This is a genomic window from Paraburkholderia sp. Cy-641 (assembly GCF_011752945.1).
Taxonomy (GTDB): Bacteria; Pseudomonadota; Gammaproteobacteria; order Burkholderiales; family Burkholderiaceae; genus Paraburkholderia.
The window spans coordinates 1-104,292 of the sequence record NZ_VWWM01000029.1 but is presented as its reverse complement, the minus strand read 5'-3'; the positions used below and the strand labels follow the sequence as shown (position 1 = coordinate 104,292).

The following is a 104,292-nucleotide window of genomic DNA, read 5'->3' as shown; positions in this document are numbered from 1 at the left end:
TCGGCCAGTTCGCCGGCAACTCGACCGTGGTGTTCTTTCTCACGTGGTTTCCGACCTATCTGGTCACCGAGCGTCATATGGCGTGGCTCAAGATCGGCTTCTTCGCGATCCTGCCGTTCCTCGGCGCATCGGCCGGCGTGCTGTTCGGCGGCTGGGTGTCCGATCTGCTGCTGCGCCGTACCGGCAACGTGAACCTCTCGCGCAAGCTGCCGATCATCACCGGCCTGCTGCTGTCGGCGTGCATCGTGGCCGCGCTCTATGTGCAGAGCGATACCGCAGTGATCGCGGTGCTGTCGCTCGCGTTTTTCGGTCAGGGCATGGGCGGGCTCGGCTGGTCGATCATTCCCGATATCGCACCGAAGCGCCTGATGGGACTCACCGGCGGTATTTTCAATTTCACTGCGAACATCGCCGGCATCGTCACACCGATCGTGATCGGTGCGATCGTCTCACTGACGGGGTCGTTCTACTGGGGGCTGATGTTTATCGGCGCGGTGGCGATACTGGGCGCAGCGTCGTACATTTTCATTCTCGGCGATATCAAGCGGATCGAATTGCCAGACGATACGGCGCCGCTGAAGCGGGCGGCATGAGCGCGTCATAGTAGTCACGATCGGTGACGACAACCGCGTGCGGTGATTGCATCGACATGGCAATCACCGCACGCGGTGTTCGTGCTCACGACTCGAACTGATAGTGCGGGTTCATCTCATAGGCGCCTGCCGCTACGCGAGATTCGAAGGCGCGGCCTTCAACACGTCGACATGCTTCGGAATCAGGCGGAGTTCGAGGAACGTATCGGCAATCTGCTGCTGCTCGCCGAGAATCGCGCGGGTAATCGGCTGCGTGCCGAACTGCTGGCGCTGCACGGCCGCGTCCACGACCGGTTTCGGCAGACCCCAGAGTTGCGCCAGTTCGCTCGCGAGTGAGTCGCGGTTCTGCTGGCCCCATTGGTCGATCTTGTCCAGTTCCTCGATCACGATGCGGATCACGTCGGGATTGTTTGCGGCGTAGCTCTGCGACGAAAAGTAATACGAGCGATTGCCGACCACGCCGTTCGCATCGGCAATCACGCGCGCGCCGAGCGATTTTTCCGCGGCCGCGAAGAACGGGTCCCAGATTACCCATGCGTCGATCGAGGCGCGCTCGAATGCGGCTCGCGCATCGGCGGGCGCGAGAAACACGGGCTTCACGTCGGCGTATTGCAGGCCATGCTGACGCAGCAACTGCACGAGAAAGTAGTGGACGTTGCTGCCCTTGTTGAGCGCGATCCGTTTACCCTTGAGGTCCGCGACCGAGCGGATCGTCGATTGCGGCGGCACGAGCACCGCTTCGGATTGCGGACGCTTGACCGTCGCGGCGACGTACACCAGCGGCGCGCCGGCGGCCTGCGCGAAGATCGGCGGTGCTTCGCCGACGTCGCCGAAATCGATCGAGCCGACGTTCAGTGCTTCCAGTTGCACTGGGCCCGCCGCGAACTCGGTCCAGCTGACCGAGACGTTGAGCGGCGCGAGCCGTTTTTCGAGCGTGCCGCGCCCCTTGAGCAGAGTCAGATAACCCTTCTGATTGCCGATGTGCAAGGTGCGCGAGGTTCCCGAGGGTCCTTGTGCGAAAGCGGGTGGCGCGCTGGCGGACGATGCGGCGAGCGCCGCGGCGCCGAGCGACAGTTTCAGGAAGGCGCGACGATCGCGGGTCGTTCGTTGAGTGGACATGATGGCGAGCGGTAGAAGAAAGAGGGTGGTCAGTGCTGCGGCGCGCCGTCCCATGCCGGCAGTGTCGCGCCGCGATAGACGCTCAGAATCTCCGAGGCGACATTGGCCTGCTGATAGCTGTCCACGATAACCTTCACCCAAGGTGCGCTCGAATCTTTGGCATTGACCGCGATGAAGTTTCGATACGGATTGCCAGGCACTTTTTCCTGCGCGATGCGTTGCTGCGGAATCTGGATGCCGGCCTCGATCGCCCAGTCGGTATTGACGACGGCTGCGTCGAGATCGCCAATCGCCCGGCCCACGATGCCCGCGTCGAGTTCCTTGATCCGGATGTGCTTCGGGTTGTCCGCGATGTCGCGCGCGGTCGGCAGCAGACCGACATCGGGCCGTAGCCTGATGAGCCCGTTCGCCTGCAGAAGCAGCAGCGCGCGGCCTTCGTTGCTCGGATCGTTCGGCACGCCGATCGTCGCGTTCTGCGGCAGCGCCGCGACCGATTTCACCTTGACCGAATAGAGGCCGATGGGCTGCACATAGGTGAAGCCGACCGGCACGATATCGTAGTGGCGCGCGGCGATCTGCGCATCGAGATACGGCTTGTGCTGGAAGGAGTTCGCGTCGAGGTCGTGCTGCGCGAGCGCTTCGTTCGGCTGCGTATAGTCGGAGAACGTCGTGACCTTCACGGTGATGCCCTGTCTGGCCGCATTGGCCGCGACCGCGCGCCATACGTCCTCGTCTTCGCCGGACATGATGCCGACGCGCACGGTCTGTCCGGCCGCGCGTGCCGGTTGCGCGCCGACGATGCCGCAGACGAGAAGAACCGCGAGCAACGGAGAGAGAAAGGCGGTCTTGAGCAGGTTCGTTGTTCTCATGATCTTGCTGTTATCGAATGAAGGGAAATGAAGGTCATCAGATCGTAGAGAGGCGCCCGTGGCCGCGCAAATAATATCGAGCGCTATCGTTATCGCGGATAAGCGCAAGGCCGCGGGATGGAGCAGGGCGGTTCGCGGGACGGCCGCGCACGCGTTGCGCGCATTCCGGCGGCACGGCTTATGCTGGGTTGATGGGGCCGGTCGGCGTGGCGACCGGCAGGAGGCTGCGATGAGCGATTTCACCGAGGCGCGCGAGCGCATGGTCGAGCGGCAGATCGTGCGCCGGGGCGTGCGCGCCCCCCACGTGCTGGCGGCGATGCGCAGCGTGCCGCGCGATGCGTTCGTGCTGCCGGGCTGGAGAGAATTCGCCTATGACGATTCGCCGTTGCCGATCGGCGGCGGGCAGTCGATCTCGCAGCCGTTTATCGTCGCGAGGATGCTCGAAGCGGCGGCGCTGCATCCGGGCGACCGCGTGCTCGATATCGGCACCGGCTCCGGCTATGCCGCCGCGATTGCCGCGCGGATCGTGGCGAGCGTCGATTCGATCGAACGCGACGCCGAACTGGTCGAGGCCGCTCGCGAACGCCTGGAGCGGCTCGGTTACGCGAACGTGGCGGTGCATCTCGGCGATGGCACCGCCGGCTTCGCGGCACATGCGCCTTATGACGCGATCGTCGCGGCCGCGAGCGGCCCGCACGTGCCGAAGGCGTTGCTCGCGCAGCTTGCGTGCGGTGGCCGCCTCGTGATGCCGATCGGGCGCGAGGCAGGGCGCCAGCGGCTCGTGAAGATCGTGCGCCGCAGCGAGCAGGAATACGAGGAAACTTCGTTCGACGAAGTGAGGTTCGTGCCGCTCGTCGGCGACGACGGCTGGCCCGAGCGGGGAGGGTTGACGGGGCGGCCGGAGTGGTGAGAAGGGAAGCCGCCGCGCCGGCGTCAGGCCGACGCGTTCGCGGGTCCCTTTAGAACGCGATTGAAAATGGTTGCCGGATGGCGGGCCGGATCGGCCACAATGTAAGTAATGAGGCAGCAGCGGATATCTGGCGCCTCGCTTCGATCCAATGGAAATAGAGTGACGACATGATAATGAGCCGGATCAACGCCTGGCTGCTCGGGCGCTTGCCATCGCGCAGACTCTCCGTCTCGCTATCCCTGAGCGACCAGGGTCTTACCGTGAAGAACCCGCAAGGCGAGCAGCACATGGCCTGGCAGGATATTGGCGAAGTGGTCGCCACGCGGTCGGATCAATTGGTCGGGAATACTGTCTTGCTGCTGGTCGGCCTGAACGATGGCCGTACCCTGACCGTGCCTGAGGGCGATCCCGTCTGGCATGATCTGGCAATGAAGTTGCCGGCGTATCTGGCCGGCGCAAAACCCTATGAGGAATGGGCGCTGCGCTCCGCTTTTTCCGCGGGAACACCTCGCGTCGAGGTATTCCGGCGTTGATCGCAGCGCTCATATCCAGGCGGGTGTCGATCACCGTCATGCTCGCCGGGAGCATGAGCGTCTCCCGATTAACCCCTTGGCGTTCCTAGAAACCGAACACCCGCAGCGCATTGTTGCCGCGCACCGCTTCGCATTGCTCCTTCGGCAGACGCGCGGTGTTCGCAAACGCGCCGCGAATATCGTGCACCTGATGCGGCCAGTCGGTGCCGAACATCACGCGATCCGCGCCGACGACCGAGACGAGAAATTCGAGCGAGGCCGGACTGTACGTGATGCAGTCGTAGTAGATATGGCGCAGATAGTCGATCGGCTTGCGCTTCATCTGACGGCGCTGCGGAATCTCGACCTCGTTGCCCTTCTCGAAGCGGCCGGCCAGATACGGCAATGCGCCGCCCGCATGCGATGCGATGATCTTCAGGTTCGGGTACTGATCGAAGAAGCCCTCGAAGATCATGCGCGTGATCGCGAGCGTCGTGTCGAACATGAAGCCGACGGCCCAGCTCAGATCGAACTTCGTCATGTCCATCAGTTCGGCGCCCGGCGGATCTGTCGGATGCACGAGCACCGGCAGCGCGCGCCGGTCGATCTCGGCCCAGATCGGCGCGAACATCGGATCGGTGAGGCTGCGTCCCGCCACGTTCGCGAGCACCATCACGCCGCTCGCGCCGTTATCGCAGGTGCGGCGCAATTCTTCGAGCGCCGCTTGCGGATATTCCCACGGCAACGACGTGAACCAGCGGATGCGCCCGGGGTACTTCGTTTGCGCTTCGGCAAGCGTGTCGTTCGATTCGCGCGCGGCGAGGCAGCTCGTTTCCTGATCGCCCCAATAGACGTTCGGGCAGGTCAGCGAAACGACCGAGATGTCGATGCCCGATTCGTCCATCTGACGGATACGCATGTCGAAATCGAAATGACCCTTCTGCGGAATCACGACCGGCGTGTTGCCGCGAAACACTTCCTGCTGACCGTCGGGGCGGGTCTGGATGTTGTAGGCACCGCCGCGCTGCCGCAGCAGTTCGAGCCATTTGTGCGTGAAGATGTGCGTGTGAACGTCGATGACAGGCATGCAAGCTCTCCGGAAAAAGAGGGGGGCGTGAAGGCGCTCCATGCGCCTTCGGTTCGAGGCGAACGATTCGCGATACTGACGATCTATCGATGCGAATCGCCGTGCGGATAGGAGGGAAGCGGCGCGGGCGCGGCAAAATCGTTGCCGTCGTGTGCGTGACGGTTCAGCATGAACGCGCCGATCAGGCCGAGCGCGAAGAACACCGCGCAGAAATGCGCAGGCATCATGTTGTTGCCGCTCACATGCAGCAGCCATGTGAGCACGAGCGGCGACAGGCCGCCGAACAGCGCCGCGCCGATGTTGTACGAGATCGCGAGTCCGGTCGAGCGGACTTCGGTCGGAAAGAGGCCGGCGAGCGCGGTTGGAATCGGCGCGTTCGAGGCACCGATCAGCAAGGCGAAGCTCAGTTCGACCGTGAGAATCGACGCCATCGACGGCGCGTTGACGATCCAGTAGTAGGCGGGATACAGCACGACGAGAAACAGCACGAGCGAGACGCGGATCATGCGCGCGCCGCCGATGCGGTCGGCGAGATGGCCGAACACCGGAATCATCACGACGCGCAGCAGCACGCTCGCGAGCAGCACGGTGAACGGCAGCGTCACCGGCATATGCAGATTCTGCACCGCGTAAATCGGCAGATACGTGATGATGACGTACGACATGACGTTGAGCGCGGCGCTCAATGCGAGCGCGACGAACAGCTCGCGCGGATAGTGCGTCAGCACGCGCGAGAACGGCACCTTCGCGCGCTGGCCGAGCTTCTCGAACGCTTCCGTTTCGGGCAGATTGCGGCGGATATAGAAACCGACCGGACCGATCAGCAGACCGAGTAGAAACGGCAGGCGCCACGCCCACGATTCGAGCGCCTCATGCGTGAACAGATGCGTGAGCGCGCTGCCCATCGCGACCGCGAGCAGCGCACCGAGCGCCTGCGCGAACATCTGCCAACTGCCATAGAGATTGCGGCGCGTCGGCGGCGCGTACTCGATCAGCATCGCGGTGGCGGTGCCGAATTCGCCGCCGGCCGACACGCCTTGCAGCAGACGCGCGCACAGCACGATCGCCGGCGCGATCAGGCCGATCTGCTGGAAGCCCGGCGTGAGGGCGATCATTGCGGCGGAGAGAGTCATCAGGGCGATCACGAGCGTCAGGCCGGCCTTGCGTCCTTTGCGGTCGGCATACATGCCGAGCAGAATCCCGCCGAGCGGACGCACGACGAAGCCCGCGCCGAACGTCGCGGTCGTGAGCATCAAGGCGGCGTATTCGCTGTCGCTCGGAAAGAACTGTTTGGCGATGATGATCGACAGAAAGCCGAACACCACGAAGTCGTACCACTCGAGCACGTTGCCGAGCGTCGATGCCACGGCGCCTAGCCAGCGCCTGCGTGAATCGGTTGCTGTCGTTGTCACGACTGTCTCCTGCGAGGGCTCGCCTGTCGTTTTATCCGGTCGCACCCGTCGCTTCGGCGCGCCGCCGCGCTATTGCATGGCCGTGCCGGTCTGCCGGCGGCGGTGCAATGCGTAGGCAAGCAATGTAGGGTACTGTCGGCATGAAAACAATCGAACAAAATCAATGCTTGCATAAAGTAACTTTATGATTGTGCTTTTGCTGGATTGTCTCGATGGCCTTGTCCTCACGACCCCTGCCTTCATGATCTTGCCCTTATGACCTTGCTCTCATGACTCCCACGATCAAGCAACTGCGCGCGTTCGCACTCGTGTGCCGGTTCGGCGTGCTCACGCGCGCGGCCGACGAGCTGTTCATCACGCAGCCGGCGGTGAGCGTGCTGATTCGCCAGATGGAAGAAGCGCTCGGCCTGCGCCTGTTCGATCGCACGTCGCGTGCGTTGCGGCCGACGGCGGCCGCGCACGAAATTCTGCCGGCCGTCGAGCGCATGCTGCGCGATCTCGAAACGATCCAGTCGAGCGCCAAAGAACTGACGGGGCGCGAGCGCGGCCAGTTGCGTTTCGCGGCCACGCCGTCGATCGCGGCGGCGATCGTGCCGAAGCTGCTGGCGGAATATCGCGCGCTCTATCCGAACATCGAGGTGTCGGTCGACGACGCCGCGCCCGATCGGCTGACCGCCTCGACGCTGACCGGCGACGTCGAATTCGGCATCGGCACGATCAGCGACCGGCTCGACGGCATCACGCTGCAATGCCTCGCGCGCGACCGGCTGTGCGCGATCTGCCGCAAGGATTCGGCGCTCGCGAAAAAGCGCCGCGTAAGCTGGAAGGATGCGTTGCAGTACCCATGGATCGGCATCCGTTCGACGAGCGGCATCCGCACGCTGATCGACGAAACGCTGTTTGCGCTCGGCACGCGCAAGCCGGTCGAATACGAGGTGTCGTATATGACGACCGGGCTTTCGATGGTGCAGGCGGGTCTCGGTATCGCGATCTTTCCGGGCATTCTGCTCGGCGCCTTTCCGCACCGCGATCTCGTCGCGCGCAAGCTCGAAGCGCCCGCCGTCACGCGCGACGTGAACCTGATCCGGCGTGCCGGGCATTCGCTCTCGCCGGCCGCCGAGTCGTTTATCGAGCTTTGGTACAAGCGCATCGGCAAGCCGGCCGAGGTGTAGCCGGGGCCTGGTTTTTTTGCGTGGGGCATGAAATACTGTATGAATATACAGTATGATGGAAAGACCGGCCGCGAGTGCAGGCGGCGCGCGCAGCGCACGAACGGACACGTGAAAACTCGCGCGGAAACCAGCGAAGGAACGAGGCAAGATGCCTGAACAACTGTGGCTGCCCGGACTCGAGGCGCCGCCCACGCCAACCGACGGACTTTTTTTCGCCGTCTTTCCCGACACCCATACGGCGGCCGGCATCGCGAAGTTCGCGCGGCAGCTCTGCGACGAGGCGCGCGCGCGCAGCAAGCCGCTCGCGGCGGGCCGCCTGCATGTCACGCTGCGCCATCTGGGGAATTTCGCGGGCGGCTTGCCGCCGGAATACGTCGACGCGGCGAAGCGGGCGGCTGGCGCGGTCAGCATGGCGCCGTTCGCGGCCGAGTTCGACGCGCTCGAGAGCTTCGCGAAGAAGCCGCGGCCAGGCCCGGCGGTGCTGGTCGGCGAGGATGGCGTACAGGGGCTGCATAGGCTGCACGAGGTGCTCGGCGGGGCCTTGCGAACCGCCGGTTTCGGGCCCAGTTTCGGGTCCGATACACACTTCGAGCCGCACGTGACGCTCGCCTATGGGATACCTTGGGCCGAGCGTCGCCCGGTCGAGCCGGCCAGCTGGAACGTGCGGGAATTTGCGCTGATCCACAGTCTGCTGGGGCGTACGCGGCACATCGTCCTCGCGCGCTGGCCGTTGACGGGAGAGCCTTGATGGAGAGTGAGCGGTTGGTCGGCGGCGGGGCTTCACCCGGGTTTCGCTCCTGGGGGCGGCAAATTCGCGCAATCCAGAAAAGCCACGAAGGCTACGAAGGCCACGGATCGGCGGTGGTTTTATGCCGGCGAGGCAGTCTGAACGCCCGTGCGCTCCCTGATAGAATGCACGGGCCGCAACGTAGTGGATTGCAGATGAAATTGCTTGATGCGCTTGTCGAACAGCGTATTGCCGCCGCCGCGCGCGGCGAGTTCGACGATTTGCCGGGTGCGGGGGCGCCGCTGCCTCTCGACGACGATGCACTGGTGCCGCAAGAGGTGCGCGTCGCCAACCGGATTCTGAAAAACGCGGGCTTCGTGCCGCCCGCTGTCGAACAGTTGCGTGCGTTGCGCGACCTGCAAATGGAGCTCAATGCCGTGAGCGATCCGGCAACCCGTTGCCGTCTTCAGGCGCGCATGCTCGCGCTCGATATGGCGCTCGAATCGCTGCGCGGCGGTCCGCTCGTTCTGCCGCGCGAATATTGCCGCCGGATCGCCGAACGTCTGTCGGAGCGTGCCGGCAATCCCGATCAAACCGGCGCGGGTTCACGGTGAGCGAGCCCTTCGTTCAAGCCGCTGCAGCGGATGCGTCGGGGCCGGCCGAGGGCTATAGCGGGTCCGGTTGCGCGGGTGCCGGGAGCGGCAGTGAGAGCGCGAACGCTGCCGACGTCGCTGCGCCATCTTCGTCGGCTGTGGGTGCCGAATCCGCTCGTGCTGACGTAGCCGGTACTGCCGTGGCGTCCGTGACCGACGGCATCGCGGCCGCTTCCGCTACTGCCGTCGTCCCACCCGAGTCTCCCGAAATCCCCGTCGTTTCCGAACGCGACCTGCGTTTCATGGCACTGGCCCAGGCCGCCGCCGAAGAAGCGCGCGCGGCGGGTGAAGTGCCGGTCGGCGCGGTCATCGTGCGTGGCGACGAAGTGATCGCCACGGGCTTCAACCATCCGATCTGCGCGCACGATCCTTCCGCGCATGCGGAAATGGTCGCGTTGCGCGCCGCTGCGCAGGCGCTCGAAAACTATCGCCTGCCGGGCTGCGAACTCTACGTGACGCTCGAACCTTGCCTGATGTGCGCCGGCGCGATCATGCACGCGCGCATCGCGCGGGTCGTGTTCGGCGCGCGCGATCCGAAAACCGGCGCGTGCGGCAGTGTCGTCGATGCGTTCGCGAATCCGCAACTGAACCACCACACGAGCGTGAGCGGCGGTGTGCTCGAAACCGAATGCGGCGAGGCGCTGAGTTCGTTTTTCGCGGAGCGGCGTCGCGCGAGCCGGGCGGCCCGCGCGGCGGCGCGAGGCGAGGTCGTTGGCATGGGCGAAGAGACGGGAAAAGCCACGACAGGAAGCGGGGAACAGGCAGCGGAAAAATCCACGGAAAAGACGGCTGACGCCAGCACGCAGGTTCCGGCCAATAGTGCAGCGACCACCAGCCTCGACACCGCGACCGACACCGACCGCCCCAGTAGCGAATCGCCCCTAACTCCGCCGCTCTAAAACGACAACCCGCAACGGGCCTTGCCATGATCGCTCATCGCACCATCGAACTGATTGCGCCGTCCGGGTATCCGCATGATCCGGAAGGCTTGCATCGCGCGTTGCATCGCTTGCGCGCGCAGGGGCATCGGGTCGAGGGCGAAGCGGCGGCGATGCGCCGTTATCAGCGTTTTGCCGGCACCGACGGCGAGCGCGCGGCCGATCTGAACCGGCTCGCCGATCCGTCGCGCGCATTGCCCGACGTCGTGCTCGCCGTGCGCGGCGGCTACGGCGCGGTGCGCATCCTGCATGGCCTCGACTATGAAGGGCTGCGGCGGCGGCTCGTCGATCAGCCGGTCGCGCTGGTCGGCCATAGCGACTTCACCGCGATCCAGCTTGCGCTGCTCGCGCGCGCCGGCGTGAAGACCTTCGGCGGCCCGATGCTGATGAGCGATTTCGGCGCGGAAGAGCTGAGCGAATTCACGATGCGGCATTTCTGGTCGGCGTTGACGAAGCCGTCCATGACCGTGACGGGCAACTCGCCGCAAGCGCAGGCGGTCGACGTGTCGGGCATGCTGTGGGGCGGCAATCTGGCGGTGCTGGCGTCGCTGGTCGGCACGCCGTACATGCCGCCGGTGCAGGGCGGCATCCTGTTTCTCGAGGACGTCAACGAGCAGCCGTTCCGCATCGAGCGGATGATCTATCAACTGCATCTGGCCGGCATTCTCGCGCAGCAGCAGGCACTCGTGCTCGGCGATTTCTCGGGCGGCAAGACCTACGAGTACGACAACGGCTACGACTTGCACGCGATGATCGAGCAGGTGAGGGCGTTGATCGGCATTCCGGTCGTCACGGGGCTGCAGTTCGGCCATATCCGCAACATGCTGACGCTGCCGGTCGGCGCGGACGCGCATCTCGTCGCCAACGCGCACGGTTTCAGGTTGACGTTGTCGGGTTATCCCTGCCTGGCCTGAGGCCGGAGGGCTGAACGGGGCGCATAGAGCAGGACGCAGACGGGCAGGAGGAAGCAGAGACGTGAAGACGTTAAAGACGTAAGCGGGCAGCGCTGGCCCGTTTTCTTTTCAGCATAAAAACGCAACTAACCGACCGTGCCTGAGGCTCCCCACATTACGGCATCCTGAGCGTCGATCACGACCTCATCGCACCCCCGCCATCCACGGGTAAACGCTAAAACCGCGGCCTCGCACATACATTCCGTGTAACACGCACTATCTGTCCATGTGTATGGGCGCACCCGGACGTTTTCGCTACACTGGGTCAACTCGGCGAGCCGGCATGAATCCCATACCGGCCCGCGCATTGCCCGAGCCTCACATGCATTTTTCGTCCCGTTACCACGCATTCGTCAGCTCATGCCACTCGACCCGAACTACCCACGCGATCTGATCGGCTACGGCCGCCACCCGGTCCACGCGAACTGGCCGGGACGCGCGCGGGTCGCGGTGCAATTCGTGCTCAATTACGAAGAGGGCGGCGAGAACTGCGTGCTGCACGGCGACCCCGCATCCGAGCAGTTCCTCTCGGAGATCGTCGGCGCGGCGGCGTATCCGGCGCGTCATATGAGCATGGAGTCGATCTACGAATACGGCTCGCGCGCGGGCGTGTGGCGCATCCTGCGCGAATTCGAAAAGCGCGGCCTGCCGCTCACGGTGTTCGGCGTCGGCATGGCGATCGAACGGCATCCCGAGCTCGCGCGCACATTTGTCGAGCTCGGTCATGAGATCGCCTGCCACGGGTATCGCTGGATTCACTATCAGGACATGTCGCCGGAGAAGGAGGCCGAGCACATGCGCCTCGGCATGGCAGCGATCGAGCGTGTCACGGGCACGCGGCCGCTTGGCTGGTACACCGGGCGCGACAGCCCGAACACGCATCGGCTCGTCGCCGAATACGGCGGCTTCCTGTACGACTCGGATTACTACGGCGACGACCTGCCGTTCTGGATGGACGTCGAGGTGACGGGCGGCCGGCAGGTGCCGCAACTGATCGTGCCGTACACGCTCGATACCAACGACATGCGCTTTGCGACGCCGCAAGGCTTCAATACCGCCGATCATTTCTTCACCTATCTGCGCGACGCATTCGACGTGCTCTACGCAGAAGGCGACGAAGCGCCGAAGATGCTGTCGATCGGCATGCACTGCCGGCTGCTCGGGCGGCCGGGGCGGTTTCGCGCGCTGCAGCGCTTTCTCGATCACATCGAACAGCACGAGCGCGTGTGGGTCGCGCGGCGCGTCGACATCGCGCGGCACTGGCACGAACATCATCCTTACCAACCAGACAACCGCGAGGCAGCGGCATGAAGGCGATGCAATACACCCTGGACCAACTCAACAGCCTCTCTACCGACGCGTTCGTCGCGGCGCTGTCGGGCATCTTCGAGCACTCGCCGTGGGTCGCGGAAATCGCGGCGCGCGAGCGGCCGTTTGCGAGCATCGACGCGTTGCATCACCGGATGTCGAAGATCGTCGAGACGGCCGGCGAAGCCAGTCAACTCGCGCTCATCAACGCGCACCCGGAACTGGCCGGCAAGGCCGCCGTGCGCGGCGAGCTGACCGCCGAATCGACGCGCGAGCAGAGCGGCGCGGGGCTTGCACAATGCACGCAGGCGGAGTTCGACAAGCTGCATGCGTTGAATCATGCGTATCGCGAGAAATTCGGCTTCCCGTTTATTCTCGCGGTGCGTGGCTACGACCGTCACGGCATCATCGCGAACTTCGAATCGCGCGTGAACAATAGCCATGCCGACGAAATGCGCGCGAGCCTCGATCAGATCTATCGCATCGCACGTTTCCGGCTCGACGACCTGATCGACGCGTGACGTCATCGCGCCCGGCAGGCGGGCGTGCCCGGTCATCCGGCGCAGGCCGCGAACCGTAACGTTTTTTTCCGCACCCATACCAATCGATATCAAGGACGACAAAGATGGCACTTCCGATTCTCGATCCCAACGCACCGGAATTCACGCGCCGTTACGTGAACCTGGCGGACCCGCGTCTGGGCGCGCAGGCGCTCGCGGCCAGCGACGAATTTTTCGCGCCGAAGGACCGCATGCTGAATCCGGAGCCGGCCGTCTTCATTCCGGGCAAGTACGACGACAACGGCAAGTGGATGGACGGCTGGGAAACGCGCCGCAAGCGTACGACCGGCTACGACTGGTGCGTCGTCAAGCTCGCGCGGCCGGGCGTCATCAAGGGGCTCGACCTCGACACGAGCCACTTCACCGGCAACTTCCCGCCGGCGGCGTCGGTGGAAGCGGCGCGTGTCGTGGATGGCGCGCCGAACCAGGCGACGCAATGGACCGAGATCGTGCCGTCGACCACCTTGCAGGGCAATAGCCACCACTACCTCGAGGTTGGCGACGCGAACGCGTACACGCATCTGCGCGTGAACATCTATCCGGACGGCGGCATCGCGCGCCTGCGCGTGTACGGTCAGCAGCAGGTCGACTGGGCCGGCGCGAGCCGCACCGAGCAGTTCGATCTCGCCGCGATGGAAAACGGCGCGTATCTGGTCGGCGCGAACAACCAGCACTTCGGCGCGGCCTCGACGATCCTGATGCCGGGCCGCGGCGTCAACATGGGCGACGGCTGGGAAACGCGCCGTCGCCGCGAGCCGGGCAACGACTGGGCGATCGTCGCGCTCGCGCAGCCGGGCGTGATCCGCAAGATCGAAGTCGACACCGCGCACTTCAAGGGCAACTATCCGGATCGCTGCTCGATCCAGGCCGCGTACGTGAAGGGCGGCACCGACAGCTCGCTCGTCACGCAGGCGATGTTCTGGCCGGTGCTGCTCGGCGAACAGAAGCTGCAGATGGACAAGCAGCATTTCTTCGAAAGCGAGATCGCGGCGCTCGGGCCGGTCACGCACGTGCGCTTCAATATCTATCCGGACGGCGGCGTGTCGCGTCTGCGTCTGTGGGGTACGCTCGAATGAAAACGCTCGCCATCGAACCGCTGACGAAGGACGCATTCGCCGCATTCGGCGACGTGATCGAACTCGACGGCGCACGGCAGATTCCGATCAATCTCGGCACGACGATCCGCTATCACGATCTCGCGAAAGTGGACGTGAGCGACGAGAACGGCCGCACGCTCGTCAATCTGTTTCGTGGTCAGCCGCGCACGCTGCCGTTCGAGGTGAAGATGCTCGAGCGTCATCCGCTCGGCAGCCAGGCGTTCGTGCCGCTCAACGACAAGCCGTATCTGGTCGTCGTTGCGCCCGCAGGCGATCTCGACCCCGCACGGATTCGCGCGTTCGTCACGAGCGGCTGGCAGGGCGTCAACTACGCGAAGGGCGTGTGGCACCATCCGCTGATCGCGTTGGGCGAGGTGAGCGACTTTATCGTTGTCGATCGCGGCGGGGACGGGCTCAATCTCAACGAGCAGGATCTCGACGAGCCGCTGTGGCTGACCGAGGATGCGTTGAGCGCGGTGGCGGTTTGATGGCAAGACGACTGCCGGGGAGCCGGTAGCGTGCCGGTTTGAAGGGGAAGCCCGCGACGTAGGGTATGTCGCGGGCTTTTTTATGGGGGCGGTGGTTGGCGAGACGAAAACGCTGGCTTCAAAGGTTGCATGAAGGTTTGCATTCAGGCTTGCATCAAGGGCCGCGTCAACGTCGACGCCAGCGTGCGCGCTCAGCTTCGCCTGCCAAGCAGCGGCGAATGTCCGATCACCTCTCTTGTCCGTTCGGGCGGCTCGGGCGCCGAAAATCCCGCTGCTTCGATTGCCGGCTTGAGCCCCTTGAATTGCAGGCTTTTCTTCGAGGAGCGCAACGAGGCCATGCCGTCGTCCCACGCATGCAGCATCTGCTTGGCGAGCGCGCGCCACTGCGGTTCGTTGCGGGCCGCTTCGATCAGTTCATGGCCGACGTCGACCGCCGAGTCGCATAACGCCTCGACCATCTGCGCATATTGCCGCGGCGCGATACCCATACGGGTGTTGAAAAAGCGCTCCAGTGTCTTGCCGGCTGCCCAGGTCTTGCGGCCGTCAACGGCCAGGCCTGGCGGATTGGCTGCGAAGCGCGGATACGCCTGCGTTGTCACGACGTCGTAGACAGGCGTGAACGCGACATCGTCGATCGAGGTATAGAACAGCGCGACATTCTTGGTGTGGCAGTCCGCATTGCGCACGACGTAGTTCGTCAGCAGATGCCAGCCAAGCTGCTGAAGTTGCGCGCGCATGGTGTCGCGATCGAGCAGATAGGCGCGCGCGGCGTTGAGCAGCTTTTCGCTGGTCGAATTGTATTTTTCGTGCGGCGGCAAGCCGAGCAGGCCGCACATGTCTTCCACGCCATATGCCGGAAATCCCTGCGCATCGACGTCGAAGCGTTCGACGATCAGCGCGCGGCCATCGTCCGACATCCGCGTGCGCGCAACCGGCGCAACGCCGAGCCTCTCCAGCACGCGCATCGAATAGAACTCGTTGAAACCGAGAAACGGCGTGTTGTCGTCCGAACCCTTGACGATGTGGCGGCTCGTTCGAAGCGTGGGTTTGCCGAGCGGCAACAGCGTGGGCGCAATGGACGGCCGCGCTTCCGGTGCGATGAACTTCGGCACGACGCCCGAGATGGCGGCCCGCGCGTATTCGCGGACGAGCTGCGCAAAATGTTCGGCGGAGTTGTCGCCGTGCAGGATGTCCTCGACGTCGAGCGCCTGGAGTTCGGTGCCCGGCGCGACCCCTTCGGGCGTGACCGTGACCCGGCCAATCCCCATCGAGCCCACGACGGCAAGCAGCGAGAGATCGGTGCCGTCGAGCAGCGGCCCGAACTGCTCGCGGATCAGATTCAGCAGATAGCCCTCGGGCAGGTTCTGCCGGAAAAACGGATGCAGGTCACGCGGCCAGCGCCAGGCTTCTTCGCGCACCGGCATCGTCAGGCTGATGAAGTCGGCCGCGCTCGCGTCGCCGTTGTACTTGAGCACATAGTCGTCGCGTTCGCGAAACAGCGTGGCGACGTTTTTGCCGAGTACCTGGACGTCGAGCTTCATGGCTGCGCGTCCGGGCTGCGTTGTTCCGCGAGGATGTCTTCGAGCGTGCGGCCGTGTCCGTGAGCGACGAACTTGAGGTCGTAGCCGGCGGCTTCGAGCAGGCGCACGAGCACGGACACGCTCATGTCGTTTTTGGCGAGCGTTTCCATACGTGCGACGGTCGTGCGGGCAACACCCGCGCGGCGCGCGAGTTCTTCCTGCGACAGGTTGCTGTTGCGCCGCACGGTTTTGAGCATCTCGGAGACATCGGCGAGGTGGGTCATTTGTAGCCTCAGGGCATCAAATTCGGCGAATTCAGCTTGAATTGTAGCCCAGGAGACACAGAAATGCGATTTATTTTTGTGCCTCTTGGGCTACATTTTTCCCGTTTTCGATGCTTTTTGTAGCCTCAGGGCATCAACTCAGGGCGTCAAAGTGCTATATCGATTCTGCCGACCACACACGCCACCATCGCCAAACGACCGCGGGCTTGCCGCTCCCGCGACAAGCCCGCTTCACATTGCAGCCTCGACTTCGGTGCCGGATCGCTCGCCCGGCACCCACCCTTACTTCGCCGCGCCTCCCTCGAACCACGCCGCGATCTTCATCCGTTCCTCATCGGTCATGTGCGTGACGTTGCCGAGCGGCATCGCCTTCAGCGTGACCGCCTGCTGATAGATGCGCTGGGCGTTCTGCGAGATTTCGTCGGGCGTATCCATCATCACGCCGGCCGGCGCGCTGCCCATCATCGTCGGATGGGCGGAGTGGCAGGCCACGCAGCGCTGCTGCAGCACCGGCGCGATGTCGGCGACCTTCAGCGTCGGCGCGTTGGCGGCCTGCGCCTGCGGCACCACCGGGCGCGGCATGGTCCACGCGAGCGCGACGCACATCAGCGCGACGCCGACGAGCGGCAGATACCACAGCACCTGGCCGCGATGGCGCATCACGAAGAACTGGCGGATCAGCGCGCCGGCCAGCATGATGACGACGAGCACGGCCCAGTTGTACGGATGCGTGTAGGTCATCGCGTAGTGGTTCGACAGCATCGCGAACACGACCGGCAGCGTGAAATACGTGTTGTGCACCGAGCGCTGCTTGCCGCGCTTGCCGTAGATCGGGTTCGGCGTGTCGCCCTTGAGCATCGCGTCGACCATCTTGCGCTGGCCCGGAATGATCACGAAGAACACGTTGGCCGACATGATCGTCGCCAGCATCGCGCCCATGATCAGATACGCCGCGCGACCCGCGAAGATATGGCAGGCGAGGTACGCCGCGATCAGCACGTAGGCGCCGACGCAGATGCCGAGCAGCTTGTCGCGCGTGCCGAGAATGCGGCACAGCGAGTCGTAGACGATCCAGCCGGCCGCGAGGAAGCCGATTGCCGAGGCGACCGCGACCACCGGCCCCATGTCGAGCACGTTCTTGTCGATCAGGTAAGTGCTCGGCGAGAACAGATACAGCACGGTAAAGAGACCGAAGCCCGACATCCACGTCGTGTACGACGGCCACTTCGACCAGTGCAGGTCTTCCGGCATTTCGGGCGGCGCGACCGTGTACTTCTGCATGTTGTAGAAACCGCCGCCATGCACGTGCCACAACTCGCCGAACACGCCGCGGCGGCGCTGGTTCGGATCGGTCGGTGGTTTCAGGCTGTTGTCGAGCGCGACGAAATAGAACGATTCGCCGATCCACGCAATCGCGGCGATGACGTGGAACCAGCGAATCGCGAGGTTCAGCCAGTCGGTGATAAAGCCTTCCATGAAACTCCTCCACTTCTGATTCGTTGTGCGCGCGATGACGTTCGACGTTGCCGGTCATCGCGCCGGCTGCGGGGTAAAAGACGCAGCACGGGTTTTTATGGGTATCGCGGGGCGTGCGGCCCATCGCGTTGCGCGCAGGTTCGCCGGTCGTCGCTCGTGTCTCCTCCGCGGGACCGGCGAGCATCCGCGCAATGCGTTCGGGCGCGGCTCTCGCGTACGCGGCCTGGTTGCTCCGTGGCCTAGCTGCCCCGATACGTGCTGTAAGCCCACGGCGACACGAGCAGCGGCACGTGATAGTGCGCGCCCGTATCGGCGACACCGAAGCGCAGCACCACGCGATCGACGAAACGCGGCTCGGGCAGCTGCGTGCCGAGCAACGCGAAGTAGTCGCCGGCGCCGAACACGAGTTCGTATTCGCCCGCGACGAGCGCATCGCCTTCGAGCAGCGGCTCGTCGCAACGGCCATCGTGATTCGTGAGGGTGGTTTTGAGCACGCGGCGCGTGTCGCCCGCGAGCGCGAAGAGTTCGACCTTGATGCCCGCGCCGGGACGGCCGTTCGCGGTGTCGAGCACGTGGGTAGTGAGCTTGCCCATTCGCAATTGTCCTTGTGTGAATGCGAGGTGTCGGTGGCGGCCCGATCCATTAACGTTAGCGGCGGATCGAGGCTCCACGTCAGTGGCTACATACCCGTCGGCGAACTGAAGCGAGCGCCGTGGAAGTCATTGTAGAAAGGATGCGCCGTCCCGCGCGCGAGCGATAGGAAAGATAATAGCTGGCGCATGACGGACAGCCTTCTGAAAGCCCGCGCGCGCCGCTTTCCGGCCTGTTTTACGTTCATTTGCTCGCCGGATCATCGTAGCGCGGACAAAAAACGGACCACTATATCGGCGGCGTGAATCCGGGTATCGCAACGGCGCGAGTTGCGGCCGTTATTTTGGCCACGCAAGGTTCACGTTATGCGCGGCGCGCGATGAACCGATAGTTCAAGGTTCAACGCCGAGGTTCAAACCCGCGCAACTCCCGAAGACGGCGTGACACGCTGGGTAACCGGGCCAACGGCGTTCGACGGAACGCGGCGGCGCGGTTCGCGTGCCGCCGCATCGCGTTCGAACGACTTTGCACGACAGCACCGAAAGCACAAAGGCGGAGAAAACGAATGACGATGGAACCGGCAGCAGCCACGAATACGCCATCCAGCGAGGCAACATCCCAGACGGCGACGGCGGGCAAACCGAAAAAAACGCTGCTCGTGAAGCACGCGGACGTACTCGTCACGATGGACGGCGAGCGGCGCGAGTTGCGCGACGGCGCCCTGTATATCGAGGACAACCGCATCGTCGCGGTCGGGCCGACGGCGCAACTGCCGCACACGGCCGACGAGGTACTCGACATGCGCGGCCATCTCGTGATTCCGGGCCTCGTCAACACGCATCACCACATGTACCAGAGCCTCACGCGCGCGATTCCGGCGGCGCAGAACGCCGAACTGTTCGGCTGGCTCACGAATCTCTACAAGGTGTGGGCGAACCTCACGCCCGAAATGATCGAAGTCTCGACGCTAACTGCGATGGCCGAACTGCTGCTGTCCGGCTGCACGACGTCGAGCGACCATCTGTACATCTACCCGAACGGCAGCCGTCTCGACGACAGCATCGCCGCTGCGCGCCGCATCGGCATGCGCTTTCATGCGGCGCGCGGCAGCATGAGCGTGGGCCAGAAAGAGGGCGGCTTGCCGCCCGATTCGGTGGTCGAGCGCGAGGCGGACATCCTGAAGGACACGCAGCGTCTGATCGAGACGTATCACGACGAAGGGCGTTACGCGATGCTGCGCGTCGTGGTCGCGCCGTGCTCGCCGTTTTCGGTGAGCCGCGATCTGATGCGCGAATCGGCGCTGCTCGCGCGCGAGTACGGCGTGTCGATGCATACGCACCTCGCCGAGAACGTCAACGACGTCGAGTACAGCCGCGAGAAGTTCGGCATGACGCCGGCCGAGTATGCGAACGATCTCGGCTGGGTCGGCCGCGACGTCTGGCATGCGCACTGCGTGCAACTCGACGACGCCGGCATCGAGCTGTTCGCGCGCACCGGCACCGGCGTCGCGCATTGTCCTTGTTCGAACATGCGGCTCGCGTCGGGCATCGCGCGCGTGCGGCGCATGCGCTCGGCGGGGGTGCCGGTCGGGCTCGGCGTCGACGGCTCGGCTTCGAACGACGGCGCGCAGATGGTCGCCGAGGTGCGCCAGGCGCTGCTGCTGCAGCGCGTCGGTTTCGGCCCCGATGCGATGAGCGCGCGCGATGCGCTCGAAATCGCCACGCTCGGCGGCGCGCGCGTGCTGAACCGCGACGACATCGGCGCGCTCGCTCCCGGCATGGCGGCGGATTTCGTCGCGTTCGATCTGCGTCAGCCGCTGTTTGCGGGCGCGCTGCATGATCCGGTGGCGGCGCTGGTGTTTTGCGCGCCGTCGCAGGTGAGCCATAGCGTGATCGACGGCCAGGTGGTCGTGCGGGATGGACGCTTGACGACGCTCGACCTCGGGCCGGTCATCGAGCGGCATAACGGGCTGGCGCGGGTGCTGTATGAGGCGGCGGTGTAGGGCCCTACTAACGCGCTGATTAGCGGACTAAACCGCGGGCTGAATAGCAGGCCGACCAGCAGGCTGACCAGCGGGGGCCGACGGGCAGCGAGAAGAGGGCCGGCGAAAGACAGGCAGGAGACGGGCCAAAGACCTCGCCCCCGGCAGCCTCAAGGCTTGTCGATCAACGTCTTCGTCGCCTCGGCGACGAGCCCGCGCAGCCAGCGCACTTCGTCGGAGTAATGCACGCGCTCGTGCCACAGCTGGTAGTACTGCATCGGCGGAAAATCGAGCGGCGCGGGCACCACGGTCAGCGGCAGGAACTTCGCGTAGTAGTCGGCAAAGAGTCGCGTGGTCGTGAAGATCAGGTCGGACTTGATCAGCACGTACGGCGCCAGATTGAAGTACGGCAGCGTGACGACCACGTGGCGCTTTAAGCGCTCGCGCGCGAGGTGCACGTCGATCGCGCCGCGCTGGCCGACCGAATACGGCGTCGGCGCGAGATGCGGCGCGTTCAGGTACTGGTCGAGCGTAAGCCCGCCGCGTTTGGCGAACGGATGCGTGTTGCTCATCAGGCAAACGATCTGATCGACGAACAGATTCGACAGATGCAACTGCTCGGGCGGCTCCGGCCAGTTGCCGACCACGATGTCGAGCTTGCCGTCTTCGAGCGCGAGTTCGTAGTCGAACGCGGGACCGAGCGAATGGAATTCGAGCGTCGCGTTCGGCGCGGCCTGGCGAAAGCGTTCGACGACGGTCGGCACGAACAGCACGTTCAGGTAGTCGGGGCAGCCGATCCGGTAGCAGCGGATCGAGGTGGCCGGGTCGAAGTTGTGCTGCTGGAACTTGATGCGCTCGATTTCGCGCAGCGCGTTCTGCACCGGTTCGAGCAGGCGCAGGCCGTATTCGGTCGGCACCATGCCGGACTTGCCGCGTACCAGCAGCGGGTCGCCGGTGATGTCGCGCAGACGGCGCAGCGCGGCGCTGATCGCCGGCTGCGATTGATTGAGTTTGACGGCGGCGCGCGTGACGCTGCGCTCCATCAACAGCGTGTGCAGGACCCGCAGCAGGTACGTGTCGATCGCCTCGCGTTGCTGACTCATGGATTCTCCGAAATATATGTGCTGGCTGATCGAATGGGCGTGTGGGTATAAGCGTTTTAATATGGACGAAACATGCCGTCAAGGGTGGCATACCCGCAGAGGTCGCAGTGGCGCGGGTTTGCGGGAATTTTGGCGGCTCGACTGAGTAGGGCGAATTAGGTATCGTCATCCGATTATGGTGACGGATCGTTCGCGGGCACGCTGGACGAACCCGCGCGGAAACCGGCAGTCACTGACGCACGACGCAATCACATGAGCGACTTTCCCTCTGGCGGCAACGCCGCCGCGCAGCCGGGGCCGGGTTCATCGAACACGGGCACCACGGCGCCACGGCTGATGCTCACGGGCATCACCAAGCAATATCCGTCCGTGCGCGCCAACGACGACGTCACGCTCGTCGTCGCGCCGGGCGAAATCCACGCGGTGCTCGGCGAGAACGGCGCGGGCAAGAGCACGCTGATGAAGATCATCTACGGCGCGGTGCGGCCCGACGCCGGCGAGATTCGCTGGGAAGGCGAGACGGTCGAGATCGCGAATCCGGCGGCCGCGCGCAAGCTCGGCGTCGGCATGGTGTTCCAGCACTTCTCGCTGTTCGAGACGCTGACGGTCGGCGAAAACATCGCGCTCGCGCTCGACGAACCATTCGACCTGAAGACCTTGTCGAAGCGCATTCGCGAGGTGTCGGCCGACTATGGCCTCGACATCGATCCGCAGCGTCACGTGCACAGCCTCACGGTCGGCGAGCGGCAGCGCGTCGAAATCGTGCGCTGTCTGCTGCAGAAGCCGCGGCTGCTGATCATGGACGAACCGACTTCGGTGCTGACGCCGCAGGCGGTCCGCAAGCTCTTCGCGACGCTGCGCCGGCTCGCGGCCGAGGGTTGCAGCATTCTCTACATCAGCCACAAGCTCGACGAAATCCAGGCGTTGTGCGACACCGCGACCGTCATGCGCGGCGGCCGCGTGACCGGTCACGTCAAGCCGAAGCACGAGACGCACGCATCGCTCGCGCAACTGATGGTCGGCCATTCGCTGCCCGATTACACGCGGCGCGAGCACCAGCCAGGTGCGGTGCTGCTCGACGTGAAGCGGCTGTCGGTGGCAAGCGACGACCCGTTCGGCACGTCGCTGCATGAGGTGTCGTTCAGCGTGCATGCGGGCGAGATATTCGGCATTGCGGGCGTGTCGGGCAACGGGCAGGCGGAATTGCTGGCGGCGCTATCGGGTGAAAAGCGCGCCGAAAAACGCAGCATGCCGGCCGATGCGATCACGATCTGCGGCAAGCCCGCCGCGCGTCTCGGCGCGGGCGGCCGGCGCGCGCTCGGCTTCGGCTTCGTGCCGGAAGAGCGTCTCGGCCGCGGCGCGGTGCCGTCGATGAGTCTCGCGGACAACGCCTTGCTCACCGCGCATCGCCAGCAGATGGTGAGCTCGGGCTGGATTCGCGCGGGCGCGATACGCGCGTTCGCGAGGCGCTGCATCGATGCATTCGACGTGCGCTGCGGCGGCCCGGACGCGCTCGCGCAGAGTCTGTCGGGCGGCAATCTGCAGAAGTACATCATGGGCCGCGAGATCCTGCAGGCGCCGAAGGTGCTCGTGGTCGCGCAGCCCACATGGGGTGTCGACGTCGGCGCGGCGGCGTTTATCCGTCAGCAGTTGCTCGATCTGTCGGCGCGCGGCGTCGCGATTCTCGTGATCTCCGAAGAGCTGGAAGAGCTGGTCGATATCTGCGATCGCCTCGCGGTGCTCGCGGGCGGCCGGCTCTCGCCGGTGCGTGCGACCGGCGCGACCCATGCCGAGGAAATCGGCCGCTGGATGGCGGGGCTGTTCGGCGACCGCGAGGGCGCGGCGGACCAGCCGGCGCATGCGTGACTCACCGAACCGAACCCGAACCATTACACGCTATTCATGACGCTTCCTTATCGACTCGAAGCCCGCACGGCGCCCTCGCGCGCGATGCAGCTTGCCGTGCCGCTGATCGCCGCGTTGCTGACGCTCGCGATCGGCTTCCTGATCTTCGGCCTCGTCGGCCGCGACCCGTTGCAGGCGATGCACGCGTTCTTCATCGAGCCGCTCTCCAGCATCAACGGCTGGTCGGAACTGCTGCTGAAGGCGTCGCCGCTGTGCCTGATCGGCCTCGGTCTCGCGATCGGTTATCGCGCGAATGTCTGGAACATCGGCGCCGAAGGGCAGATGCTGCTCGGCGGCATTGCCGCGAGCGGCGTCGCGATCTATTTCGATCAGGCAAGCGGCGGGTGGATTCTGCCGACGATGATGCTCGCCGGCGTGCTCGGCGGCATGACGTGGGCCGCGATTCCGGCGTTCCTGAAGAGCCGCTTCAACACCAACGAGATTCTCGTGAGCCTGATGCTCACCTACGTCGCGACGCAACTGCTGATCTATCTCGTGAGCGGCCCGTGGCGCGATCCGCAGGGCATGAATTTTCCGCTGTCGGAAATGTTCGGCGGCGACGCGCTCTATCCGACGCTCTATGGCGACTGGCACTGGATATGGCTGCGCGGCACGCGCCTCAACGCCTCGGTCTTTCTCACGCTGATCGCGATTCCGCTCGCATGGCTTTTCATGCGCAAGAGCTTCGCGGGCTACCGGATGAACGTCGGCGGACTCGCGCCGCTCGCCGCGCGCTATGCCGGTTTCTCCGACACGAAGACCGTCTGGACCTCGCTGCTCATCAGCGGCGGTCTCGCGGGGCTCGCCGGCATGGGCGAGATCGCCGGTCCGATCGGCCAGTTGCAGGCGACCTGGTCGCCGGGCTACGGCTTCACCGCGATCATCGTCGTCTTCGTCGGGCGCCTGCATCCGCTCGGCATCGTGCTCGCGAGTCTGCTGATGGCGCTGCTCTATCTCGGCGGCGAAGCGGTGCAGACCTCGATGCAATTGCCGCAGGCGCTCTCGGGCGTGTTCCAGGGGCTGCTGCTGTTCTGCCTGCTCGGTGCCGATCTGTTCGTGAACTACCGTGTGCGGCGCCGCTCGGCGGCCGTCGCAGCCCGTTAATCCGCTGATCCGTTTCTTGTCCGCTTCTTATCCATTTCTTATCCGCTCATCCGCCGCTTATGGATATCCAGCAAGCCAGTGCGCTCACGTCGAGCGCCATCACCGCGTCGATCCCGCTGATGTTCGCGGGCGCGGGCGAACTCGTCGCCGAAAAGTCGGGCGTGCTCAACCTCGGCGTCGAGGGGATGATGCTGATGGGCGCCGTGAGCGGCTACGCGGTCACGGCGCTCACGGGCAGCCCGTGGCTCGGCGTGCTCGCCGCGATCGGCGCCGGTCTCGCGATGTCGCTGCTGTTCGCGTTCCTCACGCTGACGATGCTCGCCAACCAGGTCGCGACCGGCCTGTCGCTGACGATCTTCGGCATCGGCCTGTCGGCCTATGTCGGCAAGCCGTACACGTCGGCCGCCGTGCGCGCGACGATCGACACGTGGACCATTCCCGGCCTCTCGAAGATTCCGGTGCTCGGCCCGGCGCTGTTTACGCTCACGCCGCTCGATTACCTCGCATTCCTGATGTTTGCCGCGATCGGCTGGTTCCTGTATCGCACGCGTGCCGGGCTCGTACTGCGCTCGGTCGGCGAATCGCCGCAGGTCGCGCACTCGGTCGGCTTTCCGGTGGTCGGCGTGCGCTATGGCGCGGTGGCGTTCGGCGGCGGCATGGCGGGGCTCGCCGGCGGCTACTATTCGATCGTCAATCTGCACCTGTGGCAGGAGAATCTGACCTCGGGGCGCGGCTGGATCGCGCTCGCGCTCGTCGTGTTCGCGACGTGGCGCCCCGGGCGTCTCCTGATCGGCGCGCTGCTGTTCGGCGCGGTCACGGGCCTGCAGTTCTATGCGCAGGCGATCGGCGTGCCGGTGCCGACGCAGTTCCTCGCGATGCTGCCGTACGTCGCGACGATCGTCGTGCTCGCGCTGATCTCGCGCAATCCGAACACGATCCGTCTGAATGCGCCCGCATCGCTCGGCAAGCCGTTTTTTTCGGCGGGCTGAGCGGGCCGGCGTTTTTGGCGATTCGCGCTTCATCATCGGCTCATTGCCATTCGCGCTTCACAGTCCGTTCATCGCAGTCCGCGCTTCACGTTTCGCTCATCACATTCCGCGCCGCACATTCCGATTGACACGACAGGGGAACCACATGAAGAGAAGAAATCTGCTGACCGCTTTCGCCTCGTGCGCGGCTTCGCTCGCACTCGCCGCGCCGCTCGCGCAAACCGCGCAGGCCGCCGATGTGCCGGGCGTCGCCTTCGTCTATATCGGCAATCCGGGCGATGCCGGCTGGACCTTCGCGCACGACCAGGGCTCGCGCGAAGTCGAGGCGAAGTTCGGCAACAAGATCAAAATCACGCGCGTCGAGAACGTGCCGGAATCGGCCGACTCGGAGCGTGTGTTCCGCGATCTCGCGAACAAGGGCAACAAGATCATCTTCGGCACGAGCTTCGGCTTCCAGGACTTCCAGCTGAAGGTGGCGAAGGACTTCCCGGACGCCGTGTTCCTGCACGCGACCGGCTACAAGAAAGCGCCGAACTTCGGCACCTACGACGTGCGCATGTACCAGGGCGCCTATCTGGCCGGCGTCGCCGCGGGCTACGTGACGAAGAGCAACACGCTCGGCTTCGTCGCGTCGGTGCCGATTCCGGAAGTCGTGCGCAACATCAACGCGTTCACGCTCGGCGCGCGCTCGGTGAATCCGAAGGTGCATACGAAGGTGATCTGGATCAACAGCTGGTTCGATCCGGGCAAGGAAAAGCAGGCCGCCGAAACGCTGATCGGCCAGGGCGCCGACGTGCTGCTGCAGAACACCGATTCGAGCGCGACGCTCGCGACCGCGTCGGAGAAACACGTGCATGCGTTCGGCTGGGATTCGGACATGAAGAAGTTCGGCCCTGACGCGCATCTCGGCTCGGTGGTCGCGCACTGGGGCGTGTACTACAACGCGGTGATCCAGCAGGTGCTCGACGGCAAGTGGAAGAACGATCCGGTGTGGTGGGGTCTGCCGCAGAAGGCGGTCAATCTCGAGGACCTGAACACGTCGGCGATTTCGGCCGATGCGCAGAAACAGGTGGCGGCGAAACGCGAGGAACTCGCGAGCGGCAAGCGCGACGTGTTCACGGGGCCGATCAAGGATCAGTCGGGGGCGGTGAAGATTCCGGACGGCAAGACGCTGACCGATCCGGAATTGCAGCGCCTGAACTGGTATGTCGAGGGGGTGGACGGGACGTTGCCGAAGTGAGGCGCGGCAGGGCGGCCGGGGCGTGTCGCCTCGGGCCGGTTCGCAGTGCCCGGCGGGTATCGGCATCGGCCGGTGAACGCTGGCACGTTGTAGCCGCAGCCGGTTCTTGAGCGGCTCGTCTGCGACATCTGCTGCGGCAAGCCGGGCCGGTTTCACGAAAACGCTGCGAAAAAGCTGCGTCCGCCTCAGCCCGGGTGCAGCTTTTTTCTACCGCCGATTCCGCGACGTCGCAGTACCGGAGACTGCCGCCGTGTCACGACACTGCAACGCCGCTGCTCAATCCTGCTCTCAGTCGTCGATACGCAGGCCTACCTTGAGCGTTACCTGCCAGTACGCGACCTTGCCGTCCTGGATCTGCCCGCGCGTTTCGGTCACTTCGAACCAGTGCAGATTACGCAGCGTTTTCGACGCTTTGGCGATGGCGGTGCTGATGGCGTCGTCGATCGATTTCGTCGACGAGCCGGTCAGTTCGATCTTCTTGTAAACGTGCTCTGACATGGATGTTCTCCTGGGTCTGCGCCGCAGATCGGCAAAGCGCCGTTCGGCCGGGCGCGGGCGAGACAAGCGCCTTCGAAAAGTATAGGCAACGATGTGCGCGGTTTATGGGTGATGCGTGTGGCCGCATGCCTGGGGCGGTGGCGTGGCCGCGTGTGGGGCCGGGTGTGTGACCGTTAAAGCGGCGTCATGCGCGGCACGTAACATGCGGCGGCCCGATCCGTCAGGCCGTGCGGCGTTGGCCGGCCATCCCGCCGTGGCGCGCGGCCACGAAATTTGCCGATACCGATCGATACCGAGCCGCCGGTTTTCACCGCCGTATTACCGACGCCGCAACAACGGATGGGGCCGTCAGGCAAAGCGGCGCAGTCCGTGCGGGTTAGATTAGCGATAGTCTGCTAAAATATTGGGTTTTTCGCCGATATCACATTCAAAGGGACGCGCCGTGCTGTCTACTGCCAATATCACCATGCAATTCGGGCCGAAGCCCCTCTTCGAGAACATTTCGGTCAAATTCGGGGAAGGGAACCGCTACGGCCTGATCGGTGCGAACGGCTGCGGTAAATCCACTTTCATGAAGATTCTCGGTTCGGATCTCGAACCGAGCTCGGGCAACGTGATGCTCGAACCGAACGTGCGTCTCGGCAAGCTGCGCCAGGACCAGTTCGCCTACGAAGACGTGCGCGTGCTCGACGTCGTGATGATGGGCCACACCGAAATGTGGGCCGCCATGACCGAGCGCGACGCGATCTACGCGAACCCCGACGCCACCGACGACGACTACATGCACGCCGCCGAACTCGAAGCGAAATTCGCCGAGTACGACGGCTATACGGCCGAAGCGCGCGCGGGCGAACTGCTGCTCGGCATCGGCATCGCGATCGAAGACCACAACGGCCCGATGAGCAACGTGGCGCCGGGCTGGAAACTGCGCGTGCTGCTCGCCCAGGCGCTGTTCTCGAAGCCGGACGTGCTGCTGCTCGACGAGCCGACCAACAACCTCGACATCAACTCGATCCGCTGGCTGGAAGATGTTCTGAACCAGTACAACTCGACGATGATCATCATCTCGCACGACCGGCACTTCCTGAACCAGGTCTGCACGCACATGGCCGACATGGACTACGGCACGCTGAAGGTCTACCCGGGCAACTACGACGACTACATGCTCGCCAGCACGCAGGCGCGCGAGCGTCAGCAGGCTGCCAATGCGAAGGCCAAGGAGCGCGTGGCCGACCTGCAGGACTTCGTGCGCCGCTTCTCGGCGAACAAGTCGAAGGCGCGCCAGGCCACCAGCCGTCTGAAGATGATCGACAAGATCAAGATCGAGGAATTCAAGCCGTCGTCGCGGCAGAACCCGTTTATCCGTTTCGAGTTCGAGAAGAAGCTGCACAACATCGCGGTGGTGGCGGATACCATCTCGAAGAAATACGAACGCTCGATCTTCAACAACTTCAGCATCAGCGTGCAGCCGGGCGAGCGCATCGCGATCATCGGCGAGAACGGCGCGGGCAAGACCACGCTGCTGCGCTCGCTGCTCGGCAATCTGCAACTCGATCACGGCACGGTGAAGTGGGCGGAAAACGCCAACATCGGCTACATGCCGCAAGATACCTACGAAGAGTTTCCGACTGACGTCACGCTGATGGACTGGATCGACCAGTACCGCAAGGAAGGCGACGACGAGCAGATGGTGCGCGGCACGCTCGGCCGCCTGCTGTTCAATGCGGACGACATCCGCAAATCGGTCAAGGTGCTGTCGGGCGGCGAGAAGGGCCGCATGATCTGGGGCAAGCTGATGCTCGGCCGCCACAACGTGCTGCTGATGGACGAGCCGACCAACCACATGGACATGGAGTCGATCGAGTCGCTGCAGATCGCGCTCGACAAGTTCGACGGCACGCTGATTTTCGTCTCGCACGACCGCGAATTCGTGAGCGGTCTCGCGAACCGGATCATCGAAGTGAAGACCGATGGCACGCTGAACGACTTCGGCGGTAATTACGAGGACTTCCTGACGAGTCAGGGCGTGGAGTAAAGCCTGTTCGAGGCAGCTGGTTTGTCTCGATTGTCTTGAGGCAGCGCAGCGAAACCTGATGGAACCCGATGGCCCGCCGAGGTGGATACCTCGGCGGGCTTTTTGCTGTGGCGCAGGCGTTTCCTTATCCGGACACGAATGCCGGCCGCAAAAATAGAAAATGCCGGGACATCCCGGCATTTTCCATGGCATGGCATTCGGGCGCGGTACGACACGATGCGCGACCTGCCTCACCCGCATTCCCCGCGATTTGCGGAGAAAACCGGCCTACGGCTTGTCTGGCCTACAACCGGTCGTACTGAAAACGCATCGCCGTGCCTTCCCGTTTGATACGTTCCCAGATCGCGCGCTTTTCCTCGTCGCTGAGGAACACCCAGTTGGATACTTCGTCGGCGGTGCGGCCGCAGCCTTTGCAGACTTCATCGAACAGCGTGGAGCAGACGCCGACGCACGGGCTGTCGGGGAGATCGTGAAGATTCGAAGTCATCGGAAACCTTGTGGCGCAAAAGCGGAGTCCCGCCATGTTACCCGATGCGTAAGCGTCACGCGCCCAGCGCCAACTGCCACAGCAAGGCCCCGTTGAGCATCACGATAAACGCCGCCGACAGCCACGCGAGCGCAAGCGGCACGCCGTGCACGCGCCAGCCGCGCATGAGGTTCGCATCGGATGCGTAGCGGATCAGCGGCACGACCGCGAGCGGCAATTGCAGGCTCAGCACCACCTGGCTCGCGACGAGCAGTTGGTTCGAGCCGCGCGGACCAAACAGCGCGACCGCGAGCAGCGCCGGCCCGATCGCGAGCGCGCGCGTGAGCAGCGCGCGTTTCCAGCGCGGCAGCCGGATTTGCAGAAAGCCTTCCATGACGGTCTGACCGGCCAGCGTGCCGGTGACGGTCGCGCTCAGGCCGCAGGCGAGCAGTGCCGCCGCGAACAGGATGCTGGCCCAGCGGCTACCGACGAGCGGCGCGATCAGCCGGTGCGCGTCGGCGAGATCGGTCACGTCGCGATGCCCGCTCGCGTAGAACACGGCCGCCGCGACGATCAGCAGCGCCGCGTTGATGACGAACGCGAACGCGAGCGAGCCGAACGTATCGAGATTGACCACGTGCAGCGCGACCTTGATGCGCGGGTCGCTGCCGTCCGGCGCGTGATGCTTGACGAGCGCCGAGTGCAGATAGAGGTTGTGCGGCATGACCGTCGCGCCGACGATGCCGGCCGCGAGCCACACCATGCCCGCATTCCTCAGCAGCTCGACGCTCGGCGCGGTGCCGGCCAGCGCCGCGCGCCAGTCGGGCCGCGCGAGCGCGAGTTGCACGACGAAGCACAGGCCGACGAAGCCGATCAGCACGGCGATCACCGCTTCGAGGCGGCGGCCGCCTTTCTGCTGGAGCGCGAGCAGCGCGAACGTGCAGACCGCCGACATCATCACGCCGACCGTCAGCGAGACGCCGAGCAGCAGTTGCAGCGCGACCGCGCTGCCGACCACCTCGGCGACGTCGCAGGCGATGATCGCGACCTCGCTCGTCAGCCACAGGAACAGCGTCGCGCGCCGGCCGTTGCGCTCGCGGCATAGCTGCGCGAGGTCGCGCCCGGTTACGACGCCGAGCCGCGACGACAGCCATTGCATCAGCATCCCCATCGCGCTCGACAGCAGCACGATGCCGAGCAGCCGGTAGCCGTAGCCCGCGCCGGCGCCGAGCGCGGTCGCCCAGTTGCCGGGGTCGATATAGCCGACCGCGATCAGCGCGCCAGCGCCGAGGAACGAGAACCAGTGCGCGGGCCGCGTGGGCTCGCCCGGCAGACGCCGGCGGCGGTTGGGGCGCAACGCGAAAGGATTGGTGTTCATCGGTGCCTGAGGTCGGAGAGACGCATCCTCTTGCAAGCCACCTGCCCGTCGCGCGCGGCGGGCGGTGGAGCGAGGCAGGGCGGCTATTGCATGATGGCGGCGCCAGCCTCAAGCGCCTATTGTGCACCGCTACTCGCGCGCTCACCTGACAACGGGATGACAGTGCGATAACGGCGGGCTGGCGACGCCGGCGCAAGCCGCGGCCACCCGGTTATCAGCCCCATAATCCCGCATAATTTTAGGTGGACACGCGCCGATAACCCGTTAAAATTGCGGCCATTTTGCAGCGGTGCGGCCCGAGCTGTGCCGTTTGCGCGACAGCTCGGCGTTTTTTTTGGACCGCGCGGTAATTGGTGGTAGTTTTCGGGGTTTTCGGGGGCCGCGCGCGACGCAGCGGCTTGAGTGACGACGGGATCGGAGAACGGGATGAAACGACGGGTAGTGGGGCAGGTGGCGGCGCTGGTCTTGTGCGCGGCGCCGTGGTTGACGGCCGCTGCGAAGGATACGCAGCTCAACGTGTATAACTGGTCCGACTACATCGCGAAGGACACGATCCCGAACTTCACGAAGCAGACCGGCGTGCAGGTCAGGTACGACAACTACGACAGCGACGACACGCTGCAGGCCAAGCTCCTCACCGGCAATTCGGGCTACGACATCGTCGTGCCGACCAGCAACTACGCGGGCAAGCAGATCGCCGCCGGCATCTTCGAGCCGCTCGACAAATCGAAGCTGCCGAACCTTAAATATCTCGACCCGTCGCTGATGGCGCTCGTCGCCGGCGCCGATCCGGGCAACAAGTACGTGGTGCCCTGGGCTTACGGCACGACCGGGCTCGCCTACAACGTCACGAAGGCCCAGCAGATTCTCGGCAAGGACACCCCGCTCGATAACTGGGACATCCTCTTCAAGCCCGAGAACATCTCGAAGCTGAAGGCCTGCGGCGTGTCGGTGCTCGATGCGCCGGACCAGATGTTCGCGGCCACGCTGCACTACATGGGTAAAGACCCGATGAGCACGAACCCGGCCGACTATCGCGCCGCGCTCGAAGTGCTCAAGAAGATCCGTCCGTACATCACGCAGTTCAACTCGTCGGGCTATATCAACGATCTGGTCGGTGGCGACATCTGCTTCGCGTACGGCTGGTCGGGCGACGTCGTGATCGCCAAGCATCGCACGATCGAAGCGAAGAAGCCGTACAGGATCGAGTACTACATTCCGAAGGGCGGCGCGCCGGTCTGGTTCGACGTGATGGCGATTCCGAAGGACGCGAAGCACAAGGAAGCCGCGCTCGAATGGATCAACTACATCGAGACGCCGCAGGTACACGCCGCGATCACCAATGCCGTGTACTATCCGAGCACCAACCTGGAAGCGCGCAAGTACGTGGACAAGGACGTCGCGAACGATCCGGCCGTGTATCCGTCGCCTGAGACCATCAAGACGCTGTTCCTGCTGAAGCCGTTGCCGCCGGAAATCCAGCGGCTGCAAACGCGGCTGTGGACCGAATTCAAGTCCGGCCGCTGAGCGCGGCGCGCAGCAGGGAATCCGCATCATCATGAAGCCCTCGGTGTTCACCGGGGGCTTTGTTCGTCAAACGCCGGAGTGAAGCAGCATTATGATCAGTAGTGACCAGCCGGGCGCGCTGGCGGGGGCGGGCGCGCCGTCCCCGGGCCCGAACGCCGTGACGGGCGACGCAGCGGACCAGTTCATCCAGATCGTCGACGTCGTGAAGAAGTTCGGCGAGACCGTGGCGGTCAAGGGCGTCAATCTGTCGGTGAAGAAGGGCGAGCTGTTCGCGCTGCTCGGCAGTTCGGGCTGCGGCAAGTCGACCTTGCTGCGCATGATGGCCGGGCTCGAAACCGTGACCTCGGGCAGGATCCTGATCGACGGCGAAGACCTCGCGCAACTGCCGCCGTACCGCCGGCCGGTCAACATGATGTTCCAGTCGTACGCGCTCTTTCCGCATATGACGGTCGAGGCGAACGTCGCGTTCGGCCTCAAGCAGGAAGGCGTGCCGAAGGCCGAACTGAAAGACCGCGTGCACAACGCGCTCGAACTCGTGCAAATGGGCCGCTTCGCGAAGCGCAAGCCGCATCAGCTGTCGGGCGGCCAGCAGCAGCGCGTCGCGCTGGCGCGCTCGCTGGTCAAGCGCCCCAAGCTGCTGCTGCTCGACGAGCCGATGTCGGCGCTCGACAAGCAGATTCGCCAGCGCACGCAGATCGAACTCGTCAATATTCTCGACCAGGTCGGCGTGACCTGCATGATGGTCACGCACGATCAGGAAGAAGCGATGACGATGGCGAGCCGCCTCGCCGTGATGAGCGAAGGCCAGATCGTTCAGCTCGGCACGCCGCACGAGGTCTACGAGTATCCGAACAGCCGCTTCTCGGCGGAATTCATCGGCTCGACCAATCTGTTCGACGGCCATACGGTCGAGGACGAAGCCGATCACGTCTTTATCGAAACGCCGGACCTGCCGTGCCAGCTGCACGTCAATCACGGCATCACGGGACCGCTCGGCATGCCCGTGACGATCTCGGTGCGCCCCGAGCGCATCGCGCTCACGCGCAAGCCGCCCGAGGGCGCGCACAACTGGGGCAAGGGCGTCGTCACGAATATCGCGTACATGGGCGGCTATTCGCTCTATCACGTGAAGCTTGAGGGCGGCAAGACCGTGATCGCGAACGTGACGAGCCTCGCGCTCACCGAGATCGAGCCGCCTACCTGGGGCGACGAAGTGTACGTGCGCTGGAGCGCATCGGCCGGCGTGGTGCTGACGTCATGAAAGAGGCGCTTGTTTCGTTCTTCGTGTGGCCGGTGCGGCGCCTGAAGCTCACGGGCCGCACCGCGGTGGTGGCGGGGCCGTTCATCTGGCTGCTGCTGTTCTTCCTCGTGCCGTTCCTGCTGGTCGTGAAGATCAGCTTCGCCGATTCGCAGCTCGGCATTCCGCCGTATACGCGCCTCGTCGACTTTGCCGACGGCGCGCTGCACATCACGCTCGACCTGTCGCACTACGCGTTTCTGCTGACCGACAGCCTGTACTTCGCGACCTACGTCAATTCGGTGGTGGTCGCGGCGATTTCGACCGTGCTGTGTCTGCTGATCGGCTACCCGATGGCCTACTACATCGCGCGCTCGAATCCGGCCACGCGCAATCTGCTGATGATGGCCGTGATGCTGCCGTTCTGGACGTCGTTCCTGATCCGCGTGTACGCATGGATCGGCATCCTGAAGAACAACGGCTTGCTGAATAACTTCCTGATGTCGATCGGGCTGATTCATACGCCGATCGAGCTGTATCACACGAACACGGCCGTCTATATCGGCATGGTCTATTCGTACCTGCCGTTTCTCGTGATGCCGCTTTACGCGCACCTCGTGAAAATGGACCTGACCTTGCTCGAAGCCGCCTACGACCTCGGTGCGAAACCGTGGAAGGCGTTCTGGCAGATCACGCTGCCGCTCTCGAAGAACGGCATCGTCGCGGGCTGCCTGCTGGTGTTCATTCCGGCGGTCGGCGAGTACGTGATCCCTGAGCTGCTCGGCGGCGCGAACACGCTGATGATCGGCCGCGTCATGTGGAACGAGTTCTTCGACAACGCCGACTGGCCGATGGCATCCGCCGTGACGTGCGCGATGGTGCTGCTGCTGCTCGTGCCGATGGCGCTGTTCCAGCATGCGCAGGCGAAGGCCTTGGACGAGGGCCGCCAATGAAGCCGAATCGCCTGTTGCAGCTGATCGCGCTCGGCATCGGCTTTCTGTTCCTGTATATCCCGATCGTGAGCCTCGTCGTGTATTCGTTCAACGAATCACAACTGGTCACGGTCTGGACCGGTTTTTCGACGCGCTGGTATGCGGCGCTGCTGCGAGATGACGAGCTGATCGCCTCGGCGTGGCTGTCGCTGCGCATTGGTTTGATGACGGCGTTCGCGTCGGTCGTCATCGGCACCTGGGCTGGTTTCGTGCTCGCGCGCATGGGGCGCTTTCGCGGCTTCACGTTGTATACGGGCATGATCAACGCGCCGCTCGTGATTCCCGAAGTGATTCAGGGCATCTCGCTGCTGCTGCTGTTTATCGAAATGGCGCGCCTGATCGGCTGGCCGGCCGAACGCGGTATCTTCACGATCTGGATCGGCCATGTGATGCTGTGCATTTCGTACGTCGCGATCATCGTGCAGTCGCGTGTGCGGGAACTCCATCCGTCGCTCGAAGAGGCCGCGCTCGACCTCGGCGCGACGCCGCTGCGCGTGTTCTTCTTCGTCACGCTGCCGCTGATTTCGCAGGCGTTGGTGTCGGGCTGGCTGCTGTCGTTTACGCTGTCGATCGACGACCTCGTGCTGTCGGCGTTCCTGTCCGGCCCCGGTTCGACGACCTTGCCGCTCGTCGTGTTCTCGCGCGTGCGCCTGGGCCTGAATCCCGAGATGAACGCGCTTGCGACGCTGTTCATCGCGGTCGTGACGGTCGGGGTGGTCGCGGCCAACTTCGTCATGCAGCGCGCCGAGCGCAAGCGCGCGATGATGGCGGTGTGACGCGGACGTAGCGTGCCCGCGCGCAAGGACGTGCGGCGCGCCGCGTGCGCGGCGGCTATTTCTTTCTTCGACCGCTGTTGTGCGGACTGCTGTTTTTCCAACCGATGACCCTGCTCGAGTGCTTGGCGCGCGTGATGGACTGGGAGCCGCTTTACCGACTGTGGGAACTGATCGTGATGATCTGCAAGTTCCTGTGGGACCTGCTGCGGCTGCTGAGCGGCGGCGGCTGAGAGCGCCGGCCCGCGGCGGTGCCGGCAAGGCTGGCGGATCGATGCATCGGCTTAGACCGAGGCGCGGCGCGTTTCCTCAGGCCTGCACGTCCGCCTGGACCCGCGCATGAACCGCTGGCGTCCCCAGAAACGTGCGCAGATCGGAGAGCACGCGCTCGGGCGCTTCTTCCATCGGAATATGGCCGAGTTCCGCATACATGACCGATTGCGCGCCCGGAATGCGGCTCGCGAACTCGGCGGCATGGGCGGTCGGAATCCAGCGGTCTTTCGCGCCCCACAGCACGAGCGTGGGGACGTCGAGCGTTTTCAGCGCCTCGGTGTCGAGCGCGCGGAAGTCTAGCGTCGGCACCATCTTGCCGATCGCCGCGCGCGTGCCCTCGCCGTGGAAGAACTCGACGTAGCGGCGCAGCGTCAGCGGGTCGAGCTTGCGCGGATCGCCATACACGTTGCGCACCGCGCTTGTGACGATCACCTCGGGCAGCCACCACGGCGAACTGATGCGCACCAGCGAGCGGTTGAACAGGTCGATGTAGATCGGCAGTTTCATCGGAAAGCCGGCCGAATCGATCAGCACGAGCCGCTCGACGGCGCCGCGATGGCGCAGCGCGTAGTCCCATGCAATCAGGCCGCCGAGCGAATTGCCGATCAGCGTCGCGCGCGCGATGCCGAGCGCCTGCATGAACGTGTCGATGAAGCGGCGGTAGGTCGGCAGGTCCATCGTTTCGATTGCGCCGCTCGCCGAATGCAGCGGTCCCGTCACGCCGAACGGCGGCAGATCGAGACGGATCACGCGATGCGCGCGTTTCAGCTCGTCGGCGACACGGTTCCACGTATGCAGCGATGAAGCGAAGCCGTGAATCATCACGATCGTGCTGCCCTGGCCCGCGTCTTCGCTTGCACCTTCGTCCACGTAATGCACGTCGGCGCCCATGATCGTCACGAACTTCGAGCCGCTTTGCGTATAGCGCCGACGCAGTTCGTCGCGCGGCACGCTCGTGATGCCGAGACGCGCGGCGAGCGGGCGCCGCGGCAGCATCGCAGCGAAAGCGGATGAGGTGGAGCCGGTGTCTGCCATGTTCTTATCTCCCTGTGTTGTTAGTTGTTCGGTGTGGGTGTCGCTCGGGGGCCGCATGCTTTTCGCCAGTCACGCCTTGCCTGCGGCAGCCCGGCAGCAAGTAAAGCGCCAGGCCCGGCGCCAGGCAGGGCGGCACGCCCAGCCTCAACGCGCGAAGCGGTAATCCTCGGGCCGCACGCGCCGCGTGCGCCTGCGAAACGCGAACGTGAAGCCGGGCCAGATCGCCGTGACCTTGCCGCTATTCGTCTGATACCAGCTATGGCAGCCCGTGGTCCATACCGAGCGGCGCATGTCCTGTTGCAGACGCGCGTTGAAATCGCGCTGCACGTCGGCGCGCACGGTCATCGTGCGAGCGTTCCGCCTGCGCAATACGCGCAGGCAATCGACGATGTATTGCAACTGCGACTCGATCATATAGATCATCGAGTTGTGGCCGAGCCCCGTATTCGGGCCGACGATCATGAAGAAGTTCGGAAAGTTCGCGATGCTCGTGCCGAGATAGGCTTCGGGACCGTCGCGCAGCCATAGCGTGCTCAGATCGGCGCCATCGAGTCCGCTCACTTCGAACGGCGCGCGCACGTCGTTGACCTGGAAGCCGGTGCCGCAAATGATCGCGTCCACCTGACGATGCACACCGTCTTCGGTCACGATGCCATCGGCGACGATCTCGCGAATGCCGCTCGTCACCACCTCGACGTTCGGCGCGCAAACCGCGGGGTAGTAGTCGCTCGACAGCAGGATGCGCTTGCAGCCGAGCCGGTAGTTCGGCGTCAGCTTCGCGCGCAGCGCCGGGTCGCGCACACGACGCTCGAGATAGCTGAGGCCAAATTTCGTCGGCAGCTTCATGAGCTTCGGATTGACGACGAACGCCAGCGCGCGCGATTCGAGCTGCCAGTAGATGGCGCTGCGCACGAGACGCTGCGTGAACGGCAGCGCGCGGAATAGCCGCTGCATGCGCGGGCCGACGGCTTTGTCGGGCTTCGGCATGACCCACGGCGCGGTGCGCTGGAACAGATCGAGGTGCGCGACGCGCGGCTGGATTCTCGGCACGAACTGGATCGCGCTGGCCCCGGTGCCGATCACCGCGACGCGTTTGCCGTCGAGCGGATAGGCATGGTCCCAGCGCGCCGAATGAAACAGCTTGCCCGCGAAGCGTTCGATGCCCGCGATGCGCGGCAAGGCGGGACGCGAGAGCGGGCCGCTCGCGGCAATCAGCACGTCGGCCTCGACGGTTTCGCGTGTGCCGTTCGTATCGATGTCGACATGCCAGAGCTGCCGCGTGTCGTCGAAGCGCGCCGCGCTCACCTTCGCATTGCAGCGCACGTAGCGCTCGATGCCGTACTTGCGCGCGCAGTGCCGCAGATACGCGAGGATTTCGGCCTGACCGCTGAATGCGCGCGACCACGACGGGTTCGCTTCGAACGAAAACGAATAGAGATGCGAGGGGATGTCGCAGGCCGCGCCGGGGTAGGTGTTGTCGCGCCACGTGCCGCCGATATCGCTCGCGGCCTCGTAAATCGTGAACGACGCGATGCCCATCCGCAGCAGACGGATCGCCATGCCGATGCCGGCAAAGCCGCTGCCGACGATCGCAATGTGCGGTGTCGCGGATGAAGCGGAAGGGGCAGGCGTCACGGCGGTCTCCGGCATGGGGCGAAAGCGGTGTAGGACAGGTAGGGCGAATGGGTACGCCGACAGTTACGCCGACGGGTGTTCGTTCCGGTTGCGAACGCCGGGCCGAGGCGGGCAGCCTCTACGTCTACGCCTGTCTACACGCGCAGCGTAAAGCGCAGGGTAGACAACTGTACACATTGCGTCAAGATCGTTTAGAGTGCTGCTATCAAACGGACCCACGGCGGCACCTACCGTGGTACCCACTGTGGCACCTACAGCGTCATGCCCGAAAACCCCATGACCTCCTTCCCCGAAGCGGCGCTTCTCGCCGGCCAGGAATTGCCGCCCGGCAAACGCAAGTTGATCGAAGCCGCGCTGCGGCTGACCGCCGGCGGCCGCAGTTTCGCGAGCCTCGGCTTGCGCGAACTCGCGCGCGAGGCGGGGCTCAACCCGAACACGTTCTATCGCCATTTCAGCACGCTCGACGATCTGGCGCGCGAAGCCGTCGAATCGGTAAGCCGGCGTCTGCGGCCGATGCTGCGACGCGAACGCTGGCTCGCCGCGCACGACGAACCGCATAGCGTGCCGCGTCGCGCCTGCGTGGCGTTCTTTGCGTTCGCGCAGGAAAACCGCGCGGCGTTTCTGAGCGCGCTCGCCGAATATCACGGCACCTCGCCGGCACTGCGCGAAGCGGTGCGCGCGAATCTGCACGAGGTGGCGGCGGAAATGGCGGACGACGTCGTGCAGCTCGACTTGATGCCACAGTTAGCGCGCGGGACCGTCGACGAAGTCTGCACGCAGGTCGTGCTGCAACTGTTTCATCTATCCGCCGAATACATCGACGCGAGTGCCGAGCGGCGCGACGCCTTGATCGATTATGCGGAGCGCTTCATCGTGCGGCTGTTCGCGGGGGCGGTACTGCTTGCGCAACACGCGGCCGGTAGCGCGGATGAGCCGGCGCGGGTTTGAGGTCGACGAATTCGCGCTGCGCAGCGCTCAGCAAAACCGGCCGGCAAAAAAACAGGCTCCTTCGCGAAGGAGCCTGTTTTCGTCGACGCGGGCCGCATGGCGACCCGCGATATCAGATCAGGGATCAGGTATCGGTCCAGCCGCCCGAATCGTCGTTGCTGCCCATGTCGATACCGCCGCCGCTGTTGTCGTTCCAGTCGTTCGAACCCTGACCGAAGTCGAGTCCGCCGCCGTTGCCGCCATCGTTGCCGCGGCGGCGCAATTCGTCGTCGTCGACGATCACGTCGCGCTCCACCACGCGGTCGCGCCCATGGTTCAGCGCCTCGCCGAGCAGCACGCCGGTCAGGAGGCCGCCCATGCCGCCACCCATGCCGCCGCCTTGCTGCACGATGACCTGCGGCTGCTGCTGATACGGACCCTGCTGCGGATAAGGCGCCTGCGGGCTGCCGAAGCGCTCGGCTTCCTGCGCATAGGCCGATTGCTGGCTGCCGGGCGCTGGTGCTGCGGCCGGATCGGGCCGGCCGTCGGCGCGCGCGCGCAAGCTCGCGATACGCTGTTCGAGTTCGTCGAGCTGATACGGCGGCAGCGGATTCTTGCCGTTCGAGAGCGTTTCGACGACGCCGCGCAACTGGTCTTCCGTCGCTTCGACTTCCTTTTCCAGCGCTTCATGACCCGTCGCGGTCGAAATCTTCACGTCGAGCTTGATCGAACGCACCGCGTTCAGCATGTCGGTTGCGCGCTTCAATTGCGCGCGGCGCTCGTCGTCGGCGCGCGTGTCTTCCTGCGTGCGGGCGCGGCGCAAGGTCCAGCGCAGCACGAGCGCGATGATCGCGATCAGAATAAGGAGACCGATCCACATACCCACCCCCGGACCATGAGATTGTTGCGCTTGCGCCATCATCGCCGACGGTTGCTGCACAGCAGGCGCATTCTGCTGCGCGAACGGATTCGCGGCGTGACGGGTGACGTTGCCGCCCGCGTTTTCCGCATCGCGGCGCAGGCGTGCTTCGGTTTGCGCGAAACGGCCCGGGTCGGTGAAGCGGATCTGCGGATCGAGCGTCTTCGCCTGCTGCACCTGTGCGAGCGCGTCGCCGTAACGGCCTTCGCGATCGAGCACCTGCGCGTACAGGTAGTGCGCACGCGCGTTGTTCGGATGCGCCTGCAGCACTTCGGTGAGGCCGGCATCGGCCTGCTGCCAGTTGCCTTGCGACATCGCCGATTCGATCTGCTGCACCGTCGGCACCGCGAACGCGGCGGCCGAAACGAGCAGCAGCGAAGCGCAGGCGGTTGCGAGAAATTTTTTCATGTGCGGACCGGGCGCGGCGCGCCCGTCTCCTTCAGTCGATTGCGGTGGCCGCCATCAGCGGCCGGTATGCCGGCTCTGCTGCGAGCGGCGGTCCGGCAAGCACTGCGGTTGCCGCGCGTACCTCGAAGGCGCGGCGATTCACGTACACGTACCGCGGCACGCTCGCCACGGCACGCTTGTCGCTGCACAATTACTGCGCCGGCGTGTTGAGCTGCTTCTTCAGCGCTTCGAGACGATCGTCGACGGACGGGCCGCGGTTCAGGTCCGCGAGCTTGTCGTCGAGCGCCTTACCGCTTTTCTCGTCGGCGGAATTCAGGCGTGCGTCGGAACGCGCGTTCGACAGCGCGACCTTGTCTTCGAGCTTCTGGAAATCTTCGGACAGATTCTTGCCGCCGATGCCGCCCAGCGCGGTGGCCGCCGTATCCTTCGCCTGCGCGATCTGCTGCTTCGCCTGCAGGATGTTCGAGCGTGCGTTGAGGTCGTTGCGGCGCGTGCGCATGTCGTCGATCTGGCTCTTCAGCTGCGAGACCGACGGCTCGAGCGAGGTCAGCTCCTTCGTCAGCGCATCGCGTTCGGCTTCGGCGGTGGCCTGCGCGCCGAGCGCTTCACGCGCGAGCGCCTCGTCGCCGGACTGCAGCGCGCGGCGCGCGCCGTCTTCGTATTTCTTCGCCTTGTCCGCGGCAACATCGCGCTTGCTCTGCTGAGTGGCGACCTGCGCCTGAATCTCGATCAGCGAGTTCTCGGCCTTGCCGATGCTGTCGTCGAGTTCGCGCACGATCTGGCGCGAGTCGCGCGACGGATCCTGCACCGAGTCGGCCGCATCGTTCAGAAGACCTTTGAGCGTGCGCGAAATGCTGTCAAAAAGCGACATGAAAACCTCCAGAGAATGTAAGCGGCGCCGACGATGTCCACGCGCCGCGACTGCCTTGAACTGCTACTTTACGCCGCCGCGCGCGATGCTGCGCAACGTTCGGACCGGAGTTCGGGGCGTACCGGCCAATTGCAATAGCGCGGCCCCGAATTGTTCGCGAGCATGGCTTGAATCGATGACGTTTCGATGAGCGAAAGCGCCTCGCGAGCCTGCACTTGACGGCGGATATTACACCATCGGCTTTGTCTCGAAATGGCTTGCGCGAGGCGGCTGCGCGCGGGTTTTGCCGGGCGGCGGAGGCTGTTGTCGTAGTTGCGGTATCGGTGTGGCGGCCCAGGTTGCCGACGGCTGGTCATGTGTCATGCGCCGATGTAACGATCTGCAACAGAGAGCGGTTTCTTGAGGCGTTTGCGCGTGCTTTGTGCATAGCGACGCAGCATCGGGCGGGCGTCATGCGTGGTGATTGCCGTTCACGCGAAGCGGCCGCCTTCCGTGCTGGTGTCGCTGCGCGGTTCGTCGTCGTCGCTGGCTTTGTCGAGGCGGCGGCGCTTTAGCGAGTTGCGCAGCGGTGCCGCAGAGCCGGGCTGCGGCTGCGGTTGCGATGGCGACGAGTCGTCGGCTTCGGCCGCTCGGGCCGCCGTGAGTCGCGCGACGGCTTCGGCGGTGGCCGCGGCCTGCTCGTCCTGTTCGGCCGCGAGTGCCGCGGCGACGCCGGCGGGCAGCAGGGAGGCGGGGCGGTCCCCGGTGGATGGGGGCGCTAAGGCATGCCCGGTTGACGGAGCGCGTGTCGCGTCGTCAGTGCTTGAGGCATGGGCTGAATCGGCGGCTGCGGGCACGCTGTTCACCGACCCAGCGGCACTCGCAGCATGGCCCGGCGCCTTGGCGTCGTTTGTCTTGTGAGGCACACTCGCGGGCGCCGTCGCTCGCGCATACCGCGTTCCGCGCGCGACGCGTTGCAGCGCCGCGTTCAGCGCATCGGGCGCGCGCGGTGCGCGCAGCCGGTCGACGATGCTCGCCGCCTTGACCTGCTCGCTTGTCGCGCCGAAGCTCAGCACCGCGCGCCGCATCAGTTCGCTCACGCTGATGCCCAGATCCTCCGCGGTCTGGGTGATGGCGCGCTTCTGCGCGGTCGTGACGAATACGACGATGCGCTCGCTGGGCTTGGTCATGATCGGCTCGCAGGCTTGTTGGCATGAGTGGGGCACGGCGTGCATCCGGCGCCGTGCGTCCGAGCTGTGCATTCACGGTACGTCGGCACATGCGCGGAACAGGGCCGGGCGCGCCGGCTTCATCATATGACGAGTTGCCCGGATACGAAATGTTCGTTGCACGAAAATCCCGTGACATCAATGAGTTGTAGCGTTTCCAGGCAGTTTGTCCACAGCCCTTTCAACATTTTCTGTTGATAACCTCGCATAAATTGCCGGTCGCGCGCGGCTCGCGCCATGCGCTTCCCGAAATTACAGGTCCTTGCCTTGGCGCGCCGCTTCACGAAGGGAATTCTTACAAAAAAACTGCGTTGGACCCCGGCCGATTTATTTAAAATGTGCTGTTACGTTGCGCCGGACAGGGTTCGAGGCGTGCCGTGCGGCCGGCCGGGGGCAAGGTCCGCGCGGCGGCGTACGCCGAGGCCCGGATGCTCGATCACGACCCAGGCGCGCATCGCGAGCGCGCGGACAGGCGTGCGGTTGCACGCCCACTATTCAAGTCATGCCAATCATCAAACGACCGCATTCCTCCCATTCTCCGGCCGGTGAAGACCGGGACTCCCGCCAACGCACTCCAGGTCGCAATGCCGCTTCGCGTGACGTGGGGCGCGGCCGCCGCTCGTTCGGCACGTCGCTCGTGCTGTGGTTCTTCGGCCTGATCGCGACCGCCGTCGTGGTGGGGGCGCTGATCGTCGGCTATGCGCTCGTCGTGATGGGGCCGCAACTGCCGTCGCTCGACGCGCTGACCGACTATCGCCCGAAGGTGCCGCTGCGCGTCTATACCGCGGACCACGTGCTGATCGGCGAATTCGGCGAGGAGCGGCGCAGCCTCGTGCGCTTCCAGGACATTCCGGACCAGATGAAAAAAGCGGTGCTCGCGATCGAGGACTACCGCTTCTACGAACACGGCGGGGTCGACTTCGTCGGCATCCTGCGCGCCGGTTTCGCCGACCTCGCGCACGGCGGCGCCTCGCAGGGCGCGAGCACGATCACGATGCAGGTCGCGCGCAACTTCTTCCTTTCCAGCGAGAAGACCTACACGCGCAAGATCTACGAGATGCTGCTCGCCTACAAGATCGAGCGCGCGCTCACGAAAGACCAGATTCTCGAGCTGTACATGAACCAGATCTATCTGGGCGAGCGCGCGTACGGCTTTGCCGCGGCCGCGCGCGTGTACTTCGGCAAGGACCTGAAGGACATCACGCTCGCCCAGGCCGCGATGCTCGCGGGCCTCCCGAAGGCGCCGTCCGCGTATAACCCGGTCGTCAATCCGAAGCGCGCGAAGATCCGTCAGGAGTACATCCTGCGGCGCATGCTCGAGCTGAACTACATCACGCAGCAGCAGTACGACGAGGCGATCAAGGAAGAGATTCACACCAAGAACCCGGGCAACGAGTACAGCGTGCACGCCGAGTACGTCGCCGAAATGGTGCGGCAGATGATGTACGCGCAGTACAAGGACGAGACCTATACGCGCGGCCTGAACGTCACCACCACGATCGACTCCGCCGATCAGGACGCCGCGTATCACGCGGTGCGCAAGGGCGTGATGGACTACGAGCGGCGCCACGGCTATCGCGGACCGGAGGGCTTCGTGCAACTGCCCGCGGCCGGCGACGATCGCGATCAGACCATCGACGACGCGCTCACCGATCACCCGGACAACGGCGAGATCATCGCGGGCGTCGTGACCGATGCGAGCGCGAAGCAGGTGGCCGCGCAACTGGTGGACGGCACCCAGGTGACGGTGACGGGCGACGGTCTGCGCTTCGTCGCGGCGGCATTGAGCCCGCGCGCTTCGGCAACGCTGCGCATCAGGCCGGGCTCGATCGTGCGCCTGATGGCCGACGACAAGGGCAACTGGCAGATCACGCAGCTGCCGCAGGTGGAAGGCGCGCTCGTGTCGCTGACGCCGCAGGACGGTGCGATTCGCGCGCTGATCGGCGGCTTCGACTTCAACAAGAACAAGTTCAACCACATCACGCAGGCTTGGCGCCAGCCCGGTTCGAGCTTCAAGCCGTTCATCTATTCGGCCGCGCTCGACAAGGGGCTCGGACCGGCGACGATCATCAACGACGCGCCGCTGTACTTCCCGCCGAGCACGCCGGGCGGCGACGCGTGGGAGCCGAAGGACGACGATCAGCCTGATGGCCCGATGCCGATGCGCCTCGCGTTGCAGAAGTCGAAGAATCTCGTGTCGATCCGCATCCTGTCGTTCATCGGCACGAAGTACGCGCAGGACTTCGTCACGCAGCGCTTCGGCTTCGACCCCGACAAGACCCCGCCGTATCTGCCGATGGCGCTCGGCGCGGGCCTCGTCACGCCGTTGCAGTCGGCGGGCGCGTACTCGGTGTTCGCGAACGGCGGCTACCGGATCAATCCGTATCTGATCAGCGAAGTGACCGATGCGCGCGGCGTGCCGATCTCGCGCGCGCAGCCGCTCGTCGCCGGCCGCGACGCGCCGCGCACGCTCGAGCCGCGCAACGCGTACATCATGAACAGTCTGCTGCATTCGGTCGCGACCGCGGGCACCGGCGCGGGCACCAACGTGCTGCATCGCTCGGACCTGCAGGGCAAGACCGGCACGACCAACGACGCCAAGGACGGCTGGTTCGCCGGCTATCAGCAGTCGCTTGTCGCGGTCGCGTGGATGGGCTACGACCAGCCGAAGAGCCTCGGCAGCCGCGAATTCGGCGCGCAGCTCGCGCTGCCGATCTGGGTCGAGTACATGCAGCGCGCGTTGCGCGGCGTGCCGCAGGCGGAGCCGCAGCAGCCCGATGGCGTGACCGCGATGGACGGCGAACTGTTCTTCACCGACATGCTGCCGGGACATGGCTTCGTCGCGAGCATCGGCCTCGATTCGGGCACCCCGACGGCGGGCGCGAGCGACGCGGTCGGCGGAGTGGGACCGGCCGGCATGACGCCGCCGGCGGTGCCGCCGCCGAGCGTGTCGTCGAGCGAGAAGAAGCAGATCATGGATCTGTTCGAGACGAACAAGCCTTGAGGTTGTGGTTCTGAGCCGGCGCGGCTTTCGTGGTGTTTTGACGAGGGCTGCGTTGGCTGTGGGGTTGGGGGGATTGAAGAAGGGCAGGTAGTTGTGAGCTACCGTGGGGTTGCTTCGTCGTATAGAAAGACCACGGCAGGATTACGCACCATCAATATTCCCTGCACGGGTTGTTCATCATGATCGTCAGGGCAGCGGGAATTGATCCGGCTTCACGCACAGGCGCTTTTTGATCTCGGGGTGGTAGATCGAGAGGATGCCGAGCGCTGTTGCGCCGAGTCGGTTCGCGATGTTTTCTGTCAATTCTCCGCCGGGAATATCTTCGAGGCGCCATGGCGCAATGACATTTTTTCCGCGCAACGCGGCAAGGTCTGCATCCTTAACCGAGAAAACTTCGAGTTGCTGCAATTCCGGGTTATACGAAACAACAAACGATTTTGCGGTGACCATAATTACTCCGTGGCTGGTTGCGTTGGCGTCCAGTTGATCGGCTCTGCAGTTGTGATCTGAAGGCGCTTACGAAGATCGTCGTGTACGCCCGCCTGCATCAGTATCGCCAGTGCACCTAGTTTGCGGGCATCTTCATCATCGATCGGCTGCGAACTATGCTCCTGTGCATCGGGGGAATCGTCATCCCGTCGCTACGGGCCAATTTGCGATCAATGACTGACTGCACTTCGCGCCTAAAAACGGTGCATATCCTCAATTGCCGTGTTTCTTCGTCGTAGAAAACGATTGTCGCGCGGGGAGGCTTAGGCATGTCAGTATCCTCTGCAACTCTGGTAATTGGAAAACGCGCGCTGCTTATTCATCAGTCGTGGTTGGCGCCGGAGTAACTTTGATATGTGGTTTCAAATCGGGATTGGACAGCGCTAACAGATTTAGCGTTGCACCGCCGAACCGTCGTGCGAACTCGTCGTCCAGTGAGTAACCGTAGTCGGCGAGAGGCAATTCCATAGGAAAGAGACGTTGAGTAACGGCCAGTATCTTTTCAACGTCCAGGGTATACGAGATGAGCGCCTGCTTTTCTTCGGACCACATGACGACGACACATCGCTTGTTTGGGTGGTTTGCCATTAATAGTTTCTACATTGATCCGGCCCATTTTCATGTCGAGGCTAGCTCTGAAATGTATGTTGTGGGCACAGTACATAAGCCCAGGAGTATCGATACATGTTCTCTGCTATTACGCATGCGCCCGTTCCGGTTACTTTTCGTCGCACTGAGGCGGCTCGGGATGCCCGATTGAGTCCGGATGAGGGGTGACGCTGATGTATTGCTTCAATTCCGGTTGATGCACGGCCAGAAGGCCGAAGATAACGCCTCCGATGGTTCGGGCCGATTCATCATCAAGTTTGAAGTCAACATCTTCAAGAGGCCATGGAACAATCAGGGCGGAATCCATCCGTCTGGCAAGCGAGTCCCGATACAGCGTGCAAATTTTCAGTGCCTGTTGATCTTCGTCGTAAGCGATGACGACGCATCGCGGTGGCCTTTTTTCCATCTCAATCCCGTCCTCTCAAACAGTTTGCATACCGTTGCATGGCACGTTCGTGACATACACCCCATGACAACGGTTTGGCTACGTACCAAACTGAACACTCGTCTATGTCCACATTAAGCTGTAATTCGCACTCGGCTTCCTCCTCTGGCGAGAGAAACACTCCGGCGTCCTGTTCAGTATTCTCAACGGGCACAGCCTTGCTGTATTCGAACGGCTGCGCATTGCTGAGCGGCGTCGATACAGGGATGGCGATAGTCCCATCCGGCAACACGTCGCCGGGACGGGCGAACCAGATCGCGAGGTCATCCTCCCAAGGGAGCCGTGGCAATCTGGGCCGCTCAAACGAGCGAGCGGTACGTGCCACGCTTTGCTCAGGCCGGAATAGTTGCGATGGCGAGAAGGTCTCATGGTATGGCCGGGGCGGCTGTTCGATACGCACGCTGCGTCCGCCTGAGGCATGCGGCTTCGCCGCGACGGCAATCACATCGCCGCGCTCGACGGTGGTCCGCAGCATCCGGGCGAGTTGAGCCGGTGTAGCACCGCTCACATAGGCGCAGCCAGGTGCATTGCGCATGAACGTGACAAGCTGCGCTAACTGACGCGTGTCGTGCGTCAGTTCCCCTGCGCTTGCCGAAGTAATGAGCTGGCGGCCTGCACGCGCTTCGTCACTGAAGGCGTTGCCGCGATATTCGTGCCGCGTGTAGAGCGTGCAGTTCCGGTGAGTTCCAACCTTGAATTCGATCGCCATTCGCCGTCCATGCCCAAGTCAGATCAGCGGAAAAACCTATCATGGCGTCGAATCGCAAATGGCAAAAGAATGAGCCCCTGAAACCGCTGCAAAGGCTGGAGTACATCTCGGGCAGCCGTGAGAGCGCACTGTGTGGCGATTGACGATAGCGTGCAACATTGTGGGAGACTGTTTCTATTTCCATGGGACATCGGACTACCGACGATCGGATATGACCGGAAGCAAAACCCTGAAGCCTCGCCGTTGAGCGACAGCGGCGCCAATACTCATCCTTCAGAGAATCAGATCGACAGGCTCACTTCGCGCCGCCCAGACAAATCCCCGTTCGTTCAATGCGTTAGCCTGCTTGTCAGAGAGTTTTCAACAGGCTCTTCAACATAAACTGGGGATAAGTACGCCATGCTCCCTACGGAATCCCATGTTTAGTTCGGCACGTTGGCCTTCGTCGCGGTATCCGGCTCAGCCGCCGAAGTCGCAGCCGCCGCAGCCGCAGGCAACGACGCTCCCACCTCACTCACCGGCGGATTCCCCATCGCCTGAAACAACGCCGCCGTGTCGGTCAGCCGCGCGCTCGTATAGCGGATCTCGTCGAGCTGCGCATTGCGCCACTGCTGTTCGCTCGACCGCGTCGATGCAACGGGCAGCGCGCCGAGCCGGTAGCGCGCCGCCGTCTCGTTGAACACGCCCTGTGCCGAGCGCGCGGCGACGTTGGCCGCATCGAGCGATTGCGCGTCGTGATCGAGTGCGGCGAGCGTATCGGCGACGTTCTGGAACGCGGCGAGCACGGTCTGCTTGTACTGCGAGACCGTGGCCTCGTAGGTGTCCTGGGCCGCGCGGCGCTGCGCGAAGAGCGCACCGCCATGAAACAGCGGCTGCGACAGCGACGCGCCGAGGCTCCAGATCGCGCCCGCGCCCGACAGCGCGACCGGCCAGCTAAAGCCGCCTTGTCCCATCGACGCCGACAGCGACAGGCTCGGGAACATCTGCGCGGTCGCCACGCCGACGTCGACCGCCGCGGCCTTCAGCGCGGCGTCGGCGGCCTGAATATCGGGCCGCGAGCGCAGCAGTTCCGAGGGCACCACGACCGGCACCTGCTCGGGCAGATGCAACTGCGCGAGATCGAGATCGGCGGGCGCGGCGTCCGGCGTGCGGCCGAGCAGCACCGCGAGCGCGTGACGCGTCGTCAGCCATTGCTGCTTCAGCGCCGGCAGACTTGCCGACACGCTGGCCGCACTCTGCTGCGCGTTCAGCAGATCGGCATGCGATACCGCGCCGAGTTCATAGCGCCGCGCGGTGTCGCGCGCCTGATCGTTGGCGAGGCTCACGAGCCGTTCGGTCGTGTCGATCTGCGCGTGCAACGCGGCGCTCGTGAGCGCTGCGCTCACGATGTTCGCGGCAAGCGCGCGGCGTGCGGCATCGAACTGATAGACCTGCACGTTCACGCGCGCGGCGAGTGCCGCGTTCGCGAGGCGCGCGGCGCCGAACAGGTCGAAGGTGTAATGCGCCTGCAACTGGCCGACGAACACGTTGTACAGAAACGTGTTCGGTCCGGCTTCGGGAATCGCGAGCGCGCGATTGCGCGTCGCCTGGCCGCCCGCGTCGATGGTCGGCAGCAGCGAACTGCCGACCTGCGCGCGCAACTGCTCGCGCGCGGCGGCGAGACTGCGGTCGGTGGCCGCGAGCGTCGGACTGTTGCGCAGGCCTTCGTCGACGAGCGCGTTCAGCGCATCCGAGCGGTATAGCTTCCACCACTCGGGCACCGGCTGCGCGCCGCTCACGAACTGCTGCGCGACGCCTTGCGCGGGCACGGTTTGCGTCGGCAATGCTTCGGCGCCGTAGTGCGCGGGCTGCGGCATCGCGGGCGGCTCGCCGCTCGGTCCGAACGAGCAGGCGGCGAGCAGGCAGGTGACGCTTGCGATGCTCGCGGCGAGCGGGATGCGCGGGATGCCGGCCCGCGCATCGAAGCGCGGGCGGCGAGGGAGTGCGGGAATCGCCATGCGGGTGCTCATGCTCAGTTTCCGGTATGCGCGACGCCGGAGCCGGCGGGCGTCGGCGGCTCGCGCTCGTCGGTCCGCACGCGGAACGACGCGGCATACAGCGCGGGCAGATAGAACAGCGTGAGGATCGTCGCGCTCGTGATGCCGCCCATCAGCGCGGTCGCCATCGGCCCGAAGAAGTTCGAGCGCAGGAGCGGGATCAGCGCGAGCACGGCGGCCGCGGCGGTCAGCGTGATCGGCCGGAAGCGCCGCACGGTCGCGCCGACGATCGCATCGAAACGCTTGTGTCCCGCGGCGATGTCCTGTTCGATCTGATCGACGAGAATCACCGAGTTGCGCATGATGATGCCGAACATCGCAATCACGCCGAGCATCGCGACGAAGCCGAACGGCTGGCCGAACAGCAGCAAGGTGAGCACGACGCCGATCAGCCCGAGCGGCGCGGTCAGCACGACCATCAGCACGCGCGCGAAGCTTTGCAGCTGGATCATCAGCAGCGTCAGCACCGCGATCACCATGATCGGAATCTGCGCGTTGATCGAGGTTTGTCCCTTCGCGCTTTCCTCGACCGAGCCGCCGATCTCGATGCGGTAGCCGACCGGCAGCGTCGCGCGGATCGGCGCGAGCGCGCGGTCCACCGTGTGCGTGACGTCGATGCCTTGCGCACCGGCCGCGACGTCGGATTGCACGGTGATGGTCGGCTGGCGGTCGCGTTCCCAGATCACGCCGTATTCGAGGTCGTTGCGCAGCGTCCCAAGCGTGCCGAGCGGCACCGGGCCGTTCGGCGTCGGCATCGCGAGCGCGGTCAGTTGCGACGGGTCGACGCGCTCGGCGCGCGGCGCGCGCAGATCGACGCTGATCAGCTTGTCGCGTTCGCGATACTGCGTGACCGTGTAGCCCGAGAGCGTCATCGCAAGGAAGCTCGAAATGTCTTCGGACGTCACACCCAGTTCGCGCGCGCGTTTCTGGTCGATCTCGAAGTGCGCCGAGCGCTCGGCCGGTTCGTCCCAGTCGAACTGCACGTTGCGGGTGCCGTTGTTCGCGCGCATCGCCGCGGCGACGCGCTCGGCGATCGAGCGCACGGTCGCGATGTCGTCGCCGCTCACGCGGAACTGCACCGGATAGCCGACCGGCGGCCCGTTTTCGAGGCGCGACAGGCGCGTGCGGATCGCCGAGAAGTGGTCGCGCAATTGCGGTTCGAGCCACTGCGCGAGCTTCTCGCGATCCTTGACCGACTTCGCCGTGACCACGAACTGCGCGAAATTGGGCTGCTGCAATTGCTGATCGAGCGGCAGATAGAAACGCGGCGCGCCGGTGCCGACGAAGCTGACCGTGTGGTCGATCTCGGGGCGGCCTGCGAGCGTTTTTTCCAGGCGCTCGGCCTGGCGCAGCGTCGCGTCGAACGACGCGCCTTCGGGCAGCCGCACGTCGATCAGCAATTCCGGCCGGTCCGAACTCGGGAAGAACTGCTGCGGCACGAGCGAGAAGCCGGCCATCGCGAGCACGAACAGCAGCACCGTGATCGCGAGCACGACGAAGCGCCGCTCGATGCACCAGCCGATCCAGCCGCGCAGACGCGTATAGAAGCGCGTGTCGTAGATGTCGTGTTCGTGATCGTCGGGCTCGTGCGCATGACGCTTGCGCTCGGGCAGCATGTGATAGCCGAGTAGCGGAATCAGCACGACCGCGGCGAGCCACGACGCGATCAGCGCGATCGCCGAGACCTCGAAGATCGAGCGCGTGTATTCGCCCGTGCTCGATTTCGCGAGCGCGATCGGCAGGAAGCCGGAGACGGTCACGAGCGTGCCGGTCAGCATCGGAAACGCGGTGCTCGTGTAGGCGAAGGCCGCGGCGCGCGCGCGGTTCCAGCCTTGTTCTAGCTTCACCGACATCATCTCGACCGCGATGATCGCATCGTCGACGAGCAGCCCGAGCGCGAGCACGAGCGTGCCGAGCGACACCTTGTGCAGGCCGATGTCGAACAGGTACATGCACAGCGCGGTGACGGCGAGCACGACCGGAATCGAGATCACGACGACCATGCCGGTGCGCACGCCGAGCGACACGAGGCTCACGATCAGCACGATCGCGACCGCCTCGGCGACGGCTTCGAGGAAGTCGTCGACCGAGCGCGCGACCGCGTGCGGCATGCTCGACACTTCGACGAGCCTGAGGCCCGCGGGCAGCGCCGCGCGCAATTGCGTCATCTGCCGGTCGAGCGCCTGGCCGAGACGGATCACGTCGCCGCCCGGCTGCATCGTCACGCCGATGCCGAGCACCGGTTTGCCGCCGAAGCGCATCTGCGTGACGATGGGATCGTCGTAGCCGCGCTTGATCGTGGCGATATCGCCGAGACGGAACGTGCGGTTGTTGATGCGGATCAGCGTGTCGGCGAGTGCGTTGACGTCGTTGAACTGGCCGCTCGGGCGCACGAATACGCGGTCGTCGGTGGTGGTCAAGGTACCCGCAGGCGCGATCGTGTTCTGCGCGTTGATCGCCTGACCGAGTTGCTGCGGCGAAATGCCGAGGCGCGTGAGTTGCGTGTTGGCGATCTCGATGTAGATGTGCTGATCGGGGTCGCCGAAATAATCGACCTTGCCGACGCCCGGCACGCGCAGCAGCACCGTGCGCAACTGGTCCGCGTAATCGTGCAGTTGCGCGGGGGAAAAGCCGTCGCCTTCGAGCGTGTAGATGTTCGTGTAGACGTCGCCGAACTCGTCGTTGAAGAACGGTCCCTGAATGCCGGGCGGCAAGGTCGACGCGATATCGTCGACTTTCTTGCGCACCTGGTACCATGTTTCGGGTACCTGACTAACCGGCGCCGAGTCTTTCATCGAGAAGAAGATCAGCGATTCGCCCGGGCGCGAATAGCTGCGCACGAAGTCGATGTAGGGCGTTTCCTGCAGCTTGCGGCCGATGCGATCGGTCAACTGCTCCTGCACCTGGCGCGCGGTGGCGCCGGGCCAGAAGGTGCGGATCACCATCACGCGGAACGTGAAGGGCGGGTCTTCGGATTGCGCGAGGCGCGTGTACGCGAGCACGCCGAATGCGGTGGCGAGCGCGATCAGGAACACGACCAGCGCCTGGTGGCGCAGCGCCCATGCGGACAAGTTGAAGCGTCCCTCTTCATGCGGCGTGCTCATGAAGCGAAGTCCTCGGGATGTAGCGGCGCGATCGTGCGGACCTTCTCGCCCGCGCTCACGGTGTGCACGCCTTGCAGCACGACGCTTTCGCCGTCCTTCAACCCTTCGCTGACGACGATCGTGCGCTCGTTGTAGCGCACGATCGTCACGCGGCGCAGTTCGAGCGTGTTGTCCGCGGCGCGCACGACCCAGACGGCCGGCTGCTGGCTGTCGTGAAACAGCGCGGTGACGGGCAGCGTGAAGAGGCCGTGCTGCGCGGCTGCCGTGGCGAGCGGCAGGGCGGGCGTGACGTCGGCGGTCATGCCGAGCCGCACGTCCGGGCCGGCATCGGCAAGCGTGAGCCTTGCGCGCCAGGTGCGGCTTTGGGGATCGGCAGCGGGCGAGAGTTCGCGCACGCGCGCACTGAACTGGCGGCCCGGCAGCGCGGCCAGCGTAACGCTCGCGCTTTGCCCGACCGCGAACGCGGCGAGCGCGCTTTCCGGCACGTCGCATAGCACGTCGGTGTCGCCGCTCCACGCGAGGTTGTAGACGGCCTGGCCCGCCGATACGTTCTGGCCAGTGTCGGCCTGTTCCGCCGTGATGACGCCCGCATGACCGGCGACGAGCGTGGTGTACTGCAACTGGTTCTTCGCGAGCGCCAACTGCTGCTGCGCCTGATCGCGTTGCGCCTGCGCGGACGAGTAGGCGTTGCTGGTCTGCTCCAGCTGCGCCGGGGCGATCAGGTTCTCTTTCGCTTGCGCCTTGTCGCGCTCGAATTGCTGTTGCGCATAGACGAGATTGTGTTGCGCGGCGTCGAGTTGCGCCTGCGCGCTGGCGGTGCTTTTCTGCGCATCGGCGGGATCGAGCAGGGCGACGACCTCGCCGTTTTTCACGACATCGCCGAGCCGCACGCGCCGCTCGATGATCTTGCCGCCGACCCGAAACGACAGCGGCGTCGAATAGCGCGCCTGCACTTCGCCGGGCAGCGACGTCGCCTGCAGCGCCTCGCCGTCCGCATGCACGGCGAGCGCGACCACCGGACGCGGCGCGGGTGCCGCGGCTTCTTTCTTCGAGCAGGCCGCGAGGAGCGCCGCGCCTGCCAGCACGACGGCACACGTGCGGAGCAGGAGGCCATGACGCATGGACGGGGGAGACTGCTGGCGCATCGCAGACGATGCGGGAGAACCGGGACGCTTCACAATTACCCCAACTGGAGACAGCGAACGAACACGGCAAGCCGCGGCGGCCCGCCAGCGAGGACCCGTGCGCCGATCATGCAAATGGCATACGGAACCGACTCTGAATGATGCCTTGAATTCTAATACACAGCTGTATTTGAATGTCGAGGTGAATCGGAATTCTTTTCGGTGCTAGACTTGCGCCCATGAAACGGCAACGACTGACAAGAGAGCAAAGCAAGGACCAGACGCGGGAGCGTCTGCTCGATGCTGCGCAGACGACTTTTATGAAGAAAGGTTTCGTCGCGGCGAGCGTCGAAGATATTGCGGCGGCTGCGGGCTATACGCGCGGCGCGTTCTATTCGAACTTCCGCAGCAAGACCGACCTCTTTCTCGAATTACTGCGGCGCGATCACGAAACGATGCAGGCGGGGCTGCACGCGATCTTCGAGAGCGCGGCGTCGCGCGAGGAGATGGAAGCGCGCGTGCTGCATTACTACAGCACGCTGCATCGCGAGAACAAATGCTTCCTGCTGTGGGTCGAGGCCAAGCTGCTCGCGGTGCGCGACGGCCGTTTCCGGCCGCGTTTCAACGCGTTCATGCACGAGAAGCTCGAACAGCTAGCCGCGTATATCCGCGAGTTTTCGGTGCGGGTCGGCACGCCGCTGCTGATGCCGCCCGAGCAACTGGCTATCGGCCTGATGGGCCTGTGCGACGGTATGCACTTCTTCTATTCGGTCGATCCGCAGAATGTGCCGACGGAGAAGGTCGAAACGGTGCTGGCGGGATTTTTCGCGCGTGTGGTGTTCGGGCGCGAGGCGTGAGTTTCGGCTTGGGGGAATGCAGGGGGACTGCGCAGCCGGGCTCCCTCGAAGGTGGGTAGCCTTGTGGCACGGCGCGCGATCGTCAGATGGTCGCGCGCAGTTGAAATTGCGCCGAAGCGAAGCGGAGGGAAATGCGGTGAAGCCGTATTGAATTCGCGCAAGAATTACAAAAACGCGCGCAATCTACGAGCGGACCAGGCGAACTGAACGAGCGAACGCGCGACCCAGTCTGGATCGCGCGTCGGATACGACAAAACGGAAACGGCGAAAATCAGTCGACCGGCAATTGCGCGCAAAGGTCGGCGGCCGGTGCCGCGCAAGCGAACGCATATTGGCCGCTTGTATTGATGATCTTTTCCCCTGCGTGCAGGGCGACCTTGATGTCCGGGCAACGCTCGTAACCGATGTAGGCCGAGCTGGCCGCAGCGGACCAGCAGACAAGCGTAAACGCGATTTTTTCCAGAAGATGAAAGCGATGTGGCATGGCGGTAATTTCCTTTTGGCCGCCATCTTACCAGTTAACTAGGGTTTATACCTAGCTAAAACCCATAATAGACTCAAAAATAGTGGTGCGGCAGTCAGGCCGCATCGAACCTGACGGGAATGTCATGTCCAGGTCAGGGTTGGGACATGATCCGATCGATACAATCGGTTCATCGGGCAAACCCGCGCGCGCTCCTGGCGCACGGGTCGACAGGCGGCAAGCTCGCGCCGGCCCGGCTTTACCGAGGCAGGAGTCGTCCCATGAATCAACTGCAGTCGATGCGCGTGTTCGTCAAGGTGGCGGACCTCGGCAGTTTCGTCGGCGCGGCAGGCGCACTCGATCTGTCGACCGCAGTGGTCACGCGGCACGTGGCGGATCTCGAAGCGCGGCTCGGTACGCGCCTGCTTAACCGCACCACGCGTCGTCTGTCGCTGACCGAGTCCGGCGCGACCTATCTGGAGCGCGTGCGCCATATTCTCGCGGACCTCGAAGGCGTCGAGCAGATGGTGGTGGCGCGCAATCACGAGCCCGTCGGCACGCTGCGCATCGTCGCGCCGGTCGTGTTCGGGCTGCATAGTCTCGCGCCGGTCGTGCAGTCGTACGCGGCGCGCTATCCGGACGTCCTGCCCGATGTCACGCTCGCCGACCGCAACGTCGATCTGGTCGAAGAGGGTTTCGACGTCGGTATTCTGGTCGCGCGACACATGCGCAGCGCGAGCATCGTCACGCGGCGTTTGACGACCGGCTACATGACAGTCTGCGCAACGCCGGCTTATCTCGCGCAGCATGGCACGCCAACGCGCCCCGAGCATCTGCTGCAGCATTCGTGTCTGAGCCGGCCGGCCGAGCAGGGCGGCGGCGAGGAGCGCGTGTTCAAGGGGCCGGACGGCGAAGTGCGGGTGCGGCCCGTCAACGCGATCGCCGCGAACAATACCGAAATGCTGCGGCAGTTTGCCTTGCTGGGCATGGGCGTGGCGATCCTGCCGAGCTATCTGATCGGGCGCGATCTGGCGGCGGGGCGCCTCGTGCGTCTGCTCGACGACTACAGCCTGCCGCCGATCGAAATCACGATTGCCTACCCGAGCCGTCTGCATCTGCCGGCGAAGGTGCGCACCTTTATCGACCACCTGGTCGATCATTTCCAGCCCGGTAGCGGTCTCACGCGCGATTCGCGCGGCGTGGCGTTCGCGCCGTCCGTCGCGGAGCCGGTGTTCGGCATGGCGGGGGCCGACGATTTCGACACGCCCGAACTGCCGGACGCATTGCGCGAAGCAGACGAACCGGCGCGCCGCGTACCGCGTGCATCGCGTGCGCGGGTGGCGGCGGCGCCGCAGTTCTGATTTCAGCCTGATTGATCGTGGCGTTCTGCTTATGGCGGCCAGGAAGACCTGGCCGCATGTACGCCCAGCGCGGCCGCCGCGCCTAAGCCCCTAGCCCCGGACCATAGTTGCCGCTGATCAGTCGCGTGACCGACGCAATATCCACGTAGTCCTGCTCCGGCATGCCGTCGAGCATCGCCAGCACTTCGTTGCTCGCGCCGGCTTCGCGCGCGGCGTCGACGAGCGCGTCCTTATTGGTCGGAAAGCGGACTTCGCTGAGAAGATCTGCGATCTGCAAATCGATCGATTCGCCGGGGATGTCCGAGGCAGTCATGCGCATGCTCCTGTGCTTGCTGTTGTTATGGCCGCGGCGTCTTCTGCGGAGAGCCCGATGGCGTTGCCAGGGGGCCGCGAGCGCATCCGGGCACCATGCGCCCCGGCTTTCATCGTAAAACTATTCAGCCGCTCGCGCCGGATACGTCGTCGAGTCCGAACTCAGGTTTGCAGATGCTCGTTCTGCCCGGTGAGGCTGCGCTCCAGATGACGCGATTTCGGCAGCGCGATATGTTCCCATTGCTGCGGACGGTCGTCGGTGCTCGATACGCCGGGGGCAGGCGGCGCGACCGGCGCGGCGTTCGCGCGTTGCGCGAGCGTGGTGGAATCCGCGCTGTCCGGGGCGGTGCGAACCGGGGCGGCAAAGCACGAGGCGGACAGCGTCACCATGGTCAACAGTGTCGAGGTTTTCATCGCCCGACCTCCTAAGCTCATGCGGCGCTGACAGTTGAGCAAACCCCGTGCCGTTCCCGCGTCGAAAGGAAGGCGCAAGCTACAGGCGGCGTGGCGATGCACGGCCGATGCTCATTTACCATCTTAGATGGCAAATCCTGCCATGCGCGCACATTCGTGACAAAACCGCATTGTAGATTTCAGATGATGGCACGAATGCGGCAGCACCGCCTAGCGCGACGGATTCATGCGGAAGTACGCGTCGAGCAGCGACGTCTTGTAGACCACACCCGCGAGCGTCGGATGCGCGGTACTCTCGACCACCGGCAGCCGCTCGCCCTGGAACGCCATGAAGTGCTGCAGCGCGACGCCGAGCGACATGTCCGGCGTGAGCACGTCGAAATGCGGCTGCAGATAATCGGCGGCGGTCTTCGCCGACGTATCGCGTTTATCGAGCAGATCGGACGTGATGTCCTTCAGCGCGACCACGCCGAGAAACGCGCCCGACTCATTGGCGACGTACAGATACTTGACCGGATATTCGAGAAACACGCGGGTCATGTCGTGCACGGTCGCGTTCGGCGGCACGACCGTCTGCGCGGGACGGATCAGCTCGCGCATCTGCGTCGCGCGCAGGCGCGTGCGTTCCTGTTCCTCGCGATTGCGGCGCAGCGTGATCTCGTACATCGAGGTCTTGCCGATCGCGCGCGAGATGAAATACGCGACCACGCACGACACCATCAGCGGCAGCACGACCTGGTAGCTCAAGGTCATCTCGAAGATCATCAGGATCGCCATCAAGGGCGCCTGGGTCGCGCCGGCGAGGAAGGCACCCATGCCGACCATCGCATACGCATAGGCGGCCGAGGTCGCGTGCGGCCACAATTCGTGCATGCCCTGGCCGAACAGCGAGCCGACTGCCGCGCCGACGAACAGCGTCGGCGTGAAGACCCCGCCGACCGCGCCGGAGCCCGCCGTCGCCGCGGTCGCCGCGAGCTTGCAGACCAGCACGACGACGAGCGCGCTCCAGGTCCACGGCGAGTGCAGGATCGAGTTCACGACGCTGTAGCCGTTGCCCCATACCTCGGGCTCCCAGGTCGAAATGATGCCGACGATCAGGCCGCCGAGCGCAAGCCGCAGCGGTAGCGGCACAGGCAGCTTGCGAAAGCTCGCCTTCGACGCGTCGAGCAGCCGCAGGAATTGCGGCGCGGCCGCTCCGCACAGCGCACCGAGCGCGACGAAGAGCAGCACTTCCACGCCGGTCACGGTCGGAAACACCGGCATTTCGTACGGCGGCTTGTAGCCGGCGAATTCGCGCATCGTGATGTTCGCGACGACGGCCGCGACCACGACCGGCCCGAAGCTCTCCATCGCGATCGAGCCGAGCACGATCTCGGTGACGAAAAACGCGCCCGCGATCGGCGCGCTGTACGCGGACGTGATACCGGCCGCCGCGCCACAGGCCACCAGAAGGCGCAGCCGCGGCGGATCGAAGTGGACCCAGCGGCCGATCAGCGAGGCGCCGAGTGCGGCCAGTTGCACCATCGGACCTTCGCGGCCGATCGAGCCGCCGCTCGAAATCGTGAACAGCGACGACACGCTGCGCCACAGGCTCAGCCGGACCGGCACGACGCCGTCGCCGATCGCGACCGCTTCCATGTAGTCGGTGTGCGCGCATTTGTCGGCGTGACGCTGGGCGACCAGCAGAAGCAGGCCGGCGATCAGGCCGCCCGCGGCCGGCAGCCCGATGCGCATGGTCCACGGCAGGCTGCGCGCCATGTCGACGAAACTGCCGACGCGCCCGGCCATCGCGAATTGCAGCAGCTCGATGCCCTTGCGAAACACGATGGTGGCAAACGCGCCGGCGATGCCGACCACGACCGACCAGACCAGCATCGTGTGGGCATCGGAGAGACGGAACAGGCGTTGGGCGCGGGTGCGCAGCTTCAGCAGGAATGAAAGCACGTCGATGGTACGGGGCGTGAGACAGGGTTGAGGAAGGCGCACCACAACAGCAGCGCGCCCGCCTTCGATGGCGGGCGCGCTGTCGCGGATGGGCGGGTATCGGCGGCGTGGATCAAGGCGCCGCCTTGTCGAGTTCCGGGTAGTGCCGGAAGACGCAGGCTTCGTTGTGCTCGATGCGCCTGTCCGAGTTCAGATACGCGGCGATGTTCGGCCGCGCCATCACCATGTCGTGCAGCGCGGCGAGCTGCGGATAGTGCTCGCCGAAGCGCTTCAGCGCGCGCGGAAACGCGTACAGCAGACCGTCGATCAGCTGGAACATCGACAGATCGACGTAGCTGAGCGTATCGCCGACCATGAAGCGCTCGCCGGCCGGGTTCTGCTTCAGCACGCGCTCGAAGTACGCCATGAACTTCGGCAGGCGGTGGTCGATGAAGTCGTGCGCGCGCGCTTTCGAGGCGTCTTTCTGGTCTTCGTAGTAGAGCGAGCTCGAGAGCGGGTGATGCGTGTCGTGCGCTTCGGTCACGACGTCGGCGATCGTCAGTTGCAGGCCGTTCGCGACATAGCGCAGGCTTTCGGCCGCCGGCGCGAGATTCAGGCGCGGGCCGAGATAGAGCAGGATATTGGCGGTCTGCGAGATGACGAGATCGCCGTCTTTCAGGAACGGCGGCGCGAACGGCGGATACGGCTCGTCGGGGCTCGCCAGCAGCGCCATCATCGCCTCGGTGCCGAGGCCCTGCGAAGGCTTGCCGCGCGCGACTTCGACGTAGGCCACGCCGGCTTCCTCGAGGGCGAGCCGCACGAATTCGCCGCGGCCCTGCAGGCCGTCCCAGTAATAGAGTTCCAGGCTCATCGATCGATCCTCATTCCGGTTGCCCGCACGCGCTGCCGGAACAGCGCGCGCGGGCGGGTTGCATGAGCAAAGTTCGCAGCAACGAGTATGCCGCGCGAACGCGCCGAATGGGGCGCCGGAATGCGCAAAACCCCGTGCGCGGCGGGGTTGGCGTCAAGGCGGGAACGGTCTAGCGGAACAGGTACTGGACGGTCCATGTGATTCCCAGTCCGCCCGCGATCAGCCACACGTACAGGATCAGGCCGGTGCTCAGCGCTCGCGGGCCGGCTTCGCGAATCTGCGAGAGGCGGGTTTCGATGCCGAGCGCGGTCATGGCCATCGTCAGCGCGAAGGTGTCGAGCAGGTTCAGCGTCGACGTCGCGTTCTCCGGCAGCACGTGTAGCGAATTGAGCACGACGCAGGCGAGGAAGCCGAGCGCGAACCAGGGGATGGCGAGCTTGCGCGACGTGCTATTGGTATTGCCGTTGAGGTTGCCGCTCGCGGTGCCGTCCTGCGTGCCGCGCGCCGCGCGGTTCACCCACAAACCGACCACGAGCAGCACCGGCACCAGCAGCATCACGCGGGTCATTTTCACGATCGTCGCGATGTGGGTCGCCTCGGGGCTCACGTTGCTGGCCGCGCCGACCACCTGCGCGACCTCGTGGATCGTGCCGCCGAAGAAGAGCCCCGCGCCGACCGTATCGAGATGCAGCCAGCCGGCCTTGAACAGGATCGGGTAGAGAAACATCGACAGCGTGCCGAACAGCACGACACTGCCTACCGCCATCGCGCTCTTGTGCGGCTTCGATTGCAGCGTCGATTCGAAGGCGAGCACGGCGGCCGCGCCGCAGATCGCGCTGCCGGCGGCGGTCAGCAGCGCCGTGTCGCGGTCGAGCTTCATGATCTTCATGCCGGCCCACGTGCCGATCGCGAGCGTGCTGACGACGATCAGCACCGACTGCGCGAGCCCCGGCAGGCCGACCTGGGCGATTTCCTGCAGGCTCACGCGCAGGCCGAAGAACGCGACCGCGATGCGCAGCAGCTTGCGCGCCGAGAAGTTGACGCCGGCCGCCCAGCTGGCCGGCATGCCGTCGCGCAGCGCGTTGCCGTAGAGCGCGCCCGCGACGATGCCGACGATCAGCGGGCTCAGGCCCAGCCCGGCAATCGCCGGGATCGCCGCGATGCGCGTGACGGCGGCCGCGAACAGCGCGACGAACAGCACGCCGTTGAGCTGGCCGCGGGTCGAATGCGCGGCGGTGACGGCGGTGAGCGGTACGGTTGGGGTGGACATGGTGAGCGCCTCGGTATCCGGCTTGGCTGGCTGATTGCAACGGGGCTAATCCTAAATTAGATATATCGATATAAAAAATCATGATTTAGAATGTGAAGTATCGGTACAGCAGATACTTAGTCAGGATGACCCCGGATCAGCTTATAACTTTCGCCGCCGTCGCCGAGCATCGCAACATCAGCCGGGCGGCGGTGGCGCTGCATCTGTCGCAGCCGGCGGTGTCGGGCCAGCTGCGGCAGTTGCAGGACGAATTCGGCGAGCCGCTGTATCAGCGTGACGGCCGCGGCGTGCGCCTGACGCCGGCCGGCGAGCAACTGGCGAGCTATGCGGCACGGCTGCGCGACACCTGGCGCCAGGCGCATGCGTATCGCGACGCGCTGCGCGGGCTCGAACAGGGCACGCTGCGGATCGGCGCGAGCACGACGCCGGCCAGTTATCTGCTGCCGTATCTGATCGCCGAGTTTCATCAGCGCTACCCGGAGGTGACCGTGCATGCCGCCGACGGCAACACGACCGAGATTGTCGGCGCGCTCGGCGCGGTCGATATCGCGATGGTCGAAGGGCCGGTCGGCGACGATCTGCCGCCCGGCACGGCCGTGCATGCATGGCGCGAGGACGAGATCGTCGCGATCATGCCGAACTCGCATCCGCTCGCGCAGCAGGCGAGCGGCGGGCGCATCGGGCTCGCGGCGTTCGGCGCCTGGCCGCTGGTGCTACGCGAGACGGGCTCGGGTGTGCGGCAGACGGTCGAGCGCGAGTTCGCGCGCGCGGGCGTGCCGATGCGCGTGGCGCTCGAAATCGCCGGCGTCGAGGGCGTGAAAGAGGCGGTGCGGGCCGGCATGGGCGTGGGCTTCGTCTCGGCGATGTCGATGCGGCATGAGAATGGCGCGCTGCGTCTGCTGTCGCTGAGTCCCGAGCCGCTGACGCGCCGGCTGTCGATTCTGGTGCCGCATGCGAATGCGCCGTCGCGCGTGGTCGAGCAGTTTCTGGCGCTGTGTCTCGCGGAAGGGGGCGGTTGAGTTGCAGTTGGCAGGATTTGTGTGGCGGCCAGGAGCCCGATTGGCTCGATGCGCACTGTGCGAGCAGTTGCGAATCACGGAATCGTGTCTGGCGCGGTTCGCATGCTCTCGTGCCTGCTCAGCCTGGGGATTTCCTCTATGGTGCGCAGCGGTGGTCCCGCGCACTATTCGAGCATCGCAAGCGCCTCGGCGCTTTTTTTCGAAATGCTTTTGGAACCGGTTCCAAATCACAGTTTCCAGGCGGAATTGAGCGGATTCGACATGTCTGATGCAATGGAGATCGTGATCGTCGCAAGCGCGTTCGGCATGGACGCGGTGCGGGCGGGCGGTCATCTGAAATGGGCGCGCGTGGCGCGGCAGGCGGGTGCGGCGGGTTTCGAAGTGCGCCGCGAACTGTTCGCGAGCGACGCGGACGCGGTTCCCGGGCAACTGCGCGCGCTTGGCGCCGCGCTCGCGGAGCTGGGCCTGTGGTCGGTGTTTTCCACGCCCGCTTCGCTGTACACGTCCGCTGGCCGGTTCGATGCCGAGGCGCTGCGTCTCGCGCTCGACGAAGCCACGGCACTCGGCGCGCGCTTCGTCAAGCTGCAATTGGGCGGCTTTATCCATGATGCCGAGGGCTCGGCCATCGCCGCGCAACTGATGCGGGCGAAGCAGCAGGCGCGGGGCGCGCAGCCGAGGCTCGTCGTCGAAAACGGGCAACTGGCCGAAGGCGGTTCGCCCGCGCAGTTCGTCGGACTGTTCGACGCGCTCGCGCGCGAAGGCCATGCGGGTCGGCTCGGCATGACCTTCGATATCGGCAACTGGGCGTGGCTCGATGTCGCGCCGCTCGACGTGGCCGAGCGGCTCGCGCCATATGTCGAATACATCCATTGCAAAACAGCGGCCGGCGAGGGTGCGCGGCGCTTTCCGGCGGCGCCGGCCGAGGGCGACGCGCAGTTCCGTGCCGTGCTTGACCGCTTGCCGCGCCATGTGCCGCGCGGCATCGAGTTTCCGTTCGACGTGAGCCGGATCGGGACGGACGCCGCGCGTTACGTCGAATGGCTCGCGAGCGTTTAGGCAACAGGCCACGACGCATAACTCCACAGCAACGCAACACCGAGTACCCAGCACCCGCACCACCCAGGAGCCCAGCATGACCCACCCCCATCCCGCCCTCGACGTCATCACCTACGGCGAAGCCATGGCGATGTTCGTCGCCACCGAAACCGGTCCGCTCGCGGGCGTCGGGCAGTTCGCGAAGCGCATCGCCGGGGCCGATCTGAATGTCGCGACCGGCCTCGCGCGACTCGGCTTCAAGGTGGGCTGGATGAGCCGCGTCGGCGACGATTCGTTCGGCCAGTACGTGCGCGACACGCTGACCAAAGAGGGCATCGATCAGCGCTGCGTGAGCACCGACGCGCGCTATCCGACCGCCTTCCAGCTGAAGTCACGCAACGACGACGGCAGCGACCCGGCGGTCGAGTATTTCCGCAAGGGCTCGGCGGCGAGCCATCTGTCGCTCGACGACTACGTCGCCGATTACGTGCTCGGCGCGCGCCACTTGCACCTGACCGGCGTCGCGCCGGCGATCTCGGCGAGTTCGCGCGAACTCGCGTTCCATCTGGCTCGCGAAATGCGTGCGGCGGGCAGGACGATCTCGTTCGATCCGAATCTGCGCCCGACGCTGTGGCCCTCGCGAGAGGCAATGGTCGACGGGCTCAACGCGCTGGCCGCGCTGGCCGACTGGGTGCTGCCCGGCATCGGCGAGGGCGAGATTCTGACCGGCTATACGCAGCCCGAGGACATCGCGAAGTTCTATCTGGAGCGCGGTGCGCGCGGCGTGATCGTCAAGCTCGGCGCGCAGGGCGCGTACTACCGCACCGCGAGCGAGGCCGCCGTGATCGCGGGCCAGCCGGTCGCGAAGGTCGTCGATACGGTCGGCGCGGGCGACGGCTTCGCGGTCGGCGTCATCAGCGCGCTGCTCGAAGGCCGGACGCTGCCGCAGGCGGTCGCGCGCGGTAACCGGATCGGCGCGCTGGCGATTCAGGTGATCGGCGATTCCGAGGGTTTGCCGAGTCGGGCCGAGCTCGACGCGCTCGAACTGGCCGACGGAGCGCGCGTCGCGAATGCGGCGTAAGGCGGAATCGGGCATGGCCTGAAATGACCTGAAGCCGCGCGTGTCATGCGAAGTGAACGTCACTCGAATCTGAGCGGTATGTGCCCCGTATGTGCCCCGAACGTATCGGTGGAACGCATCGCGAGCGGCGGCAGCAACAGCAGCAATAGCAACGACAGCAGCAACAGCAACGACAGCAGCAATAGCAACGACAGCAGCAACAGCAACGACAGCAGCAACAGCAACGACAGCAGCAACAGCAACGACAGCAGCAACAGCAACGACAGCAGCAATAGCAACGACAGCAGCAATAGCAACGACAGCAGCAACAGCACCAGCGTCCGCGCACCCTCGCAGCATCTCGACCACAACAACAGCACGTACCGCGCGCCACGCTTTTTCATCATCGTTTAGGGAAGCCGTACAAGGAGACACCCATGACCTCATCACTCGCGATTCGCCGCTGGTGGACGATCATGCCGATCGTATTCATCACCTACAGCCTCGCCTATCTCGATCGCGCGAACTTCGGCTTTGCGTCGGCGGCCGGCATCAACGACGATCTCGGCATCGGCAAGGGCCTCGCGTCCCTGATCGGCGCGCTGTTCTTTCTCGGCTACTTCTTCTTCCAGATTCCGGGCGCGATCTACGCCGAGCGCCGCAGCGTCAAGAAGCTCGTGTTCTGGAGCCTCGTGCTGTGGGGCGGCTGCGCGGCGTTGACCGGCATGGTCAGCAACATCCCGTCGCTGATGGTGATCCGCTTCGTGCTCGGCGTCGTCGAAGCCGCCGTGATGCCGGCGATGCTGATCTTCATCAGCAACTGGTTCACGAAGAGCGAGCGCTCGCGCGCCAACACGTTCCTGATTCTCGGCAATCCGGTCACGGTGCTGTGGATGTCGGTCGTGTCGGGCTATCTCGTGCATTCGTTCGGCTGGCGCCAGATGTTCATCGCCGAGGGCGTACCCGCAGTCGTCTGGGCGGTCTGCTGGTGGTTCCTCGTCAAGGACAAGCCCGAGCAGGTGTCGTGGCTCACGCAGGAGGAAAAGGACGCGCTCGCGCAGACGCTGCGTGCCGAGCAGGCCGCGATCAAGCCGGTGCGCAACTACGGCGAGGCGTTTCGCACGCCGGCCGTCGTCAAGCTGTGCGCGCAGTATTTCTGCTGGAGCATCGGCGTGTACGGCTTCGTGCTGTGGCTGCCGTCGATCCTCAAGAACGGCTCGTCGCTCGGCATGGTCGAGACCGGCTGGCTGTCGGCGCTGCCGTATCTGGCCGCGACGATCGCGATGCTTGCGGCTTCGTGGGCATCGGATAAACTCAACCGCCGCAAGGTGTTCGTGTGGCCGTTCCTGCTGGTCGGCGCCATCGCGTTCGCGGCGTCGTACGGGCTCGGCTCGTCGCACTTCTGGGTCTCGTATGCGCTGCTCGTGATCGCGGGCGCCGCGATGTACGCGCCGTACGGCCCGTTCTTCGCGATCGTGCCGGAATTGCTGCCGAGGAACGTCGCGGGCGGCGCGATGGCGCTCATCAACAGCATGGGCGCGCTCGGTTCGTTCGTCGGCTCGTACGTGGTCGGCTATCTGAACGGCGCGACCGGCACGCCCGCCGCCTCGTATGCATTCATGAGCGTGGCGCTCGTCGCCGCGGTGATCCTGACGCTCGCCGTCAAGCCGGCCGCCGTCGAACGACGCGACTCCGCTCGCTCCACCGTCGCAAGGAAAATAAGCTGATGAAGAAGATCGTCGCCTGGAAGGCCTTACCCGAAGACGTGCTCGCGTATCTGCAACAGCATGCGCAGGTCGTGCAGGTCGATCCGTCACGGCATGACGCGTTCGTCGCCGCGCTGCGCGACGCCGACGGCGGCATCGGTGCGAGCGTGCAGATCACGCCGGCGATGCTCGACGGCGCAAGCCGCCTGAAGGCGCTCTCGACGATCTCGGTCGGCTTCGACCCGTTCGACGTCGACGACCTCACGCGCCGCGGCATCGTGCTCGCGCATACGCCGGACGTGCTGACCGAATCGACCGCCGACACCGTGTTCGCGTTGATCCTCGCGTCCGCGCGGCGCGTCGTCGAACTCGCCGAATGGGTCAAGGCGGGGCAGTGGCGCGCGAGCGTCGGTCCCGCGCAGTTCGGGCTCGACGTGCAGGGCAAGACGCTCGGCATCGTCGGGCTCGGGCGGATCGGCGGCGCGGTCGCGCGGCGCGCCGCGCTCGGCTTCAACATGACGGTGCTCTACACGAATCGCAGCGCGAACCGCGAGGCCGAACAGGCCTATGGCGCGCGGCGCGTGGAGTTGGCCGAACTGCTCGCCGAGTCCGACTTCGTCTGTCTGCAGGTGCCGCTCACGCCGCAAACGCGGCATCTGATCGGCGCGAACGAGCTGCGTGCGATGAAGAAAAGCGCGATCCTGATCAACGCGTCGCGCGGCGCGACCGTCGACGAAGCCGCGCTGATCGAGGCGCTGCAAAACGGCACGATCCACGGCGCGGGGCTCGACGTGTTCGACACCGAACCGGTGCCGGCCGATTCGCCGCTGCTGACGTTGCCGAATGTGGTGGCGCTGCCGCACATCGGTTCGGCGACGCACGAGACCCGCCATGCGATGGCGCTCGATGCGGCGCGTAATCTCGTGGCCGCGCTCGACGGCACGTTGACGAAGAACATCGTCAATCGCGCGGTGCTGGCGAAGTAAGGACGGTCGCGCGCGAGATCGATGCCGAAGCGCGCGCCGAGCCCGCCAACCGATATGAACGATGAACCTGTAAGCCGATGAGCACGCCATCCGCCACGCCGCGCCGCGCGACGATCACCGACGTCGCGCGCGAAGCCGGCACCGGCAAGACCAGCATCTCGCGCTATCTGAACGGCGAGATGAACGTGCTGTCGCCCGAGCTGCGCGCGCGCATCGAAGCGGCGATCGAGCGGCTCGACTATCAGCCGAACCAGATGGCGCGCGGGCTCAAGCGCGGACGCAACCGGCTGATCGGTATGCTGGTCGCCGACCTGACCAATCCCTATTCGGTCGAAGTGCTGCAAGGTGTCGAGGCGGCTTGCCACGCGCTCGGCCTGATGCCGCTGATTTGCCACGCGGCCAACGAAGTGGAGATGGAGCGGCGCTACCTGCAACTGCTCACGACCTATCGCGTGGAAGGCGTGATCGTCAATGCCCTCGGCGTGCGCGAGGAAACGCTGCGGCCCGTCGGCGAGGGCGGGATTCCGGCCGTGCTCGTCGATCGGCAGGTGGAAGGACTCGTCGCCGATATGGTCGGGCTCGACAATCGCGCCGCGGCCGAACTCGGCACGCGGCATCTGCTCGAACAGGGTTTCGAGCACATCTGGTTCGTCGTGCAGCCGTTCGAACAGGTCAGCTCGCGGCATCTGCGCGTGGAGGCGTTCGGCGCCGCGCTGCATGCGCAGAACCAGGCGCGCGGCCATACGCTGGTGTTGAATCTCGCGGATGCGGCCGAGGTCGAGCGCAGCCTCGCGGAACTGGATCGCGCGATCGAGGCGGTGAGCGGCGGTGACCTCGGCCGCAGCGTCGATAGCGACACCGGCAGCATGAGCGGGACCGGAACCGGCAGCGTGAGCGGCCAGCACATCGCGAATAACGCGCACGCAACCACCCGCATCGCGCTATTCGCGGCCAACGCGCCGGTCGCACTATGTCTCGCCCTGCATCTGAAGGCACGGTACGGCGCGCACTGGCAAAGCCGCGTCGCGCTCCTCTCCATCGACGACCCCGACTGGGCCGAGCTCGCCGGCGTCACGACGATCCGTCAGCCGACCTATGAAATCGGCTATCGCGCGGTCGAGTTTCTGCACGAGCGCATCGAGGGCGCGCAAACCGGCGCGCGCGACTGTCTGCTGCCGGGCGAACTGATCGTGCGCGCGTCGACTTCGCGCTGATCTGCGATCATTCGGGCTGCGGCGCGCAGCGGGTGCGCGCCGGTCATCGCAAGGAAATTCATGGTCGTCGCACCACTTACTCTCGCGAGCCTCGTGCTCGCCACGCTCGTTATCGCCGCGTTGCCGTTCCTGATCTACCGGCAGTTGCGCGAGCCGCTTGCGCTGAAACCGCGCGACGCGATCGCCGGCGTCGCTGTGTTCGCCTTGTTCGCGATGGTGATCGAGCGCGCCTTGCACGACTACCTGCTGCGCGGCAACCAGACGACCGCCGCGTTTCTTTCGCATCCGCTAGCTTTCGTCGTGTACGGCGCGCTGGCCGCGGGCATCTGCGAGGAAGTCGGGCGGTTTGTCGGCATGCGCTTTCTGGTCAGGCGCGCGATGGCGAAAGCGGCCGCTGGCACGCCCCGGGTTGCGGCGGCCGAAGGCCGTCCCGATGCCAAAGCCGACCTCAAGATTCGCGCGGGCGCGCAAGCCAGCGCACGCACGGCCGCCTTGCGCGCGGACGATGGCGCCGCGCTCAGCTACGGCCTCGGCCACGGCGGGGCGGAAGCGTGGATGGTCGGCGTGCTCGTGCAATTCCAGTGGATTCTGTTTGCGATCCTCGAAAACCGCGGCCAGCTCAGCGGCTACCTGGGCGACCTGCCGGACGAAGCGGTGATGCGCATCCATCTGATTCTGGCGAGCCTCACGCCGCAGATGGCCGGTGTCTTCGCGATCGAACGCGCGGCCGCGCTGGTGTTTCAGATCGGCCTGTCGGTGCTGATGTGGCGCGGCATGCAGGCGGGCTGGCGCGGCATCCTGCCGCTCGCGATCGTGCTGCACGCGCTGATCGACGTGCCCGCCGCGCTGTTCCAGGCGCGGCTTGTGCCGCTCGCAGCAGTGGACGCCGTGTATGCGGTGCTGGCGGTGATCGTGGTCGGAGTGCTGGTGCGCCGGTATCGGCGGCCGGAAGCGGGTGAGACAAGGGCGCATTGACGGGGGCGTGGCGGGGTGGCTGCGGGTGGCGCGATAACCTCTCGAGCCTCGCTGCGCTACGCGCCGTATCGGACCGATGGGCGCCGGATGGCGGGCGGAAGGGCGGGCTGTGGGCAAGCAACGGCCGCGAGCGCCTCGCTATCGACCGTGCCTTTCTCTAAAATGCGCCTACCTTTTTCCAGTATCCCGATTTTGCGGCGGCCTTCATGGAAGCTTACCAATACGACTGCGCGAATCCCGAGTTTGAGGAGCTGGCGCGCGTCATCAGCGATCTCTTTCCCGAGCAGACGCAGTTCATCCAGCGCGCATCCGACGACGGCACGCCCACGCTGGCGATTCACTGGGTGGCGATGCGCTTCGGCTCGACCGCGCGCCGTATCGAGATGACGGTGGTGATCGCGCCGGCCGCGCTCGCGCGTTATCGTGCGTTACCGGCCCGGTTGCGCGGACGCAGCTTCGCGGTGTTGCGGGCGTATGTCGAGGCGAGCCTCGGCTCGCTCGAAGAGATGTATGCGAACGGCGAAGCCGTGCCGCGCGACGTCACGGTGGATCTCGGCGACGAATTCGCCTGACGCGCGTCGCTCGCTGCGGTGCTAAAACGGTTCGGGGCCGATCCGGGGGGCAGCCGGAACGGCGCAACTGGGATGCGCTCGATTCGCGATTCGACTTGCGGTTCAATTCGCGGCTCAGTTTGTGACTCGATTCGCGGCTCAATCCGCGAGCCGATACACCTTCGCGAAGCGCGCGGCCTGCACGACGCCGTAGTCGCCGGGCGCATATTGCATGACCCAGTCGCCGGCCGCGCCGTGCAGCACGTCGCCGCCGGCGGCGGAGCGGGCCAGCGAGAAAGCTTCGTTCATCTGCCGGGCCAGCACGACGGCCGGGCGATTGCGATAGGCGCCGGGCTCGCCGTGCGCGAGGGCCGGGTCGGCGGGCACGTATTTGGCGTCGAAGCGTTCGCGCGACACGACCCAGCGGTCGCCGGTCGAGCCGGTGATCAACGCGTCGCCGCGCGCGTAGCGATTCGGGCCTTCGAGGCTCATTAACTGGCCTTCGACTGCGGCGAATTCGACGCCGACCGTTTCGTCCTTGACGACGCGTTGGGCGTGCGGATCGTCACGCAGATCGAGATTCCTGAGTTCGGTCATGAAGCGGATGGATAGTTGAGATTAGAGCGCGGAACGGCCGTGGTGCGTTGCCGTTTTGCGTCGAAAACTGAAGCCCACGGTTGTAGCGGATACCGCCGCACGCCGCGCACCCGAATCATGCCAGATGCGTTTGCGGGCCGGGCTGTTTTGAGATGAGACGCGCCTTGTTTCCGGCGGTGAAAAGAGAGCGGGCGAGAGCAGCCGACGTACAAGCAGGCGCACACAAGGACGAAGGTATGCACGGGCTTACCGCCTGCGCGCGCAGGCGGACGTCCCGCGCAAAAACGCCGATCGGCGCGAAGTGATGAGGCCAACGTTACATGGCCAAAGCCACGACGCCGACATGACGCCGCAAAGCGGACCGACCGGAGATCGAAGACCGTGGCCCGCTTGCGCGGCGAGGTTCGCCGCGCAAGCGTCGATGCCTTACTGCTTCGCCGCCGCGTCGCTTGCCGGTTCCGCCGCCGCCTTGCCGGCCTTGCCCTTGCCGTGATGGCCGCCGCGATGGTGAGCGCCGCCTTCCGGGCCGCCGCGATGGAACGTCGCGTCGGCGAGCTTCTTCTGCTCCGGCGACATGCTGCTATAGAGCGGGTCGAACGCGTCGACGAGCTTCTTCATGCCGTCCGCATGCGCCTGGGCGATCTGCGCGTACTGCTTCATGTCGTCGAGCGCGCTCACGTTCGCCGCGGCCTTGCGCTGCTGGAACAGCTGGCCCATCGTCTCGCCGTTGTCGCGCATCACGTCGGCGAATGCCTTCCATTGCGTTTCCTGTGCCGATGTGATCTTCAGTTGCGAGTGCAGATAGGCGATGCGGTCTTCGACGTTGCGTGCGTAGCCGGCCTTGGCCGCCGGGGCCGAGGCGGCGCTCTGCGGGGTCGCCGCGGGCGCGGAAGCCTGGGCGAACGCGCCGCCCATCGAAACGGCCGTAGCCAGCATAACCAGTGCTTTTTTCATCGAAACTCCTGATGTCGGTTCGTATTGGGACAAGGCGCGCGGCGGCGAACCGTCGCGCACCCATGGCGAATAGCGGCGCACGGCGACCGGCTGCCGCATCCGCCCGTCACCGCTATTAGTAACACGATATGCCTACAATACGTTTCCAGTGCGACAAACGCTTACAACCGAAACGAAAGGGAAATGGGCTGCGGGGCTGTCCACAGCCGATTTCGCACACCGTTGTCCAGCCTCTTGCCGGGACGCGCGATAATCCGCCATACCGCCGACCCACTTTCCTTTCCTTCGATGAGACCACCGCGCCTCGATCAGCTCGACGACCTCGACCGCAGCCTCGTTGCCCTGCTGCAAGCCAACGCCCGCGAAAGCGTCGCCAGTCTCGCGCGCCAGCTCGGCATCGCGCGCACGACCGTGATCGCGCGCATCGCGCGGCTCGAACGCAGCAACGTGATCGCCGGCTATAGCGTGCGGCTCGGCCAGGACGTGCTCGATTCGAGCATCGTCGCGTATGTCGGCATCATCATCGCGCCGAAGTACGGGCCGGCCGTGCAGAAGCGCCTCGCGAAAATGCCCGAGGTGCAGCTGCTATGCGCGGTGAGCGGCGAGTTCGATTACGTCGCGTGGCTGCGCGCCGATTCGCCCGAGCGGCTCAACGATCTGCTCGATCAGATCGGCGGTCTCGAAGGCGTCGAACGCACGACGACGTCGATCATTCTCGCGCGCAAGATCGACCGAGGCACGGTATGAGTCGGCTCAATCGACCATTCACGTTAACGGCTTTTTAATGATTTTTCGACAGATCGTCTGACGGCTTCGTCATAACGTCGAACTTTATGGTCATAGCGCAGCATTTTGCGCATATGAACTGTTCTCGCTTCTTCCTACACTGTCCTTGAAGGGTTCGGCCCGCGGGCGCCGCATGCCATGCGCGGCGCGCCTGCCTGGCTCGGAGACGGCACACGGACAACAAGGAGAAGCACATGAAAGTAGCGATTGTTGGCGCGGGTCTGATCGGTCACACGATTGCCCATCTGTTGCGCGAGACCGGCGACTACGACGTCGTCGCATTCGACCGCGATCCGCACGCGCTCGATAAGCTCGCCGTCCAGGGCATCCCGACGCGGCGCGTCGATTCCGCCGATGCCGCCGCGCTGCGCGCCGCGATCCAGGGCTTCGACGTGCTCGTCAACGCGCTGCCGTACTACCTCGCGGTCAACGTCGCGTCGGCGGCAAAGGGCGCGGGCGTGCACTATTTCGACCTGACCGAGGACGTGCGCGCGACCCACGCGATCCGTGTGCTCGCCGAAGACGCCGGGCATGCGTTCATGCCGCAATGCGGTCTCGCGCCGGGTTTCATCGGTATTGCCGCGCACGAACTCGCGAACCGCTTCACGGAAATCCGCGACGTGAAAATGCGCGTCGGCGCACTGCCGGAATTCCCGACCAACGCGCTGAAGTACAACTTGACGTGGAGCGTCGACGGTCTCATCAACGAGTATTGCCAGCCCTGCGAAGCGATTCGCGACAGCCGCACGCTGTGGGTGCAGCCGCTCGAAGGTCTCGAACATTTTTCGCTCGACGGCATCGAGTACGAAGCGTTCAACACGTCGGGCGGTCTCGGCACGCTGTGCGAGACGCTGGCGGGCCGCGTCGAATCGCTCGATTACAAGTCGGTGCGCTATCCGGGCCATCGCAACCTGATGCAGTTCCTGCTCGAAGACCTGCGTCTGTCGAGCGACCGCGACACGCTGAAGACGATCATGCGGCGCGCGGTGCCGGCGACCGAGCAGGACGTCGTGCTCGTGTTCATCACGGTGAGCGGCATGCGCGACGGTCAGCTCGTGCAGGAGGTGTTCACCCGCAAGGTCTTCGCGAAGACCGTCGGCGGCGTGCCGATGAGCGCGATCCAGATCACGACGGCCGGCGCGATGTGCGCGGTGCTTGATCTGTTCCGCGAACGCAGGCTGCCGCACCAGGGCTTCGTGCGCCAGGAGCAGGTGTCGCTCGGCGAATTCCTGGCGAATCGTTTTGGGAAGCTCTACGAGGGGCAGCCGTTCGAGGCGAGGGTGCGGGCGGCGGCCGCGGTTTGAGGGCGTGCCGGTTCGAGGGTTGAAGGTTCTGATATGTCGGGATGAGGGGCGTCGCGGTCGAGCCGACGGGCTGCGACACGCTCATGGAGCCTGAGCGCATCCGCGCAAACTTTATCGCACGTGCGGTTCGTCATCTGCCTGGTTCATCATCCGTCAGGCAACGAGCCGCGCCAGCAGCGCATCGTAATCCGCTTGCGTCGGCGCGGTGTTGTCGAACATCAGCAGATCGTCGCAAGCCGCGCCGCTCGGCACGAAGCGCCGTTGCCGGTATTCGTCCCAGTGCGCGAGCTTGTATGCGTCGTTCGGATTCGCGCGTGCGACGATCCGCTGCCGCGCCGTGTCTTCCGACGTGTGAACCCAGACGACACGCAACTCGACGTCTTGCGCGACGCCGAGCCATGCGTGATCGAACAGTTTGCGCTCGCGTACTTCGCGCGACAGCGGTCCGATCACCAGTGCGCTGATGCCAAGTTCGAGATTGTCGCGCGCGGTGTCGATGAGCCCGCGATACTCGGGGTCGCGCAGATGCTGCAGAAAAAGCGGGCTGTCGCGGTCGTTCGGATCGCCGGTCAGCATTGCCATCGCAGCCGCGCTGTAGCCGCCGAACAGCGTGTCCTTGTCGAGCAGGCAGAAGGGTTGGCCGCTCGCCTTCATCAACGGTGCGAGCAGCTTTTTCGCGAGCGTCGTCTTGCCCGTGCCCGCATGACCGCAAAAGAAAACCAGCGACGTCACGAAGGCGAATCTCCCGATGCAGCGGCGTCCTCACCGGGGGGCTGCGGATCGCGCGCGAACTTGCCGTTGGTCTCGAGCCACATGACGTTGATGATGCCGAAACCGAGGGCCACGCCCACGCCGAGAATCCAGGTGAAATACCACATCGCAGTCTCCTTGAACACGCGTCCGGCGACGCGTGCATGAAGCCGGCATGAAGCGGCATAAAGGCCGGCAAACGAGGGCGGCGGGGCGCGGCGCGTAATCGCAGGGCTTGTTGCTGCGGCCTCGCCCGCGTCCGACTCCGTCCGGTTTCCCGCAGCGGATGCGCCGAAGTACGGTACGGCGCGCACCGCAGCGCCCGCACGCGGCTAGCTTCAGGTCGATCATGAAGAAGAACGCCGCGCCACGCAAGAGGCGCGGCCCCTGGCCGTTCGGCCAGGCTGGCGGAATGGTCGTGCGTTGCTATCATGCAGGGCAGTCATGCGAGCGTTCGCGCGCTTTCGCGATGCGCTCGCGTGCGCGGATGGCGAGCGCGTCACCGATCTGAATTAATGCCGGCCGCGACGACCGCCTTGCGAAGCGCTGATGCGCGAGGCAAGGCGAAGCGCGAGGCGGACTTCGTTTTCAAGGTAATCCGAACATGCTGATCAATTGCGCCGCCTATCAGGACGGCCGGAAACTCGCCGACATCGAGATCGAGAACATCAGCGACTACGTCGCGCGTCCCGAGTGCTTCGTCTGGGTCGCGCTGAAAGACCCGGACGCCGGCGAACTCGCGATGATGAAAGACGAGTTCAATCTGCACGAACTCGCGATCGAGGACGCCCAGAACGGCCATCAGCGTCCGAAGATCGAGGAGTACGGCGATTCGCTGTTCGCCGTGATGCACACGGTCGAGACCGACGACGACGGCGAACTGATGATCGGCGAAGTCGACGTGTTCGTCGGCAGCAACTACGTGCTGTCGGTGCGCCGCGGCACGCGCACCGGCTTCCAGAACGTGCGCGCGCGCTGCGAGCGCGAGCCGCATCTGCTCAAGGAAGGCTCGGCGTTCGTGCTGTATGCGCTCGTCGATGACGTGGTCGATCGTTATTTTCCGGTCATCGAGGCGATGAGCACCGAGCTCGAAGCGCTCGAAGACCGCATCTTCGACAAGAACGATTCGGCCGCCTCGCGCGCGATCGTGCAGGACCTCTATTCGATGAAGCGCCGGCTCGTGATCCTGCAGCACCATATCGTGCCGCTGCAGGAAGCGCTCGGCAAGCTGACGGGCGGGCGCATTCCGAGCATGTGCTCGGGCATGCAGGCCTATTTTCGCGACGTCTACGACCACCTCGAACGGATCGTCCGGACCATCGAGGGACGCCGCGAAATCGTCGTGACCGCGGTGCAGGTCAACCTCGGCATGATCTCGCTCGCGGAGAGCGAGATCACCAAGCGGCTCGGCTCGTTCGCGGCGCTGTTCGCGGTGCCGACGATGATCGCGGGCATCTACGGGATGAACTTCGAGCGGATTCCCGAACTCCATTTCAAGTACGGCTATCCGGTCGTTCTGCTCGTCATGCTGGTCATCGACGTCGTGCTGTTCCAGCGCTTTCGCAAGGCCGGCTGGCTGTAGCCGGCCCCGGTTCAAGGGCGCTCGCGCAACGGATGCGCGGCCGCTTCGCCATGCACGAACAGGGCGCGAGGAAGGACGCGAGAAAGCGCGGGCGCCGGCGAGGCGACGCAAGCGGTGCCGGATGACGTGGCAAAAAATGTCACAAATTGGCTAAAAAGTCGTAGTGAAAGCGGTTCCATAACCAGCGGCTCCGCATTTATTCAGCAAATGCTCAAGAAAGTCGCCGGGCTGCCGTTAAATCCGGAGATAAGCGTCATGGCCGATCGATCGTGGCGCGCCGCGGCGGGCCACACACGGGGCGACAAGCACGAGCGGCGCGCAGGATGGGCGAGGTGTGAGGTGCGGAGCAAGGCGGCGCCGCGGACACGACCTTGTCCGCCAACCCCTCGGTGCCGCCCGCGAGCGGCAAGCCAGCCGCACACGGTCCGATCGACCGCGACGAAACTGCATGGGATGGGAGTCAGCGCCGAAGCGCACTCCGATCGACAGGAGAGCAACAGGTTATGGCGACGATCAAGGATGTAGCGGCTGTGGCGGGCGTGTCGTTCACGACGGTATCGCATGTGGTGAACAACTCGCGCCCGGTATCGGCCGACGTGCGCGCGAAAGTCGAACACGCGATCCGTCAACTGCACTATGTGCCGTCGGCGGTGGCGCGCTCACTGAAGGCGCGCGCCACCGCGACGATCGGACTCGTGGTGCCGAACAGCACGAACCCGTATTTCGCGGAACTCGCGCGCGGCATCGAGGACGGCTGCGCGCGCAACGGCTACTGCGTGTTCTTCTGCAATTCCGACGACGACCCCGCCAAGCAGCGCAACTATCTGCGCGTGCTGCAGGAAAAGCGCATCGACGGGCTGATCGTCGCGTCGGCCGGCGACGACGCGGTGCTCGCGCAGACGCTCGCCGACTCGCGCGAGCCGCTTGTCGTGGTCGATCGCAACATCGAGGGGCTCAACGCGGACCTCGTGCAGATCGACCACGAAAAGGGCGCCTATCTCGCGACGCGCCATCTGCTCGAACTCGGCCACGCGCGGATCGGCTGCATCACGGGGCCAGTGCAGACGGCGGTCAGCGCGATGCGTGTGCACGGCTTTATCCGCGCGATGACCGAGCGCGGCATCGAGATTGCGGATGGCGCGATCGTCGAAAGCGATTTTTCGGGCACGGGCGGCCATCGCGCGGCCGCGCAACTGTTCGAAACGGTCAGGCCGACGGCGATTTTCGCGGGCAACGACATGATGGGCATCGGCGCGCTGCGCGCCGCGGCCGAGCGCAATATCAGCGTGCCGCGCGACTGTTCGATCATCGGTTTCGACGATATCGAGCTCGGGCGTTTCACGTTTCCGTCGCTGTCTACGGTCGGGCAGTCGGTGCGCGCGCTCGGCGACATGGCCGCGCAGACCTTGATCGAGCGGATCGCCGAGGCTTCGTCGGGCAATGGCGCGCGCGCGCCGGCGAAGCGGCGCGTGGTGTCGCCGCGCCTGATCGTGCGGGAGTCGACCGCGGCGTGGGCGGGCGAGGCCCGGCGCGATCAGGCGGCGTGACCGTGCGTATGAGGCGGCGCCCGCACGAAGAAGTGCACCTATGACGCTTGGCACGCATGAAGCGGCACCTGCATAAAGTAACGCACGCGTAAAAAACACGCACCAACGCACATAAATAAGACAACGCACGCATAAGATCGCCACCGCGTCAGGTACTTGGTAACGGTTCAGCCCAGCGGCGTACAACGGAGACAGGCAAGTGGCACACAACCAAACGGCTGCGCGCGTGACGGTGGTCGGCAGTCTGAACATGGACCTCGTGGTGCGCGCGCCGCGTCTGCCGCATCCGGGCGAGACGCTCGCCGGCCGCACGTTCGCCCAGGTGGCGGGCGGCAAGGGCGGCAACCAGGCGGTCGCGGCCGCGCGGCTCGGCGCGCGGGTGTCGATGCTCGGCTGCCTCGGCGCCGATGCGAACGGCGCGCAGTTGCGCGCCGGCCTCGAAGCGGAAGGGATCGATTGCACCGCGCTCGAAACCGGCGCCGAGGCGAGCGGCGTTGCGCTGATTACCGTCGATGACGCGAGCCAGAACGCAATCGTGATCGTCGCGGGCAGCAACGGCGAAGTGACGCCCGCGACGATCGCGCGCCATGAAGCGGCTATCGCAGCCGCGGACGTCGTGATCTGCCAGCTCGAAACGCCGCCGCAGGCGGTGCGCGCGGCCCTTGCCGCGGCGCGCCGGCTCGGCAAGATCGTGATCCTCAATCCCGCGCCCGCCACCGGACCGTTGCCGGCCGACTGGCTGCCGCTCATCGACTATCTGATTCCGAACGAACTCGAAGCGGCCGCGCTAAGCGGCCTGCGGGCCGATTCGCCCGACGCCGCCGCGCAGGCCGCCGCCGCGCTGCAAGCGGCCGGCGCGCGCAACGTGCTCGTCACGCTCGGCGCGCGCGGTGTGCTCGCCGCGCTCGAAGACGCGGCCGCCACTCACTACGATGCGCCGAAAGTCGCTGCGGTCGATACGACCGCAGCCGGCGATACGTTCATCGGCGGCTTCGCGGCGCAACTCGCGCAGGGCGCGAGCGTCGGCGCGGCGATCCGCTTCGCGCAGCGCGCCGCGGCGCTTTCGGTGACACGCGCGGGCGCCCAGCCGTCGATTCCGACGCGAGCCGAGGTCGACGCTTTCACCTCATTCGCCTGAGCCCGGCTCGCCTCGGCAAGGCAAGGCGAGGCGAGGCAAGGCAAAACGCCGCTCGCTTTCTCCGCCTGCGCCAAAACAGGATCAGCCGGCTTCGCCTCACCCGGCGTCCCGCGCCCGGGTTCTGCCGCGGCAACCTCAAAACTCACGTGCCACCCAGCCTCGCCAGCGCTCGCTGCCTGCCCTGATCTCACCGTTTCAAAGCCCAACTCGCTTTCAACTGCTTACAACGTCTTTTTTCATGGACTTGAGCGTCGCGGGCTTCAAATGCTTCAAGTCTGCGAAGGCCCTGCCGTAAACGGGACTGGAAGCACGCACACAACAAAGCGCCGGAACCCGATTGTCACGCCGCCGCCATGCTGCGAATGCCGCCTCTCACTTTGCACAGCCACAGGAACACCATGTTGAACAAGGGCATTACGATCAAGGCGCGAATCGGCCTCACGATGGCTTTCCTCGCCGTGTTGCTGGTCGCGATCAGCGTTTTCGGCTTATTCGGCATCAGCCGTTCGAATAGCGCCTACCAGGACACCTTCACCAACGCGATGCCGAGCGCGACCGCCATCGATAACGCCGAGGTGTACACGGCGCGCGAGCGGCTCGTGCTCGACCGCGCCGCGTTCATGGGCGGCTCGCCCGAAGTCGCGGCGACGCTGGAGCGCGCGCGCCTGATGCGCGAGACGTCCGACACCTGGTGGAAAAAATATCTGGACCTGCCGCGCGACGCCAATGAGGACCGGCTCGCGCAGGACGTCACGGCGAAGCGCGACGCGCTGCATCAACGCATGGACGCGTTCGCGGCGGTCATCGCGGCGAACGATCATGACAAGATGGTCGGGAGCGGGAAGGGCCTGCAGGAGGATTACAACGCGCTCTCGCTCGCCGACGACGCGCTGCGCAAATTCCAGTTCGACTCGGCGAGGCAGGGCTACGACTCCGCGCAAGGCAGTTTCGACCTGTTCCGCATGGTCAGCATCGGCTCGCTGGTGGCGGGCGTGATTGCGGCGCTGCTGTCGTATCTGACGCTGAGCCGCGCGATCTCGCGGCCGCTCGACGAAGCGCTCGGCCACTTCGACGCGATCGCGGCCGGCGATCTGCGCCGGCCGGTCGTCGTCACGTCGCGCGACGAAATGGGGCAACTGCTCGACGGCATCGCCAGAATGCAGCGCAGCCTCACCGAAACGGTACGCAGCGTGCGCAGCGGCAGCGAGTCGATCGCGACCGCGACGCGCCAGATCGCCGCGGGCAACATCGATCTGTCGTCGCGCACCGAGGAGCAGGCGTCGGCGCTGCAGGAAACCGCGTCGAGCATGGACCAGCTGACCGGCACGGTCAAACAGAACGCCGACAACGCGCGCCAGGCCAGTTCGCTCGCGGCCAACGCGTCGGAGATCGCCAACAAGGGCAGCGCGGTGGTCGGCCAGGTGGTCGGCACGATGGGCGACATCAACCAGAGCTCGGCGAAGATCGCGGACATCATTTCGATCATCGAGGGCATTGCGTTCCAGACCAATATCCTCGCGCTCAACGCGGCCGTCGAGGCGGCGCGCGCCGGCGAGGAAGGGCGCGGCTTCGCGGTCGTCGCGGGCGAGGTGCGCAGCCTCGCGCAGCGCTCGTCGGCGGCGGCCAAGGAGATCAAGGAACTGATCGACACCTCGGTCGAGCGCGTGCAGTCGGGCTCGGCGCTCGTCGACGAGGCGGGCCGCACGATGACCGAGATCATCGGCGCAGTGCAGCGCGTGACCGACATCATGGGCGAGATCGCGGCGGCGTCGAAAGAGCAGAGCGGCGGCATCGACCAGGTCGCGCGCGCGGTCACGCAGATGGACGAGGTCACGCAGCAGAATGCCGCGCTCGTCGAAGAGGCGGCGGCCGCTGCGGCGTCGCTCGAAGAGCAGGCGGCGCACCTGCGCACGGCCGTGGCGGTGTTCCAGGTCGATGACGGCGGGCAGCACCCGCAGCGCGTGCAGACCGCCGGCGCACCGAGGCGCGCGATGCCGGCGGGGGCGTCGGCGGGTTTGTCCAATGCCGCTCGCGCACGCAAGCTCATGCATGCCGGTGCGCCTGCCGCCCTGCCGGGCAAGGCTTCGGCGGCGATGACGTCCGCGATGGCATCCGAAGCGCCGCTGGCGATGGCCGCGCCTGTGCGGGCGTCCACTCAGGCTGCCGCGAGCGCCGGCGGCGATCAGGATTGGGAAACGTTCTGACGTGACGTGCCCGCTGGCGAAGCGCGCGTCGGCTTTGGTTTTCCGCGCTTCCATCTGTTCCAGGGCAACGCGGCGCCAGCGCAGCCATATCGGAACATTCATTCCCGACTAACTCGCCCCGGACAGCCTCTTTCGCGCGTTCCGCGCGGCGGGACGACGACGGGCCACGCCGATGACAATCCACGGATCCAAGACTGCGCATGCGCCCGCATCCGCGGTCTTTTTTATGACACGCGCGTGAATTGACGTTTGCGTGACTCGGGCTCTCCCCGGCGCGCGCCGCGATCCGGTACATTGACGGGCACGGCCACGACCCGAGCCGGCGCCGGCCGGCGCCCCACGTGGCTTGCCCCCGAGCGCGATACCGTCGCGACGCCCCGATGAACCGTTCCATGCGCCAGCCAGAAAGGACCGACATGACGCGATACGATCTTGTGCAACGCCTCGTCGAGGCACGCCGGCAGCATCGCCCGATCGATGCGCCCGCACCCGACAGCCTGCCGCCCGATGCGGCGACCGCCTATGCGATCCAGCAGGCGGTCATCGCGGGCCTCGGCGAGTCGACCGGCGCGTGGAAGATCGGCGCGAAAACGCCGGGCGGCGCCGCGTCGGGCGCGCCGATTCCGGCGTCGCTCGCGGTGCCGTCGCCGGCGCGGCTCGCGCATGACGGGTTCTTCCGCGTGCTGCTCGAACTCGAAATCGCGTTTCGTTTCGACGAGACGATCGAGCCGCGCAACGACGCGTATGCGCGCAACGAGGTGCTCGCGAAGCTTGGCGTCGCGCTGCCCGCGATCGAGATCGTCGACAGCCGCTTCGCCGAGTGGCCCAACGTCGCGCCGCTTGCGCAACTGGCCGACGCGCAGAACAACGGCGCGCTGATCACCGGGCATCCGGTCGCGTATGCGGGCCTCGCGCGCAGCTTCGACTTCGTCTCGCCGGAGCTCGAACTCAGCGTCAACGGCCGCTCGCTCGTGCCGGAAGCGACCGGCAATCCGGCCGGCGATCCGCGCGAGTTGCTCGTGTGGTTCGTCAACCATTGCGCTGCAATGGGTATCACGATCGAACCCGGCTGGACGATCACCACCGGTTCGTACGTCGGCGCGCACAAGGTCGGCGAGCCGGGCATCGTGCGCGGCCATATCGACGGCCTCGGCGAAGTGGAAATCGAGCTGACCTGAGCGAACACACCGCAGCGGCGCGCCCGCGCCTGTCACCACCGCTGACGAAGCATCATGCAAACGGCTGCCCGAGGGCGGCCGTTCTGTTTTTCACGACGCCACGCGCTTCGCGCGCATCTAAATCGTTAATGGCCTGCGCGAGGTCGTTGCAACTTTGCGTGGGTCTTTCCGTATACACCTATGAAGGCGTCGTGGTTTGCCGCCGTGAACCAGTCATACGGACGCTTCACGCAACGATGCGTGACTCATGCGTGCAACGCGCGGAACCAAAAGCCATCGCGCGCGGACGAATCGCGTGAAGGTGCGCTAAGCGTGCAACGGACATGTAACAACTGTACATGCGTGTAGACCGCGCGTTCGTGTCGCGCGTTGAGATGGAAAGCCGTCACGCAGCATCATGACATCGGGGCTTTAGAGATGAAATGCGCATGAGCGGACAGCCGATGCCTGACGACGCGACAGTGCGGGAACGCGATGTGCAACGGCACGCTGCGGCTGCGGTGCGATGACATGGAAGCCGTGACTCAGGTGACGCAGGTCACGCGATGCGGCGGCACAATGAAGCCGCGCAATAGCGCCAACCGGCGATGCGTTGCTGAATAAAGCAGCAGTGGAGCGGAAGGAGCAGTGAGGGCGTAGCGAGGTGAGGCGGTGACGTGGTGCGGGCGGCGATGGCGTCAACGTCATCGCAACATCATGAGCGCTGCAACATGAGTGGGAAATTGTAGGTGCTTGAAACCGGGTTTCCAAGTGAGGATTGGCAGGAAGCTGTTATGGTGCGATTTTCGTAACGTAGTCCGTGAAAAAAAATTTAAAAGGGTTTAGGATGAATTCGAGCGATGTCGTTTCCGAATAGCGCGCCGCGCACGACTTCGCTCCAGACTTCGGCGAGGAGGTAGCATGGATATCTACAGCAGTTTCGCGACCCGCTTCGAGAAAACACGGGAGGACGAACTCTCGCTCGAGGAGTATCTCGCGCTCTGCAAAGACAATCCCGCCGCGTACGCCACTGCTGGCGAACGCATGTTGACGGCAATCGGGGAGCCGGAACAGATCGACACGCGCAACGATCCGCGTTTATCGCGTATCTTCGCGAACAAGGTCATCAAGGTATACCCCGCATTCCGTGAGTTCTACGGAATGGAAGAGGTGATCGAGCAGGTGGTCGCCTACTTCCGGCACTCGGCCCAGGGGCTCGAAGAAAAGAAGCAGATCCTGTATCTGTTAGGCCCGGTCGGCGGCGGCAAGTCGTCGATTGCGGAACGTCTGAAGCAACTCATGGAGCGCGTGCCGTTCTACTCGATCAAGGGCTCGCCCGTGAACGAGTCGCCGCTCGGTCTGTTCGATTACGAGGAAGACGGCCCGATCCTCGAAGAACAATACGGCATTCCACGCCGCTACCTGAAAAGCATCCTCAGTCCGTGGGCGGTCAAGCGCCTGCACGAGTACAACGGCGACATCCGCAAGTTCCGCGTGGTGCGCCGCTATCCTTCCATCCTTCGCCAGGTCGGCATCGCCAAGACCGAACCGGGCGACGAGAACAATCAGGACATCTCGTCGCTGGTCGGCAAGGTCGATATCCGCAAACTCGAACAGTACGCGCAGGACGACGCCGACGCCTACAGCTACTCGGGCGGCCTGTGCCTTGCGAATCAGGGCCTGCTCGAATTCGTCGAAATGTTCAAGGCGCCGATCAAGGTGCTGCACCCGCTGCTCACCGCGACCCAGGAAGGCAACTTCAAGGGCACGGAAGGCTTCGGCGCGATTCCGTTCGACGGCATCATCCTCGCGCACTCGAACGAGTCGGAGTGGAAGGCGTTCCGCAACAACCGCAACAACGAGGCGCTGCTCGACCGGATCTTCGTCGTGAAGGTGCCGTACTGCCTGCGCTATAGCGAAGAGGTCAAGATCTACGAGAAGCTGCTGCGCAACTCCTCGCTCGCGAATGCGGTGTGCGCGCCAGGCACGCTGAAGATGATGGCGCAGATGTCGGTGCTCACGCGCTTGCAGGAGCCCGAGAATTCGAGCCTCTTCTCGAAGATGCAGGTCTATGACGGCGAGAATCTGAAGGACACGGACCCAAAGGCCAAGTCGTACCAGGAGTATCGCGACTTTGCCGGCGTCGACGAAGGCATGACCGGCGTGTCGACCCGCTTCGCGTTCAAGATTCTGTCGCGCGTATTCAACTTCGACTCGACCGAGGTCGCGGCCAATCCGGTGCATCTGATGTACGTGCTCGAACAGCAGATCGAGCGCGAGCAGTTCCCGCCGGAAACCGAGCAGAAGTATCTGTCCTTCATCAAGGACGTGCTCGCGTCGCGCTATGCCGAATTCATCGGCAAGGAGATCCAGACCGCGTACCTGGAGTCGTACTCGGAATACGGCCAGAATATTTTCGACCGCTACGTGACCTATGCGGACTTCTGGATTCAGGACCAGGAGTTCCGCGATCACGACACGGGCGAGAGCTTCGACCGCGCCGCGTTGAACGCCGAGCTCGAGAAGATCGAGAAGCCCGCGGGCATCAGCAATCCGAAGGACTTCCGCAACGAGATCGTGAACTTCGTGCTGCGCGCGCGGGCCGCAAATGCGGGCAAGAACCCCGCGTGGATCAGCTACGAAAAGCTGCGCGTCGTGATCGAAAAGAAAATGTTCTCGAACACGGAAGAGTTGTTGCCGGTGATCTCGTTCAACGCGAAGGGCTCGGCGGAAGAGCAGCGCAAGCACGAAGACTTCGTCAATCGCATGGTGGCGAAGGGCTATACGCCGAAGCAGGTGCGCTTGCTGTGTGACTGGTATCTGCGCGTGCGCAAGTCGTCATGATGCGCGCGTGATACCGATGGTGTGCCGCCCGTACGGTTTAACCGTACGGGCAACCGGCGAGGCGCAAGCCGCATAGCGTTGCACTGCGCGGCGGGCGTTTCGCGCACCCGAAATATGAGTGCGGCCGCAGGAGATCGCGGCTGCATGGGACGGGAGACCGGGCGTGCTTCATCAAATTATCGACCGCAGGTTGGCAGGCAAGAACAAAAGTATTGCGAATCGCGAGCGTTTTTTGCGCCGCGTCAAGAACTACATTCGCCGCGCGGTTTCGGAGGCCGTGCGCGACCGCAGCATCAAGGACATTCAAAACACCCAGAGCATCACCATTCCGCGCAAGGACATCGCGGAACCGTCGTTTCGTCATGGCCCCGGCGGCAAGCGCGAAATGGTGCACCCCGGCAATTCGGACTATATCCGTGGCGACAAGATCCAGCGTCCGCAAGGCGGCGGGGGGAGCGGTGGCGGTAGCCAGGCCAGCAACGAAGGCGAAGGTCAGGACGACTTCGTGTTCGAGTTGAGCCGCGAAGAATTCATGCAGTACTTCTTCGACGACCTCGAACTGCCGCGTCTCGTCAAAACCCATCTGATGGCCGTGCCGACGTGGAAAAGCATCCGCGCGGGCTGGGCCGCCGAAGGCACGCCGAACAATATCGACGTGGTCCGCTCGTTGCGCAGTGCGCTGGGCCGGCGCATCGCGCTCGGTGCGCCGCTTGTCAACCAGTTGCGCGAGATGGAGCGGCAACTCGAAGAGCTGAAGGCCGATCCCGCCGATCGCCGCGAAGAGATCAAGCTGCTCGAAGACGACATCCACCATTTGAAGGGACGCATCTGGCGAATTCCGTTCATCGACCCGTTCGATCTGCGCTACGTGAATCGCGTGAAGCAGCCCACGCCGTCGAGTCAGGCCGTGATGTTCTGTCTGATGGATGTGTCCGGCTCGATGGACGAGCAGCGCAAGGACCTCGCCAAGCGCTTTTTCATCCTGCTGTACCTGTTTCTCAAGCGCAATTACGAGCGCATCGAGGTCGTGTTCATTCGCCATCACACGCGTGCCGAGGAAGTCGACGAAGACACGTTCTTTCACTCGACCGAAAGCGGTGGCACGGTGGTGTCGAGCGCGCTCGAACTGATGCGCAAAGTCATGGAGGAGCGCTATTCGCCGACTGAATGGAATATTTACGGGGCGCAGGCGTCGGACGGCGACAACTGGACCGACGATTCTCCGAAGTGCCGCAAGATACTCGCGGATGACATCCTGGAGAAGGTGCGGTATTTTGCGTATATTCAGGTGACGCCCGAAGAGCAGAACCTGTGGCTCGAATATGCGCAACTGGCCCTGACCCAGCCGCATATGGCGATGAAAAAGGTGGAAACCGCAGCCGATATCTATCCGGTGTTTCGCGAGCTGTTCGAGAAGCAGGCGGCGACTTCGTGACGGAACGCCCGTTGCGAGAAAGCACCTGATCGATGAAGCGCGCGGCGCGCACTCCTGCGACAAGATTCAGCACAGGTCGTATGAAAGGGCGCCGCGACGCACAAGGCGTGCCGCGGTCACAATGGGGGCATGCCGAGGCGAGGGCGGAACGGTAGCCGTCCGAGCCGGAGCAGTCTGCCATGCTGCAGCACGGGACACGCCGGAACGCCCCGCGAGGGCAAAGGGAAGTCCGTATGAACGTAGCCGATAGAAGGCCTCTGCCGTGCCCGTCCGACTGGACCTTCGAATTGATCGAAGAGTACGACTCGCATATTGCCCGTGTTGCGGAGCAATATGAGCTCGACGTGTATCCGATCCAGCTCGAACTCATCAGCGCCGAACAGATGATGGACGCGTACGCGTCCGTCGGCATGCCCGTGAACTACCGTCACTGGTCGTTCGGCAAACACTTTCTTGCCACCGAAAAAAGCTACCGTCGTGGACAGATGGGGCTCGCGTATGAAATCGTCATCAACTCGAACCCCTGCATCGCGTATCTGATGGAAGAGAACACGATGACGATGCAGGCGCTCGTCATCGCGCATGCGGCCTACGGGCACAACTCGTTCTTCAAGGGCAACTATCTGTTCAAGCTCTGGACCGATGCCCACGCGATCATCGACTACCTCGTCTATGCGAAGAATTACATTGCCGAGTGCGAGGAACGCTTTGGGCTCGACCGTGTCGAGGAACTGCTCGATTCGTGCCATGCGCTGATGAACTATGGCGTGGACCGCTACAAGCGCCCGCAGAAACTGTCGCTCGAACGGGAATTCGCCGCGCGCCGCGAACGCGAGGCGTATCTGCAATCGCAGGTCAACGAGTTGTGGCGCACGCTGCCGACGCGGCATACGCCGTTGCCCGAGGAAGTCGAGGAGCGCTTTCCGCCCGAGCCGCAGGAAAACCTGCTGTATTTCGCGGAGAAAAACGCGCCGCTGCTCGAACCGTGGGAGCGCGAAGTGATTCGCATCGTGCGCAAGATCGGCCAGTACTTCTATCCGCAGCGGCAGACCCAGGTCATGAACGAAGGCTGGGCGACGTTCTGGCACTACACGCTGCTCAATACGATGTACAACCAGGGCAAGCTCGAAGACGGCTTCATGATGGAGTTTCTCCATTCGCACAGCAACGTCGTCTATCAGCCGCCGGTCACGAAGCCGTACTACAGCGGCATCAATCCGTATGCGCTCGGTTTTTCGATGATGAGCGACATTCGCCGCATCTGCGAGGCGCCGAGCGAGGAAGACCGCAAGTGGTTTCCGGAGTTGGCCGGCAGTCCGTGGCTGCCCGCGATGCATTACGCGATGCGCAACTTCAAGGACGAGAGCTTCGTCGCGCAGTATCTGTCGCCGCACCTGATCCGCGAAATGCGCCTGTTCTCGGTGCTCGACGACGACATGCGCGATGCGCTCGAAGTCTCGGCGATTCACGACGACAGCGGCTATCAGTACGTGCGCCAGGCGTTGTCGCGGCAGTACGACATGCATCACCGCGAGCCGAACATTCAGGTGTGGGCGGTCAATACGCGCGGCGATCGCAGCCTGACGCTGCGGCACTTCATGAGCGACAACCGGCATCTGTCGTCCGATAGCGATGAAGTGCTCAAGCACATGGCGCGGCTGTGGCAGTTCGACGTGTACCTCGAAAGCGTCGATGAGAACGGCACTGTCAGAAAGCGTTACGAGTGCCGCTATGTGCCGCCTTCGGTGAGGGTTTGATGGTGTGGCGGGTTGGATCCGCCTGAGGGTCCGCCTGATTCTGTTGCTGCGCCGTTTCGCTTCAATCCAAAGCCCTGGCTGGTCTTGCGACTGGCCGGGGCTTGGTGTTTATTGCGAGTGGAGTTTGCGCTCAGGCTTTGCCTTCGGGCATGTCACGATGCGGATGCACGACCTGGCGAACCTATCGCTCGCTTTATGAGTCGTGCCTTCCTTCCAGCGAGGCCGAATCCCATCTGCCGAGCGCTGCGGCATCGGCGAGCATGCCGACCGTGATCGGCACGCGTTCAAGTGCGCCGTGCTTTTTCCTGAAGAGCACGGTGACGAGCGAGAGGATGAGGCCGGACCCTTCGTTCACGAAGTAGCGATCGAAGCTGAAGTCGCCGACGTCGACGTTGAAGGCGTCGAAAAACTTCTCCATGAACGTCTCGGCTTCAATGCCTGTCAGGTCCAGGTCGTCTGTGAGCTTCGTTTGAGCGGTAACCTGCTTGCGCTGCGAGATTCCGGTTCGTGCGCGCACGAATTCTTCGATGGCGCCCAGCCGTTGATGGTCCATTAGTACACCCGGTCTTCCGGTTTCACGAGCAGGTTGTAGTGTCTGATACTTTTGTAGGTAATGGTTGTCGCATCGTAGGCGAGAAACACTTCTCCGATGACTGGGATTGATCGCCCTACGAATACACCGAGATTGTTTGTGAAGAGGATTTTCAGTTTGCGTACGCTTTGCAATGTGAGCGTCGGAAGTATACGAAACTTGATCTCGTAGTCCAGATGCCGGCGAGAAACACGCGATGCGATCGATGTGCCTTTCGTTGTGCCTATTGGTTTGCGCCGTGTTGGCAGGAACGGCCAGCCGGCGAGAATTGCCGAAACGCTCACGAGATCATCGACGCCCAGTCGTTGCGATGCCTCGTCCAGAAAGACCAGAAAGAAGAGTTCAGACGGAGAGAGATAGGTGTGAACGCCATAATTATAGGTAGTACTCATAGTTCCTCCATTAAATCGTCGGAGGAATATAGCAAGCGCGAATTTCGGGATGGCGCCGATTGTCAAAGTTTGACAATCGGTAGAGAAAGACTTGGCTATGTCGAGACTCAGAGAAGTCCTGTGGCTACCTGTAACACACGCCATCAAGGATGGTGCCATGACACAATAAACCCATACGCCCGTGCGTACAAAACCAACAGAAACAAAATACCCTCAACTCACAACAAGCCGCATCCCCCACGCATGCAACAGATCGCGCAGCGTCTCGGCCTGTTCCATCTTCGCGTCGCCTCGCAGATGAATCTGCACAGCACGGCCCGCGATGCCGTCGATCGGTTGCGCGAGCCATAACTCCACGGCAAGCCCGAGGCCGTCCGGCTGATTGTCGAGAACAGGCTCGATCACGCGCGGTCTGAAACAGGCATGCTCTGACATGGCGAATCCCCTCTGCTGCGATGACGGAACGCCTTTATCGTAATCAGCGGCACGGATAGGGCCAAGCAACAAATACGCGTTTGCTAAGCAAGGAATGCTTAGCAGAAAAATCGTGTTCGACGTCGCACTGATCGGTGCACGCCCGGCACCGCTGTCGTGTCAGGCCGCCGCTTCACGCGGCGCACCGCCGGTCAGCGAAACGATGAAATCGAGGAACGCGCGCACCTTGGCCGGCGGATGATGCCGCGACGGATACAGCGCATATAGCGGATACACCGCGTCGCCCCAGTCCGGAAACAGATCGACGAGCTTGCCGCTCGCGAGCAGCGATTCCGCCCCGAGCCCGGGAATCTGCGCGATGCCCTGGCCCGCGACGCAGGTGCTATGCAAGGTCCCCACGTCGTTGACGGTCAGGCGTCCTTGCGGCGTAATCACGAGCTTCCTGCGGCCGCGATGGAATGCCCACGTGAACGGATAGCCCGTCGACGGATCGCGAAACTTGATGCACACATGCTTGCCGCTTTCGAGTTCGGTCGGGCTCGCGGGCTGCCCATGCTTCTTCAGATACGACGGCGCGGCCACGGTCAGAATGCGCGTGTCGAGCAGCTTGCGCGCGACGAGCGTCGAGATGAGCGGCTCGCCGAAGCGGATCGCGAGATCGAAGCCATCGGCGACCATATCGCCGAGCTGGTCGCGCGTCACGAGTTCGAGCTGCAGATCGTGATGCTTGTCGACGAAGCTGCCGAGCCTCGGCCCCAGCACGAGCCGCGAGAAGAACGGGTCCATGTTGACGCGCAGCCGGCCGCGCACTGCGGTCGCGCCTTGAGCGGCCGATGCCGCCGCTTCCTCGAGGCCGCTCAGCAGCGGCACGATCTGTTCGTAGAAGCGCCGGCCTTCGTCGGTCAGCGTGACCGAGCGCGTGGTGCGATCGAAGAGCCGGATGCCGAGGCGCGCTTCGAGCCGCGCAACCGAACGGCTCACGCCCGATTGCGACATGTCGAGCGCTTCACCGGCGGCCGCGAAACTGCCGCAATCGACGATCGCCGTCAGCACGCCCATGCCGTTGAGCATGCGCTCGTCAAATGGCATCTGAATTCCTTGCAGATATCCGTGATGCCCGACATGCTAACTCGAAAGTCTGTCCGATTTCACACGCTGACGTGCGAAAGTGACACCCGTTGCGCATAATGGATGAGAAACCGGCATGAACGGGTCAAAAGGCATGCTCGGGTGTCAAGCATGCCGCAGCGGCGAAGCGCGCCGGTCGAAGCGCCTATTTGGTCGTATAACCGCCGTTGATCAGAATCGTCTGCCCCGTGATCCACCATCCGTCGCTGACCAGATGACGGATGAAGGGCACGACGTCGCCGATATCGGTGAGCCCGGTTCGGGAGAATTTCGACAGCGCTGCCGCGCTCTTGTGATACTCCACCGCATCCGCGCCTTCCGCCGGATAGAAGAACGGCGTGTCCATCGGACCCGGGCCGACCGCCGTCACCGAAATGCCGCGCTCGCCGAACTCCTTCGCCGCCGCGCGGGTGAAGTGCTCGACGGGCGCCTTGGTGCCGGCATAGGCCGCATAGAACGGCGTGAACGCGCCGAGCAGCGAAGTGACGAGGGTGACGATCTTGCCGTTGTCGGCGACGTGCTTGCCGGCCTCGCGCAGAAAGAAGAACGCCGACTTGGCGTTCACGGCGCTCATCTCGTCGTATTCCGCTTCGCTGATTTCCGTGAATGGCTTCTTCAGCACCTTGCCGACCGTGTTGATCGCGATGTCGGGGCGGCCCACGGCGGCAACGACGTCGGCGAATAACTTCTCCATCGCGCTCGCCTGCGTGAGGTTCGCCTGGAATGCAACAGCCTGTGCGCCGGCCGCCTGGATCGCGGCGACCGTGCTGTCGGCATCGGCCTTGGTGCTCGCGCTGTTGTAATGGACGGCCACCGCTTTCGCGCCATGTTTGGCCAGATCGCGTGCAATCAACCCACCGAGGTTCTTCGCTCCGCCTGCGATCAGGACGGTTTTGCCTGCAATGCTGTGGTCTGCCATATCGTGTCTCCGTCGAAGTTGCGCGGTGTGCGACATGCAACCGCGTGATTCACCGATGATATAGTCCTTAAAAAACAGATAAAGCCCTTGGTTCTGACAGGACTGAACAGAAATACCGACCAATTGCACGCGCCAGCGTCACCTGTTCAGGCGAGCGACGCTCGTCTGCCGCCGTCTGCGAATACGCCTATGGACCGAATCGACCTGCTCCGTATCTTTGCCCGCGTCGTGGAGTGCGCCAACTTCACGCGAGCCGCCGACACCCTGGCGATGCCGCGTTCCTCCGTGTCCGCCGCCATCCAGGAGCTCGAGGGCCGTCTCGGCACGCGCCTGCTGCACCGGACGACGCGCAAGGTGTCGGCCACGCTCGATGGCTCGGCCTTATACGAGCGTTGCCTGCATCTGATCGCCGACATGGAGGACACGGAAAATCTGTTCCGCCAGACGCGCAGCACGCCCAGCGGCAAGTTGCGCGTGGACATGCCGGCGCGCATCGGCCGTCTGATCGTTGCGCCGGCGCTGCCCGGCTTCCTCGAGCGATATCCGCAGATCGATATCGAGATCGGCATGACGGATCGCGTCATCGACCTGGTCGAGGAGCGAGTCGATTGCGTGCTGCGGGTCGGTACGCCGCCCAATTCTGCGCATAACTCAGCGCTGTCCGCGCGCAGCGTGGGTGACCTGGCGCTCATCAATGTGGCGAGTCCGGCCTATCTGCAGCGTCATGGTGTGCCCGAGCGTCCCGAGGATCTCGACGATCACTGGATGGTGGGCTACACCTCGCGGTCCAGCGCGCAGGTTGCGTCATGGGAATGGATGGAAGGCGGCGTGAGGCGGGCGATGCCGCTCAGGTGCCGGGTCAGCGTCAATAGTGCGGAAGCGTATATCGCGTGCTGCCTGTCGGGTGTCGGTCTCATTCAGATTCCTGCCTATGACGTGCAAGCGCATTTGCGGACGGGCGAACTCGTGGAAATTCTCGGTGCGTATCGTGCAGCGCCCATGCCCATGATGTTGCTTTACCCGCAGCGGCAGCAACTCTCCCGTCGCCTGCACGTTTTCGCGGATTGGCTCGAAGCGTTGCTCGTTGCGGCTTGCATCCGGTCTGTTGCGTCGTGATGGGTTTCGTTCAGGCCAGGAAACATGGCGGACCTCGCACGCCGGTAGTGCGTTTACCTTTCCCGAAATCGTAAATAGATGTATCAAATCGTTTTTTCTTGACTCGTGAAAAAACGGCTATTAGCGTAATTTTATAGTGGCAGTGCATGCTATACGCGTCAAGCAAAAAATCCCGATTAATCTTTAATGCTGTTTTTTAAAATATTAAAAACTGGCGAATAAATATTATCGATAATCGCCATTCCGGTCGGGCAATCCGGTTTCGGAAAAAACGATGTTTCACCCGCTATCGACGGGCGGTATTTTCGTTACCGGATGGCTCGAGTTCAAACACGGGAGTGGGCCAGCTCCGCCTGAAGGCACCGCTCGTCTGACCGTTACCGGTCCGGGCGTTTCCCCGGCGATCGTGCCGCGCGGCGCGCACAGACTGTTACATAAAGACCGACGGGAGAAGTGCACGAAGCCGGTTCAAAGGTCATTACTGTCAATACGACCATTCCAGATCAACACGCCAAATCAACACGCCGATAAGGACAATGTCATGAAAAAAACTTTGCCGTTTTATGATCGCCATGCCCGAACACTCGTCGCGTCGTCACTCGTGATTGCACTACTCGGTCTGAGTGCCTGCAACCAGAAGAGTAATGACAGCAACGACAATGTCCCGGCCGCGAGTCAACCGGCCGCCGCGAGCGTAGCCGATGCGGCCAGCGCCGCCTCGGCCGCGCAGCCGGCGCCGGTCGCCTACACGCCGCCGAGCGCGGACCAGCTCTACCAGCTGGTCGCGCCGATCGCGCTGTTTCCGGACAAGCTCGTCGCGCTGGTGCTGGCCGGCTCGACTTACCCGGACCAGATTGAGGCCGCCAACACATGGCTCGGACAGAACCCGACGCTCAAGGGCACCGCGCTGACGTCGGCCGCGGATGCGCAACCGTGGGACGCGTCCGTCAAGGCGCTTGCGGCATTCCCGGCGACGCTCTCGCAGATGGCGTTGAACATGGAGTGGACCACCGCGCTCGGTCAGGCCTACTACCACGATCCGAACGACGTGCTGAACGCCATCCAGGTGATGCGCCAGCGTGCGAAGTCGGCGAACCATCTCAGCTCGGGCAGCCAGTTGCGCGTCACACAGACCACACAGAGCGCGCCGCCGCCGTCCTATACGCCGGCGCCCAGCGGCCCGGCGATTTATGAAGGACCGCCGATCGTACCGCCGCCGCCGCAGACCATCGTGATCGAGCCGACCCGTCCCGACTTGGTCTATGTGCCGGTCTACAACCCGGCTGTCGTCTACGGCACCGCCGCCGTCTACCCGGGCTATGCCTACCGGCCGGTCTACGGCACGGGCGCGGTGGTGACGGCGGGCGTGCTGTCGTTCGGCGTAGGCATTGCCGTCGGCGCGCTGTTCAGCCACCACGACTGGGGCTGGCACGCCTGGGACGTGAACTGGGGCGCACCGCATGCGGGCGGTCCCGCGTGGGGCAACTGGCAGCGGCCGGCCGTGGTGTATGACCACAAGACCTATATCTCGAAGTCGACGACCGTCGTCAATAACATCAACAACGTCCACAACACGCGGATCACGAACAACTACGGCACGACCAATAACAACGTCGGCAACCTGATCAATCGCGGTGCGCCGCCTGCCGGGAATGCGGCCGCGCAGCAGATGCGCGAGCAGGCGGCTCGGGGGAATCCGGCCACGATGTCCATGCCGCATTTCGGCGCGAACGCCGCGCAGCCCGGCGAGCGGCCGACGTCGCATGCGGGCGGGAACCATCCGAACGCCATGGGTACGCCTTCCGGCGCGCAGCATTCCGTGGCGCAGATGCATGCCCAGCGTGGCGAACCGCCTCAAGGCGCGGCTCATCCACCCGCCGATGCGATGCCGGGTCCCAACGGAGCGCATGAGCCGAACGCAGCGAACGGCACGACGCATGATATGCCGATGCGGCAGGAAGCGGAGCAGCGCAGCGAGGCCGAGGCGCAGCGCAATGCGCAGCCCGCACCGACCCCGCAGCCTCAGCAGCACGAGATGCAGCAGCACGAAGCGCCGAGCCCGGCACAGGCGCCGAGGCCAGCGGGACATGCGCCGCACCCGCATCCCGCACGGGCTCACGCGGCAGCTCATCCGCAGGGGCATGCGAGACAGGAGCGGCGCTGATTCCTCAGTGAATCCGCTGTGATTTCGCAATGAAGAGCGAAGGTTCGAGGCGGGTTGCGGGCCGGTCGTCGATCCTCGCGTGAGGCGCGCGCAACCATGGCGCGTCTCACGACCGAGATGCGGCGTTCGGCGTTATGCCAATGCTCCGGCGAGCCCGCGACGCAAACCCAGTCGTTCAACCGCCGCGTGTCAGCGCACGTGCGCCCATGGGCTTCGCTCAACGCCCCGTGCTTGGCGCCGCCTGGCCGCGAATCGCGGGCGTGCCGGACGGATGATCGAGGTGACGGAAGACCCACGCGGACACGAGCGTAATCACGCCCACGCAGACGAACGCGAGGCGAAAGCCGAGCGCCGCCGAACCCCATTGCGCGGAGAACAGGTTCACGAGCCCGCCGCCGATCGATACGCCGAGGCCGATCGCGAGCATCTGCACCATCGAGAACAGGCTGTTGCCGGCGCCGGCGTCTTCGTGCGAGAGGTCCTTGAGCGTGACGCTGTTCATCGCCGCGAACTGCATCGAATTGGCCGCGCCGAATACCGCGAGGATCACGATCTCGACGATCAGCGGCGTGCCGCGCGAAATCAGCGAGAACGCGACGATCGACGAGCCGACGATGATCGTGTTGACGAGCAGGAACGTCTCGTAGCCGTAGCGGCGCACGAGCGGCGCGATCCAGCGCTTGGAGAGCGTGCCGGCCAGGGCCGCGGGCAACATCATGAGGCCCGAATGCAGCGGCGAATAACCGAGTTGCAATTGCAACAGCAGCGGCACGAGAAACGGCACGGCGCTCGAACCGACCCGGCAGACGAGATTGCCGATCAGTCCGACGCTGAAATTCGGCTCGCCGAATAGCGAGAGCCTGAAGAGCGGGTCACGCCGATGCTTCGCGTACGGAATGTAGGCGAGCGCGCTCGCGACCGCCAGAGCGAACAGGCCCGCCGACCATGCCGCGCGATGCGAGGGCACCGGCGCGTCGATCGCGAGCGAAAACGCGATCATGCACAGCGACAGCAGAATGCAGCCGATGAAGTCGAACGGCGGCGCTTTGGTTGCGTCGTGCGAGGGCAGATAGCGCTGCACCGCATACAGACCGACGATGCCGATCGGCACGTTGATGAGGAAGATCCAGTGCCACGTGATCGCCTGCACGAACCAGCCGCCGAGCGTCGGCCCGGCGATCGGCCCCAACTGGCCCGCGATCGACACGAACGCGAGCGCCGAGACGTACTGCTCGCCCGATACGCTGCGCAGCACCGCGAGCCGTCCGATCGGCAGCAGCATCGAGCCGCCGAGGCCTTGCAGCACGCGCGCGAGCACGAGCTGGCCGAGCGTATGCGCGCTCGCGCAGCACAGCGAGCCGAGCACGAACACGAGAATCGCCGCGAAGTAGACGCGGCGCGAACCGAAGCGGTCGGCGAGCCAGCCGGAGGCGGGCGTGAGCATCGCCATCGTCAGCGTGTAGGCGACCACGATGGGCTGCATCGCGAGCGGCGCGACGTGCAGGCTGTTCGCGATCGAGGGCAGGGCGGTGTTGACGATCGTCGTGTCGAGCGACTGCATGAAGAAGCCGGCGGCGACGATCCAGAGTAGCGCGGAGTGGGAAGAATCCTTGGTCATTTTTCGACGGCGCGATGCGGCGGCAGTGGCCGGTGCGTTGGCCATGGTGGCGACCGAAGGAACGCGAAGGAACCAATACGCCGCGGCGGGAAGGTCGCGGCGTACCTGTGCGATCTCGGTCACAGTGTGCCGCCCGAGCCGGGTAAGCGGGAATTCCGTCATCTTATTGACATCTCCGTCAATCGGGAACCCCACTAGGTTTGCTGACTGTTATCGACTTTGCCGATAAGCAGCGCGACAATGCCGCATGCTCAATCCGATCTGGCTCAAAACCTTCTCGACCGTCGCGGCCTGCCATAGCTTCACCGAGGCGGGGCGGCGGCTCAATCTCACGCAGTCGAGCGTCAGCGAACATGTCCGGCGGCTCGAACAGAGCGTGGGCCGGCGCCTGTTCGTGCGCGACACGCATTCGCTCGCGCTGACGCTCGACGGCGAAGCCATGCTCGCGCATGCGAGCGTGATCCTGCAGGCGCTGTCGCGCGCGGAATCGCAGTTTCGCGCGCCGCGCCTCAAGGGACGCGTGCGGCTAGGCTCGTCGGACGACATCGCGCTCGGTCCGCTGCCGACCGTGCTGGCGGCATTTCGCAACGCGCATCCCGACGTCGAGCTCGAAATCACGATCGGCATGACCGGCCGGCTGTACGAACTGCTCGACGCGGGCGCGATCGATCTGCTGGTCGGCAAGCGCCGGCTCGGCGACCGGCGCGGCGTGCCGCTGTTCTCCGGGCGGCTCGAATGGCTCGCGCGCACGGGCACGCTTGTCGATCCGGGGCAGCCGCTGCCGCTGATCCTCGCCGCCGAGCCGAGCGTGACGCGCGCGGTCGTGCTCGACGCGCTGGCGGAGGCGGGTGCGAGCTGGCAAGTGGTCTGCACAAGCAGCAGTCACTCGGGCAGCATCGCGGCCGCGCGCGGCGGGCTCGGCATTACGGTGTGTCCGCAGTACCTCGTCGCGCGCGGGCTCGCGGCGCCGCTGAACGCGGCCGCGCTGCCGACGCTGCCGTCGGTGGAATTCATCGCGCTCGCGGCGAAGCGCCTGAGCCGCCCGGCGGGCACGCTGCTGCAATTGCTGCACGACAGCGATCTGCGCGGTTCGTGGATCGGCGAGTGACCGGAAGGCATGGGTGGGGCACGGCGTTTGCGGGGTGCTGAACGCGCATCGAGCGCGTTCAGCATCCTTACCGCCGACGATGGCATCGTTGCCGCTGTCCGGGCGATTCGGTATGGTGGGTTATCGGCAGTCTGATTGCCGTTGCGCGTTTTGATTGCGCGCGCGCCTGCCGTCGTTTTTATCGATGCTTCCCGGACCCGGAGAACCCGCCCATGACCGCCACCGCCGACCTATCGCAACCGATCCGCACCGATGTCCTGATCGTCGGCGCCGGTCCCGTGGGCCTGTTCGCCGCGTTCGAGGCCGGTGTGATCGGTCTCACCTGCCAGATCGTCGATGGGCTCGGCCGGGTCGGCGGCCAGTGCATCGAGCTCTATCCCGACAAGCCGATCTACGACATTCCCGCGATTGCGTCGTGTACCGCGCGCGAACTGGTCGAGCGTCTACAGGCGCAGGTGAAGCCGTTCGACGTGCCGATCCATCTCGACCAGCGCGTCGAAACGGTCGAGCAGCGCGACGACGGACGCTGGACCGTGCGCACGCATCGCGGCCTCGTCTTCGATGTCGCGGCGATCCTGCTCGCCGCCGGCAACGGCGCATTCGTGCCGCAAAAACTCGTGCTTCCCGAAGCCGCGCCGCTCGAAAAGCGCCACGTGCACTACAGCGTGCCGCGGCTCGCCGATTTCGCCGGCAAGCGCGTGGTCGTCGCGGGCGGCGGCGATTCCGCGCTCGACTGGGCACTCGCCTTGCGCGGGGTCGCGCGGCGCGTCACGCTCGTGCATCGGCGCGCCGGTTTCAGCGCGGCCGATTCGAGCGTCGCGCAGATGCGGCGCGCGGTCGACGCGGGCGAGATGGATTTCATCGTCGGCGCGATCGCGGGGCTTGGCGTCGAGGACGGCGCATTGAAATCGCTGACGCTGCGGCATATCGACGGCGAGACGCAGATCGAGACCGAGCATCTGATCGCGCTGTATGGACTCGTCGCCGACCTCGGCCCGATCGCGCAGTGGGGGCTGACGCTTCACGGCGGACGTATCGACGTCGATACGTCGAACTACGAAAGTTCGCGGCCCGGCATCTTCGCGGTCGGCGACATCGCGAATTATCCGAACAAACAGAAGCTCATTCTGTCGGGCTTTCACGAAGCGTCGCTCGCGTTGCGCAAGGCATATGGCTATGCGTATCCGGACAAAAAACGCGTACACGTCCATTCGAGTTACGACGCGAAGCTCGCGGAAAAGATCGGTTCGGCGGGGTGAGCGGTGGGCCATAGAACAGTTTGCCGTACGTGACCGCGGTCCTGCGTTATTTGCCGGCTGGCTGACTCGATGCCGCAGCGACATGCGCGGCATCGCCTTTCCTTTTGGCATCCTGATGAAAATCCTGCCGACGATCGCGAATACGTTTTTCAATCGCGAGCGTCCCGTTGCAATGCGGCGGCTGGCCCGACAACTCATTCACTGAGCAATCCGATAAATAGCGCGCCGGAATACGCGTACAACGACATGCGGCGCGGCGCAACGTTGCAGTAAATACGGAGTGGCAAAGCAGGGCCCGGCGTATAAGCTGTGCGCCTTATAAGCCTGAAATCTGCGAAAGATTCGCGCAGTGCCGCCAACGCGCCTGTGCACCCCGGCCAACCGAGGGGCCGATCATGCACGCATCGCGCGGCGCCCGTCATTCGACTACGCGCCACCACCCGGGCACAACGTATGCTTGAGACAACAACCCTTATACGTGCATGCCATGACCGAGTCCGATATTCCTTCTTTTCGCGAAAACGGCGAACCCGCCCAGTTGCAGGCCGAGGTTGCGTCGACGTCGCCAGGCGGCGCCGCAACCAGTATCGCTAGCACCATCGATTACTCGTCGCTCGTGCAGGCCATCGAGGACTACGCGATTTTCCTGCTCGACGCGGGCGGCCGTATCGTCAGCTGGAACGCCGGCGCGCAGAAGTTCACGGGCTATACCGAGAGCGAAATCGTCGGTCAGCATTTCTCGTGCTTCTACGCCGAGGAGGCCGTTGCGCGTGGCTGGCCCACGTATGAACTGGAGCAGGCCGCGCTGACCGGCCGTTTCGAGGACGAAGGCTGGCGCGTGCGCAAGGACGGCACGACATTCTGGTCGAACGTCGTGATTACCGCCATCCGCAACCCGGCGGGCGAGGTCACGGGCTTCGCGAAGATCACGCGCGATCTGACCGCGCAGCGCGAGTATCTGGAAGCATTGCGGCAAAGCGAGGAGCGCTTTCGTCTGCTCGTCGACAGCGTCAAGGATTACGCGATTTTCATGCTCGATCCGCAAGGCTGCGTGGTGAGCTGGAATGCAGGCGCGGCGCGGATCAAGGGCTATACGCACGACGAAATCGTCGGGCGTCATTTTTCGCTGTTCTACCTGCCCGAGGAAGCCGCGGCGGGCAAGCCCGCGCGCGAACTCGCGATCGCCCGGCAGATCGGCACCGTCGAGGACGAAGGCTGGCGCGTGCGCAAGGACGGCACGACGTTCTGGGCCAACGTAATCATCACGGCCGTGTACGACGAATCGAAACGGCTGCGCGGCTTTGCGAAAGTCACGCGCGATCTGACCGAGCGGCGGCGCCGCGAAGAACTCGAACGCTCGGGCGAGCGCATGCGCGAATTTCTCGCCACGCTTGCGCACGAGCTGCGCAATCCGCTCGCGCCAGTGCGCAACGCGGTCGGCGTGATGCAGATAGAAACCGGCCTGAGCCCGGCGCTCGCCCTCGCGCGCGACCTGATCGACCGCCAGGTCACGCACCTCACGCGGCTCGTCGACGATCTGCTCGACATCGGCCGCATCATGTCGGACAAGGTCGAGCTGCGCATCGCGCGGGTCGATCTCGGCGAGCTCGTCACACGCGCGATCGAGGCCGCGCGGCCGTTTACCGATGCACGCGAGCAGCGTGTCGCCGCTCACGTGCCGGCCGAGCCGGTCATCATTCGCGGCGACATGACGCGGCTCGTGCAGGTATTGCAGAACCTGCTGCACAATGCGTCGAAATTCTCGCCGCAGGGGTGTGGCATCGACGTGATGGGGCGCGTCCACTTCCGTATGGCCGTGCTCGAAGTGCGCGACCCCGGTTGTGGCATTCCGGTGCGCTCGCTCGACAGGATCTTCGAGCTGTTCGCGCAGGAAAAGGACCACGAAGGACTCGGCGAGGGCGGCCTCGGCATCGGCCTTACGCTATGCAAGTCGCTCGTCGAAATGCATGGCGGCAGCATCGTCGCGAGCAGCGAGGGGCCGGGCCTTGGCAGCACGTTCACGCTGAGCTTGCCGCTTGCCGGAGGACTTGCCGAAGCCACCGGCGAAGACGCCGGTGTGGCGGCCCCCGAGGTCGAACCGCTGCGGGTTCTGCTCGTCGACGACAATCGCGATTCGGCCGACAGCCTCGCGATGCTGCTCGAACTCAAGGGCCACGAGGTGCGTATCGCCTACGAGGGCGAACAGGCGCTGCCGATCGCGGCGCGCTTCGCGCCGCATCTCGCGCTGATCGACCTCGCGATGCCGAAGATGGACGGCTATGCGACGCTCGCGGGAATGCGCGCGATGCCCGAACTGGACCGCACGATGTTTGCCGCGATGACCGGCTTCGGCCATGCGAGCGATCTCAAACGCACGCGCGAGGCCGGCTTCCATGCGCATCTCGTGAAGCCGGTGGAAATGGCGGTGCTCGATACGCTGCTTGCACAGGCGGACGCGCGTTTGCGCGTGCCGATAACCTGTCGACGCTGATACCGAGGGCGTCTGTGCGCACTCGGGAGCCGCCCGGCCCCGCCTAACCCCGCCCGCCGCGCGAAATCTCTTCGCCCGCGCGCAGCGGCATGCGCATCGTGACCGGAATCGAGGCGAACGAGCACAGCCCGACCACGAGGAACGCGGGCCAGAAATCCGACCACATGATGCCCGGATGCCCGTGCAGCACGCGCGAAATCTGCAGCACGATCCCGCCGACCGTCACGCCGAGACCGAGCGACATCTGCTGCACAACGCTGCCGAGGCTCGTCGCGCGGCCGACGTCGCGGCTCGCGATTTCCGCGTAGGTCAGCGAGTTCAGGCTCGTAAACTGCAACGCGGGGAAAAAGCCGCCGAGCAGCACGACGACCCAGATAATCCACGTCGGCGTGTGCGGGAAGAAGAGCCCGCAGGCGGCAATCGAAATGCCCGAGAGCGCCGCGTTGAATACGAGCACGGTGCGGAAACCGAAGCGGCGCAGCACGCTCGACGCGATCGTGCGCATGAACATGCCGCCGAACGCGGACGCGCAGGTAATCAGGCCCGACTGGAATGCGCTCATGCCGTGGCCTTCCTGCAGCAGCAGCGGCAGCAGGAACGGCAACGCGCCGAGACCGATACGAAATAGCGAGCCGCCGAGCACGCTCGCCTGGAAGGTCGGCACCCTGAAAAAGCGCAGATCGAGCAGCGGCAGCGGGACGCGCAGGGCATACACGGTGTAGAGCGCGAGCAGCACCGCGCCGATCGCGCACATGCCGAACGCGTCCGTGTTCGAGATCAGTTCACCGCCGATCAGCGAAAGCCCGAGCAGCAGCAGCACCGCGCCCGCCGCGGACAGGATGAAGCCGATCCAGTCGAGCGGCCCGGGGTCGGGCTCACGCGTGTTCGCGATGTAGCGGTTGGTCAGATAGATGCCGAGAATGCCGACCGGCACGTTGATGAAAAAAATCAGCCGCCAGTGCAGATAGGTCGTGATGAAGCCGCCGAGCAGCGGGCCGGCCGCGGGGCCGAGCATCGCGGGCACGCTCAGATAGTTCATCGCGCGGATGAAATCGGCTTTCTCGACGACGCGAAAAATGATGATGCGCCCGACCGGCACCATCATCGCGCCGCCGACGCCCTGGATGAAGCGCGCGACCGTGAAGGTCGCGAGCGAATTCGATGCGGCGCACAACAGCGAACCCGTCACGAAGATACCGATGGCCGTGCGGAAGATCGTGCGCGCGCCGAATTTGTCGGCGAGCCAGCCGCACACGGGGATGAACACGCCGAGTCCCAATACGTAGCTCGTTACGGCGATTTTCAGCGTGACCGGATCGCGCCCGAAATCGCGTGCCATCGCCGGCAGCGCGGTGACGATGACGTTCGCGTCGACGCTTTCCATGAACATCGCACACGCGACAATAAGGGGTGCAATCAGGGCTTTCTGGGCGGCGGACATGGCGGCGGGGCTGCGGCAAAGCACCACGGGTAAAGGGGGCATTATTGCACCTGTGCGGTGCGGATGGTGGATGCCGGCCCTGTCGATATCGCCCTTTTTCAGTTTTTGACGTGTATCGCGGCCCTAGCGTTACGGCGATCGTCAGTTTTTGTTGCGCTGCGCCATGAAAAAGATCATAATCGGGTTATTGCTTAGGTATAAACCCTTATCACCCTAATTCGAGAGAGCCCATCATGAACGTCGCATCGACCGCAGTCCGTTCCACTCCTGCTACCACCACGCTGTTCGGCAAGCTGCGCGCTCTGGCGCTGCACGCGCTTCATCTGCATGTGCAAAACTGCGCCATGATCGCCGAAGCGTATCGCCGCCCGCTGTAAAGCCCGCCGGCGCGCAAGGCGCCTCGTGGTGAAGTCGTCGATGCCCGCTCCAATAGCGGGCATCGTGCTTTCTGGCCCCGTTTTTAGGGAGGAGCCGGGCGGTCAGAGCCCGGTTCGATCGGATGTGGGTGGAATCGTCTGAGCATACTGGGCCTGTGCGTTGCCGGCGCGGGCAGGCCGTTGTCGGCTGCGCCATCCACATACGGTTCCTCGGGACACACCCGAAGTCCTTCGCTTCAGACCCGCGATCGTTTTCTCCCTCAGAAACCGAATCGCGCCGAATCTCCGGCACGGCGCGATGGGCCGTGCCGCGCCTTGCGGCGCGCTCCCGCGCCTGATGACGGCACGCAAGGCGGCCGATCCGATGCCGCGAGCCCAAGCCTTTCAACCAGCTCCTTCCGCAGACGCGCCGCGCAACCGGACCGACAGCGAAATGGCTCATGCTGTCAACCTTTTGCACGCTTTGTCGTTATCTCTTTGTAATCGCCGACACAGGCGATACCGCGCGCGACGCCCCGTTGCCGCGACCGCTCTCGCAAGGCCCGCACTCACCATGTTTCGTCGACTTCACCACCCGTTCGCCCGGCTCGGCGCGCGGCTCAGCCGCGCAGCGAAAGCGACGGGCGGCCGGGGACTTCTGTCGCCCGTGCTCGCGCTCGTCATTTGCGGGCTGCTGCTGGTCGTATTGCAGCATCTGTCCGAGGCGGTCGACTATCGCTCGGTGATCCGCGAATTGCGAGACCTGTCGGCGAGCGGGTGGATCGGCGCGCTCGGTGCGACCGCGCTCAGCTACGTAGCGCTCGTCGGACGCGACGCGGTCGGGCTGCGCTATCTCGGCACGAGCGTGCCGCGCGCGGCGCTGTGGGTCGGCGCGACCGCGGGCTCGG

Annotated in this window: 93 protein-coding genes and 2 pseudogenes; 52 read left to right on the top strand and 43 right to left on the bottom strand. The window is 64.7% G+C overall.

The genetic code is table 11. The annotated features are described in order from the left end of the window. Positions 1 to 593 (top strand): MFS transporter (locus F3J20_RS17810; RefSeq protein WP_167284069.1); only part of this gene is annotated, 593 nt, incomplete at its 5' end. Between the two features lie 132 nt (positions 594 to 725). Here F3J20_RS17810 and F3J20_RS17805 read toward each other — a convergent pair. Both F3J20_RS17805 and F3J20_RS17800 read right to left on the bottom strand, forming a co-directional pair. Continuing rightward, positions 726 to 1,712: a sulfonate ABC transporter substrate-binding protein gene (locus F3J20_RS17805; protein WP_167284068.1), complete on the bottom strand. Its 987-nt coding sequence runs from the start codon at positions 1,710 to 1,712 to the stop codon at positions 726 to 728. Positions 1,713 to 1,741: 29 nt separating this feature from the next. Continuing rightward, entirely contained in the window at positions 1,742 to 2,581 is an 840-nt protein-coding gene (locus F3J20_RS17800; RefSeq protein ID WP_167284067.1) for a MetQ/NlpA family lipoprotein, read from the bottom strand. Between the two features lie 229 nt (positions 2,582 to 2,810). On the opposite strand from F3J20_RS17800, the gene F3J20_RS17795 reads away from it, so the two are divergent. Together F3J20_RS17795 and F3J20_RS17790 are read left to right on the top strand one after the other, a co-directional pair. After that, complete coding sequence (locus F3J20_RS17795; RefSeq protein WP_167046147.1) at positions 2,811 to 3,491, top strand: protein-L-isoaspartate(D-aspartate) O-methyltransferase; 681 nt, start codon at positions 2,811 to 2,813, stop codon at positions 3,489 to 3,491. A gap of 173 nt (positions 3,492 to 3,664) precedes the next feature. Further along, positions 3,665 to 4,024, top strand: coding sequence for a PH domain-containing protein (locus tag F3J20_RS17790; protein ID WP_167284066.1), 360 nt, complete (start codon positions 3,665 to 3,667; stop codon positions 4,022 to 4,024). 85 nt (positions 4,025 to 4,109) lie between these two features. On the opposite strand, the gene F3J20_RS17785 is transcribed toward F3J20_RS17790, so the two are convergent. Together F3J20_RS17785 and F3J20_RS17780 are read right to left on the bottom strand one after the other, a co-directional pair. Next, positions 4,110 to 5,090 carry an amidohydrolase family protein gene (locus F3J20_RS17785; protein WP_167046141.1) on the bottom strand — a complete coding sequence of 327 codons (981 nt, stop codon included), beginning with the start codon at positions 5,088 to 5,090 and terminating at the stop codon, positions 4,110 to 4,112. An 83-nt stretch (positions 5,091 to 5,173) separates the two neighbouring features. Further along, a complete protein-coding gene (locus F3J20_RS17780) occupies positions 5,174 to 6,502 on the bottom strand; it encodes an MFS transporter (protein ID WP_167284065.1) in 1,329 nt (442 codons plus the stop codon). A 269-nt stretch (positions 6,503 to 6,771) separates the two neighbouring features. Here F3J20_RS17780 and F3J20_RS17775 point away from each other — a divergent pair, with 269 nt between their 5' ends. The 9 genes and pseudogenes from F3J20_RS17775 (at position 6,772) to F3J20_RS17735 (ending at position 14,398) form a co-directional block, all read left to right on the top strand. Next, a complete protein-coding gene (locus F3J20_RS17775) occupies positions 6,772 to 7,674 on the top strand; it encodes a LysR family transcriptional regulator (RefSeq protein ID WP_167284064.1) in 903 nt (300 codons plus the stop codon). Positions 7,675 to 7,822: 148 nt separating this feature from the next. Then, positions 7,823 to 8,422, top strand: coding sequence for a 2'-5' RNA ligase family protein (locus F3J20_RS17770; RefSeq protein WP_167284063.1), 600 nt, complete (start codon positions 7,823 to 7,825; stop codon positions 8,420 to 8,422). Positions 8,423 to 8,616: 194 nt separating this feature from the next. Then, the gene (locus F3J20_RS17765) at positions 8,617 to 9,015 is read left to right on the top strand and encodes a DnaJ family domain-containing protein (protein WP_167284062.1); all 399 of its coding nucleotides are present in this window, start codon (positions 8,617 to 8,619) and stop codon (positions 9,013 to 9,015) included. 200 nt (positions 9,016 to 9,215) lie between these two features. Continuing rightward, positions 9,216 to 9,755 (top strand): annotated as a pseudogene (gene tadA, locus F3J20_RS17760) (tRNA adenosine(34) deaminase TadA); the annotation flags it as partial. A gap of 224 nt (positions 9,756 to 9,979) precedes the next feature. After that, positions 9,980 to 10,906, top strand: coding sequence for a muramoyltetrapeptide carboxypeptidase (gene ldcA / locus F3J20_RS17755; protein ID WP_167284061.1), 927 nt, complete (start codon positions 9,980 to 9,982; stop codon positions 10,904 to 10,906). Positions 10,907 to 11,305: 399 nt separating this feature from the next. Continuing rightward, positions 11,306 to 12,256 (top strand): allantoinase PuuE, encoded by a 951-nt coding sequence (gene puuE, locus F3J20_RS17750; protein ID WP_167284060.1) that lies wholly within the window; start codon positions 11,306 to 11,308, stop codon positions 12,254 to 12,256. Further along, entirely contained in the window at positions 12,253 to 12,774 is a 522-nt protein-coding gene (gene uraD, locus F3J20_RS17745; RefSeq protein WP_167046118.1) for a 2-oxo-4-hydroxy-4-carboxy-5-ureidoimidazoline decarboxylase, read from the top strand. Before puuE ends, uraD begins: the two co-directional genes overlap by 4 nt. A gap of 104 nt (positions 12,775 to 12,878) precedes the next feature. Then, positions 12,879 to 13,889 carry an allantoicase gene (gene alc / locus F3J20_RS17740; protein WP_167284059.1) on the top strand — a complete coding sequence of 337 codons (1,011 nt, stop codon included), beginning with the start codon at positions 12,879 to 12,881 and terminating at the stop codon, positions 13,887 to 13,889. Beyond that, positions 13,886 to 14,398: an ureidoglycolate lyase gene (locus F3J20_RS17735; protein WP_167284058.1), complete on the top strand. Its 513-nt coding sequence runs from the start codon at positions 13,886 to 13,888 to the stop codon at positions 14,396 to 14,398. Before alc ends, F3J20_RS17735 begins: the two co-directional genes overlap by 4 nt. Positions 14,399 to 14,589: 191 nt before the next feature. Here F3J20_RS17735 and F3J20_RS17730 read toward each other — a convergent pair whose 3' ends face one another. The 4 genes from F3J20_RS17730 to uraH all read right to left on the bottom strand — a co-directional run bounded on the left by F3J20_RS17730 (position 14,590) and on the right by uraH (position 18,271). Then, positions 14,590 to 15,939 (bottom strand): type II toxin-antitoxin system HipA family toxin, encoded by a 1,350-nt coding sequence (locus F3J20_RS17730; protein WP_167284057.1) that lies wholly within the window; start codon positions 15,937 to 15,939, stop codon positions 14,590 to 14,592. Further along, a complete protein-coding gene (locus tag F3J20_RS17725; RefSeq protein WP_167046107.1) occupies positions 15,936 to 16,202 on the bottom strand; it encodes a helix-turn-helix transcriptional regulator in 267 nt (88 codons plus the stop codon). Before F3J20_RS17725 ends, F3J20_RS17730 begins: the two co-directional genes overlap by 4 nt. Before the next feature lie 282 nt (positions 16,203 to 16,484). Next, entirely contained in the window at positions 16,485 to 17,678 is a 1,194-nt protein-coding gene (locus tag F3J20_RS17720; protein WP_167284056.1) for a urate hydroxylase PuuD, read from the bottom strand. A 239-nt stretch (positions 17,679 to 17,917) separates the two neighbouring features. Continuing rightward, positions 17,918 to 18,271: a hydroxyisourate hydrolase gene (gene uraH / locus F3J20_RS17715; RefSeq protein WP_167284055.1), complete on the bottom strand. Its 354-nt coding sequence runs from the start codon at positions 18,269 to 18,271 to the stop codon at positions 17,918 to 17,920. Between the two features lie 563 nt (positions 18,272 to 18,834). On the opposite strand from uraH, the gene F3J20_RS17710 reads away from it, so the two are divergent. Next, complete coding sequence (locus F3J20_RS17710; RefSeq protein ID WP_240162826.1) at positions 18,835 to 20,271, top strand: 8-oxoguanine deaminase; 1,437 nt, start codon at positions 18,835 to 18,837, stop codon at positions 20,269 to 20,271. Between the two features lie 149 nt (positions 20,272 to 20,420). Here the strand turns inward: F3J20_RS17710 and F3J20_RS17705 are convergent, their stop codons facing one another. Then, positions 20,421 to 21,353, bottom strand: coding sequence for a LysR substrate-binding domain-containing protein (locus F3J20_RS17705; RefSeq protein ID WP_167046098.1), 933 nt, complete (start codon positions 21,351 to 21,353; stop codon positions 20,421 to 20,423). 336 nt (positions 21,354 to 21,689) lie between these two features. Here F3J20_RS17705 and F3J20_RS17700 point away from each other — a divergent pair, with 336 nt between their 5' ends. The 4 genes from F3J20_RS17700 to F3J20_RS17685 all read left to right on the top strand — a co-directional run bounded on the left by F3J20_RS17700 (position 21,690) and on the right by F3J20_RS17685 (position 26,591). Then, complete coding sequence (locus F3J20_RS17700) at positions 21,690 to 23,219, top strand: ABC transporter ATP-binding protein (protein WP_240162827.1); 1,530 nt, start codon at positions 21,690 to 21,692, stop codon at positions 23,217 to 23,219. 36 nt (positions 23,220 to 23,255) lie between these two features. Further along, positions 23,256 to 24,362, top strand: coding sequence for an ABC transporter permease (locus F3J20_RS17695; RefSeq protein WP_167284053.1), 1,107 nt, complete (start codon positions 23,256 to 23,258; stop codon positions 24,360 to 24,362). A gap of 59 nt (positions 24,363 to 24,421) precedes the next feature. Beyond that, the gene (locus F3J20_RS17690; RefSeq protein ID WP_167284052.1) at positions 24,422 to 25,351 is read left to right on the top strand and encodes an ABC transporter permease; all 930 of its coding nucleotides are present in this window, start codon (positions 24,422 to 24,424) and stop codon (positions 25,349 to 25,351) included. Positions 25,352 to 25,496: 145 nt separating this feature from the next. Next, entirely contained in the window at positions 25,497 to 26,591 is a 1,095-nt protein-coding gene (locus F3J20_RS17685) for a BMP family ABC transporter substrate-binding protein (protein ID WP_167284051.1), read from the top strand. A 288-nt stretch (positions 26,592 to 26,879) separates the two neighbouring features. On the opposite strand, the gene F3J20_RS17680 is transcribed toward F3J20_RS17685, so the two are convergent. After that, a complete protein-coding gene (locus tag F3J20_RS17680; RefSeq protein ID WP_167046083.1) occupies positions 26,880 to 27,089 on the bottom strand; it encodes a dodecin in 210 nt (69 codons plus the stop codon). 442 nt (positions 27,090 to 27,531) lie between these two features. On the opposite strand from F3J20_RS17680, the gene F3J20_RS17675 reads away from it, so the two are divergent. Beyond that, the gene (locus F3J20_RS17675) at positions 27,532 to 29,124 is read left to right on the top strand and encodes an ABC-F family ATPase (RefSeq protein WP_167046080.1); all 1,593 of its coding nucleotides are present in this window, start codon (positions 27,532 to 27,534) and stop codon (positions 29,122 to 29,124) included. A gap of 283 nt (positions 29,125 to 29,407) precedes the next feature. Here F3J20_RS17675 and F3J20_RS17670 read toward each other — a convergent pair whose 3' ends face one another. Both F3J20_RS17670 and F3J20_RS17665 read right to left on the bottom strand, forming a co-directional pair. Further along, positions 29,408 to 29,611, bottom strand: a complete 204-nt coding sequence (locus F3J20_RS17670; RefSeq protein ID WP_167046078.1) for a DUF1289 domain-containing protein — start codon at positions 29,609 to 29,611, stop codon at positions 29,408 to 29,410. 55 nt (positions 29,612 to 29,666) lie between these two features. After that, positions 29,667 to 30,968: an Nramp family divalent metal transporter gene (locus F3J20_RS17665; protein ID WP_167046075.1), complete on the bottom strand. Its 1,302-nt coding sequence runs from the start codon at positions 30,966 to 30,968 to the stop codon at positions 29,667 to 29,669. 426 nt (positions 30,969 to 31,394) lie between these two features. Between F3J20_RS17665 and F3J20_RS17660 the strand changes: the two genes are divergently transcribed. The 5 genes from F3J20_RS17660 to F3J20_RS17640 all read left to right on the top strand — a co-directional run bounded on the left by F3J20_RS17660 (position 31,395) and on the right by F3J20_RS17640 (position 35,730). After that, complete coding sequence (locus F3J20_RS17660; protein ID WP_167284050.1) at positions 31,395 to 32,495, top strand: polyamine ABC transporter substrate-binding protein; 1,101 nt, start codon at positions 31,395 to 31,397, stop codon at positions 32,493 to 32,495. A 91-nt stretch (positions 32,496 to 32,586) separates the two neighbouring features. After that, entirely contained in the window at positions 32,587 to 33,756 is a 1,170-nt protein-coding gene (potA, locus tag F3J20_RS17655; protein ID WP_167284049.1) for a polyamine ABC transporter ATP-binding protein, read from the top strand. Continuing rightward, positions 33,753 to 34,685: an ABC transporter permease subunit gene (locus F3J20_RS17650; RefSeq protein ID WP_167046066.1), complete on the top strand. Its 933-nt coding sequence runs from the start codon at positions 33,753 to 33,755 to the stop codon at positions 34,683 to 34,685. Before potA ends, F3J20_RS17650 begins: the two co-directional genes overlap by 4 nt. Continuing rightward, positions 34,682 to 35,500, top strand: coding sequence for an ABC transporter permease subunit (locus tag F3J20_RS17645; RefSeq protein WP_167284048.1), 819 nt, complete (start codon positions 34,682 to 34,684; stop codon positions 35,498 to 35,500). Before F3J20_RS17650 ends, F3J20_RS17645 begins: the two co-directional genes overlap by 4 nt. 44 nt (positions 35,501 to 35,544) lie before the next feature. Further along, positions 35,545 to 35,730 (top strand): hypothetical protein, encoded by a 186-nt coding sequence (locus F3J20_RS17640; RefSeq protein WP_167045885.1) that lies wholly within the window; start codon positions 35,545 to 35,547, stop codon positions 35,728 to 35,730. A 76-nt stretch (positions 35,731 to 35,806) separates the two neighbouring features. Here the strand turns inward: F3J20_RS17640 and F3J20_RS17635 are convergent, their stop codons facing one another. Beyond that, complete coding sequence (locus F3J20_RS17635; RefSeq protein ID WP_167284047.1) at positions 35,807 to 36,805, bottom strand: alpha/beta fold hydrolase; 999 nt, start codon at positions 36,803 to 36,805, stop codon at positions 35,807 to 35,809. 144 nt (positions 36,806 to 36,949) lie between these two features. After that, on the bottom strand, positions 36,950 to 38,440 hold the full coding sequence (locus F3J20_RS17630) for an NAD(P)/FAD-dependent oxidoreductase (protein WP_167284046.1): 1,491 nt from the start codon (positions 38,438 to 38,440) through the stop codon (positions 36,950 to 36,952). 261 nt (positions 38,441 to 38,701) lie between these two features. Here F3J20_RS17630 and F3J20_RS17625 point away from each other — a divergent pair, with 261 nt between their 5' ends. Next, positions 38,702 to 39,388 (top strand): TetR family transcriptional regulator, encoded by a 687-nt coding sequence (locus F3J20_RS17625; protein ID WP_167284045.1) that lies wholly within the window; start codon positions 38,702 to 38,704, stop codon positions 39,386 to 39,388. 124 nt (positions 39,389 to 39,512) lie between these two features. On the opposite strand, the gene F3J20_RS17620 is transcribed toward F3J20_RS17625, so the two are convergent. From F3J20_RS17620 to F3J20_RS17610, 3 genes are all read right to left on the bottom strand, one after another. Then, on the bottom strand, positions 39,513 to 40,694 hold the full coding sequence (locus F3J20_RS17620; protein ID WP_167284044.1) for a tetratricopeptide repeat protein: 1,182 nt from the start codon (positions 40,692 to 40,694) through the stop codon (positions 39,513 to 39,515). Between the two features lie 190 nt (positions 40,695 to 40,884). Beyond that, positions 40,885 to 41,565, bottom strand: a complete 681-nt coding sequence (locus tag F3J20_RS17615) for a PspA/IM30 family protein (protein WP_167046048.1) — start codon at positions 41,563 to 41,565, stop codon at positions 40,885 to 40,887. Between the two features lie 470 nt (positions 41,566 to 42,035). Next, entirely contained in the window at positions 42,036 to 42,734 is a 699-nt protein-coding gene (locus F3J20_RS17610) for a hypothetical protein (RefSeq protein ID WP_167284043.1), read from the bottom strand. 541 nt (positions 42,735 to 43,275) lie between these two features. Between F3J20_RS17610 and F3J20_RS17605 the strand changes: the two genes are divergently transcribed. Continuing rightward, the gene (locus F3J20_RS17605; RefSeq protein WP_167284042.1) at positions 43,276 to 45,777 is read left to right on the top strand and encodes a penicillin-binding protein 1A; all 2,502 of its coding nucleotides are present in this window, start codon (positions 43,276 to 43,278) and stop codon (positions 45,775 to 45,777) included. 186 nt (positions 45,778 to 45,963) lie between these two features. On the opposite strand, the gene F3J20_RS17600 is transcribed toward F3J20_RS17605, so the two are convergent. The 7 genes from F3J20_RS17600 to F3J20_RS17570 all read right to left on the bottom strand — a co-directional run bounded on the left by F3J20_RS17600 (position 45,964) and on the right by F3J20_RS17570 (position 54,290). After that, positions 45,964 to 46,227, bottom strand: coding sequence for a hypothetical protein (locus tag F3J20_RS17600; protein ID WP_167284041.1), 264 nt, complete (start codon positions 46,225 to 46,227; stop codon positions 45,964 to 45,966). Positions 46,228 to 46,581: 354 nt separating this feature from the next. Continuing rightward, positions 46,582 to 46,818, bottom strand: coding sequence for a hypothetical protein (locus F3J20_RS17595; RefSeq protein WP_167284040.1), 237 nt, complete (start codon positions 46,816 to 46,818; stop codon positions 46,582 to 46,584). A 166-nt stretch (positions 46,819 to 46,984) separates the two neighbouring features. Continuing rightward, on the bottom strand, positions 46,985 to 47,281 hold the full coding sequence (locus F3J20_RS17590; protein WP_167284039.1) for a hypothetical protein: 297 nt from the start codon (positions 47,279 to 47,281) through the stop codon (positions 46,985 to 46,987). Between the two features lies 1 nt (position 47,282). Beyond that, positions 47,283 to 48,029 (bottom strand): hypothetical protein, encoded by a 747-nt coding sequence (locus F3J20_RS17585; protein ID WP_167284038.1) that lies wholly within the window; start codon positions 48,027 to 48,029, stop codon positions 47,283 to 47,285. Between the two features lie 422 nt (positions 48,030 to 48,451). After that, the gene (locus tag F3J20_RS17580; protein WP_167284070.1) at positions 48,452 to 50,026 is read right to left on the bottom strand and encodes an efflux transporter outer membrane subunit; all 1,575 of its coding nucleotides are present in this window, start codon (positions 50,024 to 50,026) and stop codon (positions 48,452 to 48,454) included. 14 nt (positions 50,027 to 50,040) lie between these two features. Then, positions 50,041 to 53,169, bottom strand: coding sequence for an efflux RND transporter permease subunit (locus tag F3J20_RS17575; protein ID WP_167284037.1), 3,129 nt, complete (start codon positions 53,167 to 53,169; stop codon positions 50,041 to 50,043). Next, complete coding sequence (locus tag F3J20_RS17570) at positions 53,166 to 54,290, bottom strand: efflux RND transporter periplasmic adaptor subunit (protein ID WP_240162825.1); 1,125 nt, start codon at positions 54,288 to 54,290, stop codon at positions 53,166 to 53,168. Before F3J20_RS17570 ends, F3J20_RS17575 begins: the two co-directional genes overlap by 4 nt. Before the next feature lie 242 nt (positions 54,291 to 54,532). Between F3J20_RS17570 and F3J20_RS17565 the strand changes: the two genes are divergently transcribed. Continuing rightward, positions 54,533 to 55,150, top strand: a complete 618-nt coding sequence (locus F3J20_RS17565) for a TetR/AcrR family transcriptional regulator (protein ID WP_167046018.1) — start codon at positions 54,533 to 54,535, stop codon at positions 55,148 to 55,150. Between the two features lie 271 nt (positions 55,151 to 55,421). On the opposite strand, the gene F3J20_RS17560 is transcribed toward F3J20_RS17565, so the two are convergent. Further along, positions 55,422 to 55,634 (bottom strand): hypothetical protein, encoded by a 213-nt coding sequence (locus F3J20_RS17560; protein WP_167046015.1) that lies wholly within the window; start codon positions 55,632 to 55,634, stop codon positions 55,422 to 55,424. A 260-nt stretch (positions 55,635 to 55,894) separates the two neighbouring features. On the opposite strand from F3J20_RS17560, the gene F3J20_RS17555 reads away from it, so the two are divergent. After that, complete coding sequence (locus tag F3J20_RS17555; RefSeq protein WP_167284035.1) at positions 55,895 to 56,974, top strand: LysR family transcriptional regulator; 1,080 nt, start codon at positions 55,895 to 55,897, stop codon at positions 56,972 to 56,974. Positions 56,975 to 57,056: 82 nt separating this feature from the next. Here F3J20_RS17555 and F3J20_RS17550 read toward each other — a convergent pair whose 3' ends face one another. The 5 genes from F3J20_RS17550 to F3J20_RS17530 form a co-directional block, all read right to left on the bottom strand. Beyond that, entirely contained in the window at positions 57,057 to 57,287 is a 231-nt protein-coding gene (locus tag F3J20_RS17550; protein WP_167046009.1) for a DUF2795 domain-containing protein, read from the bottom strand. 161 nt (positions 57,288 to 57,448) lie between these two features. Then, positions 57,449 to 57,700, bottom strand: a complete 252-nt coding sequence (locus F3J20_RS17545; RefSeq protein ID WP_167046006.1) for a hypothetical protein — start codon at positions 57,698 to 57,700, stop codon at positions 57,449 to 57,451. A gap of 210 nt (positions 57,701 to 57,910) precedes the next feature. After that, positions 57,911 to 59,644 carry a ClcB-like voltage-gated chloride channel protein gene (locus tag F3J20_RS17540; RefSeq protein ID WP_167046003.1) on the bottom strand — a complete coding sequence of 578 codons (1,734 nt, stop codon included), beginning with the start codon at positions 59,642 to 59,644 and terminating at the stop codon, positions 57,911 to 57,913. Between the two features lie 112 nt (positions 59,645 to 59,756). After that, entirely contained in the window at positions 59,757 to 60,494 is a 738-nt protein-coding gene (locus F3J20_RS17535; protein ID WP_167284034.1) for a glutathione S-transferase, read from the bottom strand. A 169-nt stretch (positions 60,495 to 60,663) separates the two neighbouring features. Continuing rightward, entirely contained in the window at positions 60,664 to 61,764 is a 1,101-nt protein-coding gene (locus F3J20_RS17530; RefSeq protein WP_167284033.1) for a YeiH family protein, read from the bottom strand. 125 nt (positions 61,765 to 61,889) lie between these two features. On the opposite strand from F3J20_RS17530, the gene F3J20_RS17525 reads away from it, so the two are divergent. The 3 genes from F3J20_RS17525 (at position 61,890) to F3J20_RS17515 (ending at position 64,899) form a co-directional block, all read left to right on the top strand. Then, the gene (locus tag F3J20_RS17525) at positions 61,890 to 62,783 is read left to right on the top strand and encodes a LysR family transcriptional regulator (protein WP_167284032.1); all 894 of its coding nucleotides are present in this window, start codon (positions 61,890 to 61,892) and stop codon (positions 62,781 to 62,783) included. A 261-nt stretch (positions 62,784 to 63,044) separates the two neighbouring features. Further along, positions 63,045 to 63,839, top strand: coding sequence for a TIM barrel protein (locus tag F3J20_RS17520; RefSeq protein WP_167284031.1), 795 nt, complete (start codon positions 63,045 to 63,047; stop codon positions 63,837 to 63,839). Positions 63,840 to 63,915: 76 nt separating this feature from the next. Beyond that, positions 63,916 to 64,899 carry a sugar kinase gene (locus F3J20_RS17515; protein WP_167284030.1) on the top strand — a complete coding sequence of 328 codons (984 nt, stop codon included), beginning with the start codon at positions 63,916 to 63,918 and terminating at the stop codon, positions 64,897 to 64,899. A 59-nt stretch (positions 64,900 to 64,958) separates the two neighbouring features. Here the strand turns inward: F3J20_RS17515 and F3J20_RS31880 are convergent, their stop codons facing one another. Then, complete coding sequence (locus tag F3J20_RS31880) at positions 64,959 to 65,285, bottom strand: hypothetical protein (protein WP_205299324.1); 327 nt, start codon at positions 65,283 to 65,285, stop codon at positions 64,959 to 64,961. Positions 65,286 to 65,315: 30 nt separating this feature from the next. On the opposite strand from F3J20_RS31880, the gene F3J20_RS17505 reads away from it, so the two are divergent. From F3J20_RS17505 to F3J20_RS17485, 5 genes are all read left to right on the top strand, one after another. Then, positions 65,316 to 66,605, top strand: a complete 1,290-nt coding sequence (locus F3J20_RS17505; RefSeq protein WP_167284029.1) for an MFS transporter — start codon at positions 65,316 to 65,318, stop codon at positions 66,603 to 66,605. After that, positions 66,605 to 67,570, top strand: a complete 966-nt coding sequence (locus F3J20_RS17500) for a D-glycerate dehydrogenase (RefSeq protein ID WP_167284028.1) — start codon at positions 66,605 to 66,607, stop codon at positions 67,568 to 67,570. The genes F3J20_RS17505 and F3J20_RS17500 overlap by 1 nt, the downstream gene beginning before the upstream one ends. Positions 67,571 to 67,647: 77 nt before the next feature. Beyond that, complete coding sequence (locus tag F3J20_RS17495; protein ID WP_167284027.1) at positions 67,648 to 68,784, top strand: LacI family DNA-binding transcriptional regulator; 1,137 nt, start codon at positions 67,648 to 67,650, stop codon at positions 68,782 to 68,784. A gap of 60 nt (positions 68,785 to 68,844) precedes the next feature. Further along, positions 68,845 to 69,759 (top strand): YhfC family intramembrane metalloprotease, encoded by a 915-nt coding sequence (locus F3J20_RS17490; protein WP_167284026.1) that lies wholly within the window; start codon positions 68,845 to 68,847, stop codon positions 69,757 to 69,759. A gap of 206 nt (positions 69,760 to 69,965) precedes the next feature. Continuing rightward, on the top strand, positions 69,966 to 70,331 hold the full coding sequence (locus F3J20_RS17485) for a DUF3022 domain-containing protein (RefSeq protein WP_167045972.1): 366 nt from the start codon (positions 69,966 to 69,968) through the stop codon (positions 70,329 to 70,331). A gap of 138 nt (positions 70,332 to 70,469) precedes the next feature. On the opposite strand, the gene F3J20_RS17480 is transcribed toward F3J20_RS17485, so the two are convergent. Both F3J20_RS17480 and F3J20_RS17475 read right to left on the bottom strand, forming a co-directional pair. After that, a complete protein-coding gene (locus F3J20_RS17480; protein WP_167284025.1) occupies positions 70,470 to 70,907 on the bottom strand; it encodes a PGDYG domain-containing protein in 438 nt (145 codons plus the stop codon). Positions 70,908 to 71,333: 426 nt separating this feature from the next. After that, positions 71,334 to 71,861 (bottom strand): Spy/CpxP family protein refolding chaperone, encoded by a 528-nt coding sequence (locus tag F3J20_RS17475; RefSeq protein ID WP_167045966.1) that lies wholly within the window; start codon positions 71,859 to 71,861, stop codon positions 71,334 to 71,336. A gap of 288 nt (positions 71,862 to 72,149) precedes the next feature. On the opposite strand from F3J20_RS17475, the gene F3J20_RS17470 reads away from it, so the two are divergent. Together F3J20_RS17470 and F3J20_RS17465 are read left to right on the top strand one after the other, a co-directional pair. Then, positions 72,150 to 72,608, top strand: coding sequence for an Lrp/AsnC family transcriptional regulator (locus F3J20_RS17470; RefSeq protein ID WP_167045963.1), 459 nt, complete (start codon positions 72,150 to 72,152; stop codon positions 72,606 to 72,608). Between the two features lie 233 nt (positions 72,609 to 72,841). After that, positions 72,842 to 73,951, top strand: a complete 1,110-nt coding sequence (locus tag F3J20_RS17465) for a saccharopine dehydrogenase NADP-binding domain-containing protein (protein ID WP_167284024.1) — start codon at positions 72,842 to 72,844, stop codon at positions 73,949 to 73,951. Positions 73,952 to 74,104: 153 nt separating this feature from the next. Here the strand turns inward: F3J20_RS17465 and F3J20_RS17460 are convergent, their stop codons facing one another. After that, complete coding sequence (locus tag F3J20_RS17460) at positions 74,105 to 74,683, bottom strand: ATP-binding protein (protein ID WP_167045957.1); 579 nt, start codon at positions 74,681 to 74,683, stop codon at positions 74,105 to 74,107. Beyond that, on the bottom strand, positions 74,680 to 74,829 hold the full coding sequence (cydX, locus tag F3J20_RS17455) for a cytochrome bd-I oxidase subunit CydX (RefSeq protein ID WP_167045954.1): 150 nt from the start codon (positions 74,827 to 74,829) through the stop codon (positions 74,680 to 74,682). The genes F3J20_RS17460 and cydX overlap by 4 nt, the downstream gene beginning before the upstream one ends. 476 nt (positions 74,830 to 75,305) lie before the next feature. Here cydX and corA point away from each other — a divergent pair, with 476 nt between their 5' ends. The 8 genes from corA (at position 75,306) to F3J20_RS17415 (ending at position 88,365) form a co-directional block, all read left to right on the top strand. After that, complete coding sequence (corA, locus tag F3J20_RS17450; RefSeq protein ID WP_167045951.1) at positions 75,306 to 76,283, top strand: magnesium/cobalt transporter CorA; 978 nt, start codon at positions 75,306 to 75,308, stop codon at positions 76,281 to 76,283. Positions 76,284 to 76,786: 503 nt separating this feature from the next. Then, positions 76,787 to 77,830 (top strand): LacI family DNA-binding transcriptional regulator, encoded by a 1,044-nt coding sequence (locus F3J20_RS17445; RefSeq protein WP_167045948.1) that lies wholly within the window; start codon positions 76,787 to 76,789, stop codon positions 77,828 to 77,830. Between the two features lie 199 nt (positions 77,831 to 78,029). Further along, positions 78,030 to 78,968, top strand: coding sequence for a ribokinase (rbsK, locus tag F3J20_RS17440; RefSeq protein WP_167284023.1), 939 nt, complete (start codon positions 78,030 to 78,032; stop codon positions 78,966 to 78,968). Positions 78,969 to 79,366: 398 nt separating this feature from the next. Further along, positions 79,367 to 81,172 (top strand): methyl-accepting chemotaxis protein, encoded by a 1,806-nt coding sequence (locus tag F3J20_RS17435; protein ID WP_167284022.1) that lies wholly within the window; start codon positions 79,367 to 79,369, stop codon positions 81,170 to 81,172. 416 nt (positions 81,173 to 81,588) lie between these two features. Then, complete coding sequence (locus F3J20_RS17430) at positions 81,589 to 82,350, top strand: hydratase (protein ID WP_167045939.1); 762 nt, start codon at positions 81,589 to 81,591, stop codon at positions 82,348 to 82,350. A 900-nt stretch (positions 82,351 to 83,250) separates the two neighbouring features. Then, positions 83,251 to 85,173, top strand: coding sequence for a PrkA family serine protein kinase (locus tag F3J20_RS17425; protein ID WP_167045936.1), 1,923 nt, complete (start codon positions 83,251 to 83,253; stop codon positions 85,171 to 85,173). A gap of 163 nt (positions 85,174 to 85,336) precedes the next feature. Beyond that, entirely contained in the window at positions 85,337 to 86,608 is a 1,272-nt protein-coding gene (locus tag F3J20_RS17420) for a YeaH/YhbH family protein (protein WP_167045933.1), read from the top strand. A gap of 233 nt (positions 86,609 to 86,841) precedes the next feature. Further along, entirely contained in the window at positions 86,842 to 88,365 is a 1,524-nt protein-coding gene (locus F3J20_RS17415) for a SpoVR family protein (RefSeq protein ID WP_167045930.1), read from the top strand. 193 nt (positions 88,366 to 88,558) lie between these two features. Here F3J20_RS17415 and F3J20_RS17410 read toward each other — a convergent pair whose 3' ends face one another. From F3J20_RS17410 to F3J20_RS17390, 5 genes are all read right to left on the bottom strand, one after another. Further along, positions 88,559 to 88,918: a DUF1493 family protein gene (locus F3J20_RS17410; protein WP_167284021.1), complete on the bottom strand. Its 360-nt coding sequence runs from the start codon at positions 88,916 to 88,918 to the stop codon at positions 88,559 to 88,561. Then, positions 88,918 to 89,349 (bottom strand): STM2901 family protein, encoded by a 432-nt coding sequence (locus F3J20_RS17405; RefSeq protein WP_167284020.1) that lies wholly within the window; start codon positions 89,347 to 89,349, stop codon positions 88,918 to 88,920. Before F3J20_RS17405 ends, F3J20_RS17410 begins: the two co-directional genes overlap by 1 nt. Positions 89,350 to 89,562: 213 nt before the next feature. After that, positions 89,563 to 89,784: a hypothetical protein gene (locus F3J20_RS17400; RefSeq protein ID WP_167045924.1), complete on the bottom strand. Its 222-nt coding sequence runs from the start codon at positions 89,782 to 89,784 to the stop codon at positions 89,563 to 89,565. 159 nt (positions 89,785 to 89,943) lie between these two features. Further along, a complete protein-coding gene (locus tag F3J20_RS17395) occupies positions 89,944 to 90,873 on the bottom strand; it encodes a LysR family transcriptional regulator (protein WP_167284019.1) in 930 nt (309 codons plus the stop codon). A gap of 184 nt (positions 90,874 to 91,057) precedes the next feature. Then, on the bottom strand, positions 91,058 to 91,831 hold the full coding sequence (locus F3J20_RS17390) for an SDR family oxidoreductase (RefSeq protein ID WP_167045918.1): 774 nt from the start codon (positions 91,829 to 91,831) through the stop codon (positions 91,058 to 91,060). A 189-nt stretch (positions 91,832 to 92,020) separates the two neighbouring features. On the opposite strand from F3J20_RS17390, the gene F3J20_RS17385 reads away from it, so the two are divergent. Then, positions 92,021 to 92,947 (top strand): LysR family transcriptional regulator, encoded by a 927-nt coding sequence (locus tag F3J20_RS17385; protein ID WP_167045915.1) that lies wholly within the window; start codon positions 92,021 to 92,023, stop codon positions 92,945 to 92,947. Positions 92,948 to 93,488: 541 nt separating this feature from the next. Next, entirely contained in the window at positions 93,489 to 95,111 is a 1,623-nt protein-coding gene (locus F3J20_RS17380) for a DUF3300 domain-containing protein (RefSeq protein ID WP_167284018.1), read from the top strand. A 217-nt stretch (positions 95,112 to 95,328) separates the two neighbouring features. Here the strand turns inward: F3J20_RS17380 and F3J20_RS17375 are convergent, their stop codons facing one another. Next, positions 95,329 to 96,774: a DHA2 family efflux MFS transporter permease subunit gene (locus F3J20_RS17375; protein WP_167045908.1), complete on the bottom strand. Its 1,446-nt coding sequence runs from the start codon at positions 96,772 to 96,774 to the stop codon at positions 95,329 to 95,331. Between the two features lie 202 nt (positions 96,775 to 96,976). Here F3J20_RS17375 and F3J20_RS17370 point away from each other — a divergent pair, with 202 nt between their 5' ends. Both F3J20_RS17370 and F3J20_RS17365 read left to right on the top strand, forming a co-directional pair. After that, positions 96,977 to 97,837, top strand: coding sequence for a LysR family transcriptional regulator (locus F3J20_RS17370; RefSeq protein WP_167045905.1), 861 nt, complete (start codon positions 96,977 to 96,979; stop codon positions 97,835 to 97,837). A 212-nt stretch (positions 97,838 to 98,049) separates the two neighbouring features. Beyond that, the gene (locus tag F3J20_RS17365) at positions 98,050 to 99,096 is read left to right on the top strand and encodes an NAD(P)/FAD-dependent oxidoreductase (protein ID WP_167284017.1); all 1,047 of its coding nucleotides are present in this window, start codon (positions 98,050 to 98,052) and stop codon (positions 99,094 to 99,096) included. Positions 99,097 to 99,142: 46 nt separating this feature from the next. On the opposite strand, the gene F3J20_RS17360 is transcribed toward F3J20_RS17365, so the two are convergent. Beyond that, positions 99,143 to 99,298 (bottom strand): hypothetical protein, encoded by a 156-nt coding sequence (locus F3J20_RS17360; RefSeq protein WP_167284016.1) that lies wholly within the window; start codon positions 99,296 to 99,298, stop codon positions 99,143 to 99,145. 285 nt (positions 99,299 to 99,583) lie between these two features. Here F3J20_RS17360 and F3J20_RS17355 point away from each other — a divergent pair, with 285 nt between their 5' ends. After that, positions 99,584 to 101,587: a PAS domain-containing sensor histidine kinase gene (locus F3J20_RS17355; protein ID WP_167284015.1), complete on the top strand. Its 2,004-nt coding sequence runs from the start codon at positions 99,584 to 99,586 to the stop codon at positions 101,585 to 101,587. 43 nt (positions 101,588 to 101,630) lie between these two features. Here the strand turns inward: F3J20_RS17355 and F3J20_RS17350 are convergent, their stop codons facing one another. Continuing rightward, entirely contained in the window at positions 101,631 to 103,028 is a 1,398-nt protein-coding gene (locus F3J20_RS17350) for an MFS transporter (RefSeq protein ID WP_167284014.1), read from the bottom strand. A gap of 233 nt (positions 103,029 to 103,261) precedes the next feature. Here F3J20_RS17350 and F3J20_RS17345 point away from each other — a divergent pair, with 233 nt between their 5' ends. Both F3J20_RS17345 and F3J20_RS17340 read left to right on the top strand, forming a co-directional pair. Then, on the top strand, positions 103,262 to 103,405 hold the full coding sequence (locus F3J20_RS17345; protein ID WP_167045893.1) for a hypothetical protein: 144 nt from the start codon (positions 103,262 to 103,264) through the stop codon (positions 103,403 to 103,405). 553 nt (positions 103,406 to 103,958) lie between these two features. Beyond that, positions 103,959 to 104,292, top strand: a pseudogene (locus F3J20_RS17340) (hypothetical protein); the annotation flags it as partial.

What these genes read in the sequence shown, in the direction of transcription:
- F3J20_RS17805 (WP_167284068.1), bottom strand. Translation starts at nt 1,712, where the DNA reads ATGTCCACTCAACGAACGACCCGCGATCGTCGCGCCTTCCTGAAACTG.
- F3J20_RS17800 (WP_167284067.1), bottom strand. Translation starts at nt 2,581, where the DNA reads ATGAGAACAACGAACCTGCTCAAGACCGCCTTTCTCTCTCCGTTGCTC.
- F3J20_RS17795 (WP_167046147.1), top strand. Translation starts at nt 2,811, where the DNA reads ATGAGCGATTTCACCGAGGCGCGCGAGCGCATGGTCGAGCGGCAGATC.
- F3J20_RS17790 (WP_167284066.1), top strand. Translation starts at nt 3,665, where the DNA reads ATGAGCCGGATCAACGCCTGGCTGCTCGGGCGCTTGCCATCGCGCAGA.
- F3J20_RS17785 (WP_167046141.1), bottom strand. Translation starts at nt 5,090, where the DNA reads ATGCCTGTCATCGACGTTCACACGCACATCTTCACGCACAAATGGCTC.
- F3J20_RS17775 (WP_167284064.1), top strand. Translation starts at nt 6,772, where the DNA reads ATGACTCCCACGATCAAGCAACTGCGCGCGTTCGCACTCGTGTGCCGG.
- F3J20_RS17770 (WP_167284063.1), top strand. Translation starts at nt 7,823, where the DNA reads ATGCCTGAACAACTGTGGCTGCCCGGACTCGAGGCGCCGCCCACGCCA.
- F3J20_RS17765 (WP_167284062.1), top strand. Translation starts at nt 8,617, where the DNA reads ATGAAATTGCTTGATGCGCTTGTCGAACAGCGTATTGCCGCCGCCGCG.
- ldcA (WP_167284061.1), top strand. Translation starts at nt 9,980, where the DNA reads ATGATCGCTCATCGCACCATCGAACTGATTGCGCCGTCCGGGTATCCG.
- puuE (WP_167284060.1), top strand. Translation starts at nt 11,306, where the DNA reads ATGCCACTCGACCCGAACTACCCACGCGATCTGATCGGCTACGGCCGC.
- uraD (WP_167046118.1), top strand. Translation starts at nt 12,253, where the DNA reads ATGAAGGCGATGCAATACACCCTGGACCAACTCAACAGCCTCTCTACC.
- alc (WP_167284059.1), top strand. Translation starts at nt 12,879, where the DNA reads ATGGCACTTCCGATTCTCGATCCCAACGCACCGGAATTCACGCGCCGT.
- F3J20_RS17735 (WP_167284058.1), top strand. Translation starts at nt 13,886, where the DNA reads ATGAAAACGCTCGCCATCGAACCGCTGACGAAGGACGCATTCGCCGCA.
- F3J20_RS17730 (WP_167284057.1), bottom strand. Translation starts at nt 15,939, where the DNA reads ATGAAGCTCGACGTCCAGGTACTCGGCAAAAACGTCGCCACGCTGTTT.
- F3J20_RS17725 (WP_167046107.1), bottom strand. Translation starts at nt 16,202, where the DNA reads ATGACCCACCTCGCCGATGTCTCCGAGATGCTCAAAACCGTGCGGCGC.
- F3J20_RS17720 (WP_167284056.1), bottom strand. Translation starts at nt 17,678, where the DNA reads ATGGAAGGCTTTATCACCGACTGGCTGAACCTCGCGATTCGCTGGTTC.
- uraH (WP_167284055.1), bottom strand. Translation starts at nt 18,271, where the DNA reads ATGGGCAAGCTCACTACCCACGTGCTCGACACCGCGAACGGCCGTCCC.
- F3J20_RS17710 (WP_240162826.1), top strand. Translation starts at nt 18,835, where the DNA reads ATGACGATGGAACCGGCAGCAGCCACGAATACGCCATCCAGCGAGGCA.
- F3J20_RS17705 (WP_167046098.1), bottom strand. Translation starts at nt 21,353, where the DNA reads ATGAGTCAGCAACGCGAGGCGATCGACACGTACCTGCTGCGGGTCCTG.
- F3J20_RS17700 (WP_240162827.1), top strand. Translation starts at nt 21,690, where the DNA reads ATGCTCACGGGCATCACCAAGCAATATCCGTCCGTGCGCGCCAACGAC.
- F3J20_RS17695 (WP_167284053.1), top strand. Translation starts at nt 23,256, where the DNA reads ATGACGCTTCCTTATCGACTCGAAGCCCGCACGGCGCCCTCGCGCGCG.
- F3J20_RS17690 (WP_167284052.1), top strand. Translation starts at nt 24,422, where the DNA reads ATGGATATCCAGCAAGCCAGTGCGCTCACGTCGAGCGCCATCACCGCG.
- F3J20_RS17685 (WP_167284051.1), top strand. Translation starts at nt 25,497, where the DNA reads ATGAAGAGAAGAAATCTGCTGACCGCTTTCGCCTCGTGCGCGGCTTCG.
- F3J20_RS17680 (WP_167046083.1), bottom strand. Translation starts at nt 27,089, where the DNA reads ATGTCAGAGCACGTTTACAAGAAGATCGAACTGACCGGCTCGTCGACG.
- F3J20_RS17670 (WP_167046078.1), bottom strand. Translation starts at nt 29,611, where the DNA reads ATGACTTCGAATCTTCACGATCTCCCCGACAGCCCGTGCGTCGGCGTC.
- F3J20_RS17665 (WP_167046075.1), bottom strand. Translation starts at nt 30,968, where the DNA reads ATGAACACCAATCCTTTCGCGTTGCGCCCCAACCGCCGCCGGCGTCTG.
- F3J20_RS17660 (WP_167284050.1), top strand. Translation starts at nt 31,395, where the DNA reads ATGAAACGACGGGTAGTGGGGCAGGTGGCGGCGCTGGTCTTGTGCGCG.
- potA (WP_167284049.1), top strand. Translation starts at nt 32,587, where the DNA reads ATGATCAGTAGTGACCAGCCGGGCGCGCTGGCGGGGGCGGGCGCGCCG.
- F3J20_RS17650 (WP_167046066.1), top strand. Translation starts at nt 33,753, where the DNA reads ATGAAAGAGGCGCTTGTTTCGTTCTTCGTGTGGCCGGTGCGGCGCCTG.
- F3J20_RS17645 (WP_167284048.1), top strand. Translation starts at nt 34,682, where the DNA reads ATGAAGCCGAATCGCCTGTTGCAGCTGATCGCGCTCGGCATCGGCTTT.
- F3J20_RS17635 (WP_167284047.1), bottom strand. Translation starts at nt 36,805, where the DNA reads ATGGCAGACACCGGCTCCACCTCATCCGCTTTCGCTGCGATGCTGCCG.
- F3J20_RS17625 (WP_167284045.1), top strand. Translation starts at nt 38,702, where the DNA reads ATGCCCGAAAACCCCATGACCTCCTTCCCCGAAGCGGCGCTTCTCGCC.
- F3J20_RS17620 (WP_167284044.1), bottom strand. Translation starts at nt 40,694, where the DNA reads ATGAAAAAATTTCTCGCAACCGCCTGCGCTTCGCTGCTGCTCGTTTCG.
- F3J20_RS17615 (WP_167046048.1), bottom strand. Translation starts at nt 41,565, where the DNA reads ATGTCGCTTTTTGACAGCATTTCGCGCACGCTCAAAGGTCTTCTGAAC.
- F3J20_RS17610 (WP_167284043.1), bottom strand. Translation starts at nt 42,734, where the DNA reads ATGACCAAGCCCAGCGAGCGCATCGTCGTATTCGTCACGACCGCGCAG.
- F3J20_RS17605 (WP_167284042.1), top strand. Translation starts at nt 43,276, where the DNA reads ATGCCAATCATCAAACGACCGCATTCCTCCCATTCTCCGGCCGGTGAA.
- F3J20_RS17600 (WP_167284041.1), bottom strand. Translation starts at nt 46,227, where the DNA reads ATGGTCACCGCAAAATCGTTTGTTGTTTCGTATAACCCGGAATTGCAG.
- F3J20_RS17595 (WP_167284040.1), bottom strand. Translation starts at nt 46,818, where the DNA reads ATGTGGTCCGAAGAAAAGCAGGCGCTCATCTCGTATACCCTGGACGTT.
- F3J20_RS17590 (WP_167284039.1), bottom strand. Translation starts at nt 47,281, where the DNA reads ATGGAAAAAAGGCCACCGCGATGCGTCGTCATCGCTTACGACGAAGAT.
- F3J20_RS17585 (WP_167284038.1), bottom strand. Translation starts at nt 48,029, where the DNA reads ATGGCGATCGAATTCAAGGTTGGAACTCACCGGAACTGCACGCTCTAC.
- F3J20_RS17580 (WP_167284070.1), bottom strand. Translation starts at nt 50,026, where the DNA reads ATGGCGATTCCCGCACTCCCTCGCCGCCCGCGCTTCGATGCGCGGGCC.
- F3J20_RS17575 (WP_167284037.1), bottom strand. Translation starts at nt 53,169, where the DNA reads ATGAGCACGCCGCATGAAGAGGGACGCTTCAACTTGTCCGCATGGGCG.
- F3J20_RS17570 (WP_240162825.1), bottom strand. Translation starts at nt 54,290, where the DNA reads ATGCGTCATGGCCTCCTGCTCCGCACGTGTGCCGTCGTGCTGGCAGGC.
- F3J20_RS17565 (WP_167046018.1), top strand. Translation starts at nt 54,533, where the DNA reads ATGAAACGGCAACGACTGACAAGAGAGCAAAGCAAGGACCAGACGCGG.
- F3J20_RS17560 (WP_167046015.1), bottom strand. Translation starts at nt 55,634, where the DNA reads ATGCCACATCGCTTTCATCTTCTGGAAAAAATCGCGTTTACGCTTGTC.
- F3J20_RS17555 (WP_167284035.1), top strand. Translation starts at nt 55,895, where the DNA reads ATGAATCAACTGCAGTCGATGCGCGTGTTCGTCAAGGTGGCGGACCTC.
- F3J20_RS17550 (WP_167046009.1), bottom strand. Translation starts at nt 57,287, where the DNA reads ATGACTGCCTCGGACATCCCCGGCGAATCGATCGATTTGCAGATCGCA.
- F3J20_RS17545 (WP_167046006.1), bottom strand. Translation starts at nt 57,700, where the DNA reads ATGAAAACCTCGACACTGTTGACCATGGTGACGCTGTCCGCCTCGTGC.
- F3J20_RS17535 (WP_167284034.1), bottom strand. Translation starts at nt 60,494, where the DNA reads ATGAGCCTGGAACTCTATTACTGGGACGGCCTGCAGGGCCGCGGCGAA.
- F3J20_RS17530 (WP_167284033.1), bottom strand. Translation starts at nt 61,764, where the DNA reads ATGTCCACCCCAACCGTACCGCTCACCGCCGTCACCGCCGCGCATTCG.
- F3J20_RS17525 (WP_167284032.1), top strand. Translation starts at nt 61,890, where the DNA reads ATGACCCCGGATCAGCTTATAACTTTCGCCGCCGTCGCCGAGCATCGC.
- F3J20_RS17520 (WP_167284031.1), top strand. Translation starts at nt 63,045, where the DNA reads ATGTCTGATGCAATGGAGATCGTGATCGTCGCAAGCGCGTTCGGCATG.
- F3J20_RS17515 (WP_167284030.1), top strand. Translation starts at nt 63,916, where the DNA reads ATGACCCACCCCCATCCCGCCCTCGACGTCATCACCTACGGCGAAGCC.
- F3J20_RS31880 (WP_205299324.1), bottom strand. Translation starts at nt 65,285, where the DNA reads ATGATGAAAAAGCGTGGCGCGCGGTACGTGCTGTTGTTGTGGTCGAGA.
- F3J20_RS17505 (WP_167284029.1), top strand. Translation starts at nt 65,316, where the DNA reads ATGACCTCATCACTCGCGATTCGCCGCTGGTGGACGATCATGCCGATC.
- F3J20_RS17500 (WP_167284028.1), top strand. Translation starts at nt 66,605, where the DNA reads ATGAAGAAGATCGTCGCCTGGAAGGCCTTACCCGAAGACGTGCTCGCG.
- F3J20_RS17495 (WP_167284027.1), top strand. Translation starts at nt 67,648, where the DNA reads ATGAGCACGCCATCCGCCACGCCGCGCCGCGCGACGATCACCGACGTC.
- F3J20_RS17490 (WP_167284026.1), top strand. Translation starts at nt 68,845, where the DNA reads ATGGTCGTCGCACCACTTACTCTCGCGAGCCTCGTGCTCGCCACGCTC.
- F3J20_RS17485 (WP_167045972.1), top strand. Translation starts at nt 69,966, where the DNA reads ATGGAAGCTTACCAATACGACTGCGCGAATCCCGAGTTTGAGGAGCTG.
- F3J20_RS17480 (WP_167284025.1), bottom strand. Translation starts at nt 70,907, where the DNA reads ATGACCGAACTCAGGAATCTCGATCTGCGTGACGATCCGCACGCCCAA.
- F3J20_RS17475 (WP_167045966.1), bottom strand. Translation starts at nt 71,861, where the DNA reads ATGAAAAAAGCACTGGTTATGCTGGCTACGGCCGTTTCGATGGGCGGC.
- F3J20_RS17470 (WP_167045963.1), top strand. Translation starts at nt 72,150, where the DNA reads ATGAGACCACCGCGCCTCGATCAGCTCGACGACCTCGACCGCAGCCTC.
- F3J20_RS17465 (WP_167284024.1), top strand. Translation starts at nt 72,842, where the DNA reads ATGAAAGTAGCGATTGTTGGCGCGGGTCTGATCGGTCACACGATTGCC.
- cydX (WP_167045954.1), bottom strand. Translation starts at nt 74,829, where the DNA reads ATGTGGTATTTCACCTGGATTCTCGGCGTGGGCGTGGCCCTCGGTTTC.
- corA (WP_167045951.1), top strand. Translation starts at nt 75,306, where the DNA reads ATGCTGATCAATTGCGCCGCCTATCAGGACGGCCGGAAACTCGCCGAC.
- F3J20_RS17445 (WP_167045948.1), top strand. Translation starts at nt 76,787, where the DNA reads ATGGCGACGATCAAGGATGTAGCGGCTGTGGCGGGCGTGTCGTTCACG.
- F3J20_RS17435 (WP_167284022.1), top strand. Translation starts at nt 79,367, where the DNA reads ATGTTGAACAAGGGCATTACGATCAAGGCGCGAATCGGCCTCACGATG.
- F3J20_RS17430 (WP_167045939.1), top strand. Translation starts at nt 81,589, where the DNA reads ATGACGCGATACGATCTTGTGCAACGCCTCGTCGAGGCACGCCGGCAG.
- F3J20_RS17425 (WP_167045936.1), top strand. Translation starts at nt 83,251, where the DNA reads ATGGATATCTACAGCAGTTTCGCGACCCGCTTCGAGAAAACACGGGAG.
- F3J20_RS17415 (WP_167045930.1), top strand. Translation starts at nt 86,842, where the DNA reads ATGAACGTAGCCGATAGAAGGCCTCTGCCGTGCCCGTCCGACTGGACC.
- F3J20_RS17410 (WP_167284021.1), bottom strand. Translation starts at nt 88,918, where the DNA reads ATGGACCATCAACGGCTGGGCGCCATCGAAGAATTCGTGCGCGCACGA.
- F3J20_RS17405 (WP_167284020.1), bottom strand. Translation starts at nt 89,349, where the DNA reads ATGAGTACTACCTATAATTATGGCGTTCACACCTATCTCTCTCCGTCT.
- F3J20_RS17400 (WP_167045924.1), bottom strand. Translation starts at nt 89,784, where the DNA reads ATGTCAGAGCATGCCTGTTTCAGACCGCGCGTGATCGAGCCTGTTCTC.
- F3J20_RS17395 (WP_167284019.1), bottom strand. Translation starts at nt 90,873, where the DNA reads ATGCCATTTGACGAGCGCATGCTCAACGGCATGGGCGTGCTGACGGCG.
- F3J20_RS17390 (WP_167045918.1), bottom strand. Translation starts at nt 91,831, where the DNA reads ATGGCAGACCACAGCATTGCAGGCAAAACCGTCCTGATCGCAGGCGGA.
- F3J20_RS17385 (WP_167045915.1), top strand. Translation starts at nt 92,021, where the DNA reads ATGGACCGAATCGACCTGCTCCGTATCTTTGCCCGCGTCGTGGAGTGC.
- F3J20_RS17380 (WP_167284018.1), top strand. Translation starts at nt 93,489, where the DNA reads ATGAAAAAAACTTTGCCGTTTTATGATCGCCATGCCCGAACACTCGTC.
- F3J20_RS17375 (WP_167045908.1), bottom strand. Translation starts at nt 96,774, where the DNA reads ATGGCCAACGCACCGGCCACTGCCGCCGCATCGCGCCGTCGAAAAATG.
- F3J20_RS17370 (WP_167045905.1), top strand. Translation starts at nt 96,977, where the DNA reads ATGCTCAATCCGATCTGGCTCAAAACCTTCTCGACCGTCGCGGCCTGC.
- F3J20_RS17365 (WP_167284017.1), top strand. Translation starts at nt 98,050, where the DNA reads ATGACCGCCACCGCCGACCTATCGCAACCGATCCGCACCGATGTCCTG.
- F3J20_RS17355 (WP_167284015.1), top strand. Translation starts at nt 99,584, where the DNA reads ATGACCGAGTCCGATATTCCTTCTTTTCGCGAAAACGGCGAACCCGCC.
- F3J20_RS17350 (WP_167284014.1), bottom strand. Translation starts at nt 103,028, where the DNA reads ATGTCCGCCGCCCAGAAAGCCCTGATTGCACCCCTTATTGTCGCGTGT.
- F3J20_RS17345 (WP_167045893.1), top strand. Translation starts at nt 103,262, where the DNA reads ATGAACGTCGCATCGACCGCAGTCCGTTCCACTCCTGCTACCACCACG.